This window comes from Streptomyces panaciradicis (assembly GCF_023516615.1).
GTDB classification, from domain to species: Bacteria; Actinomycetota; Actinomycetes; order Streptomycetales; family Streptomycetaceae; genus Streptomyces; species Streptomyces panaciradicis.
On sequence record NZ_JAMGBF010000023.1, the window covers coordinates 57672 to 157573 of the forward strand.

Consider the following 99902-nt stretch of genomic DNA (forward strand, 5'->3'; position numbering starts at 1 on the left):
GTCCCGGTAGGGCCCCCAGAACGCGACCGCGATGACGAGGTGGGCGAAGGCCAGCCAGTCCGTGCCGTAGAGGAGGAAGGGGTAGTCGGAGTCGGCGGTGTCGAGCCCGCGCCGGACGTGCTCGATCCAGTCCGTGAGCGCGGGCAGGTACCGCGGCACGGACAGCGACCGCAACAGGTCCTCGGTCCAGTGCAGTTCGTGCACCAGCGGGAAGGCCGTGGCGCCGCTGAGCACCAGGCAGACGACGAAGAGGACCAACCAGACGCGGATGCCCTTCAGCAGGGCGGCTCTGTCGCTCATGGGGGCAGCGTACGCCGTTGTTGAACGCGTTCAAAAAGTGGGTCCCGCTTCTTGAGGCCCGCTGTGCCGGGCTATCGCCTCCCGCTCTGCCCGGGTGACGCCACCGGTGTGCTCCTGACCGCGGACGGTTCGATCGAGGGGACGCTCGTCGCCGTACGGGAGGACCGGGTCGGGGAGGAGGTGCGGGGAACGGCCCGGGACGGCTCGGTGGGGCGGCTGGGCTGCCTTCCGGTGCGGGCGTCCGGGGTGGTGCTGGGGCTGGACGGGCGGGGAGAGGGCGAGTCGGTCGGCCGCATCGAGGGGCTGCTCGCGGGCGGCGGGGCCAGGGGGGCCACCGGGGAGGACGGGCGGGTGTCCGACGCCGACAGCCGCAGGGGCAGGAGGGCCAGGGCGGCCACACCGCAGGTCAGGGCGGCGCCGGCGGCGGCCTTGACGAGGCGGCGGCGGGCCGCGCCGCGGCGGATGGCCCGGTAGCGGCCGGGGGGCGCGCCGAGGTGCCGGGCGGGCGGCTGGAGCAGGATCGTGAGCGGGTCCTCGGGGTCGATGTCCGGGCCCTCGTCAGAGTGTGTGATCAACGCTTCTCCTCAGGTGGGCGCGGAGCAGTTCGCGGGCCGCGTGGAGGTCCGCCTTGACGGTCCCCTCCCGGCGTCCGGTGAGCGCGGCCACCTCCCGGATCGGCATGTCAGCGTAGTAGTGGAGCAGGATCGGCACGCGCAGGCGTTCGGGGAGGGACTGCACGAGCAGGCGCACCGAGGGGTCCGTCTGCTCGGGGTGCGGGGCCACCGCCGCCTCGGTCTTCGCGCGGCGTACGGCCCGGCGTTCGCGCTCCAGCTTGCGCCAGTGGTCGCGGACGATGTTGGCCGCGGTGACGTAGAGGAAACCGTTCGGCTCCGCCACGGTGGTCCAGCGGGCCCACAGGCGGGTGAAGGCCTCCGAGGCGATCTCGTGCGCGGTCTCGTCGTCGTCGACCAGCCGGCGGACCCAGCCGGCGAGGCGCGGATAGAGGGCGGCGAACAGCTCGGACGCGGCCTTCTCGCGGGAGCGTTTCAACGTTCTCCATGGTCGTGGGGGTTCGGGGCGGCTCGGTGGGGAAGAGCCCGGGCCGGGGCGGAACGTTGCCCCGGCCCGGGTTCTGTGACGGGGTTCAGCGGCGCGCGGAGGTCAGCGCCGCGAAGACGATCACGTTGTCGCGGTAGCCGTCTCCGGTACGGGCTCCCCCGCACGTGATCAGCCGCAGCTCGGGCCGGCCCACGTCGCCGTACACCTCCTTGGTGGGGAAGTCGGCCTTGGCGACCGTACGGACGTCAGTGACGGCGAACAACGCATCGGTGCCGTTCTCCAGGCGCACCTCGATCCGCTCGCCCCGGCGCAGGTCCTTCAGGTGCCGGAAGACGCCGTCCCCGTAGGCGCCGACCGTGACATGTCCGAGGATCACGGACGGGCCCTTCTGGCCCGGCGTCGGCGAGTGGCGGTACCAGCCCGCCCGGTCGTGCGCCTGCACCGGCGGGACCTGCGCGGTGCCGTCCGCGGCCAGGCCCAGCCGCAGCACCGGGGTGTCGACCCCGATGGCCGGTATCCGCAGCCCGACCGGGACCGATCGCCCCACCGCGGCCACCGACTTCGCCGGGGGCGGGGCGGAGGACGGTGGCGGGGCGGAGGACGACGGCGTGCTCGCGAGGTGCCCGGCGGAGTTCCCCCCACCGCCGCCGCAGCCCACGAGCAGGGCGGCCAGCGCCGTGGCGGCGAGAACGCGCCCGGCGAGCGGCCTCATGCCCCGTGCGCCCGCCGGCGGCGCACGAGGAGGACGGCGCCGCCCACGACGACGGCCGCGGCGGTACCGCCGCCGATCAGCGCGCCCCCGGATCCCGAAGAGGTGTCGGCGACACCGGTGTTGGGCGCCCCGCTGGGCACGACCGAGACCTGACCGCGGGACGGCGCCCGGGTCGGCTCGGCGCTCGCGCGGCGGTCCCCGGTGCTCGGGACCGTGGAGGGCGCGGTGCTCGGGGCGGGCCGCTCGGTCGGCCTGGCGGAGCTCGGCACGGGAGAGGGGGTCCGGGACGCCCCGTCGGCGAACGCGGGCATCGCGCCCGCCAGTACGGCGGTGCAGGCGAGTGCCAGGGCACTGAGGCCGGTTCGGCGCATGAGTGGGTCTCACTTTCGTCGGTCCGCCCGGCCGGTGGTCGGCCGGCGGGCTGTGTGGTGGATCGAGCGGAGAGACGAGGCGAAGCCCGGGCAGGTTGTAAAGAGATGGCAAAGCCGATGAGGCGACGGTCCGTGCGTCGCGCCTCAACCTCCGGGCGGCAGAAGCCTCTTGCCGGAGGGCCGGCGAACTTCTTCACGCCCGGGGGCAATTCGTGACGACCGTGTGTGCGGGTTGCCAAGGACACTTGCGGCCGTAGTTGACATGACGTAAGTACGTGAATCATGAACCTGTTCACCCGTGCGTCGTCCCAGCGCCGCCCGGCTCCCCCCACCGCCCCCGCCTCCACGGCCCCGCCCCTCCCCCAACGCAGGCCCGGTCAGCCGCAGCCGGCACCGGCCGGGGTGCCGGACCCGTCTCTCGCGTCCCTGACCGGGGAGTGGGTCGTCGACCCCGCGCACAGCCGGATCGGCTTCTCCGTTCGGCACGCTCTGGTGACCACCGTGCGCGGGTCGTTCGCGGAGTTCGACAGCCGTCTGTACTTCGACGGCGCCGACCCCTCGCGCTCGCGGGCCGAGATCGTCCTGAACACCGCGTCCGTCGACACCGGTGTGGAGCAGCGCGACGCCCACCTCGTCGGCCGCGACTTCCTGGACGCCCGCTCCTACCCGCAGATGCGGTTCGTCAGCACGGCCGTACGCCTGGTGGGAAACGATGTCTACCGCATGACCGGCGACCTCACCATCAAGAAGGTCACCCGCCCGGTCGACCTGGAGCTCACCTACATCGGCCATGTCACCGACGCCTTCGGGGACGAGCGGGTCGGCTTCGACGGCACGACCACCATCAACCGTTCCGAATGGGGCCTGACGTACAACCAGCGCCTGGCGGAGGGCGGTGCCATGGTGAGCGAGAAGGTGCGCCTGCAGTTCGACATCGCGGCGATCCGCATGACCCGCGGCTGACGGGGACGCGCGGCCGTCCGCTCACAGCCCCACGATCGCGTTCCACCGCTTCGCGAACTCCACCCGCTCCCCCGACGTGATGTCCCGGGCGATCACGAGCCGCCTGCGCATCGCGGCGTCCGGGAAGATCAGCGCGTTCTCGGCGAGGGCCGCGGTGTCCTTGTCCTTGGCGGCGGCGAGGACGTCCCGGGCGGCCGGCACGGGGCAGACGTAGTTGACCCAGGCGGCGAGTTCGGCGGCGACCTCGGGCTCGTAGTAGTGGTCGACGAGCCGCTCGGCGTTGCGCTTGTGCAGTGCCCGGTCCGGGATCATCAGGGAGTCCGACCACAGCTCGCCGCCCTCCTCGGGCACCACGAACCGGATGTCGGGGTTGTCGGCCCGCAGCTGGATGACGTCACCGGAGTACGCCTGGCAGGCCAGGACGTCTCCGGTGACCAGATCCTTGGTGTAGTCGTTGCCGGTGAAGCGGCGGATGTGGCCGGTCGCGACGGCCCTCTCCACCTGGTCGCAGACCTTGTGGAAGTCCGCGGCCGTCCAGCGGGTGATGTCGACCCCGTTGCCCTGCATCAGCAGCGCGAACGCCTCGTCCAGCCCGGACAGCAGCGTCACCCGCCCCTTGAGGTCGCCCGCCCACAGGTCGGAGACGTTGCGTATCTCGCGACCGAGCTTCCTGCGGTTGTACGCGATGCCGGTGATGCCCGACTGCCACGGCACCGTGTACCGGCGGCCCGGGTCGAAGGCGGGCGAGCGCAGCAGCGGGTCGAGGTGCGCGGCGACGTTCGGCTGCTTCGCCCGGTCCATCCGCTGGACCCAGCCCAGCCGGACGAACCGCGCGCACATCCAGTCGCTCATGACGATCAGGTCGCGGCCGGTCTGCTGGTGGTTCATCAGCGCCGGGCTGATCTTGCCGAAGAACTCGTCGTTGTCGTTGATCTCCTCGGTGTACGTCACCGAGATCCCGGTGCGCTTCTCGAACGCCTCGAGCGTCGGGCGCCGGCCGGGGTGGTCGTCGTCGGTGTCGATGTACAGCGGCCAGTTCGCCCAGGTCAGTTTCCGCTGACGGGCCGACAGGTCCGGGACGGCACGCTCGCCGGGCCGCACGTAGGCGGCGGGCACCCCGCAGCCGGCCACCCCGCCGAGGAGCGCGAGCAGCAGCGAACGGCGGGGAAGCGCACGGTACTTCGGCGTGAGGGACATGGCCGCAGCATGGCGCTCTCATCCGTGCACCGACAATCGACGCTGCGTCGAGGAGAACGACGGAGGGACCGGACACCTTGTCGATGTCCGGTCCCCAACTGCCCGTTGCCGCTCAGGCGTCCAGCGACGTCATGACGTGCTTGATCCGCGTGTAGTCGTCGAAGCCGTAGGCCGAGAGGTCCTTGCCGTAACCGGACTTCTTGAACCCGCCGTGCGGCATCTCCGCCACCAGCGGGATGTGCGTGTTGATCCACACGCAGCCGAAGTCCAGCTTCTTCGACATCCGCATGGCCCGGCCGTGGTCGCGGGTCCACACCGACGACGCCAGCGCGTACTCCACGCCGTTGGCCCACTCCACCGCCTGGTCCTCGTCCGAGAAGGACTGCACGGTGATGACGGGGCCGAAGACCTCCTTCTGGATGATCTCGTCGTCCTGCTTCAGCCCGGAGACGACGGTCGGGGCGTAGAAGTAGCCCTTCTCGCCGACCTGGTGGCCGCCGGCCTCGACCTTGGCGTGCGCGGGCAGCCGCTCGATGAACCCGGAGACCTGCTTGAGCTGGTTGGGGTTGTTGAGCGGGCCGAACAGCACGTCCTCGTCGTCCGGCTGCCCCGTCTTGGTCTCGGCGGCGGCCTTCGCCAGCGCCGCCACGAACTCGTCGTGGATGCCCTCCTGCACGAGCACGCGCGTGGCCGCCGTGCAGTCCTGCCCGGCGTTGAAGAAGCCCGCCACGGAGATGTCCTCGACGGCCTTGGCGATGTCGGTGTCCTCGAAGACGACGACCGGCGCCTTGCCGCCGAGCTCCAGGTGGACCCGCTTGAGGTCCTTCGACGCCGACTCCGCGACCTGCATGCCCGCGCGCACCGAACCGGTGATGGAGGCCATCGCCGGGGTCGGGTGCTCGACCATCAGCCGGCCCGTCTCCCGGTCGCCGGTGATGACGTTGAAGACGCCCTTGGGGAGGATGCCGCCGATGATGTCGGCGATCAGCACGGTCGACGCCGGCGTGGTGTCCGAGGGCTTGAGCACGACCGTGTTGCCGGCCGCGATCGCCGGCGCGAACTTCCACACGGCCATCATCATCGGGTAGTTCCACGGCGCGACCTGCGCGCAGACGCCGACCGGCTCGCGGCGGACGATGGAGGTCAGGCCCTCCATGTACTCGCCGGCCGACCGGCCCTCCAGCATCCGCGCCGCGCCCGCGAAGAAGCGGATCTGGTCGACCATCGGCGGGATCTCCTCGGACCGCGTCAGGCCGATGGGCTTGCCCGTGTTCTCGACCTCCGCCGCGATCAGTTCCTCGGCGCGCTCCTCGAAGGCGTCCGCGATCTTCAGCAGGGCCTTCTGGCGCTCGGCCGGGGTCGTGTCGCGCCAGCCCGGGAAGGCCGCGGCGGCGGCCGCCATCGCGGCGTCCACGTCCGCCGGCCCGGACAGCGGCGCGGTCGCGTACGCCTCGCCGGTCGCGGGGTTGACCACCTCGGTGGTCCGTCCGTCGGCGGCGTCCCGGAACTCACCGTCGATGTAGTTGCGCAGACGACGCAGCTCGGTGCTCACTGCCGGCCCTCCAAGTTCGAGTGGATCCAACGTGTCCATTGGCTGAGACACCCACCCTAATCCGCAAGCCCACGTTTTCAACACCCCCGTTCGCGCCAAGGCTGCGAAATCCGCAGGTCTCGGTCTCGTAAACAACGAATTTCATAGGTCGACCCTTGCGGAACTGTCGAGACGTCGTGCAGAGTGAGGGCGTGGCCAGTCGAAGCGCAGAGCACAGGGACTCGACCCGCGAGTCCAGGAACGGCACTCCTCACCTGGATGCCGTCTCCCTCGCCATCATCGAACAGCTCCAGGAGGACGGCAGGCGTCCGTACGCCGCGATCGGCAAGGCCGTGGGCCTGTCCGAGGCGGCCGTGCGCCAGCGCGTGCAGAAGCTGCTCGACCAGGGCGTGATGCAGATCGTCGCCGTCACGGACCCGCTCACCGTGGGCTTCCGCCGGCAGGCGATGGTCGGTGTCAACGTCGAGGGCGATGTCGAGTCCATCGCGGACGCGCTGACGGACATGTCGGAAGTCGAGTACGTGGTGATGACCGCGGGCTCGTTCGACATCCTCGCCGAGATCGTCTGCGAGGACGACGACCACCTGCTGGACGTCATCAACAAACGCATCCGGGCCCTGCCCGGCGTGCGCTCCACCGAGAGCTTCGTCTACCTCAAGCTCAAGAAGCAGACCTACATGTGGGGAACCCGATAACCGTGACCGAGAAGGACCTCAGCCGCACCGCGTACGACCACCTGTGGATGCACTTCACCCGCATGTCCTCGTACGAGAACTCCCCCGTCCCGACGATCGTCCGGGGCGAGGGCACCTACATCTACGACGACAAGGGCAAGCGCTACCTGGACGGTCTCGCGGGGCTTTTCGTGGTCCAGGCCGGTCACGGCCGCACCGAGCTCGCCGAGACCGCCGCCAAGCAGGCCCAGGAGCTGGCGTTCTTCCCGGTGTGGTCCTACGCCCACCCCAAGGCCGTCGAACTGGCCGAGCGGCTGGCCCACGAGGCCCCCGGCGACCTGAACAAGGTCTTCTTCACCACCGGCGGCGGCGAGGCGGTGGAGACCGCCTGGAAGCTCGCCAAGCAGTACTTCAAGCTGGTCGGAAAGCCCACCAAGTACAAGGTCATCTCGCGCGCGGTCGCCTACCACGGCACCCCGCAGGGCGCTCTGTCCATCACCGGCCTGCCGGGCCTGAAGGCCCCCTTCGAGCCGCTGGTGCCGGGCGCGCACAAGGTGCCGAACACCAACATCTACCGCGCCCCGCTCTTCGGCGACGACCCGGAGGCCTTCGGCCGCTGGGCCGCCGACCAGATCGAGCAGCAGATCCTCTTCGAGGGCCCCGACACCGTCGCTGCGGTCTTCCTGGAGCCGGTGCAGAACGCCGGCGGCTGCTTCCCGCCGCCCCCCGGCTACTTCCAGCGCGTGCGCGAGATCTGCGACCAGTACGACGTGCTGCTCGTCTCGGACGAGGTCATCTGCGCCTTCGGCCGCCTCGGCACGACGTTCGCCTGCGACAAGTTCGACTACATCCCGGACATGATCACCTGCGCCAAGGGCATGACCTCGGGCTACTCCCCGATCGGCGCCTGCATCATCTCCGACCGCCTCGCCGAGCCGTTCTACAAGGGCGACAACACCTTCCTGCACGGCTACACCTTCGGCGGGCACCCGGTCTCCGCGGCCGTGGGCCTGGCCAACCTCGACCTGTTCGAGCGCGAGGGCCTCAACCAGCACGTGCTGGACAACGAGGGCGCCTTCCTGAAGACCCTCCAGAAGCTGCACGACCTGCCGATCGTCGGCGACGTCCGAGGCAACGGCTTCTTCTACGGCATCGAGCTGGTGAAGGACAAGCACACCAAGGAGTCCTTCAACGACGAGGAGACCGAGCGCGTCCTGTACGGCTTCCTGTCCAAGGCCCTCTTCGACAACGGCCTGTACTGCCGTGCCGACGACCGCGGCGACCCGGTCGTCCAGCTCGCCCCGCCGCTGATCTCCAACCAGGAGACCTTCGACGAGATCGAGCAGATCCTGCGCGCGACGCTGACGGAGGCGTGGACGAAGCTCTGATGAGCTGACTCTGTGATCAACAACGGCCCCGGTGCCGCCCGTTCGAGTGAGAACGGGCGCCCGGGGCCGTGTGCTGTCCGGCCTCCGGCCTACGGCTGCCTAGCGTGCGAGTGACCGATCGGCCCTGTCTTCGTTCCCCCGCACGGGGGATTGGCACGGCAAAAACGGATCTGAACCGAGGTGTACGCCCATGGTGGCCCCGCCGGACAACGACGTGCTCTGGGCACGCGCCCTGCACTTCCAGCACAGCGACGGCTCGCCCGCGCTCCTCGGCGTCTCGCTCGGCGTCCAGGAGGGCGAGATCCTCGCCGTCAGCGGCCCGCGCGGCAGCGGCAAGACGACCCTGCTGCGCTGCCTGTCCGGACTCGCGCCGGCCCAGCGCGGCGAGGTCTGGTTCAACAGCGTGCCCGTCCACACGATGCGCCCCCTCACCCGTGAGCGCCTGCGCCGCGACCGCTTCGGCTGGATCGACCCGGCACCGGCCCTCGTCCCCGAACTCAACGTGTGGGAGAACGCCGCCCTCCCCCTCATGCTGCGCGGCACCGGCCGCCGCCGGGCCAAGACGGCCGCCCTGGAGTGGCTGGAGCGCCTGGACATCGGTGACCGCTCGCGCCACCGCCCGCACGAACTCACCCAGGCCGAACGCCAGCGCGTCTCCATCGCCCGGGCCCTGGCGCCCGCGCCGACGGTCCTCTTCGCCGACGAGCCGACCGCCCCGCTGCACCGCGCGGACCGCGCGCACGTGCTGCGGACGCTGACGACCGCGGCCCGCTCGCACGGCATCACCGTCGTCCTGGCCACCCACGACCCCGAGACGGCGGCCCTCGCCGACCGCACGGTCTCCCTCCTGGACGGCCGCCGGGTCAACACCCTCCACCTCCCGGCGTTCCCGGCCCCCGAGTCGAGAGCGACGGAGCCACAGACCCGAACGGCGGCCTCGCGGGGCCGAGGACGGCGACAGGACGACCGCGGAACGGAGACCGAGGGCCAGGCGCGGGCCGCGGGCCGCGGGGCGGAACCGGACAGCGCGAACGGCCGGCCGGAGGGCCAGGGGCCCGAACCGGAAGGACAAGCCGCGAAGCCCGCGGGGCAAGGGGTCGAGACGGAAGGTCAGGGGGCCGCGTGCTCGCTCTCCGTCTGACCCTCGGCGCCCACCCCGCCGTACACCTGCGCCGCCTGACGGTGGCCATGGCCTCGGCGGGCACGGGCTTCCTCCTGCTGTGCACCCTCGGCTACGCCCTGGGCCACCCCGACCACCCCTCCGCGTCCCTGTTCCGCCTGGCCTGGTGCCTGACCCCGCTGGCCGCCACGGTCCACTTCGCGGTGGCGGTGGCCCGCACGGACCCCGCCACCCGGCCCCGCCCGGGCCTGTCCGCCATCGGTCTCGGACCGGGCCGCCTGATGACCATCTCCGCCACCACCACGGCCCTTTCCTGCACGCTGGGCTCGATGACCGCCCTGCTGTTCTTCCTGCACCTGCGGGGCGACCGGACGGGCATGCCCTTCGACGGGGCGGCGGCCCGGTCGCTGGCGGCCGACCAGCCGCTGCCGCTGCCGGCCGCCCTGACGCTGCTGGCACTGGTGCCGGTCATCGCCTCGGCGGCGGTGATCCTGGTACTCAGGCCGCGGGAGACCCGCCCGAAGCCGGCACCGGGCGCGGGCCGCTCCTTCGGCCGCTTCGGCGCCCACGGCAGGTCGACGACCCGGGAGACCTTCGGCGCGTACGGCCGTTTCGGCGCGCGCCTGCGACCGCTGTCGGCGGCGCCGTCCGCGGGCGTGGCGGCCGGCACTCGCCCGGAGCGAGCGGGTGACGCACCGTCCCCGGAGCCGGACACCGCACAGCCGGCACCCGGCACCGACGGCCACGACGCTCCCCCCGCCCCCCGCAAGCCCCCGGCCGGCCTGCCCTGGGGCGTCGCCACCCTCACCGCGGGCCTCGCGGTGGAGGCGTACGCCGCCGCGGCCGCGTCCACCCGCACCCTCGCCCTGCCCGGCAACCTGGCGTCCACCACCCCGGCCGTCCTCGCCGGTCTCCTCCTCACCGCCGTGGGTCTCGCGCTGGCCGCCCCGGGCCTGACCCACCTCACCGGCCGCCTCCTGCAGTCCGTCCGGCCCGGCGCGCTGCGTCTCCTCGCGGGCCGCGTGCTCATGGAGGAGGCCGGCCGCATCGGCCGCCCCCTCGGCATCGTCTGCGCGGTGGCCTCCGCCGCCTACGCCATGACCGCCCTGTACATCCCGGAACCGGACGAGCCCGCCTTCGGACCGCTCACCACCCTCGGCACCCTCCTCGTCACCGGCTGCACGATCGCCACCCTCCTGACCGCCGCCGTCGAGGCCCGACAGGCCAGGGCCGACACCACGGCCGCCCTGCTGCGCCTGGGCGCCCCCGCCACCATGCTGCGCAGCGCGGCCGCCCTCCGCGCCGCCGCCCTGCTGGCCCTCTTCGGCCCGCTCACCGTGCTCGTGGCCGAGCTGGCGGCCCTGCCCCTCACCCGCTGAATACCCGGGGGAAGAAATCTCCCTGGAAATCTCCCGACCGCCGATGAGTCGCGCGCGGCACCGCGGTCTACCCACCGAACAGCACGCAACGCCCGATGGGAGAGACCCCGATGTACCAGCAGATGATCTTCGTGAACCTGGCGACCGCCGACGTCGACGCGTCGAAGAAGTTCTTCACGGAGCTCGGCTACGCGATCAACCCGCAGTTCAGCACCGACGACTGCGCCTGCGTCACGATCAGCGACACCATCGTCGCGATGCTGCTGAGCAAGCAGCGGTACGCGGACTTCACCAAGAAGGAGATCGCGGACTCGACGAAGACGAGCGAGACGCTGATCTGTCTGAGCGCCGAGAGCCGCGAGAAGGTCGACGAGCTCGTCGACAAGGCCATCGCCGCGGGCGGCACGGCCACCGGCGAGACCCAGGACCACGGCTTCATGTACGGCCGCGCCTTCGACGACCTCGACGGCCACACCTGGGAGGTCATGTGGATGGACCCGGCGGCGGTCCAGGGCTGAACGCCCTCCGGCCCCTCACGACAGGTCGAGGGGCTCCGGGTTCCACCGGTACCGGTCGTCGTCCTCGTCCTTGAGGAGAACGCCGGCCTGCGCCATCCGGTCCAGGAACTCCACCAGCATGTCGCCGAGCGGATATCCGTCCGTCCAGAACATCCGCTTCACACCGGAGAACTTCTGGTCGGGCGGGAAGACGCCCAGAAACACCCCCAGCCGGAAGGCCGCTACGTCGTAGTCCTGCCAGTCGGCCAGGATGTCCTTGAGCTCCATGCCGGCCTCTCCCTCCTCAGGACTCCTCGTCCCGCCGCTGCCGTTCCCCTCCTTAGCATGGCCGGGTGCAGACCAGCCCGGCCCATGCGGCCCATCACGACGAACGCGAGATCGAGACGCTCGAGGACTTCGACGCGACCGTCTCGGCCCGCGGCACCCTCGCCGGCTACCGAGTGCAGGCCGTCGATCTGACGGACCGTACACGGGAGTTGCTCACCACCGACACCTCGGGCGCGGTCTTCCTCGGCTGCCCGATGCGAGCGGACGCGGCGCAGAAGATCCGGACCGACGGCGCCCTCGTCTTCCCGCCGGTTCCGGCCCTCCCCTTCGATCCCTACCGAGGGCGCCTCTACACGGCTGACGAGTTGTTCGCCTCGCTGGAGAAGGGGTACGAGCAGACGCCGGACGCCCTGGCCTACGCCTGGTTCCAGGACACGAAGGCCGACGGCGACATCTTCGCGTCGATGCTGCGAGCCGTGCACGACGACTCCATCTCCGACGCCCTGGACGAACTCCTGCGCGGGTCACGGGTGGTGGGCGTCATGGGCGGCCACGCGATGGCACGCGGCACGGAGGCGTACGCGGGCGCCGCGCGCCTGGGCCGCGAACTGAGCCGCGACGGGCTGACCGTGGCCACCGGCGGCGGACCGGGCGCGATGGAGGCGGCGAACCTGGGCGCGTACGCGGCGCCCTACGAGGACGAGATGCTGGAGGAGGCCTGCCGGCTCCTCGCCCGGGCGCCCTCGTTCACGCCGTCGATCACCGACTGGGCGCAGGCGGCCTTCGAGGTGCGCGGCCGCTGGCCGAAGGGCAACCACTCGGTCGGCATCCCCACCTGGTTCTACGGCCACGAGCCGCCGAACCCCTTCGCCGCCTACATAGCCAAGTACTTCGCCAACGCCACCCGCGAGGACGGCCTGCTGGCCCGGTGCAACGCGGGGGTGATCTTCCTGCCGGGCGCGGCCGGCACCGTACAGGAGATATTCGACAACGCGACGCCCAACTACTACCAGTCGCGGGGCGAACCGACGCCCATGGTGCTGGTCGACCGGGAGCACTGGACGGAGCGGCTGCCGACCTGGCCCCTCTTGCAGGCACTCGCCCGGGAACGCTCGATGGAGTCCCGTATCGCCCTCGTTGACCGGATCGAGGAGGCGCCGGCGGCGTTGAAACGTCTGGGTGGTTAATAAGAGAGTAAAGCCAACCCGCCTTGCCCGGCTTCGGATTGACACTCCTTATGGAACGCTTATAGACCTGTGAGCCTCATGGGGATGGTGGAGCCTCACCTCACCGTCGCCCCACCTCCCCTGCAACCCCCCGCAGTTGTGCCTCCCGTGAAGGGCAAACGTGTCCATAACTCGCCGCACCGCGCGTCGTTCAGCGCAGATCCTGGGCGTCGCCGCCGCCTCCACCGCGCTCGCCGTGAGCGCCGCGGGCTCCGCGCTCGCCTGCAACATCAACGAGTTCTCCGCCGAAGCCAAGTGCGACGGCGGCAAGGGCGTCATCGTCGTCACCGACAAGGACGCCTCCGGCACCCCGGCCACGATCACCGTGTTCCTCGAGAGCAACGGCGCCGACGCGAAGCAGATCGGTGAGCAGGACGTCACCGGTTCGCGCGAGGGTGTCACCGTCACGTTCAACGAGGACTGGCAGCCCAAGGCCGAGTACCGCGTCCACGTCACGGCCGGGAAGGACAAGGACCACCCGATCGTCGACAAGGACATCACGCCGAACCTGACGACCCCCGCCGAGGGCTGCTCCAAGGGCGAGTCGACCCCGCCGGCCAGCCCGTCGCCGTCGGAGTCCGCCTCCACCCCGGCGTCCGAGTCGCCGACCCCGTCGGCCTCGGAGAGCAGCACCGCTCCGGCCGGCAGCACCGACAACGAGCCGTCCCCGGCGGCCGGTGACTCCAACCTCGCCGAGACCGGTGCGAACTCCAACACCGGCCTGATCGCCGGTATCGCGGGCGGCCTGGTCGTCGTGGGCGGCGCCGCCGTCTACTTCGGCATGCGCCGTCGCGGGGCGAACAGCTCGCGCTGACGCCTCACTTCGCAACAGGCCGCGGCCCGTCCCCGTATCCCCGGGGGACGGGCCGCGGTCGTGTTCAGCCGAAGGTCGCCCGGTCCAGCCAGAACTCCAGCACGTCCCGGTCCCCCACGACCTCCAGCCCCGGCCCGTCCAGCGGCTGTCGGCGGTAGAGGGCGAGCAGCATCGAGGTGAGCGGGCCGCGCAGGGCGACGGTCGCCTTCTCGTGGCCGCGGCGCCAGACGATGCCCTCCTCGGTGCCCTCGACGAGCCACTCGGCGTTCGCCTCCGGCGCGGCGTCGGTGGCGTGCAGGTGCATGCTGCCGCCGGGCCGCAGCGGTTGCTCCGCCTCCCCGCGCCGGCCCATCAGCTGCACGATCTCCAGCCACTCGTCGATCGCGTCGGCGGCGATCTCGGGGGCCACGTCGTACGGCAGTCCCGCCGCGAGCGTGGCGTCGGCGCGGTGGACGGTGATCTCGTGGGCCATGCGGCGGGCCCAGAAGGCGGCGGTCTGATCGTCGGCCCAGCTCCACACCTTCGCGTCGGGCCCGGCCTCGCGCAGCGCGCCCACGACCAGTTCGCCGGCCTCGGCCAGCCAGGCGTCCAGGGCGGCCGCGTCGCCCGGGGTCTCCGGGCCGTCGCCGCGCGGCACCAGTTCGTCGGCGATGTCCTCCTGCGCCCGCGTCCGCACCAGCGTCCCCGACCAGCGCAGGACGCCGCCCATGTGCAGCACGAGCTGTTCCAGGGTCCAGTCGGGACAGGTGGGGACGGTGGCCGACAGATCGGCCCCCGAGGTCACCACCGCCCTCAGCCGTTCGACCTGGTGGGCGATCTCGGCGCAGTAGCGGTCATGCGGAAGGAGTGTCATGCCCGCACCATACGGAGGGAGTGATCAGTTCAGCACCACGATTTCGGCGGCGTCGAATTCCACCCCGACCGTGTCGCCGACCTCGGGCGCCTCCCGCAGCGCGCACGCCGCCTCCAGCCGGGGCGCCTTCGGCGGCTGGAGGTGTACGGCGACGTGGGTGCCCTTGAAGGTGCGGGCGGCGACCGTGCAGCGCAGCCCCTCGTCGGCCGGGACGAGCCGGACGCCCGCGGGGCGGACCAGGAGGGCGTGCGTGCCCTGGGGGGCGTCCTCGGGCACCGGCACCTTGCCCCAGGGGGTGTCCGCCGCCGCCCCCGCGACCGTGCCCTCCACCACGTTGTCGAAGCCGAGGAAGCGGGCCACGAACTCGTTGGCCGGCCGCTGCCACACCTCAAGCGGCGTACCGGACTGGGCGATCCGCCCGTCCCGCATCACCACGACCCGGTCGGCCAGCGCGAAGGCCTCGCCCTGGTCGTGCGTGACGGCCAGCACGGTCGTGCCCAACCGGCCGAACAGCTCCCGGAGTTCGACGACCAGCCGCTCCCGCAGCGAGCGGTCGAGCTGGCCGAGCGGCTCGTCCAGCATCAGCAGCCGCGGCCGGGGCGCCAGGGCGCGCGCCAGCGCCACCCGCTGCTGTTCGCCGCCGGACAGCGAGGCGACGGCCCGGCCTGCGGCCCCCGGCAGGCCGACGAGTTCCAGCAACTCCCTCACCCGAGCGCCCTGTTCGGCCTTCGACGCCCCGTGCATGCGCAGCCCGAAGGCGACGTTGCCGCCCACGTCCCGCTGCGGGAACAGCTGGTGGTCCTGGAACATCAGCCCCACGCCCCGCCGGTGCGCGGGCACCCCGGACTGCTCCCGCCCGTCGAGCAGCACCCGGCCGGCGCCCAGCTCCTGCAGTCCCGCCACCACCCGCAACAGCGTCGACTTGCCGCTGCCGCTCGGCCCGAGCACGCACACGACCTCGTGCTCGGCGACGTCCAGGCCGACGGCGTCGAGCACGGCCCGCCCGCCGAAGCGGACGGTGGCGTCTTCCAGGCTCAGCAGCATTCAGAACTCCCCGCTCCGGTCGGTGCGCAGCCGCTCGAGCACCAGCAGCGCCACCGCGCACACCGCCATCAGAATCGTCGAAAGGGCCATCGCCTGGCCGTAGTTGAGATCACCGGGCCGGCCCAGCAGCCGCGCCACGGCGACCGGCAGGGTCGGGTTGTCCGGCCGTGCGATGAACACGGTGGCCCCGAACTCCCCTAGCGACACGGCGAACGCGAACCCGGCGGCGACCAGCAGCGCCCGCCGCACCAGCGGCAGATCGACCTCGCGCCACACCCGCCACGGCGAGGCCCCCAGCACGGCCGCCGCCTCCCGCAGCCGGGCGTCCACGGCCCGCAGCACGGGCAGCATGGTCCGTACGACGAAGGGGGCGCCCACGAGCGCCTGGGCGAGCGGCACCAGGATCCACGAGGACCGGAGGTCCAGTGGCGGCCGGTCCAGGGCGATCAGGAAGCCGAAGCCGACGGTCACCGCGGAGACGCCCAGCGGCAGCATCAGCAGCGCGTCGAAGCCGCGCACCAGCCGGCCGGCGTCCCTGCGGGCCAGGGCCGCGGCGGCGAGGGCGCCGATCACGAGGGCGATGGCGGTGGCGGCGAGGGCGTACTGAAGGGAGTTGCCGATCGCCTCGATCGGCGGCACGAGGAAGGTGTCGTCGTCCCGTGTCAGCGCCCGGTAGTAGCCGAAGTCCGAGCCGCCGAGGGAGCGTTGCACCAGCACGGCGAGCGGGAGGAGCAGCAGGACGGCGACGGTGGCGAGGACACCGGCCAGCAGCGCCCACTGCCCCGCGCCACGCGGCCGCCGGGCGGTGCCGCCCGCGTCCACCAGCCGCAGGGCGCTCTCCCGGCGCCGTACCGTCCACGCGTGCACGGCGAGGATCGCGCCCACCGCGACGAACTGCACGATCGTCAGGACGGCGGCGGTGGACAGGTCGAAGATCTCGGAGGTCTGCCGGTAGATCTCGACCTCCAGCGTGGAGAAGGTCGGACCGCCGAGGATCTGCACCACGCCGAAGGAGGTGAAGGTGAACAGGAAGACCATCAGCGCGGCGGCGGCCACGGCGGGCCCGAGCGCCGGCAGGGTGACCGTGCGCCAGGCCCGGAGGCGGGACGCGCCGAGCATGCGCGCCGCCTCCTCCTGCCGCGGGTCCAGCTGCCCCCACAGCCCGCCGACGGTCCGTACGACCACGGCGTAGTTGAAGAAGACGTGCGCCAGCAGGATGGCCCACACGGTCGTGTCCAGCCGTACGCCCCACAGCTCGTCCAGCAGTCCCCCGCGTCCGACGAGCGCCAGGAACGCCGTACCGACCACGACCGTCGGCAGTACGAACGGGACGGTGACGACGGCCCGCAGGACCTGTCTGCCGGGGAAGTCGAAGCGGGCGAAGACGTACGCGCCGGGGAGTGCGATCAGCAGCGTGAGCGCGGTGGAGGCGAGCGCCTGCCAGGTGGTGAACCACAGCACGTGCCGGATGTCGGACTGCGTGACGACGTCCACGATCCGGCCGAGGTGCCAGCGCCCGTCCGTCCTCAGCCCGCGCGCCACGATCGCGGCGACGGGCCAGGCGAAGAACACGGCGAAGAACGCGACGGGCAGGGCCATGAGCCCGAGCCGCGCCGCGCTCCCCCGCCGCGCCGGACGCGGGGCTACTTCAGTACGAGTGACGTCCACGACTTGACCCACTGGTCACGGTCGGCCGCGATCTTCGTCGGGGCCATGGTCTGCGGGTCCTTGGCGGCGGGACCGTACTCGGTGAACTCCTTGGGCACCTTCGCGCCCTCGACCACCGGGTAGACGAACATGTTCAGCGGCATGTCCTGCTGGAACTCCTTGCCGAGCAGGAAGTCGATGAACGCCTTGCCGCCCTTGGCGTTCCTCGCGTTGTCGAGCAGACCGGCGTACTCGATCTGCCGGAAGCAGGTGCCGTACGACGTCCCGGTCGGCGCGGTCTTCGGCCGCGGGTCGGCGAAGACGACCTCTGCGGGCGGCGAGGAGGCGTAGGAGACGACGAGCGGCCGGTCGGCCTTGGCCTTCTTGCCGCCGGCCGAGCCGGAGAACTCCTGGTTGTAGGCCTGCTCCCAGCCGTCGACGACCTTCACGCCGTTGGCCTTGAGCTTCTTCCAGTAGCCCTGCCAGCCGTCGTCGCCGTACTGCGCGGCGGTGCCGAGCAGGAAGCCGAGGCCGGGCGAGGAGGTGGAGGCGTTCTCCGTGACGAGGAGGTTCTTGTAGGCGGGCTTGACCAGGTCGTCGAAGGACCGCGGCGGGGTCAGCTTGTGCTTGCTGAAGTAGGCCTTGTCGTAGTTGACGCAGATGTCGCCGTAGTCGATGGGGGTGACCCGGTGCTTGGCCGGGTCGACGCGGAACTGCGGCTGGACGGTGTCGGCGCCCTTGGCCTCGTAGGGCTGGAAGAGCCCGTTGTCGAGGGCCCGCGAGAGCAGGGTGTTGTCGACGCCGAAGAAGACGTCGCCCTGCGGGTTGTCCTTGGTGAGGAGGGCCTTGTTGACGGCCTGGCCGGCGTCGCCGCTCTTGAGGACCCTGACCTTGTAGCCGGACTGCCTCTCGAAGTCGGCGAGGACGCTCTTGGAGACCGCCCACGAGTCGTGGCTGACGAGGGTGACGGTCTTGGAGTCGCCGGACGCCTGGGCGCCGGACGACGATCCGCACGCGGACAACGTGATCAGGCCGAGGCCGACGGCCGCGGCGACGAACGTCTTGGTGTGCACTGAGTTCCTCCTGGGTGACCAGGAAGAGACGCGGCCCTGCCCGGACGGATCCGGGCAGGGCGCAACAGCTTGAGTGATGACCGAACTTCCTACCCAGAATGACCTGGGCAAGGTTCAGAGGGTCTGCGGCCCGGTTGCCGCACTCTCAGCGCTGTGGCGCTCCCCTGTCGGAATATGAATATGTGTGTACGGGCTCAGGCTACCGCTCGGTGGCCGCGAGCTGACCACAGGCACCGTCGATCTCCTGCCCCCGGGTGTCCCGGACGGTCACCGGTACACCATGGGCCGCGATGGCCTCGACGAACGCCTTCTCGTCCTCGGGCCGGGAGGCGGTCCACTTCGAGCCGGGCGTCGGGTTGAGCGGGATGAGGTTGACGTGCACGGGCTTGCCGCGCAGCAGGCGTCCGAGCCGGTCGCCCCGCCAGGCCTGGTCGTTGATGTCGCGGATGAGCGCGTACTCGATGCTCAGGCGCCGTCCGCTCTTCTCGACGTACTCGAACCCGGCGTCGAGCACCTCGCGCACCTTCCACCGCGTGTTCACGGGCACGAGGGTGTCGCGCAGCTCGTCGTCGGGGGCGTGCAGGGAGATCGCCAGCCGGCACTTGAAGCCCTCGTCGGCGAACCGGTGGATGGCGGGCACGAGCCCCACGGTCGAGACGGTGATCCCGCGCTGGGAGAGCCCGAGCCCGTCCGGGGCGGGGTCGGTCAGCGCGCGGACGGCCCCGACGACCCGCTTGTAGTTGGCGAGCGGCTCCCCCATCCCCATGAAGACGATGTTGGACAGCCGGGCGGGTCCACCCGGGACCTCCCCGTCCCGCAGCGCCCGCATCCCGTCCACGATCTGGTGGACGATCTCGGCGGTGGACAGGTTCCGGTCCAGCCCCGCCTGCCCGGTGGCGCAGAACGGGCAGTTCATCCCGCAGCCGGCCTGCGAGCTGATGCACATGGTCACCCGGTCCGGGTACCGCATCAGCACGGACTCGACGAGCGTGCCGTCGAACAGCCGCCACAGCGTCTTGCGGGTGGTGCCCTGGTCGGTCGACAGATGCCGTACGACGGTCATCAGCTCGGGCAGCAGCGCCTCCTGCAGCTTCCCGCGCGAGCCGGCCGGGATGTCCGTCCACTCCGCCGGGTCGTGCGCGTACCGCGCGAAGTAGTGCTGCGAGAGCTGCTTGGCACGAAACGGCTTCTCCCCGATCGCGGCCACCGCGTCCTTGCGCTCGGCGGGCGAGAGATCGGCAAGATGCCGCGGCGGCTTCTTGGCTCCACGGGGGGCGACGAAAGTGAGTTCTCCGGGCTTAGGCATAGCTCAACCAGTGTCGCAGATCAATCCGGTGTACCGGTCTGCCCCGCGACCGGAGCCCAGGGAGGGTGGAGTGGCGGGCGCGCTAGGCCGCCGTCTGTTCCAGTTTGTTCTTCAGCAGGCGCTCGTTGCGCGGCATCTCCTTGCGGGCCTGGGGGCGGACGACGAGGGGCAGCAGGAGCTTGCCGATGCCGTGGCCCTCGAAGTCGAGGTCCATCGTGACGTGGGTGCGTCGGCCGTCGTCGATGGGGGTGAGCTCGGCGTGGAAGATGCCCCTGACCGGGCCGTCGATTCCGTGCACGGACCAGGAGTGCTGCGGGTCGTACTCGGTGCACTCCATGGTCATCGGCATCTCGCGCCGACCCATGTGCCGGGTGACGCGGACGCGGGAGCCCAGGCCGAACGGGCTGTCGTCGAGCTGTTCGGCGGAGATCGCGCTCAGCTGCCATTCCGGCAGGTGGGCTGGGTCGGTGACGTACGCCCAGACATCCTCGGGACGGCGGTCCACGTCGAACTCTTCATGGATGGCGGACATGGCGCCTCCTCTTCAGGGACATTCCCTTTGAGGGCTTACACCGGGATCGTCCCACTCGCCCGACGGCAGCGCCATCGTGCGAGCGGGACTTCGCAGACCTGTCAGCCCGATCCGACGAACAGCACCAGCAGCAGCCACACCACCGGAGCCGTCGGCAGCAGCGAGTCCAGGCGGTCCATGATGCCGCCGTGCCCCGGCAGGAGCGTGCCCATGTCCTTGATGCCCAGGTCCCGCTTGATCATCGACTCGCCGAGGTCGCCCAGCGTGGCGCTGGCCGCGACCGCGAGGCCGAGGACGAGGCCCTGCCACCAGGCGCCGTCGTCGATCAGGAACTGCATGCACAGCGCGCCCGCCACCATCGCGAACGACACCGCGCCGAGCAGGCCCTCGCGGGTCTTGCCCGGGCTGATGCGCGGCGCCAGTTTGTGCCGGCCGAAGCGCCAGCCGACGGCGTACGCGCCCGTGTCGCTGACGACCGTCAGGAGCAGGAAGGTCAGCACCCGCCACGGGCCGTCGTCGGCCGTCAGCATCATGGCGACGAAGGTCGCGAGGAACGGGACGTAGAAGGCCGCGAAGACGCCCGCCGTGACGTCCTTGAGGTAGCCCTCCGGCGGCTCCGTCATGCGCCAGACGAGGACCGCGAGGGCCGTCAGCGCCATCGCCACCCATGCGCCCTCGGCGCCGCGGACGTACCCGGCGACAACCATCGCCGCGCCGCCGAGCGCCAGCGGGACGAGGGGCGCCTTGATGCCCTTGCGCTCCTGCAGCCGGCTGGTCAGCTCCCACAGGCCCACGACGACCGCGACCGCGACGACGCCGACGAAGACGGCCTTGACGACGAACAGCGACGCGATGATCACCACGCCGAGCCCGACGCCGACCCCTATGGCCGCGCCCAGGTCGCGCCCCGCGCTCTTCTTCTGCGGCGGCGGCGCCGGCTGAGGGGCGTCGGGCATGGGCTCCGGATTCTGCTGCGCCGCCGGGTGGGGCGGTGCCTGCGGCATGTCGTAGGTCTGCGCCTGCGGCGATTCGTCGCGGAACAAGGGGCCGCTCAGCCGAGCGGCCCCCCGGTCGTCATCCTGGTCGTCGCCGTACCGAGGTACGGGTCCGTCGGGCACGATGGGCATGGGGCGAGTCTGCTGCGCCTTGGGCGCATCGTACGCGGGACCCGCCGGGGCAGCCCCCTGGACAGGCCCCTGGTCATGGGGCCCCCAGTAGCCGGCCTGCGACCCGGTGTGTGGCGGCGCTCCCCAGGAAGAGTCGTTCATCAGACCTCGAGCAGCTCCGCTTCCTTGTGCTTCAGGAGCTCGTCGACCTGTGCCACGTACTTGTGGGTGGAGTCGTCGAGCTCCTTCTCGGCGCGGCGGCCCTCGTCCTCGCCGACCTCGCCGTCCTTGATCAGCTTGTCGATGGCGTCCTTGGCCTTGCGGCGCACGGAACGGATGGACACGCGCGCGTCCTCGGCCTTGCCCTTGGCGACCTTGATGTAGTCGCGGCGGCGCTCCTCGGTGAGCTCGGGGAAGACCACCCGGATGATGTTGCCGTCGTTGCTCGGGTTGACGCCCAGGTCGGAGTCGCGGATGGCCTGCTCGATGTTGCGCAGGGCCGTCTTGTCGAACGGGGTCACGACCGCCATGCGCGGCTCCGGCACGGAGAACGAAGCCAGCTGGTTGATCGGCGTCGGCGCGCCGTAGTAGTCGGCCACGATCTTGTTGAACATCGCCGGGTGCGCACGGCCGGTGCGGATCGCGGCGAAGTCCTCCTTGGCGACCACGACGGCCTTCTCCATCTTCTCCTCGGCCTCGAGGAGGGTCTCTTCGATCACCACTTGCTCCTGCGTGTCTTGAGTGAGGCCCGGCTGCGGTTCCTAGGTGGGGCGGCGGCCGGCTGCGTCGCGTCTTCTTCCTGCACGGTTCCCGACCTGCGGGACATTGTCCATCCCCCGGTCAGGCTCCGTAGGTGTTGCCTGTCAGTCCCGGCTGTCCTGGTCACCCACCAGCGTGCCGATCTTCTCACCCTTGACGGCGCGGGCGATATTGCCCTCGGCCAGAAGCTCGAAGACGAGGATCGGGAGCTTGTTGTCGCGGCACAGCGTGATGGCGGTGGCGTCGGCGACCTTCAGGTCGCGGGTGATGACCTCGCCGTAGCCGAGGGAGTCGAACTTGACGGCGTCCGGGTTGCGCTTGGGGTCGGAGTCGTAGACCCCGTCGACGCCGTTCTTGCCCATCAGCAGCGCCTCGGCGTCGATCTCCAGGGCGCGCTGGGCGGCGGTGGTGTCGGTGGAGAAGTAGGGCATGCCCATACCGGCGCCGAAGATGACCACGCGGCCCTTCTCCAGGTGCCGGATGGCGCGCAGCGGGATGTACGGCTCGGCGACCTGCCCCATGGTGATCGCGGTCTGCACCCGGGACTGGATGCCCTCCTTCTCCAGGAAGTCCTGGAGGGCGAGGCAGTTCATCACGGTGCCGAGCATGCCCATGTAGTCCGAGCGGGCCCGGTCCATGCCGCGCTGCTGGAGCTCGGCGCCGCGGAAGAAGTTGCCGCCGCCGATGACGACCGCGATCTCCGCGCCGTCGCGGACGACGGCCGCGATCTCGCGGGCGATCTTGTGCACCACGTCGGGGTCGACCCCCAGGCCCCCACCACCGGAGAAGGCCTCACCGGACAGCTTCAGCAGAAACCGGCCGCGTACTTTGCCGTCGTCGCTCTTCTGGGGCTTGGTGGTCATGGAGATCCCGCCTCTTTCACGTGTTGCACATACGAAGAAGGCCATTGCCGCTGGGGTGGCGTTTCGCTCCCATGCTCGGCAATGGCCTCCTCGTCAGATCCGCTGTCGTCCGTCACCCGCTGACAACCGCGTACGACCCTATCGGGGTCGCGCGCCGATCGCGGTACGGACTCAGATGCCGACCTTGATGCGCGCGAAGCGCTTCAGGGTGACACCGGCCTCGTCCAGGACCTTCTGGACGGACTTCTTGTTGTCGAGCGCGTACGGCTGGCCGAGCAGCGTGGCGTCCTTGAAGAAGCCGTTGAGGCGACCCTCGACGATCTTCGGCAGGGCGGCCTCGGGCTTGCCCTCGGCGCGGGTGGTCTCCTCGGCGATGCGACGCTCGGACTCGACGACCTCGGCCGGCACGTCCTCCTTGGAGAGGTACTTCGGCGCGAAGGCGGCGATGTGCTGGGCGATGCCCTTGGCGACCTCGGCGTTCGGCTTGTCCAGCTCGACGAGGACACCGATCTGCGGGGGCAGGTCGGGCATCGTGCGGTGCATGTACGCGAGGACGTAGCCGTCGGAGTACTGCGCGAAGCGGTCCAGGACGATCTTCTCGCCCAGGTTGGCGTTGGCCTCGTCCACGAACGCCTGGACGGTCTTGCCGGCCTCGATCTCGGAGGCGAGCAGGGCGTCGAGGTCGGCCGGGGAGGTCTTCGCGACGTGCTCGGCGATCGCGGTGGCGACGGCCTGGAACTTCTCGCCCTTGGCGACGAAGTCCGTCTCGCACTTCAGCTCGACCAGGACGCCGGAGGAGTTGTCGTCGGCGATGATGGAGACCACGGCGCCGTTCTCGGCGGAGCGGCCCTCGCGCTTGGCGACGCCCTTCTGGCCCTTGATGCGGAGCGCCTCGACGGCCTTGTCGACGTTGCCCTCGGCCTCGTCCAGCGCCTTCTTGCAGTCCATCATGCCGGCGCCGGTGAGCTCACGAAGCTTCTTGACGTCGGCGGCGGTGTAGTTCGCCATGAGTCTGTGAATCTTTCTCGAAGTCTGGAAGATCGAAGATCTACGGGGTCTGTGGCCCCCATGTGGTCGGGGGCCGCTGACTCACCGCCGACCTACGGGTGAACGGCGGGGGCGGACTTGATGTCGCCGCCCCCGCCGTCACCACTGACGCTGACGGGTCAGGCCTGCTCGGCGTCCGCGGCCGGGGCGGCCTCGGCGGCCGGAGCCTCGGCCGCGGGGGCCTCGGCAGGGGCCTCAGCGGCCTCGGCGGGAGCCTCGGCGGCCTCGGCCGGCTTCTCGGCCTCGGCGGCGGGGGCGGCCTCGTCGGCCTTCTTCTCACCCTCGAGCAGGTCGCGCTCCCACTCGGCGAGCGGCTCGCCCGCGGCCTTCTCCTTGCCCTCGGTGGCCACACCGCTGCGGGAGATGAGGCCCTCGGCGACGGCGTCGGCGATCACGCGGGTGAGCAGGGTGACGGAGCGGATCGCGTCGTCGTTGCCCGGGATCTTGTAGTCGACCTCGTCGGGGTCGCAGTTGGTGTCGAGGATCGCGACGACCGGGATGTTGAGCTTGCGGGCCTCGCCGACCGCGATGTGCTCCTTCTTGGTGTCCACGATCCAGACGGCGCTGGGCACCTTCTGCATCTCGCGGATACCGCCGAGGGTCTTCTCCAGCTTGGCCTTCTCGCGCGAGAGCACGAGAAGCTCCTTCTTGGTCAGACCCGAGGCCGCGACGTCCTCGAAGTCGATCTGCTCAAGCTCCTTGAGGCGCTGCAGACGCTTGTAGACGGTGGAGAAGTTGGTGAGCATGCCGCCCAGCCAGCGCTGGTTGACGTAGGGCATGCCGACGCGGGTGGCCTGCTCGGCGATGGCCTCCTGCGCCTGCTTCTTCGTGCCGACGAACATGACCGTGCCGCCGTGGGCGACGGTCTCCTTGACGAACTCGTAGGCGCGGTCGATGTACGACAGCGACTGGAGCAGGTCGATGATGTAGATGCCGTTGCGCTCGGTGAAGATGAAGCGCTTCATCTTCGGGTTCCAGCGACGGGTCTGGTGACCGAAGTGGACGCCGCTCTCCAGCAGCTCCCGCATCGTGACGACGGCCATGGCCGTTTCTCCTTGGTTTTCTCGGTTGTGCCGCGGGTACCGGACGGCTCCCGCGCCTGACGCCCGCGTGCGCCTTGCCGCGAAGGACCGAGAGGCGCTGACACCGGCGGGTGACCACCTGATGTCGGGGCGTGCGAAGTCGACCCGGTGACCCGGATCGCCAGAAGAAGTGTACGGGACCGGCGGGGCACCGGGTGACGCCGCTGTCCACAACCCGGGAGTTGTCCACAGATCCCGGCCATGATCGACGGGGATGCGGGACGGTTTCCGCATGCGAGCGAAGCGATACGGACGCCTGACGGCGGCGGCGCTGCCGGTGCTGGCGTGGGCGGCCGTGACCCCGTGGGCGTGGGCGGAGCCCCCGCCCTCCCCGGCGGCCCCCTCCCCCGGCACCGCCGCGATCGGCCGCGCCTGGCCGGTGGGCACCCGTCCCGTGGTCCTACGGGGCTGGGAGCCCCCGGCGACGGTCTACGGCCCCGGTCACCGCGGCGTGGACCTGGCGGCGCCGGCCGGGACACCGGTGCGCGCGGTGGCGGCCGGCCGGGTCTCCTTCGCGGGCCGGGTGGCGGGCCGGGGCGTGGTCTCGGTGGAGCTGGGCGGAACGGACCTGCGCACGACGTACGAGCCGGTACGGCCGTCCGTGCGCAAGGGCGCCGAGGTGGCGGCGGGCGAGGTGGTGGGCGTGGTGGAGCCGGCGGGTGCGCACTGCGCGGTGACGTGCGTGCACTGGGGTCTGCTCAGGGGGCGGACCTATCTGGATCCCCTGTCGCTGCTCCCGCCGTGGCTGCTGCGCGGAGGGCCGTCGAGACTGCTGCCCGTGCTCGGAGTGCCGCTGCCCCGGCCGGTCTCAGCCGCGAACGCCCCGTAGCGCCATGCCCACCGCCGCGTCCGCGACCACCGCGGGCTCCTCGGCGCCCAGCTCGATGCGCCGCACGGCCGCGTCGACCACGCCCTGCACCAGCATCGCGGCCAGCCGGGGCTCCGCGTGCCCCAGCTCCGCCAGCGCCTCGACGATCATCGTCACGAGCCCGCCGTGCGCGGCCCGGATCCGCTCCCGCGCCCCGGCGTCCAGCTCGCTCGCGGAGATCGCGACCACGGCCCGGTGCCGCCGGTCCCCCACCAGCTCCAGCTGCCGCCGTACGTACGCCGCGATCCGGTCCTCGGCCGCGTCCTCCCGCTCCATGGCCGCCGCGACCTCGGCCGCCCACACGGGGAAGTCGACCTGGCACAGCTCCTCGACCACCGCGGCCCGCGACCGGAAGTACTCGTACACGGACGACCGCGCCAGCCCCGTCCGCTCGGCGAGGGCCGGGAACGTCAGCGCCTCCGTCCCGCCCTCGGACAGCAGGGACCGAGCCGCGTCCAGCAGGGCGGCTCGCTGCATCGACCGGTGTTCGGCCACGGAGGCCGCTCGAATCCTTGGCACGTCAACCACTTTACGGACGCGCCACCCCTGACGGGAGGGAGTCACGCCCTCCGGCGGGCCGTCACCGCCCGAAGCCGGCCAGCTTCGCCCGCAGCTGCAGCACCGACTTGGTGTGGATCTGGCTCACCCGGCTCTCGGTCACACCGAGCACGTGGCCGATCTCGGCGAGCGTGAGGCCCTCGTAGTAGTACAGCGTGACGACGGTCTTCTCCCGTTCGGGCAGGGTGTTGATGGCCCGCGCCAGGAACCGCCGCAGCTCCCGGTCCTCGGCCACCTCCACGGGGTTGTCCGCGGCGGTGTCCTCCAGGGTGTCCATCAGACTCAGCCGGTCGCCGCCCTCACCGCCCACGTGCAGCAGCTCCTCCAGCGCCACCACGTTGGCCAGCGACAACTGGCTGAACACCGCGTGGAGGTCGTCCACCGCGATGCCCATCTCGGCGGCCACCTCCCCCTCCGACGGCGTCCGTCTGAGCCGCGCCTCCAACGTCGCGTACGCCCGCTCCACGTTGCGCGCCTTCTGCCGCACCGAGCGCGGGATCCAGTCCAGCGCCCGCAGCTCGTCGATCATCGCGCCCCGGATCCGGGTGATCGCGTACGTCTCGAACTTGATCTCCCGGTCGACGTCGAACTTCTCGATCGCGTCGATCAGCCCGAAGACGCCCGACGAGACGAAGTCGGCCTGCTCCACATTGGGCGGCAGACCGACGCTCACCCGCCCCGCCACGTATTTGACCAGCGGCGAGTAGTGCAGGATCAGCTGCTCCCGCAGCCGCTCGTCGCCCGTCGCCTTGTACGACCGCCACAGCTCGTCGAGCGTCGAGGGAGCGGGCGGCCGCACGCTGCCACCGTCACGGGCGGCTGGGGGGATCGCCGCCCGGTCGGACCCGGAGGTGTGCTGGGGCATTCGTCGCCTTGTGCCGTTCTGCCGTGAAGTACGCGTTCTACGTGAAGTGCGTCGGAATCCCCGTGAGCGTAGCGTGACTGGAGCGTCGCGGTGAGCGAGGAAGAGCGGGGAACGGGTACGCAGATACGTTCCGACGGGCGCCCCACCCACGCACGGCGATCGCCCAGCGTGACCGACCGGCACCGTCCCGCGGAGGCGTTTGCCCAGGTGTCAGGCGTTCCCCCGGACGGCCGAACACGCTCCGTCGACCTCCATCGCCCCCTCCCGTCCGGACATCACGGCCTGGCGCGTCAACTTCCAGCCGTCGCCGTGTCGTTCGACGTAACCAAGTGATCGAAGTTCGTACAGGCGCGCGACCGCGTCCTCCGGCGAGGTCTGCGCGCCCCGCGCGACGGCGGCGGCCGACGCCGTGCCACGACCGGGCAGCGCGGCGAGCACCCGCCGGGCGGCGGCCTCCAGCAGGTCCCTGGGCAACACGGGTCCGCGTCGCTCCGGTGCCAGCTGGCCCATGTCGCCGACCAGTTCGACGACTTCCGCGGGATCGGTGACGAGCACGGCGTCGCCCCGCAGCAGTTCGTGCACTCCGGCCGACAGGCTGCTGGTGGCGGGACCGGGCACGCCCATCGTGTGCCGGCCGAGCCGCTGCGCCGCCCTGGCCGTCACCAGCGAGCCGCTGCGGTGGGCGGCCTCGACGACGACGGTTCCCCTGGTCAGGGCGGCGATGACGCGATTGCGGACGACGAACCGGCCGGCCGTCGGGTGCTCGCCGGGCGGCAGCTCCCCGACGACGAGGCCCTGCTCCGCGATCCGGTTGATCAGCTCGGTGTGTCCGCGGGGGTAGGGCCGGTCGACCCCGCAGGCCAGTACGGCGACGGTGGCGCCGCCCGCGCCGAGCGCGCCCCGGTGCGCGGCGCCGTCGACTCCGTAGGCGCCGCCGGAGACGACCACCCAGCCGTGTTCGGCGAGGCCGGCGCCGAGCGTGGCCGCCATGTGGGCGCCGTACTCGGTGCAGGCGCGGGCGCCGACGACGGCGACGGATCTCAGCGCCCACATCCGCAGGCTGGGCCGGCCGCGCACCCACAGCCCCAGCGGGCGGGTGTCCCCCAGGTCGTCGAGCTGGCCGGGCCACTCCGGGCCGCCCGGCACCACGAACCGCACACCGGCGTCCCGCGCGGCCCGCAGATCGCGGCCGGCGTCGGCCTCCCGGGCCCGCCCCAGCATCCCCGCCCACCGCCTGTCGCTGACCCCGGCCGGCTGCGGCCCCCCGACCCGCAGTACCCGCGCCACCCTCACGGCCCCCCACTCCCGGACCCACCGGCCCCCGACCGGGTCCCCGGGTTCGAGAACCCGGCTGAGAAGCACCCGCGCGAGCAGTTCGTCGTCCAGGTCCTCGGCGGCGCTCACGTCATCGCCCCGATCGCCATGGGTGCGCCCCTCGGCACTCCCGTACGCAGTTGCAGCGCGAGGGCGACGTCCGTCGCGTCGGGCCTGTCGTGGCCGACGAGATCGGCGACCGTCCAGGCGACGCGCAGGACGCGGTCGAGTCCGCGGGCGGTCAGCACGCCCCGTTCCAGGTTGCGCTCGGCTTCGTCCATCGCGCCGCTCGCCGCGTGCCAGCGGCTGCGCAGTTCACGGCCGGGGATCTCGCTGTTGGTCCGCCACGGTGTGCCGGCGAGCCGTGCCGACGCCCGTTGCCGGGCCGACCGCACCCGGTCGGCGACCGTCGCCGTCGACTCGCCGCGGGCACCCCGCAGGGTCAGCTCGGCGCGTGTGACCCGGTCCACCTCGACCCGAAGGTCGACGCGGTCGAGCAGCGGTCCGGACAGTCGTGCCTGGTAGCGGCGGACGGCCGAGGGCGGGCACTCGCAGAAGTCGTCGGTCTGCGAGAAGCGGCCGCAGGGGCAGGGGTTGGCGGCGAGCACCATCAGGAACTTCGCCGGGAACCGCACCACCCCGGCACTGCGGGCGATCACCACATGGCCGGCTTCCAGGGGCTGCCGCAACGCGTCGAGGGCCCGGCTGCTGAACTCGGGGGTCTCGTCCAAAAAGAGGACACCGCGGTGCGACAGGGACACGGCCCCGGGCCGCGCGATCCCCTGACCGCCGCCCACCAGGGCCTGCATGGTCGCCGAGTGGTGCGGGGCGCAGTAGGGGGCGATGTCGATCAGCGGTTTGCCCGGTGGCAGCAGGCCCGCCACCGAGTGGACGGCCGTGACCTCCAGGGACTCCTCGCGGGTGAGCCGGGGCAGGATGGCCGGCAGCCGTTCCGCGAGCATCGTCTTGCCGGCACCCGGCGGGCCTTCCAGGAACAGATGGTGGCCGCCCGCCGCCGCGACCTCCACCGCCGTGCGCGCCGAGATCTGGCCGACGACGTCCGCGAGGTCGTGGCCCTGCTCGTGCTGGGCGGCGCCGAAGCTGTGCATGCCCGTGGCCGCGCCGGTGCCCGGCACCCGCAGACCGGCCAGGAGGGGGTCCGGGCGGCCCACCTCGTCCGGCTCCTCCTCGGGCACCGGCTCGTCCGCCAGGACGGCGATCAGCTGGCGCAGGCTGCGCACCCCGAGGACGGAGACGCCGGGTACCAGCGAGGCCTCGGCGGCAGCGCACTCGGGCACGACCACCTGCTCGTATCCGGCGTCCGCGGCGGCGAGCACCGCCGGCAGGATGCCCCGCACCGGACGCACCCGGCCGTCCAGCCCCAGCTCCCCGATCATGACGATGTCCGCGAGGACGCGCGGATCGATGCGTTCGGAGGCACCGAGCACGGCACAGGCGACGGCGAGGTCGAACCCGCTGCCGCCCTTCGGCACCGAGGCGGGGCTGAGTCCGACCGTGAGTTTCTTCTGCGGCCATTCGCCGCCGGAGTTGACGACCGCGGCCCGGACCCGGTCCCTGCTCTCCGTCAGGCTCTTGTCGGGCAGTCCCACCAGGGTGAACGCGGCCACTCCCGGTTCCAGGTCGGCCTGGACCTCGACGACGACGCCCTCGACGCCCACCAGTGCCACCGAACACGTACGCGCGAAGCCCATCTCAGGCCACCCCCCGCGCATGCTCGAGGCGGGCGGCCCCGCGCCTCGGCAGGACGACGCCGACGAGGTCGATGCGGACCCCTCCCGGCGGCGCGCCACCGTGTGCGTGGATCCAGTGCTCGGCGAGACTCCGCAGTCGCCGGGCCTTCTCGGGCGGGACCGCGGCCATGGGGTGCTGGAAGGAACCCGCCCGCCGCGTCTTCACCTCGCAGACGACCAGCACCTCGCCGTCCCGCGCCACGATGTCGATCTCTCCGGACCTGCCGCAGCGCCAGTTGCGCTCCAGCACCGTCATCCCGGCCTCGGTCAGCCGGCGGGCGGCGAGGTCTTCTCCGTACTTGCCGAGTGCGCTCCGTGCGTTCATGTCGGCACCACCTCCGGTGCCAACCGTCACGCATCCACCCGGGTCAAGTGGATCTTGGTGGACTACTCACCGGTTGTGGAAAACTCCGCCACTCACACGGGTGAAAAGGCACACCGGCACACACGCACACCGGTACACACGCACACCAATAAACAGACGCACCGGTGAACAGGAAAACGGCTCAGCTGCTCGGCAGCTCGAGGTCGCTCTTGTTGAGCTCCTCGATGTTCACGTCCTTGAACGTCAGTACCCGGACCTGCTTCACGAAGCGCGCCGGCCGGTACATGTCCCACACCCAGGCGTCCGCCATCGACACCTCGAAGAACACCTCGCCCTGGACCGAGTGCACCTGCATCTCGTAGTCGTTGGTCAGGTAGAAGCGCCGCTCGGTCTCGATCACGTATTTGAACAGACCGACGACATCGCGGTACTCCCGGTAGAGCTTCAGCTCCATCTCGGTCTCGTACTTCTCGAGGTCCTCGGCGCTCATGGCATGTTCCCCTTCAGCCGTGCGATCCCCCCATTGTGCGCCAGTCCCGCGCGCCCCCAGTCGATTTCCGGGTCAGTGGACGACTTCCGGTTCGAGGGTCACGGGTCTGGCCGGGGGACCTTCGTCGAGCAGTCGGCTCAGCAGCTCGGCGAGTCTGGTCGGATACACCGTCTCATGTGCCCGGGTCAGTTCCGCACACGTCCACCACCGGGCACCGGCCACGCTGCGCCGCTCCAGCTCCGTCAGGGCCGTCGCCCGCGTCGCCGTCTGCGCCGTACGGGCCAGGTAGTACCACTCGTCCTGGTCCCAGCGGCGGCCGGCGAACGGGAACGAGCACCTCCGCCGCCACAGCACCGGCCCGAGCTCGACCTCGGTGATCCCGGTCTCCTCGGCGAGTTCCCGCAGGGCGGCCTCTTCACGAGTCTCCGCGCCCTCCAGTCCGCCGCCGGGCGTGAACCACCAGTCGTCGGCCGGATCGTCCGGTTCGTGACCGTGCAGGAGGAGGATGCGGTCGTCGGGGTCGAGCAGGACGACCCGGGCCACCTTGCGCAGCCCCTGCGGGGAGACATCGTGGGTCACCTCAGCGGGCACCCACGGGCTCCGTCCGGGTACGGGCGCGGCGGTTGCCCAGCCGCTTGGCGATCGGGCCGTAGGCCCCTCCGCCGAGAACCAGCACGCCGCCCACGACGATGAGGGTGACGATGAGCTTCAGCGGTCCCGGCGTGGACAGCGCGCCGAGCGCCTCGAAGCCGGTCGGGCGCCCCAGCATGCCCTTCGCAGGCCAGACGACGGCGTCCACGCGGGCGGTCACGGCGGAGCGCGCCACGGTGCCCTGGGCGGCGTCGCTGAGGTGGGCGGAGGAGTCCAGGGAGCCGGAGCGCTCGTCGCCGAGCAGGAACAGGCGGCCCTGGGGGACCTTCACGGTCGGGATCTTCTTGTCCTCGGCGGCGGCGCCCTTGAGGTAGCCCTCGTCGATCTGCTTGCCGTTGACGGTCAGCTTGCCGTCGGTGCAGCAGGAGACGGTGTCACCGCCGACGGCCACCACACGCTTGACGACGGAGGCGTTGGTCACCCAGGTCTTGTCGTTGAAGACGACGACGTCGCCCCGGCGTACCTCGCTGCCGTCGACACGCTCGGCCAGCACCCGGTCACCGGCGTCGATGGTCGGAGTCATCGAGGTGGTCGGCACCGTGTACGGCCGGTACACCACCGCTCCCCAGCCGAATCCGCCGAGGAACAGCACGATGCCCAGTGCGACGGCCAGTCCGGACAGTCGCTGTCCGGCCTTGCTGCCCACCGGGCCCGTGCTCTTGCCACCGCTGCGCGGTGCCGTACGTGTCGTGCTCTCGCCACCCATGGACCCGCACCCTACCCGGCGGTACCTGACCCGGTCAGCCCCTCCGGGGCGCACCCTGGTCACAACTGCACCAGGGCTTCACCAAGCCGCCGCGGCGCGGGTCCGCGGAGGGGTTCAGCGGGTTTCGGCCACCGAGGTCTTCCTGCGGCGCCACAGGGCGAGTGGCAGGACGCCGACGAGGGCGACGGCGTTCGGTGCGACCGTGAGGGCGGCGGAGGCCGAGGACTTGTCGTTGATGCCGGTCTGGTCGAAGGTGTCCGGGATCGGCAGGGTGTCCCAGCGGTTGATCGGCCAGGCGATGACGATGGCGCGGCCCACGACGTCCTTCACCGGGACCATGCCGTGGTGCTTGTCGTTCTGGTTGTAGCGCGAGTCGCGCGAGTTCTGGCGGTGGTCGCCCATGACCCAGATGTAGCCCTTGGGGACCTTCACCGAGAACTGGCCGCCCTGGTCGTCGACGCTGCACGGGGTGTTGCCGGCGTAGACGAAGGACTTGTCGTTCAGCGCCTTGCCGTTGACCTTCAGCGGGCCGGTGCCCTTGCAGGAGACCGTGTCGCCGCCGACGCCGATGACGCGCTTGATGAGGTCCTTCTCCTCGGCGGACGGCATCAGGCCGATCCAGCTGAGGACCTTCTGCACCGGGTTCGGGTTGGGCGTCGGCTCGCCGGCCAGCCAGTTGTCCGGGTCGTGGAAGACGACGACCTCGCCGCGCTGGGGCTTGGAGCCGAACCAGGGCGTGAGCTTGTCGACCAGGACGCGGTCGCCCTGCTGGAGGGTGTTCTGCATCGAGTCCGAGGGGATCGAGAACGCCTGCACCAGGAAGGTCTTGATCAGCAGCGCCAGGACGAGGGCGATGCCGATCAGGATGGGCAGCTCCTTCCAGAAGGAGCGCTGCTTCTTCGGCGCGGGCGCCGAGTCGCCCGGTCCCTCGCCGTCGGTCCTGGTCTGCTCGCCGGGCATGGTGCCGTCCTCGCCGGTACCGGAGTCACTCCCGGAGGTCACGGCGCTGTCCGCGGCCGGGACGGCTTCCGCGGGGCGTCCGCGATGCTCCTCGCCGTCGTGTCCGGACCGTGCGCCAACCGCCACATCCCCCACGCCAACTCCTCACTCTGTGCCGCCGCCTGCCCCATGCGCGGCGCAGGCCCACCACTCCCATAACGAGCGGGAGTTCCGCAGGGCTCGGGAGCTGGATCGCTGTCTTCAGATCGTCTGGGGCAACCCTATGCGACAGCCCGGGCGCCGCGGTCGTCCCCGACACGGAGTTGGAAACGGAAGCGAAAGTTTTAGGTTCGTCGAGCGAGGTCCAGTGGCCGAGGGGCCAGGCGATGACCTTGGCCCGGCCCACCACGGAGTCGACGGACACGGTGCCGCCGTAGGCGGTGTTCATGTGGGCGCGGGAGTCCGCGGAGTTGCCGCGGTGGTCGCCCATCACCCACAGCCGCCCCTGGGGGACGGTGATGTCGAACTGCTGGGTCGACGGCGCGTTCCCGGGATACAGGTAGTCGCCCTCGGTCAACGGCACGCCGTTGACGGTCACCCGGCCTTGCGCGTCGCAGCACTTGACGTGGTCGCCGCCGACCCCGATGACCCGCTTGATCAGGTCCTTGTCGTTGGCCGACGGCAGCAGGCCGATGAAGGTGAGCCCTTCCTTGATCTGCTTGACGACGACGGGGTCGTCCTTCGTCGTGGTGGTCTGTTCGCCCGCGAGCCAGCCGCCGGGGTCCTTGAAGACGACGACGTCGCCGCGCTCGGGCTTGGAGCCGAACCACGGCGTGAACTTGTCCACCAGGACGCGGTCGCCGATGCGGATCGTCTGCTCCATGGACCCGGAGGGGATGACGAACGCCTGCACCAGGAACGTCTTGAGGACGAGCGCTATCAGGACGGCCACGCCGACGAGGAGGGGTATCTCCTTGACCGCGCTGCGCCGGCGCTTGCGTTTGACCTTGCGCTGCAGCTTGCGCCGCTCGGCGCGGGTGCGGCCGCCGCTGGGCGCGGAGCCCGACGCCGGGCCGGAGGTGCGGCGGGAGCCGGTGGGCAGCAGGTTCTCGGTGCCGAAGGTGCCGTGGCCGCCGCCGCCCGGCTCGGGACGGCGCGGTTTGCCGCGGTTACCCATGGCCACCGCCGGCCGTCGGGGACGCGGCGGGCACGCGCGCGTAGGCGCCCGGCCGCTGCAGGCGGCTCCAGTAGGCGGTGGGCCAGACGATCCAGTCGGCCCGTCCGATGACGTCGGAGACCGGGATCATGCCGCCGCCGGGCGAGCCCAGGTGGTCGCGGGAGTCGCGGGAGTCGCTGCGGTGGTCGCCGAGGACGAAGAGGGTGCCGTCGGGCACGACGACGTGGAAGGGAACCGTCGAGGGGCTGTCCCCGGGGTACAGGAACGCGGACTCGTCGACCGACCGGCCGTTCACCTCGATCCTCCCCTCCTTGTCACAGCAGACCACCCGGTCTCCCCCTACTCCCACGACGCGCTTGATGTAGTCGGCGTTCCCGAAATACCCACTTCCGTCGAACACCACAACATCGCCGCGCCGCGGCTCGGCACCGAAACGGTACGCCAACTTATTTACGAGAACGCGGTCCCCGATCCTCAATCCGTCTTCCATGGATCCGCTGGGAATCTGGAAGGGCTGGACCACGAAAGCGTTGAGGATCAGCAGGAACACCAGGCAGACCAGCAGGGTCAGGGAGATCCGCCCGCCGGGCAGCCACTGGGTGATCCGCGCCACCAACGCGAAACGCGACCGTTCCTCCGCGGCCTTGGGTGCAGGGCGGGAGGAGCGGTCGCGCTCCGTGTGCTGTGCTTCGGTGTCCATCGGGGCGGAATGCTATCCGGCCCCGATGTGAACACCCGCGCGAGCTCAGCTGTCGCGCTTCTCCTTGATCTTCGCCGCCTTGCCGCGCAGCTCGCGCAGGTAGTACAGCTTGGCGCGACGCACGTCACCGCGGGTGACGAGCTCGATCTTCTCCACGATCGGGGTGTGCACCGGGAAGGTGCGCTCGACGCCGACGGAGAAGGAGACCTTGCGGACCGTGAAGGTCTCGCGGACACCGGCGCCCTGGCGGCGGATCACCACGCCCTTGAACTGCTGCACACGGGAGCGGTTGCCCTCGATGACGCGGACGTGGACGTTGACGGTGTCACCCGGGCGGAAGGCCGGGATGTCGCTGCGCAGCGACGCGGAGTCGACGGTGTCGAGCAGGTGAGACATTTCGTCTGCTTTCTTCGCTGATGCCACAGGTCATCAACGGGAGCTAGGTGCTACAGGAGGATGCTGTCCGTGTCGGGGCGGGCGTCGTGTCCCCCTGTGGCAGGGGCGCGCGCCGGACGACGCACAACAGCGGCCTATTCTTCCACGCCCTCGGTCCTGCGCCAAAATCGCCCGTACGGCTCGCCCTCCGGGTCGGGCGTCCAGCCCAGGATGGAGAGCATCTCGCGGTCCTTCTTGTCGAAGGCCTTGGGGTCGCAGCGCTCGATGAGGTCGGGCCGGTGGGCCGTCGTACGCCTGAGGGCCTCGTCGCGGCGCCAGCGGGCGATCTTCCCGTGGTGGCCGCTGAGCAGCACCTCCGGGATGCCGCGGCCGCGCCACTCGGGCGGCTTGGTGTAGACGGGGCCCTCCAGGAGGTTGGCCATGGCGCCGGGTGCGAAGGAGTCGTCGCGGTGCGACTCGGCGTTGCCGAGGACGCCGGGCAGCAGCCGGGCCACGGCCTCCGTGATCACCAGGACGGCCGCCTCGCCGCCGGCGAGGACGTAGTCGCCGATGGACACCTCGTAGACGGGCATCCGGGTCGCGTACTCGTCGATCACCCGCCGGTCGATGCCCTCGTAGCGGGCCGGCGTGAACACGAGCCAGGGCCGCTCGGAGAGTTCGACGGCCAGCTCCTGGGTGAAGGGGCGGCCGCTGGGGGTGGGGACGATCAGCGCGGGCGCGCGGGAGCCCGTCTCGTAGCCGTCGGCGAGGACGGCGTCCAGGGCGTCGCCCCAGGGGTCGGTCTTCATGACCATGCCCGGGCCGCCGCCGTAGGGGGTGTCGTCGACGGTGTTGTGGCGGTCGTGGGTCCACACGCGCAGGTCGTGCACCTGGACGTCGAGCTGACCACGCGCGCGTGCCTTGCCGACGAGGGAGACGTTCAGGGGGTCGAGGTACTCGGGGAAGATCGTGACGACGTCGAGGCGCATCGCTTACGACTCCTCCCGCGAGGAGACGACCTCGGCCCTGTCGTCGATCAGGCCGGGCGGCGGGGCGATGACGGCCTTCTGCTCGGCCAGGTCGATCTCGGTGACGATCTCCTCGACGAAGGGGATCATCACCTCGCTGCCGTCCGGGCGCTCGACGATGAAGAGGTCCTGGGAGGGCAGGTGCGAGATCTCGGTGATCCGGCCGACCTCGACCCCGTCGGCCGTGACCACGTCGAGGTCGATGAGCTGGTGGTCGTAGTACTCGTCCTCGTCCTCGGGCAGCTCGTCCGGGTCGATCTCGGCGATCAGGAGGGTGTTGCGCAGGGCCTCGGCGCCGGTGCGGTCGTTCACTCCCTCGAACCGCAGCAGGAGCCGGCCGCTGTGGACGCGGCCGGTCTCGATGGTGAGGGGACCGGTGGAGGCCGGGTCGGTGGCCAGGACGGCGCCGGGGGCGAGCCGCAGTTCGGGCTCGTCGGTACGGACCTCGACGGTGACCTCGCCCTTGATGCCGTGGGCGCGGCCGATCCGCGCGACTACGAGCTGCACTTCTCAGGATCTCCTGTCATACGACTACGGGCCGGGGACGGCCCAGTGGCCCTCCCCGGCCCGAGCCGGTGCTGCGTTCGGCGTCAGCGGACGTGGTCGACGTCGACGAGGTCGACGCGGACACCACGGCCGCCGATGGCGCCCACGACGGTGCGCAGAGCGCGCGCGGTGCGGCCGTTGCGGCCGATCACCTTGCCGAGGTCGTCGGGGTGGACCCGGACCTCCAGGACGCGTCCGCGGCGCAGGTTGCGGGAAGCGACCTGCACATCGTCGGGGTTGTCGACGATGCCCTTCACGAGGTGCTCGAGAGCCTCCTCGAGCATGCTCAGGCCTCGGCCGACGCGGACTCGGCGGCGGCCTCGTCCTTCTTCTCCGCCTTCTTCTTCTGGGTGATCGCCTCACCCTTGCCCTCGTCGTCGCCACCCAGGGCCTCGAACGACGGGCGCGCCTTCTTGGGCTCGGCGACGAGCAGCGGAGCCGGGGCGGGCTCGCCCTTGAACTTCTGCCAGTCGCCGGTCTTCTTCAGGATGGCGAGAACCGGCTCGGTCGGCTGCGCGCCGACACCCAGCCAGTACGCCACACGCTCGGCGTCCACCTCGATGACCGACGGGTTGTAGGTCGGGTGGTACTTGCCGATCTCCTCGATCGCACGGCCGTCACGACGGGTGCGGGAGTCGGCGACGACGATGCGGTAGTGAGGCGAACGGATCTTGCCCAGACGCTTCAGCTTGATCTTGACTGCCACGGGAGTGGGTTCTCCTGGAATTGACGTGGTTGGGCACGGCGAGATTGCCGCGTGGGGTTGCGGTACCCGAGTGCCCGATGGACGCGTCAGCCGGAGGCGAGAGGGTTCCTGTGCGGCTGTCGAGTACAGCTAGCCATTGTGCCACACCCCGCGGCTCGCTTCGGACCGGCGGCCGCCGGCGCCGGGCATGCCGAAGCGGCGCCCGGCCCCGCATCCGCCGTCACGGCGTCGGCGCAGCCCGGCGCTGCCGGGTGCCGCCCGCGTCCACCCGTGCCGCTGAGTGCGGCGTGCGTGCTCGCGGGCGGCGGTCGGCTCGCCTGCCCACGGTGCCCGGATCCCGGCAGCCACGAGTTGCCGGCACTCCGAGGCGCGCGGTCATGCCGCCCCGACGACCTCCGGGATCCGGAACGGCTTGCCGCAGCCGCCGCAGACGATCGGGGCCTGGGCCAGGACGGAGGGGACGACCCGGACGTTGCGGCCGCAGTCGCAGACGGCCTTCACCCGCACGCCGCCCCCGGAGGAGCCGTGGCGGGCGGCGGGGCCGCGGAAGCTCTTCGGGGTGTCCGCCGCCGTCGCCACCGTGTGAGCCTTCAGCGCGCGCTGGAGGCGGTCGATGGTCGGGCGGTAGCGGCGCTTGGCCTCGGGGTTGAGCGTGACCAGCGAGAAGCCGCTGCTGGGATGCGGCTCCTCGGGGTGGTCCAGGCCCAGCTCCTCGGCGATGGCGAGGAATCGGCGGTTGTGGTATCGGCCGGCGCGGGAGGTGTCGCGCACGCCGCGCGCGGCGGCGATGCCGTGGACTGCCTCATGGAGCAGTCGCTCGAAGGAGAGTTCGTGCCCGCACGCGGACGACGACTCTCCGATCAGGGACTCTGGCGCGGCGAGATCGGGCAGCTCGGGGTGGTACCGCTGAATGTCGGCCCACGCCTGTGCCAGCTCCGCGGCGAGAACAGGTGGTGTCTGTGTCGTGCTCACGTAATGACAACGAGCGGGGGTGCCGCTGTGTTCCTATTCCGGGGCATCCCAAATAATTTGCACGTACCCGTCAGTTGCCGCTGATGCGTGGAGACGAGGGCGGGTGCGCTGATCTGCGGAGAAGCCTCACAGCTCGTACCAAGCCGGTACGTAGGGTGACGTACGCACCGGCACGTAGATCGTGTCCACGCGTCGGTGCGGCTGTGCTCCGCAGGTGCGCAAGAGGCGTTTCGGTCGCTCTCGACCCGGAACGGCTCTGCCTCGGTAAGCGCCCGCGGGGGCAGCGACGTTACCGGGCGCGCGAGCACCCCCCGCCACCGGCCCGTCGGCGCAGAGCAGACACCCTACGGGCCCAGGTTGCCGGCATGTGAAATCTCGCCACTCGGGCGCCGAACCCTCAAGCAGGGGCCCACGAGCACTGGACGAGCGGTCGAGTGCGGAGTTACCTGGCATACGGGGGGAGTGCGAGCGCACGTCACGGGGGCCAGGAAAACGGGCACAGCTGCAACTCTCGGCGGATTGGGGCGCTTTTCATGACACCTACGCTCGTGCGGCAGCACCGGACCCACGCGGGCACGACACCCCGTGTGGATCTGTGTGCACGCGCGCGTGACTGGTCCGAGATACAGGAGCGGATGCTGGTGCCGCTCTACGAGGCCGTCTACGAGCGACTCGAGGTCGGAACCGGCACGCGCCTTCTGGCCCTCGGCTGCGGCAGCGGGCTCTCCCTGCTGATGGCCGCTTCCAGAGGCGCGGCCGTCACCGGTGTCGAGCGCTCGTCCCCCGAACGGCTCGCCCTGGCGCGGCAGCGGCTGCTGCCGGAGGCGTGGGGGGCACGCGCGCGTGCGGATGTCCGGATCGTCGACGGCTCACCCGAGGACCTGGCGGCCGCGGGCGACGCGGAGACGCCCGCGTTCACCCTGGTGACCGCCTTCGAGCCCCTCGGCTGGGCGGGCGACTCGGAGGGGGTCGGCGGTCTGCTGCGGGAGGCGATACCGCTCGCCGAGCGCGGAGCGCCCGTGGTGCTGGCCGGCTGGGGTCCGCCGGAGCGCTGCGCCTCGGCGTCCGTGCTGCGGGTGGCCCGCAAGCTGGCGGACCCGCTGCGCAGCGCGGGCAGTTGGCGTCCCGCCCTGCGCGACGATTTGGAGGAGGTGGCCCAGCGGTCCGGTCTGCGGCCGGACGGCTCCGGGCGGGTCGCCTGCCCCTTCGGGTACGCCGACACCGACAGCGCGCTCAAGGGGCTGCTGTCGACCGGTCTGTTCGACGCGGCGATCACGGCGACGGATCGCACGCAGGTCAACAAGGAATTGACAGAAGCGCTGCACCCGTATGTGCGCGGGGACGGGACGGTGTGGATGCACAACGTCTTCCGGTACCTGATAGCGCGCGTCCCCTAGGCGACACGATTGGCCGAAAGCAGCGGGGCCGGTCGCCGCGACGAGACGTCACGACAACCGGCCCCGGCGGGCCGCAGCGGTCAGCCCATGAACTTCTTGAACTCGTCGGGCAGCTCGAAGTCCTGCGGGGCCTGCTGGCCCGGCACGCCGAAGGCGCCGCCCTGAGCGGCGGCCGCGCGCCGGGCGGCCTCCTCCTGCTCCTGCTGCTTGCGCTTCATCGGGTTGCCGGAGCGCTGCTTGCCCTTGGCCTTCTTCGGCTGCTTCTTGGCGCGGCCGGGGCCGCCGCCCATGCCCGGGATCCCCGGCATACCGGGCATGCCGCCGCCCTGGGCCATGCGGGACATCATCTTGCGGGCCTCGAAGAACCGCTCGACCAGGTTCTTCACCGCGCTGACCTCGACGCCGGAGCCCTTGGCGATACGGGCGCGGCGGGAGCCGTTGATGATCGTCGGGTCCTGGCGCTCGCCCGGCGTCATCGACTTGATGATGGCGGCCGTGCGGTCGACGTCCCGCTCGTCGATGTTGTTGATCTGGTCCTTGATCTGGCCCATGCCGGGCAGCATCCCGAGCAGCTTCGAGATGGAGCCCATCTTCCTGACCTGCTCCATCTGGGCCAGGAAGTCGTCGAGGGTGAAGTCCTGGCCCTTCTTGGAGGCCAGCTTCTCGGCCATCTTCTGGGCTTCGGCCTGGTCGAAGGTCTTCTCCGCCTGCTCGATCAGGGTGAGCAGGTCACCCATGTCGAGGATGCGGGAGGCCATCCGGTCCGGGTGGAAGGCGTCGAAGTCCTCGAGCTTCTCACCGTTCGACGCGAACATGATCGGCTTGCCGGTGATCTGCCGGATGGACAGCGCGGCACCGCCGCGGGCGTCGCCGTCGAGCTTGGAGAGCACCACGCCGTCGAAGCCGACGCCGTCGCGGAATGCCTCGGCGGTGTTGACGGCGTCCTGACCGATCATCGCGTCGACGACGAAGAGGATCTCGTCGGGCGAGACCGCGTCCCGGATGTCCGCGGCCTGCTGCATCATGTCCTGGTCGATGCCGAGGCGGCCGGCGGTGTCCACGATCACGATGTCGTGGACCTTGGACTTCGCGAACTCGATGGAGTCCTTGGCGACCTTGACCGGGTCGCCGACGCCGTTGCCCGGCTCGGGCGCGTACACCGCGACGCCCGCGCGCTCGGCGACCACGCTCAGCTGGTTCACGGCGTTCGGGCGCTGGAGGTCGGCGGCGACCAGCAGCGGCGAGTGGCCCTGCTCCTTCAGCCAGCGGCCGAGCTTGCCCGCGAGGGTGGTCTTACCGGCACCCTGCAGACCCGCCAGCATGATCACGGTGGGCGGCTGCTTGGCGAAGCGCAGGCGCCGGGTCTCGCCGCCGAGGATCGTGACGAGCTCGTCGTTGACGATCTTCAGGACCTGCTGGGCCGGGTTCAGCGCGCGGGAGACCTCGGCGCCGAGGGCGCGCTCCTTGACGTTCTTGATGAACGTGCGCACGACGGGCAGGGCCACGTCCGCCTCGAGCAGCGCGATGCGGATCTCGCGCGCGGTGGCGTCGATGTCCGCCTCGCTCAGACGCCCCTTGCCGCGCAGATTCTTGAAGGTCGCTGAGAGGCGATCGGAGAGAGTGTCGAACACGGCGGCGTCGGTCCTCGGAGTCGGGGGCAGTGTGAGCGTCTTCCAGGGTATCCGGACGCGCAAGACAATCGTCCCCGCCCGGCACCTTCGCCGTCACCCGCGCAGGGTCTCCTCCAGCTTGCGCGCCACCGAGGCCGCCTCCTCGCCGGGCAGCGGCGCCCCCTCGGGTCCGGTGACGTAGAAGGCGTCCACGGCGTTCGCGCCGAGGGTGGACACGTGCATGCTGCGCACGCGCACCTTCGCGTCGTCCAGGGCGCGCCCGATGCGGTGCAGCAGGCCGGGGGCGTCCTGCGCCCGCACCTCGATGACCGTGGCGTGCCGCGAGGCCGCCGAGGCGACCGTCACGCGGGCCGGCGGGGCGACCACGCCCCGGCGGCGCGGGTAGGCGGCGTCGCGCTCGGCGAGGCGTCCGGCGATGTCCAGGGAGCCGTCCAGGGCCCGTACGAGATCGGCTCGCAGACGGGCGGCCTGCGGCAGGGAGCCGTACTCGGCGGCCACCCGCCAGTCCAGCAGCAGGACCGCGCCCTCGACGCCGTCCGGCAGGTCCAGGGCCCGCAGCTCCGCCGTGCGGACGGTCAGCCGGTGCACGGCGAGGACGCCGGCGACCGCGGGCAGCACGCCCGGCTGGTCCGGTACGGCGATCAGCAGCTCCACGCCGAGCGGCTCGGGGTCGGCGGGCGGCTGGTCCTCGGCCGGCGGTTCGGTCTGCGCGCGCAGGGACAGCACGGGGCTGCCGGTGGCGAGCGCCTCGATGGCGAGCCGTTCCTGCTCGGCCGTGGGCGCGGCGGCCTCGGGCTCCTCGGGCGCGTCCCCCGCGAGGACCGCCGAGACGCGCTTGACGAGGTCCGCGACGAGCGAACCGCGCCAGGACGACCAGGCCGCCGGGCCAGTGGCCAGCGCGTCCGCCTCCGTGAGCGCGTGCAGCAGCTCCAGCGTCCCCTGCGAGCCGACCGCGTCGGCGACCGATCGCACGGTGGCCGGGTCCTCCAGGTCGCGCCGGGTGGCGGTGTCGACGAGCAGCAGGTGGTGACGGACGAGGGTGGCGAGTACGGCGACGTCCTCGCGGTCGAAGCCGATGCGGGCGGCGACGTCGCGGGCGATGATCTCGCCGGCCACCGAGTGGTCGCCGGGCCAGCCCTTGCCGATGTCGTGCAGCAGCGCGGCGACCAGGAGGAGGTCGGGGCGGTGGACGCGGCGGGTGAACTCGGAGGCGCGCACGGCCGTCTCGATCAGGTGCCGGTCGACGGTCCAGATGTGCACGGCGTTGCGCTGCGGGCGGCAGCGCACCCGCTCCCAGTCGGGCAGCAGCCGGGTGATCAGCCCCTCCGCCTCCAGCGCCTCCCACACCTCGACGGTCGGGCGGCCCGAGCCGAGCAGCGTCACCAGCTGTTCGCGCGCCTCGGCGGGCCAGGGCGTGGGCAGGGGGCGCGCGACGGACGCCATGCGCCGTACGGCGTGCAGGGAGAGCGGGAGTCCGGCCTGCGCGGCGGCCGCGGCGGCGCGCAGCGGCAGAACGGGATCGCGCTCGGGGCGCGCGGCGCGGGCGAGCACCACCTCGCCTTCCTGCTCGACCACGCCCTCGGCCAGCGGGGAGCGCTCGGCGACCGGCTTCGCGCCGCCCAGCATGGCGCGCAGCCGTGGCCGCACGGCGCGCGATCGCAGCACGCGCCCCACCTCGCGCCAGGTGACGTCACTGGCGTAGGAGATGGTCCGCGCCGCCTCGTAGACCTGGCGCAGCAGGGTGTCGGCGTCCAGGAGTCCGAGCTCGGCGGCGACCTGGTCCTGTTCCTGCAGCGCGAGCCGGTCGGTGGCGCGCCCGGTGGCGAGGTGGAGTGCGTCGCGGACGTCCAGGAGCCGGCGCCGGGCGTCGTCGAGGCCCTCGCGGGGGGCGTCGGCCAGCCAGGAGGCGGCGACGGCGCGCAGGGCGGTGGCGTCGCGCAGGCCGCCGCGGGCCTCCTTCAGGTCGGGTTCGAGGAGGTACTGCAGCTCGCCCTGGCGTTCGGCGCGCTCGGAGCACAGCTCCTGGAGTTCGGGGAGGCGTTTGGGCGCCTGGTTGCGCCAGTCGGCGAGGACGGCCGTGCGCAGACCGGCCGTGAGGCCGAGGTCTCCGGCGATGTGGCGGGCGTCCAGCAGGCCGAGCTGGACCTTCAGGTCCTCTCCGGCCGTCTTGCGGGCCTCCCCCGGCGTGCGCACGGAGTGGTCCAGGGAGAGGCCGAGGTCCCAGACGGGGTACCAGATGCGGTCGGCCAGGGCGGCGACCGCCTTGGGGTCGCCGCCGTCGTGGAGGAGGAGCAGGTCCAGGTCGCTGCGCGGGGACAGCTCGCCGCGGCCGTAGCCGCCGACGGCGATCAGCGAGGCGCCGCGCAGTCCCTCGGAGCCGGCGGCGAACAGGCCGGTGAGCCATTCGTCGGTCAGCCGGGAGAGGGCCGCACGGCGCGGCGGCCCGGACTGCGCCCCCTCCGTGAGGAGACGCAGCCGGGCCGCCGCGTAGCCGCTGGGTCCCGAGTCCTCTGCTTCGTTGTGCACGTCCGTACTCGACACCCAGCAGCTCCTGTTCTTCTTTCCGTCAGAGCGCGTCGGGGCCGCGCTCGCCGGTCCGGACCCGGACGGCCGTCTCGACCGGGATCGACCAGACCTTGCCGTCACCGATCTTGCCGGTCCGGGCCGCCTTGACGACCACGTCGATCAGCTGCTCGGCGTCGTCGTCCTCGGCGAGGACCTCGATACGGATCTTGGGCACGAGGTCGACGGTGTACTCGGCACCGCGGTAGACCTCGGTGTGGCCCCGCTGACGACCGTAGCCGCTCGCCTCGGTGACCGTCAGGCCGTGGACTCCGAAGGCCTGGAGGGCCTCCTTGATCTCGTCGAGCCGGTGGGGCTTGACGACGGCGGTGATGAGCTTCATGCGTCCACCTTCTTGCTCGCGGCACCGACACCGGCCGGAACCGTGCTCTTGACCGCGCCGCCGCCGGCGCCGCTGAAGTCGTATGCGGTCTCGGCGTGCTCGGCCTGGTCGATGCCGGAGACCTCCTCGTCCTCACTGACCCGCATGCCGATGGTCTTGTCGAGGAGGAAGGCGAGGATCGCGGAGGCGATCAGCGAGTAGGCGAGGACACCGAAGACACCGGCGCACTGGATCCAGAACTGGTGCATGCCGCCGCCGTAGAACAGGCCCTTGACGTCGGACTGGCCCTTGCCGCTGGCGAACAGGCCGATCAGCAGCGAGCCCGCGATACCGCCGACCATGTGGACACCGACGACGTCGAGCGAGTCGTCGTAGCCGAACTTGAACTTCAGGCCCACGGCCGCGGCGCACAGCACACCGGCGATCGCGCCGACGGCGATCGCGCCGAGCGGGGAGACGGCACCACCCGAGGGGGTGATGGCGACGAGGCCCGCGACCGCGCCGGAGGCGGCGCCCAGCGTGGTGAACGCGCCGTGGCGGATCTTCTCGTAGGCGAGCCAGGCGAGCATGGCGGCGCCGGTGGCGATCTGGGTGTTGACGAACATCAGCGGGCCGACGCCGTCGTCGTTGCCGAGCCAGGAGCCGGCGTTGAAGCCGAACCAGCCGAACCACAGCAGACCGGCGCCGAGCATGACCAGCGGCAGGCTGTGCGGGCGCATCGGGTCCTTCTTGAAGCCGACGCGCTTGCCGATGACGAGGATGACGCCGAGCGCCGCGGCACCGGCGTTGATGTGGACCGCGGTACCACCGGCGAAGTCGATCACACCGAGCTCGAAGGCCCAGCCGCCGGTGCCCCAGACCCAGTGCGCGACCGGGAAGTACACGATCGTGGCCCACAGGACGAGGAAGAGGGTCCAGGCGCTGAACTTCACCCGGTCCGCGAGCGCGCCGCTTATCAGGGCGGGCGTGATGATCGCGAACATCATCTGGAAGACGGCGAAGACGAACGTCGGGATGGTGTAGCCCGGCCAGAGGTCCATCTTGTCGATGCCGGCCCAGCCGACGAAGTCGCCGGTCCAGCCGATCAGTGAGCCGTGGTCGGTGCCGAAGCTCATCGAGAAGCCGTAGAGCACCCACAGGATGGTCACGACACCCATGCTGATGAAGCTCATCATCAGCATGTTCAGGGTGCTCTTGACGCGGACCATGCCTCCGTAGAAGAAGGCAAGACCGGGGGTCATGATCAGCACGAGCGCGGATGCGATGAGCATGAAGCCCGTGTTCGCGGAGGACAGCTTGGGTGCCTCCGCGGCAAGCGTGATGGCGGCTGATGCCATCGGCGTCTCCTCGTCGGTTGGTACGGCCCCGTGCGGGTCGGAGCGTGTGAGCGGTCCGGTCGTGAGGGGTGGGCCGGTTATGCGCCATGAGATTGGCGCAGCGCGGTTTCCGTGGAAGCCCCTGGTTGTTTCACCGGAGTGACGAAGGCGCCCTGCGTGTTACGGATCGATGAATCGCGAGATGCCCGGCTGCGCGATCGTTATCGTGGCGCAACCTTCGAGGAAGACGAAAACCGGCCGCGGCGGGCCTTCCGATGACCTGGCACGGGGGAGCCGAGTCGGGCAGTTCGGGAGGGCCGGCCGCGGCCGGGGTTCAGGGGATGTCAGACCGCTTCGGCGGTCTCGGGAAGCTCGATGGAGAGCTTCTCCGTGAGATCGACGACCTCGGCGAGGTCACCGAAGTCGCGTACAGCCGTGTCGACGGTCTTTCGGATACGGGTGTTGACGCGCTCGGAGCGGACCTTCTTGGCGATGTGCATGGCCTGCCCGGCCAGCACGGCGCTCTGCGCGGGCTCGCGCCGCAGCAGGTGCACGGTGGCCATGCCGATCAGGTTGAGCGCGTACGACCGCTGGTGCTCGGAGTCCTCGGCGAACAGCTCGACGGCCCGCTGCATGAGGGGCTCGGACAGCGACGCGTACGTGGGGCTGCGGCCGGCGACATAGGCGAGGTCGCGGAAGGAGTGGCTGTTCTCGCCATACAGCTCGGCCTCGGAGAAGAAGCGGATCCAGTCCGGGTCCGGCTCGTCCCATTCGTCGACCTCGCCGAAGGTGTCCTCGGCCATCCGCACCGCCCGCTTGCACTTGCCGGGCTGCCCCATGTTGGCGTAGGCGCGGGCCTCCATCGCATACAGCATCGACTGGGTGCGCGGACTCGCGCAGTCCCGGCTGCCGTACTGCGCGAGGTGGATCAGTTCCAGGGCGTCGTCGGGCCGGCCGAGGTGGATCATCTGGCGGCTCATGCTGGAGAGGATGTACGAGCCGAGCGGCCGGTCGCCGGCCTCCTTGGCGGCGTGCAGGGCGAGGACGAAGTACTTCTGCGCGGTGGGCTGCAGTCCGACGTCGTACGACATCCAGCCCGCGAGCTCCGCCAGTTCCGCGGCGACCTTGAACAGCCGGCGGGTGGTGCTCTCGGGCTGGGGCTCCTGGAGGAGGTCGGTGACCTCGTGCAGCTGGCCGACGACCGCCTTGCGGCGCAGGCCGCCGCCGCACTGGGCGTCCCACTGGCGGAACATCACCGTGGTGGACTCCAGGAGGTCCAGCTCGGGCTTGGACAGCCGGCCGGGGCGGCGGCTCGCCGCGGACTGCTCGGCCTCCGGCGGCGCGGCCTGCGGGCCGGGCACCAGCCAGCGCTGCATCGGCTCGATGAGGGACGGGCCCGCGGACAGCACCAGCGAGGTCCCGAGGAAGCCGCGCCGTGCCAGCATGAGGTCGCTGCGCGAGAACTCGCTGAGCAGGGCGACCGTCTGAGGGCCCGTCCAGGGCAGGTCGACGCCGGTCGCCGAGGGCGACTGGCGTGCGGCGCGCAGCCCCAGGTCCTCGACGGAGACCACGCAGCCGAAACGCTCGGAGAACAGGTCGGACAGGATCCTGGGGATGGGCTCGCGGGGGTTCTCGCCGTCCAGCCAGCGGCGCACCCGGGAGGTGTCGGTGGAGATGTGGTTGGCGCCCAACTGGCGCGCCCGGCGGTTGACTTGGCGGGCGAGCTCACCCTTCGACCAGCCGCTGCGCACGAACCAGGACGTGAGCAGCTCGTTCGGGCGCTTGTCCGTGCTGGTCGCGGTTGTCCCGCTTCCGCCGTTGCCGCTCACTGGAACGCCCCCATCCCTGAGACCACTTGTCGCTGAGTGCGCCAAGCCCTATCAGAATGCCGGTAAATAGGGCCTCGCGTCCGCCGGTTCTCACCCTTCGAACGGAAAGCCGACTTGCCTCCGGCATACCCACGAGCGCATGTGCCCCCAGGCCTCGCACACTCAAAGTAATCCTACGATCACGCGTCCGGCCACGGCGAACCCGGAAACGCCACCATTCGCCACCCCTTCGAATGAACTCACGGTGGCCTTCACGCGATTCACTTGACATAGGACGGCCGGGAGTAGGCGGAGCGATGCACTCAGGGGCGCGCACCGCCGAGTTCACCACCCGGGGCACTTCGGAGCGCCGCCTGGACCCAGCGGATCCGGTGACCCGGAACACGCAGGGTCACGTTCCGCATCCGTGTCGTAACCACCGACGCGTCGGACACGTTGGAGGGGGCATGGGCTTCACGATCGGCGGCATCCGGGACATCCGCTCCGGCACGCGCAGGCGCGGTCGTTCCTCGGAGTGCACCACCGCGGTCGCCGAGTTCACCGGACTGTGGGGCTGGGACGTCGTGGCGGGAGCACGGGCCGCCGCGGGCGCCTGCTCCTGCGGCCGGGCGGACTGTGGCGCGCCGGGGGCGCACCCGCTCGAGTTCGCGCCCCTGGTCCCGGCCGGCGCCACCCTCGACGAGGTCACCAAGACCTGGGGCGAGTTCCCCGGTGCGGCGGTGATGCTCCCCGTAGGCCGGGCGTTCGACGTCATCGAGGTCGCCGAGGCCGCCGGCCGCAACGCCCTGGTCCGCCTGGAGCGGATGGGTCTCCCCCTCGGTCCGGTCACCGCCACCCCCGACGGCCGCGCGCAGTTCTTCGTCGCGCCCGGTGCCGCCGCCGAACTCACCGACCTGCTCTACCGCATGGGCTGGGACGACCCCAGCGCCCTCGATCTGCGCGGCCTCGGCCCCGGCGCGTTCATCACGGCCCCGCCGTCGGACCGGGGCGGACTGGGTCCGGTGCGCTGGCTGCGGCCCCCGGCCCTGGACTCGGCGACCAGGCCACCGGCGGCCCGGCTGCTGCTGGGCACGCTGGCCTACGTGGCACACCGGTCACGGGCGTAGCCGCACCCTCTCGGGTCCGCACACGCCGAAGCGCCCGTCTCCCGGACCGCACCTCGGGAGACGGGCGCTTCTCTGTCCACGTACCGGACTCGGCAGGTGGTGGGGTCACTCCCCGATCAGGGCGTCGACGAACGCCTCCGGCTCGAACGGCGCCAGATCGTCGGCGCCCTCGCCCAGTCCGATCAGCTTGACGGGCACGCCCAGCTCGCGCTGCACGGCGATCACGATGCCGCCCTTGGCCGTGCCGTCCAGCTTGGTCAGGACGATGCCGGTGATGTCGACGACCTCGGCGAACACGCGCGCCTGGACGAGACCGTTCTGTCCGGTGGTCGCGTCGAGCACGAGCAGCACCTCGTCGAGCGGCGCGTGCTTCTCCACGACCCGCTTGACCTTGCCGAGCTCGTCCATGAGGCCGGTCTTGGTGTGCAGGCGGCCGGCGGTGTCGATGAGCACGACGTCCGAGCCCATCTCCTTGCCCTCCTTCACCGCGTCGAAGGCCACGGAGGCGGGGTCGCCGCCCTCGGGCCCGCGCACGGTGTAGGCGCCGACCCGCTCGCCCCAGGTCTGCAGCTGGTCGGCGGCGGCGGCACGGAAGGTGTCGGCGGCGCCGAGCACGACGGAGCGCCCGTCGGCCACCAGGACGCGGGCGAGCTTGCCGGTGGTGGTGGTCTTGCCGGTGCCGTTGACGCCGACGACCATCACGATGCCGGGCTTGCTGGTCTCCGGTTCGGTCTTCACCACGCGGTCCATGTCGGGGCCGACCAGCTTCAGCAGCTCCGCGCGCAGCAGCCCGCGCAGTTCCGCGGGGGTGCGGGTGCCGAGCACCTTCACGCGCTCGCGCAGGCCCTCGACCAGCTCCTGGGTGGGCTGCACACCGACGTCGGCGGTGAGCAGGATGTCCTCGACCTCCTCCCAGGTGTCCTCGTCCAGGTGCTCGCGCGACAGGAGCGTGAGCAGGCCCTTGCCGAGCGCGTTCTGGGAGCGGGAGAGTCGGGCACGGAGGCGGACGAGCCGGCCGGCGGTCGGCTCGGGCACCTCGATCTCGGGGACTTCCAGAGCCGGCGGCTCCTCGACGACGACCGGCGCGGAGCCGTCGGGTAGATCCACCTCCTCTATCGTCCGGCGCGGTTCGTCGCGCGGCGTCTCGGCCTCGTCGCCGACGTGCGGCTCGGCGGGCGGGGCGGTGATGTCGGGCGCGGCGGGCGGTGGCGGGGGCAGCGACTTCTTGCGCCGGCTGCCGACGACGAGCCCGCCGAGCGCGCCGAGCACGACCACGGCGATGACTACAGCAAGGATGACGGTTTCCATAACCCGTCCAGTATCGGCCATGGCCCTGGCCGGGCCCAGTGCGGAGGGCGCGCCGGTCTCGTGGGTTCCTCCAAAGGGCCGCCCGCCCGGGACGGCCGCGGCCTCCGCACCCATGGCGATCTGACGCTGCGTCAGCTACCGTCCCCCGCACATCCGCCCGGCGAAGGGGACCCCCATGCCCGTCACGGTCGTACGCTTCAACCTCGTCGCGCCCGGCGCCACCCCCGCCGACCTGGGCGCCCGCTACCGGGCCGCCCTGGAGATGGCGGCGTACGCCGACCGGCACGGGATCACCACCGTGCAGACGGAGGAGCACCACGGCGTCGCGAACAACTGGCTGCCGTCGCCGTTCGCCTTCGCGGCCGCCGTGTTCGGGGCGACCAGCCGGATCGCGGTGACCGTCTCGGCGGTGATCGGCCCGCTGCACGACCCGCTCCGGATGGCCGAGGAGATGGCCGTACTGGACCTGCTGAGCGGCGGACGGCTGGTCACGGTCGCCGGGATCGGCTACCGGCCCGAGGAGTACGCGCTGTTCGACGTCGACTGGAAGCGCCGCGGAAAGCTCCAGGACGAACTGCTGGAGACGCTGCTGAAGGCGTGGACCGGCGAGGAGTTCGAGTACCGGGGCCGTACGGTACGGGTCACCCCGCGCCCCTTCACCGAGCCGCACCCCCTGCTGCTGGTCGGGGGCTCCTCCAAGGCCGCCGCCCGCCGGGCCGCCCGTCTGGGCCTGCCCTTCTTCCCCAGCGCCCACCTGCCCGAGCTGGAGGCGTACTACAAGGAACGGCTCGTGGAGTACGGCACCGAGGGCTGGACCATGATGCCGACCGCCGAGACCCCGCTGCTGCACATCGCCGAGGACCCGGACCGGGCGTGGGGCACCTACGGCGAGCACTTCCTGCACGAGGCACGGACGTACGCCTCCTGGCAGTCCGGGGACATCCGCTCGGCGGTGAAGTCGGCGGCGACGACGGTGGACGAGCTGCGCGCGGAGGGCGTGTACCGGATCCTGACGCCGCAGGAGTGCCGGGAGCAGGGGTTCGACAACCTCGTCCTGCATCCCCTGGTGGGCGGGATGCCGCTGGAGGAGGGGTGGCGCAGCCTGCGGCTGTTCGCGGAGCGGGTGCTGCCGGGGCTGGAGGGCTGAGGCGGGCGGCACCGTGTGAGCCCGGGCCGGGCGGCATCCGGTGGCCTCACGCACCGCCGCCCCCGTCGGGACGGTGAGTCCGGACGGGGGCGGCGACGATACGAGGAGAGGGGCAGCGGGGATTGGGCCCTTCCCCCCGAGTGGGTGGGGGCGGTCAGCCCATCTCCTCCAGCGTCTTGCCCTTGGTCTCCTTGACGAACTTCAGCACGAAGGGGATGGAGAGGGCGGCGAAGACGGTGTAGATCACGTAGGTCGCGGACAGGTTCCAGTCGGACAGCGACGGGAAGCTCGCGGTGATGGCCCAGTTGGCGATCCACTGCGCGGAGGCGGCCACGCCCAGTGCGGCGGCGCGGATCTTGTTGGGGAACATCTCGCCGAGCATGACCCAGACGACCACGCCCCAGGACAGGGCGAAGAAGAGGACGAAGACGTGGGCGGCGATCAGGGCCGTCCAGCCCTGCGCGGCGGGCAGCTTGCCGTCGACCAGGTCGAAGGAGAACGCCCAGGCCTCCAGCGCCAGTCCGATCACCATGCCGATGGAGCCGACGATGGCGAGCGGGCGGCGGCCGACGCGGTCCACGAAGATCATCGCGATGACGGTGCCGATGATGTTGATGATCGAGGTGGTGAAGGAGTAGAGGAACGAGTCCGTCGGGTCGACGCCGACCGACTGCCACAGCGTGGAGGAGTAGTAGAACGCGACGTTGATGCCGACGAACTGCTGGAAGACCGACAGGCCGATGCCGATCCAGACGATCGGCTTGAAGAAGAAGCCGCCGCCGAGCAGGTCCTTGAAGGTGGACTTGTGCTCGCTCTTCATGGCGTGCTCGATCTCGGCGACCCGGGCGTGCAGGTCGATGTTCTCGCCCTCGACCTCGGCGAGGATCTCGCGGGCCTTCTCGCGCTTGCCGACGGAGATGAGGAAGCGGGGGGACTCGGGGATGGCCAGGGAGAGCAGGCCGTACAGGACGGCCGGGACGACCATGACGCCGAGCATGACCTGCCAGGCCTCGAGGCCCATCAGCTTGCCGCGCTGGTCGCCGTCGGCGGCGTTGAGCAGACCCCAGTTGACCAGCTGCGAGATGGCGATGCCGATGACGATCGCCGCCTGCTGGAAGGAGCCGAGCCGGCCGCGGTAGGCCGGCGGGGCGACCTCGGCGATGTAGGCGGGGCCGATGACCGAGGCCATGCCGATGGCGAAGCCGCCGACCACGCGCCACAGGGCGAAGTCCCACAGCGCGAACGGCAGCGCCGAGCCGACGGCGCTGACGGTGAACAGCACCGCGGCGATCTGCATGACCCGGATGCGGCCGATGCGGTCCGCTATCCGCCCGGCGGTCGCGGCACCGACCGCGCAGCCGATCAGGGCGATGGCGATGACCTGCGCGAGCGCCGCGGAGCCGATGTCGTAACGGTCCCGGATGGCCTCGACGGCGCCGTTGATCACGGAGCTGTCGTAGCCGAAGAGGAAACCGCCCATCGCGGCCGCCGCCGCGATGAAGATGACATGCCCGAGATGATCGGGATGAGCCGTCCCGGCTCCGGACTTCTGGGTCTGCGCTGTGGTCACGCGTTCAACTCCTCGGGCCACCGGCAACGCTGCCGGGTGGGGGACCCTTCCAGGTTGGTGCTACCTGAAGGTAAAAACGACATTGCCGAGACTATGCCTTCAAGTTTCGAAGTCAAGAGGGCCCACGTGTGAGTTTTTAGCGCAGGGGTAACGGGTAAGTGTTCAAGTATTGAAGAGATGTGGTGGGGGCTGTGCTCAGCGCAGACGCTGGCTGATGACCTTCGACACACCGTCGCCCTGCATCGAGACGCCGTACAGCGCGTCGGCGACCTCCATCGTGCGCTTCTGGTGGGTGATCACGATGAGCTGGGACGCCTCCTGCAGCTCCTGCATGATCCGGATCAGCCGCTGCAGGTTGGTGTCGTCGAGCGCCGCCTCGACCTCGTCCATCACGTAGAACGGGCTCGGCCGGGCCTTGAAGATCGACACCAGCAACGCTACGGCGGTGAGCGAGCGCTCGCCACCGGACAGCAGGCTCAGCCGCTTGACCTTCTTGCCCGGCGGACGCGCCTCCACGTCGACGCCCGTGGTGAGCATGTTGTCCGGGTCGGTCAGGATGAGCCGGCCCTCGCCACCGGGGAAGAGCCGGCTGAAGACGCCCTCGAACTCCCGGGCGGTGTCCCGGTAGGCCTCGGTGAAGACCTGCTCGACGCGCTCGTCGACCTCCTTGACCACCTGCAGCAGGTCGGCGCGGGTCTTCTTCAGGTCCTCCAGCTGCTCGCTGAGGAACTTGTGGCGCTCCTCCAGCGCGGCGAACTCCTCCAGGGCGAGCGGATTGACCTTGCCGAGCTGCTGGTAGGCGCGCTCGGCCGCCTTGAGCCGCCGCTCCTGCTCGGCCCGGTGGAAGGGCTTCGGCCGGTTGCGCGGGTGCTCGGGGTCCTCGGGCAGTTCCTCGCCCTCGGCGGGCGGCGAGGGCGGTACGAGCTGGTGGGGGCCGTACTCCGAGACGAGCCCGGCCGGCTCCACGCCCAGCTCCTCCAGCGCCTTGGTCTCCAGCTGCTCGATCCGCATCCGCTTCTCGGCGCCGAGGACCTCGCCGCGGTGCACGGAGTCGGTGAGCTTGTCCAGCTCGGCCTTGAGGTCGCGGCCGGCGGTGCGGGCGGCGGCCAGCTCCTGTTCCCGGCGGGCCTTGGCGGCCTCGGCGGCCGCGCGCTCCTCCTCGGCGCGGCGCAGGGACACCTCGACGTGCGCGAGGAGCTGGCGCGTGCCGGAGGCGACGGCCTCGGCGACGGCCGCCTCGTGCCGCAGCCGGGCCCGCCGCTGCTCGGCACGCGCGCGTGCGTCGCGCTCCGCGCGGGCGGCCCGGTCGAGGGAGTCGGCCCGTCCGGCCAGGCCCTTCACCCGCTCTTCGTGCGTACGGACCTGGAGGCGGGCCTCCATCTCGGTCTGGCGGGCGTTGGCGCCGTCGGCGGCGAGACGGTCGCGGACGGAGGTGTCGGGCTCCTCCTCGACCGGCATCTCCTCGGCGACGGCGAGGCGCTCGGCGAGTTCCTCGACCTCCTGGAGGGCCTTGTCGAGGGCCTCCTGGGCGCGGGCCGCCGCCGCGACGGAGCGTTCGGCCTCCCCCGCGGCTCCCCTGGCCTGCCCGGCGAGGCGGCCGAGCTGCTGGGCCACGGCCGACTTCTCCCGGTCGGCGGCACGGCGGCGCTCGCCGAGTTCCTCGACGAGGGTGGTGCACGCCCCGCGGCGCTCCTGTGCCGCGTGCTGGGCCTCGGTCAGCTCCTCGCAGCGGACGGCCAGCTCTTCGAGTTCGGCGGCGGCCTCGTCGACGGACGCCTGTACTTCGAGCAGGCTCGGGGCGCCCGCGGAGCCGCCGTGGGCGAAGTGGGCGCCGAGGAGGTCGCCTTCGGCGGTGACGGCGGTGAGGTGGGGGTGGGCGTAGACGAGGTCCTGGGCGTCTTCGAGGGTGGCGACGATCACGATGCCGTGAAGGAGGCGGCGGACGGCGGGCAGGAGGTCGGAGGGTGCGCGGACCAGATCTGCGGCATGCGTGTGTGTGGCGTCCTCGGGTCCGTCGTGGCTGGTCGCGCAGTTCCCCGCGCCCCTTGGGGGCGCGTCTTCGCCGGCCCCTGCCAAGAGGAATGCCGCCCGTCCGCCGTCCTGTTTGCGCAGCAGGCGGATCGCGTCCGCCGCCGCCGCGGGGGAGGTGACCGCCAGGGCGTCCGCCGCGGCGCCGAACGCCGCCGCCAGTGCCACCTCGTACCCCGGTGTGACCGTCAGCAGCTCCGCCGCGGGGCCCAGCAGGCCGGAGAGACGGTCCTTCGCTCCCAGCAGCGCGCCCGTGCCGTCCTTGCGGCGCAGGCCCATCGCGAGCGCCTCGTGGCGGGCCTGGGTCGCCGCGCGCTTGCGTTCCGCCGCCGTGGCCGCCTCGCGGGCGGCGCTCAGCTGGGCCTCCGCCTCGGCCAGCGCGGCCTTCGCCGCCTCGTGCCGCTCGGCCAGTTCCGTGTCGCCGGCGTCGAGTTCGTCGACCTCGGCCTTGAGGGCCTCGTACTCCTCCTGCGCGGCGACGGCCCGCTCCTGGGCCTCGTCCCTCGCCGCGGCCAGGCGGTCGATCTCGGCCTGGGCGGAGGCGGCGCGCGACCGGGCCGCGTTGACCTGGCCGCCGAGCCGGGCGAGGCCCTCGCGGCGGTCGGCGATGGCGCGGGCGACGTCCTTCAGGCGCCGTTCCTCCTGCGCGAGTTCGCGCTCCAGGTCGGCGCGGTGCGCGACCGTGTCCTCCAGGGCGCGCTCGGCCGCCTCCAGGGCGGCCTCCAGCTCGGCCTCCTGCTCCCGGATGCGGGCCGCCTCGCGTTCCATGTCCTCGGGGTCGCGTCCGCGCCGCTCCTCCGGCGGCGCCGAGGTCGCGCTCTTCACGCGCGCGTCGGCCAGCGAGATCGTGCCGCGGACGCGTTCGGCGAGCTGGGAGAGTTCGTACCAGGTCTGCTGGGCCCGCTGCAGGCGGGGGGTGAGCTGCCGTACCTCGTCCTCCAGCAGCCCCTCGCGCTGGAGGGCCTTCCTGAGCTCCTGCTCGGCGGCCTCCTTGCGTTCCTTCAGCGCGGCCTCGTCCGCGACCTCGGTCTGCAGCGCCTGGCGCAGTCGTACGAGATCGTCGGCGAGCAGGCGCAGCCGGGCGTCGCGGAGGTCGGCCTGGATGACGGCGGCCCGGCGGGCTACGGCGGCCTGGCGGCCCAGGGGCTTGAGCTGGCGGCGGAGTTCGTCGGTCAGGTCCTGCACGCGCGCGAGGTTGGCCTGCATCGCGTCCAGCTTGCGCAGGGCCTTCTCCTTGCGCTTGCGGTGCTTGAGGACGCCGGCCGCCTCCTCGATGAAGGCGCGGCGGCCCATCGGGTCGGCGTGCAGGACGGAGTCGAGCTGGCCCTGGCCGACGATGACGTGCATCTCGCGGCCGATGCCGGAGTCGGAGAGCAGTTCCTGGATGTCCAGCAGGCGGCAGGTGTCGCCGTTGATCTGGTACTCGCTGCCGCCGTTGCGGAACATGATCCGCGTGATGGTGACCTCGGCGTACTCGATGGGCAGGGCGCCGTCGGAGTTGTCGATGGTCAGGGACACCTCGGCGCGGCCCAGCGGCGGGCGGCCGGTGGTGCCGGCGAAGATGACGTCCTCCATCTTGCCGCCGCGCAGCGACTTGGCGCCCTGCTCGCCCATCACCCAGCTGAGGGCGTCGACCACGTTGGACTTGCCCGAGCCGTTCGGACCCACGACACATGTGATGCCCGGCTCGAACCGGAGCGTGGTCGCCGAGGCGAACGACTTGAACCCTCGGAGGGTCAGGGCCTTGAGGTGCACGCCGCCGGACTCTACCTTCCGCCCGTGTCTCACTCCATGAACCCGCGGTTTCACCCTTGAACGTGCAGGGCACACCAAACGTTAAAGAGAGTGAAAGGGTGCGGGGGAAAGAAAGAAGGGACGCCGAAGCGTCCCTTGCACATCTGACTCAGCGGTTGAGACGGGCGGCCCAACCCCTGCTGTCATGGTGTGATGCAGTGATCAGGTGAGCGCAGGCTCCGCCTGGTGTGCGTCGATGCTCTCCATGATCCTGTCGTGAGAAGCGGCAGCCGTCAGGGCGTCGTTCTCGGCCTGGATACGTACGAGCTCGGATTCCAGGTCCTGGACGCGCTGCTGGAGCCGTCGCATCTCGGCGAGGAGTCGAGGGTCGGAGCCGCCGACGTAACCGAGAAGCGCCTTTGCCATGATGGATGGTCCTCCACACTGAGTGACCGACCGAAGCGGTGTGGGTCGTGAGGGATTCGCACCCGCGGTGCTTGACACTGTTGAGTTCGTGCTGCTGTTCATCCATGCCAAACAGCGAAGGTGCGCGGGGTGCTTTCAGCGTCTCACCAAAAAGTTTGACGGTCAACACGATCACGCCCCGTATTGGCGGGCATCCGGGGGCACGCGGCCTGGAACGGCGGCGATGCGACTCCCGCGGGCCCGTGGGGGCGTGACGATCATCCTTGCGTGCGGAGCCTGCCAGAACAAGTCTCTTCTTGGCAACCACCAGGCAATTTCTGCTCGGGGCGGGCGCCGGAGGGGGCCTCCACCGCTTCCGCGCGGCCACCTCGGTGCCGACGGGTCAGCGGATGGCGAAGCCGTCGTAGCCCCCGCGGGGTGTGTCCCAGATCTCGGTGACGCCTTCCACGCGGCCGGGCGTGTCGTCACCCTGGAGCCACTCCAGGAGTCCTTCGCACCGCTCCCGCGCACCCTCCGCGACCACCTGGACCCGTCCGTCGCCCAAATTGAGAGCAAAACCACTCAGGCCACCGAGCTCAAGGGCCTTGGCCCGTGTGAACCAGCGGAAACCCACACCTTGGACCCGTCCGCGCACCCAGGCGACCAGTCGCACATCCTCGCTCATGGGTGCAACCTAACCGGCCAATGTCCCTCCGGACACTTCCTCCCCTGGCGCCATGCGGTACCGTCCCCTGCCAAGCAATCTCACACGAAACTCACTCGAAGGTGTGAGTTTTGTGATCATGGTTGACCGGGGGGACGTGTCGACCGCCAGGACGAGGAAGGCCAGGACATGGGACGCCACCGACGCTCCGCCGCCGGCCGCGCCGCCACGGGCCGCGCCACGACAGTCACGGGAACGGACGGTTCGTACGCGAGCGGCTTCGACCCCCAGCAGTACTCGTACAGCTACGACCCGCCCGAGCCGTTCGGTCACGACGTGCCGTTCGGCCAGGACGCGCCCTTCGGCCACGACGCGGCGTTCGGTCACGAGGCGCCTTACGGTCACGACGCGCGGGAGTCGTTCGCGGAGGGCTCCACGCCCGCCATGGGCACCGCGCCGTACCTGAACACCGAGGAGTACGCCGAGACCTCGGCGCGCAGCGCGGCCTACCTGTTCGCCACGGAGGACGACTACCGCACGGTCTTCCCCGAGCACGGGCCGGGCTCCGGCAAGGACGCCCGCCGGGGCGGAGCGCGCCGGCGCAAGAAGCGTGCCGCGACGCCGGTGAAGACCGGGTTGCTCGGCGTCTCGGCAGCCGTCGCCATCGGCACGGTCGCGGTGGCCACGGGCGCGATGCCCGGGCTCGACAACTACAAGCTGGGCGGCGGCACCGGCGGCGACAAGGTGCAGGCCGCGAGCTCGCCGACCAACTCGGCCAGCGAGCAGGGCGGTGCCTCGGGCGACGCCGGCAGCCGTGAGGAGGGGTCCTCCACCAGTCGCGGCGCCGGCCGTGCGGCCTCCCCCGCGCCGAGCGTGTCCGCCTCCACGTCCGCGCCCACCCAGGCGCCGACGAAGAAGCCGAAGGCCACCCCGAGCAAGAAGCCGAAGGCGACCACGCCGCCGAAGAAGGAGAAGACCTCCGCGCCGGCCGCCTCCGCGGCGGTGACGGTGTCCACGCAGGCCGCCGCCGAGGCGGAGGTGCTGCGCCTGGTCAACGTCGAGCGGAACAAGGTCGGGTGCAGCCCGGTCGCCGCCAACAGCGCGCTCACGGACCTCGCGGAGAACTTCTCCGACGCCATGGCCGCCCAGGACTTCTTCGACCACACCGACCCCAGCGGCGCCACGCCGTGGGACCGGGCGGCGAAGGCCGGCATATCCAACCTGGGCGGGGAGAACATAGCCCGCGGCCAGGCGGACGCGGCGGCCGTGATGGACGCCTGGATGAACAGCCCCGGCCACCGCGCCAACATCCTGAACTGCGACTTCAAGACCCTGGGAGTCGGCGTCCACTTCGGCACCGGCGGCCCTTGGTGGACGCAGGACTTCGGCTACTGAGCCGACCGCGGTTCAGACGGCTCGGTAGTGCGAGGACGCCGTGCGGGGATTGAGGAAGCTCTACAGCACGTTCAAGGCGACGCACCATGCGCCCGGGGACGAGACGTTCGCCAAGGCAGCGCCTTGTACGTGCTCGTCGAGTTGGCCTGCCTTGGAGACGACCGCCAACGGTTACCTGGTCCGGGCGCTGCCCTCGACGCACTACAGCGTCATGACGAACCCGGAGATCGGGACGTTCGTCGCACGGTGCACCGGATGCCACGCCCGCTACCCCGAGCCGTGGGTCATCGACACCACGGACCAGATGCCGTACGCCTGGGCACGCGAGTCCGACTGAGGCACCGGGGCGCTGGTTCTTGCGAACAGGGGCTCTCACCAACGTCGTTCCTCTGCGCCCGCCCTGGATACCTTGAGTCGCAGGGACGCTGTTGCCCGCAGGGGCGATCAGGCCGCGCGGCCCAGCAGGAACTGTCGGGCCGTCTGCGTCACGCGGCGGCCGAGGTGTTCGGCGGTCTGGATGTCGGCCTTGTGGACGGCGTCGGGGCCCTCGTCGACGTTGGTCTGGGCGGCCGCGCCGGCGAAGACGCCGAGGCGGTTGAGGTCGTGCTCGCTGCCCTCGCTGTTGTTCCAGCCGGGGTGCAGGCCGAGGTTGACCCAGTGCATGCCGTGCTGCCCGGCGAGGATCTGGAAGAACTGCAGGGTGTGCAGCTTGTCGCCGCTCTTGGAGCCGGAGTTGGTGAAGCCGGCGGCCAGCTTGTCCTTCCAGTCCTGGCCGAACCAGCGCTTCGAGGACGCCTCGGCGAAAACGTGGAAGGCGCCCGACGCGGTGCCCATGTAGGTGGGCGAGCCGAAGACGATCGCGTCGGAGCGGTCCAGCGTCGCCCACTGCTCGTCGGTGATCTCGTCCACGTTGATCAGGTGGACCTCGGCACCCGCTTCGGCGGCACCGGCCCGGACGGCCTCCGCGAGCACGGCGGTGTGGCCGTAGCCGGAGTGGTAGGCGATGGAGACAACAGGGGTGGTCACGATGTGAACTCCTGGATCGGCAGGTCAGTAGCGATGAAGAAAGGAAAGCACTAACTAGCAGTTAGTGCAACCTGCCGGTTAGCGCTGCCTTCGAGTACGCTTGCGGTATGGACATCACGCAGGAGCGCGCGGAGGCGCGGGACCTCCCCTTCAACGTGTTCGCCAAGGCCTGCCCCTCGCGCGGCACGCTGGAGCACGTCACGGGCCGCTGGGGCGCGCTCACGCTGGGCGCCCTGCACGAGGGGTCGCTGCGTTTCAACGAGCTGCGCCGCCGCGTCGACGGCGTGAGCGAGAAGATGCTGTCCCAGACGCTGCACGCGCTGGAGCGGGACGGGCTGGTGCACCGCGAGGCGCAGCCGACGAACCCGCCGCGCGTGGACTACGAGCTGACCCCCCTCGGCCGGGACGTCGCCGAGCGGCTGCTCGGCCTCATCCACCTGGTGGAGGGCCGCATGGACGAGGTCCTGGCCGCCCGGGCGCGTTACGACGAGACGCGCGGCGCCCTCTGACACTTCGGGCAGAAGTAGCTGGACCGGTTCATCCACGGCCGCCGGCGCATCGGCGTACCGCACCGCTTGCACGGCAGGCCCTCACGGCCGTACGCGTCGAGGGACCGGTCGAAGTAGCCCGACTGCCCGTTGACGTTGACGTAGAGGCTGTCGAAGCTGGTGCCGCCGACGGCGAGGGCCGCGTTCATCACGTCCCTGATGTGGCCCACGAGTTCGGCCGTGCGCGGGCGCGTGAAGCCGGCCGTCGGGCGTTCGTAGTGCACGCGGGAGCGCCAAAGCGCCTCGTCCGCGTAGATGTTGCCGACTCCACTGATCAACGACTGGTCCAGCAGGGCCCGTTTGATCGTCGTGCGCTTGCGGCGCAGGGCCTGGTGGAAGGCGTCCTCGTCGAACAGCGGGTCGAGGGGGTCGCGCGCGATGTGCGCGATGACGTCGGGCAGCCCGTCGGGGGTGTTGTCGTGCAACGACAGTCCGCCGAAGGTGCGCTGGTCGACGAACCGGAGTTCGGTGCGCAGCTCGTCGGCGAAGCGGACGCGGATGCGCAGGTGCTTCTCGTCGGCGGCCGACTCCGGCTGCACCAGCAGCTGGCCGCTCATGCCGAGGTGGGCCAGGACCGACTGGTGGGTGTCCTCCAGGGGCAGCCACAGGTACTTGCCGCGGCGGCTGGGGACGCCGACGCGATGGCCCTTGAGGCGGTGCGCGAAGTCGTCCGCCCCGGCGATGTGCCGGCGCACGGCGCGCGGGTGCAGCACCTCGGCGTCGGCGACGACACGGTGGGCGACCCACCGCTCCAGACCCCGCCGGACGACCTCGACCTCGGGCAACTCGGGCATGCGCTCCCCCGTGACTACCGGTGAACGGTCCGAGCGCCCGCCCCACGGCGGGGACGGGCGCTCGGGACGCGCTGTACGTCGGACAAGACTCTTCTGCCGGGCCGGACTCTTCTGTCAGGCCGAGACGGAGCTGGGGCCTTCGCCGTCCTGGGCGGCCTTCTCGGCCGCCACCTGCTGGGCGCGCTCGTCCGCCGCGGCCCGGATGGACCGCCATGCGGACTCGGCAGCCTGCTGCTCCGCCTCCTTCTTGCTGCGGCCGGTGCCGGTGCCGTACGAGACGCCTCCGACGCGGGCGGCAGCAGTGAAGGTCTTCTCGTGGTCGGGGCCGGTCTCCGTGACGAGGTACTCGGGCACGCCGAGGCTCTCGGTCGCGGTGAGCTCCTGGAGACTGGTCTTCCAGTCCAGGCCGGCTCCGAGGTTGGAGGACTTCTCGATCAGCGGGTCGAAGAGCCGGTGGACGAGCTCGCTCGCCGCATCGAGACCCTGGTCGAGATAGACCGCGCCGATCACCGCTTCCAGGGTGTCGGCGAGGATGGACGCCTTGTCCCGCCCGCCCGTGCCCTCTTCACCGCGGCCCAGCCGGATGAAGGAGCCCAGTTCCAGGCCGCGACCGACCTCCGCCAGCGCACGAGAGTTGACCACCGCGGCCCGCAGCTTGGCCAGTTGGCCCTCGGGCAGGTCGGGGTGGGTGCGGTACAGCGTGTCCGTGACGACCAGACCGAGCACGGAGTCCCCGAGGAACTCCAGCCGCTCGTTGGTCGGCAGACCGCCGTTCTCGTACGCGTAGGAACGGTGGGTCAGCGCTCGCACCAGAAGGGCGGACTCGAGCTTGTACCCGAGCCGCCCTTCCAGAAGCGTGTGGGACGAGGCCGTGTTGTCCGCTTTCTTCTTGGCGGGTGCGTCCGCCTTGGCGTCATCCGCCTTCTTGGCAGTGGACACGGTGCCTCTCACCAGCCGCTCAGACCTCGAGGACCTGGCGCTTGTTGTAGGTGCCGCAAGACGGGCACGCGATGTGCTGCTGCTTGGGCTCGTGGCAGCGCTCGCACGCAACCAGGGTGGGGACCGCAGCCTTCCACTGCGACCGGCGGTGGCGCGTGTTGCTGCGCGACATCTTCCGCTTCGGAACAGCCACGGCTACTTCTCCTGCTTCTCGTCGACGCCCGGTTCGGCGCCGCTCATCTCGTCCTTCTCGCCGTCCTGCATGGTGCCGGCGAGTCCCTGCAAAGCCGCCCAACGGATGTCGACGGCGTCGTGGTGGTGGTCCGGGTCGTCCGCGAGACGTGCACCGCACTCGGCGCACAGTCCCGGGCAGTCTTCCTGGCACACCGGCTGCATCGGCAGTGCGAGCACCACCGCATCGCGCAGCAGAGGTTCGAGGTCGAAAAGTCCGTCCTCGAGGAAGAACCTGTCCTCGTCGTCCTCGGCGTCGTCGCCCGGTTCCGCGATCACACGGCCCCGGTCGTCGGCGTCAGGGTACGTGAACAGCTCCTGGAAGTCCGCTTCCACGTCCAGCTGAAGCGGCTCCAGACACCTTACGCACTCCCCCTCGGCCTGTGCACGGGCGGTGCCTGTGACAAGCACCCCTTCCATGACCGACTCGAGCCGGAGTTCGAGCTCCACCGGGGCGCCTTCCGGCACTCCGACGACTCCCTGGATCCCGAGATCCTTGGGAGCTTCGATCGAGCGGGTCAGCCGCAGCAGCGCACCAGGACGCCGACCCAGCTCGTGCGTGTCGAACACGAGAGGGTTCCGATGGTCGAGGCGAGCGTTGGGAGCCATTCCTGCTTTCGATCTTCGAGCTCAGAGGGACACTGCCCTCGGGTCGTCCCCGGGCAGCGTTGATCGCGGACGTACGCGCGACCGAAGAGCCAGGATACTGGACCTTTCGCTCACGGCCCAATCCGGTGGTTCCTCACTGGCCGCGGCCCTGCTCGTAGGCCCTCAGCTGCTCCGGCGTGATCATGCCGGTGTCGAAGAGGCTCGTCTCGTCGAGGGCGTACGACTGCTGCGGCTGCTGCTGCGGGTGCTGGGCCTGGTTCGGGTCGTACTGCTGGTTGTCGTAGCCCTGGTAGGCGTAGGGGTCGGCCTGCTGCTGGTAGCCGTAGGCGTCCTGCTGGCCGTAGCCCTGTTGCTGCTGGTACTGGCCCGCGTACGGGTCCGTCTGCTGCTGGTAGCCGTACGCCGGCTGCGGCTCGGCGTACTCCTGCTGCGGCACGGGCTGCTGCTGTTGCTCGGCCTGGGCGTCCTGCTGGGTGAGGGCGGCGAGGTCGGCGAGGTAGTCGGCGTCGCTGGAGTGCTGGAAGGACGTGGTGTCGTCGGCGAGGGCGCCGAGGTCGTCGGTGGCGATCCGGCCGTGCAGCTTGGCGCGGCCCTTGCCGACCGCCTCCAGCGTCTTGGCCAGGACCGCCTCGAAGGCGCCCAGCTTGGCGTCGACGTAGGCGTCCGCGTCCTTGCGCAGGATCTCCGGGTCGTGGCTGCGCTCGGGGGCGTCCTCGTCCTCGTAGCCCTGCTCGTCGAGGCCGGGACCCGTGCCGAGCAGCTTCTCGCGGCCGCGGCCGACCGAGCCGAGGGTCTTGGTGAGGACGACCTCGAAGTTGGCGAGCTTGGAGTCGACGTAGTCGTCGGCCTCGGCGCGGACCTCCTCGGCCTCCTGACGGGCCTCGGCGAGGATCCGGTCGGCCTCGGCCTGCGAACGGCGGGCGATCTCGGTGTCGGAGATCAGCGAGCCGCGCTCGGCGTGCGCGCCCTGGATGATCCGCTCGGCCTCCTGACGGGCCTGCTCCACCATCTGCGCACGGTCGCCGATCAGCTCCTGGGCCTGGGCGAGGGAGTCGGGCAGCGCCGCGCGCACCTCTTCCAGCATCGAGAGCAGTTCGGCGCGGTTGACCACGCACGAGGCCGACATGGGCATCGACCGGGCGCCGGAGACCGCGGCCACGATCTCGTCGAGCTTCTTCTGCACGTCCACCGTGTGCTCGCCACTCTCTACCGATGTGTTGGAGACGGACGGGACGACTGTAGTCCCCTCAGTCCTGGCGGAGGCGCGCGTTCAGGGCTTCGAGAACGGTCGGCGGTACGAGGTGGGAGACGTCGCCTCCCCAGGTGGCGACCTCCTTGACGAGCGAGGAGGACAGGAAGCTGTAGGTGGGGTTCGTCGGCACGAAGAGGGTCTCCACACCGGACAGGCCGTTGTTCATCTGGGCCATCTGCAGCTCGTAGTCGAAGTCACTGACCGCGCGCAGTCCCTTGACGATGGCCGGGATGTCGCGTTCCTTGCAGTAGTCGACGAGCAGGCCGTGGAAGGCCTCGACGATCACGTTGCCGTACTCGGCGGTGACCTGGCGGATCAGGTCGATCCGCTCGTCGATCTCGAACAGGCCCTTCTTGGACTTGTTGATCATCACCGCGACGTAGACCTCGTCGTAGAGGCGGGAGGCGCGGGAGATGATGTCGAGGTGTCCGTTGGTGATCGGGTCGAACGACCCGGGACAGACGGCGCGGCGCACTAGTGATCCCTCGCTCTCCGGTCCGGTCATCGTGCGTCTTCGCACGTAGAGGCGGCGCGACCGTACCAAAACGTTCCCTCGCCGTAGCGACGGGCCTTGACCGCGTCGAAACCCTCGGGCCACCGGAATTCTCCGCCTCTGGTGCTGCGCTCCACGGTGACGATCGCCTCCGGTGCGAGCCAGTGTTCAGTGCGGAGTGTGAGCAGGATCTCGCGAAGATCGTGATCCGTCACACGGTACGGGGGGTCCAGGAAGACGAGGTCGTACGGGGCCGTCGGCGCCGACTGGACGATCTGCTCGGCCTTGCCCGCCCTGACCTCGGCGCCGGGCAGGCCGAGGCTCCTGACGTTCTCCCGGACGACGCGGGCCGCCCTCGCGTCGGCCTCGACCAGGAGGGCGTGGCTCGCGCCGCGGGAAAGGGCTTCCAGGCCGACGGCCCCTGAGCCGGCGTACAGGTCGAGGACCCGTTCGCCGTCGAGAGGGCCGCCGAGGAGGGACTGCCAGGTGGACAGGAGGCCCTCGCGTGCGCGGTCGGAGGTGGGGCGGGTGCCATTGCCGGGCGGCACGGCCAGGCGGCGTCCGCCGGCTGCGCCGGCGATCACGCGGGTCATCTTCGGTCCTTGATGGTGAGCGGCTTTACGTTCAGTGTGGCTGAGGGAAGTCTCCCTCACCCCTTCTCCAGGTACTGCTCCCTCTCCTCGTCCAGGAGGGCGTCCAACGCGACCCGCAGGCCGGGGAATTCCGTCAGCTCGGGATCTGCGCTCACCACCCGCGTCGCCTCCTCCCGCGCCTGAGCGATGACCTCCTCGTCCTCGATCACCGCGAGGACCCGCAGGCTGGTGCGGGCGCCGGACTGGGCCTGGCCCAGGACGTCGCCCTCGCGGCGCTGCTCCAGGTCGATGCGGGAGAGTTCGAAGCCGTCGAGGGTGGAGGCGACCGCGTTCAGCCGCTGGCGGGCCGCGCTGGCCTCCGGCATCTCGGTGACCAGCAGGCACAGGCCGGGGGCCGAGCCGCGGCCCACGCGGCCGCGCAGCTGGTGGAGCTGGGAGACGCCGAAGCGGTCGGCGTCCATGATCACCATGGCGGTCGCGTTCGGGACGTTGACGCCGACCTCGATGACCGTCGTGGCGACCAGGACGTCGGTGTCGCCGGCGGCGAAGCGGCGCATCACCGCGTCCTTGTCGTCGGGGTGCATACGACCGTGCAGGACCTCCACCCGCAGGCCCTGGAGGGGGCCCTTGGCGAGCTGGTCGGCCACGTCGAGGACGGCGAGCGGCGGGCGCTTCTCCGCCTCGTCCTCCGGGGACTTCTTCTTGCCGGACTTCTTGGGGTCGTCCTCCTCGTCGCCGATGCGGGGGCAGACGACGTACGCCTGATGGCCGTTCTCCACCTCCTCGCGCACCCGCTCCCAGGCGCGGGACAGGAAGTGGGGTTTGTCGGCGGCCGGCACCACGTGCGAGGCGATGGGCGAGCGGCCCGCGGGGAGCTGGTCGAGGACGGAGGTCTCCAGGTCGCCGAAGACGGTCATGGCGACCGTGCGCGGGATGGGGGTCGCCGTCATCACGAGCAGGTGCGGGGGCTGCTTGCCCTTGCCGCGCAGGGCGTCGCGCTGCTCGACGCCGAAGCGGTGCTGTTCGTCGACGACGACCAGGCCGAGGTCGTGGAACTGCACCTTGTCCTCGATGAGCGCGTGCGTGCCGATCACGATGCCGGCCTCGCCGGTGGCCAGGTCCAGCATCGCCTGCCGGCGGCCGGCCATGCCCATCGATCCGGTGAGCAGCACGACCTTCGTGGCGTGCTCCGCGCCGCCGAGCATGCCGCCCTCGGCCAGCTCGCCCATCATCTCCACGACGGAACGGTGGTGCTGCTGCGCGAGCACCTCGGTGGGCGCGAGCATGGCCGCCTGCCCCCCGGCGTCGACGGTGGCGAGCATGGCACGCAGGGCCACCATCGTCTTCCCGCTTCCGACCTCGCCCTGCAGCAGGCGGTGCATCGGGTGTTCGGTGGCGAGGTCGTCGAAGATTTCCTTCGAGACCTTCTGCTGGCCCTCGGTGAGGGTGAAGGGGAGGCGGGCGTCGAAGGCGGTGAGGAGGCCGTCGGGGCGGGGGCGGCGGGCCACGGCCGGGAGTTGGGCGTCGGCGTGGCGGCGGCGGGCGAGGGCGACCTGGAGGACGAAGGCCTCGTCCCACTTCAGGCGGGAGCGGGCGTCCTCGACGTCGGCCTTGGTGTGCGGCCGGTGGATCTTGAGCAGGGCCTCGGGGAGGGTGACCAGGCCGCGGCCCTCGCGGAGGCCGGGCGGGAGGGGGTCCACGGCTTCCTGCGCGCGGGGCAGGACCGTCTGGATCGCCTTGCCGATCTTCCAGGACTCCAGCTTGGCGGTGGCGGGGTAGAGGGGGATCAGCGCGCCGGCCCAACTCTCGACCGTCTCCTCGCTGTCGCCCCGGAGCAGTTCGTAGGCGGGGTGGGCGAGTTGGAGGCGGCGGTTGAAGACGGAGACCTTGCCGGAGAACATCGCGCGGGTGCCCGGCAGGAGTTCCTTGTGGGGCTTGTGCACGCCGTTGCCGAAGAAGACCAGTTGGAGCCGGCCGCTGCCGTCGGTGATCGTGACCTCCAGCCGCTGGCCCTTGCCCCGGGGGGCCTTGGCGGAGGCGAAGGTGTGCAGACGGGCGTCGGCGACCATGGCGACCACCGTGACGTGCTCGTCCATGGGCAGGTCGGCGAGGTGGGTGAGCTGGCCGCGCTCCTCGTATCTGCGCGGGTAGTGGTGCAGGAGGTCGCCGACGGTGTGCAGGCCGAGATGCTCGGCCATCACCTTCGCGGTGGCGGGGCCGAGCACCTTTTTCAGTGGTTCTTCCAGTGCGGGCACGAGATCCATTGCACACCACGCCACTGACATTGCCGTATACGTATCGGGAAACCCCTGGTCAGCCGGGCTGGCGGGGCTCTAGGATGGCGCGCTCCGGCCATCCCCGCGGTCACCTCCCCACCAGGGACCGCCCGACCCCGCGCCGTTCGAAGTCCCCCCACCGGCGCTGCGACGATGGACTCCCAGACCTCGAAGTCATCCCAGCCGTCCCAGTCACCCCAGCCGTCCCACACCTTCCAGGTCGACCTGCGCGGCCTGGTGGACCTGCTCTCGCACCATCTCTACTCCAGTCCCAGGGTCTACCTGCGCGAGCTGCTGCAGAACGCCGTGGACGCCATCACCGCCCGGCGCGCCGAGCAGCCGGACGCCCCGGCCCGGGTGCGGCTGTACGCCGAGGCCGGGTCGCTGCGGGTCGAGGACAGCGGCATCGGGCTCACCGAGGCGGACGTGCACAGCCTGCTGGCGACCATCGGCCGCAGCTCCAAGCGGGCCGAGGGGCTGGAGGCGGCTCGTTCCGACTTCCTCGGGCAGTTCGGCATCGGTCTGCTGGCCTGTTTCGTGGTGGCCGAGCGGATCCGTGTGGTCAGCCGCAGCGCCCGTACGCCGGACGCGTTGCCCGTGGAGTGGACGGCGAGCGACGACGGTTCGTACACGGTGCGGACGCTGGCTCCCGAGGCGCGGCCGGAACCGGGCACCACCGTGCACCTGGTGGCGCGGGCCGGTGCCGGGGAGTGGCTGGCGCCGGAGCGGGTGCTGACGCTGGCGCGTGACTTCGGTGCTCTGCTGCCGTACGACGTACGGGTGGGCGAGGAGGCGGTCACCGACCTGCCGGCGCCCTGGGACCGCTCGTACGTCTCCCCCGCGGGCCGGCGGGTGGCGCTGGCCCGGCACTGCCACGAGCTGTTCGGCTTCACCCCGCTGGACTCGATCGAGCTGGACGTGCCGCTCGCCGGTATCCGGGGTGTGGCGTACGTCCTGCCCTCGGCGGTCAGCCCCGCGCAGCGGGCGACGCATCGCGTGCACCTCAAGGGCATGCTGCTGACGGAGCGGGCCGAACAGCTGCTGCCCGACTGGGCGTTCTTCGTGCGGTGCGTGCTGGACACGGACAGCCTGCGGCCGACGGCCTCGCGGGAGTCGCTGTACGAGGACGAGACGCTGGCCGCCGTGCGGGAGGCGCTCGGGGAGCGGATACGTGCCTGGCTGACCGGGCTCGCGGCCGGGGACCCGGAGCGGCTGGCGGCCTTCCTGTCGGTGCACCACCTGGGCGTGAAGTCGCTGGCGCGGCACGACAGGGACATGCTGCGGACGATGCTGCCGTGGCTGCCCTTCGAGACGACCGACGGGCGGCTGTCCCTGGAGGAGTTCGCGCAACGGCACGCGGTGGTGCACTTCACGCGGACCGTCGAGGAGTACCGGCAGGTCGCGCCGATCGCGTCCGCGCAGGGCGTCGGGGTGATCAACGGCGGCTACACGTACGACAGCGAGCTGGTCGAGGCGCTGCCCTCGGTGCGGCCGGGGACGGTGGTCGCGGAGCTGGACGCGGACACCGTGACGGCGCATCTGGACGCGGTGGACCCGGTGGAGGAGCTGGCGGTGTCGGGGTTCCTGGCGGCGGCGCGGGCGAAGCTGGACTCCGTGCAGTGCGACATCGTGCTGCGCGCCTTCCATCCCCTGTCCGTCCCCGCCCTCCACCTCGACGACCGCTCGGCCCGGCACGAACAGGCCCGTGCCGAGGCCGAGGAGCAGGCCGACGACCTGTGGGCGGGGATCCTCGGCTCGCTGCGCGGCAGCGCCCCCCGCGCGCGTCTGGTGCTCAACCACTTGAACCCGCTGGTCCGCAGGATCGCTTCGCTGGGGGACGCGGAGCTGATCGGCACCGCCGTGGAGTCCCTGTACGGGCAGGCGCTGCTGATGGCGCAGCGTCCGCTCAGGCCCGCGGACACCGCCTTGCTGAACCGGGCGTTCCTCGGCCTTCTGGAATGGGCCACCCACGGAGAGTCCCCGCACGGGGACTCCTCGCACGGAGAGTCCGCACATGGGGAGGACGGCCGCTGATGGCTGAGATCACGGACTTCGACTCCCTGCGCCGGGAGATGGCGGTCAACTCCGAACGGCCGGAGGGTCCCGCCCGCAACGCGCGCGCGGAGCAGCTGCTCGCGGAGGCCGAGAGGCTGGGCATCCCGCTCGCCGTGATCGAGGCGCTCGGGCACCAGCTGAAGGTCTACAACTACAGCTCCGAGAAGGACAAGATGTTCGTCCCCTTCGCACGTCTGCTGCGCATGTGGGACGAGCGTCCGGAGGACTTCGACGAGTACGAGACGCACTCGCTGCACTGGGTGTTCAAGTGGATGTCGTCCGGCATGCTCGACCAGCCGCACGTCCCGCTCGCCTCGATCGAGAAGTGGCTCGGCGAGATGGAGCACCGCTACCGGCTCGCTGGGCACTCGGAGAGGGCGGTGCGCAGCGCCGAGTTCAGTGTCGCCGCGCACGTCGGTGACGTCCCGCGCGCGGAGCGGGCGTACGCCGCCTGGCTGGCGGCGGACCGGGACAGCATGGCCGACTGCCATGCCTGCGAGCTGCACGGGCAGGGCTGGTGGCAGGCGGAGCGGGGGCGGGACGCGGAGGCGCTGCTGCTGTGGCGGCCGGTCCTGGAGGGCGATTTCACCTGTGCGCACGAGCCGCACACGGTGCTCGCCTCGTCCCTGGTGCCGCTGCTGCGGCTGGGCCGCGTGGGCGAGGCACGCGCCCACCACCTGCGGGGCTTCCGGCTGGTGCGGCCGATGGAGAGCATGCGGGCCGCGTACGCGGACCATGTGGAGTTCTGCGCGCTGACCGGCAACGAGGCGCGTGGCCTGGAGCTGCTCGCGGAGCGGCCGGCGTACTTCACCGACTCCGGGCATCCGCGCAGCCGTATGGACTTCCTGGCGGTGGTGGCGCTGCTCATGGACCGGCTGACCGAGCTGGGGCTCGGCGACCGCGAGGTGCCCGGGCCGGCGGGCCGGGCGTGGCGCGCGGGCGAGCTGGCCACGCACGCGCGTGCGGAGGCCCTGGCGTTGGCGGCCCGCTTCGACGAGCGCAACGGCACGGCGCATGTGAGTGAGCGGGCACGCGCGCGCATGGCGCAGCGTCCGCTGGCGGACCGGCTGCCGCTCGGTGTGCGCGCGGTGCGCCCGGTCTCCGCGCCGGTGCCTTCGGCGCCGGTCCCGCCGGCACCGGCGGCGGACGCGCCGGATCTGCCCGCGCTGCTGGCCGAGGCCCGGCGTCTGTCGGACACCTTGCAGCCGCACGCCGTGGAGGCGTGGGCGGCGGTCGCCCGGGCCGCCGAGGGCGTCGAACTGGACGTCCGTGACCGGGCGGAGATCGTCGACCACGAGGCGATGGACCGGGGTCCCGAGGGCGCCGAGCTCTTCGAGCGGGCCGCCGAGCTGTACGCGGCGGCGGGCGACCCCGGTGAGGCACTGGCGGCGCGCACGCGTGCGGCGTACGTACGCGCCCTGACGGGGCAGGTGGACGAGGCCCTGGCGGCCGTCGCCGAGCCGTACGACGAGATCCTCGCCCTGTACGCCGACGACGCCACCGGTGTGCGCCAGACGGCGTCGGTCCTGATGGGGCGGGCCCGGATCCTGATGCGCCGGGTGGTCGAGTCGGACGAGGCCCCGGAAGGTGATCGCGAGACGGTTCTGGGCGAGGCCGAGACGGCCGTCCGTGAGGTGCTCGCGTTCGTCGGGGGGTACGACGGCGACGACGTGCGGATCGCCTCGCGGGACGCGGAGGCGCGGGCCATGCTCGCGGAGCTGGCGGTGCGGCGCGGGGAACTCGAGGAGGCCGTCGCGTTGTTCGGGCGGGCCTCGGCGGGGTTCGTGGGCGCGGGACTGCCGTGGTTCGCGGTGGAGTACGAGGCACGGCTGGCCGGACTGGCGCACCACCTGGGCGACATCGCCGAGGCGGAGCGGGCGCTGCGGGCGGCCCTCGCGCACGGCGGGCCGCATCTGGAGGCGGTCGGGCGGGCGCAGTTGCATCTGCAGCTGGCCGAGGTGCTGGGCGGCCGGGGACAGGCCGTGGAGGCCGCCGAGCACGCCCTGGAGGCCGCGCACTGGGCCGACGAGGCCGGTGAGGGTCCGACGCTGGGCGCGTGGGCGCGGCACCAGCTGGGCGGGCTGCTGCTGCGGCAGGGCAGGTGGGCCGAGGCCGCGGAGGTGCTGGAGTCGGCGCTGCCCGACCTGAGCGTGGAGACGCACGGCGACGGGGCGGTCGTCCAGGCTCAGTGGTGGCTGGGCGACTGCCTGAGCGAGCTGGGCGAGCACCGGGAGGCGGCCGACCGGCGGCTGCGGGCCGCCGAGATCGCCCGGCACTGGCCCGAGCAGCACGACCACGCCACGCTCGCCCACCTCGCCGCCGAGTCGCTGGGAGCGGCGGGGCTGTCGGCCGAGGCGGAGCAGGCGTACGCGCGCGCGGGCGAGCTGTGGCGTGTGGTGGGCAACGTCCACGGTCTGGTGCGCTCTCTGCGGGCCCGCGCATGGCTGGCGCTGCGCGCGGACGACGGCGCGGACGCGGCGCGCGCGCTCATGGCGGGCGCGGTCGGCGAGTGCGAGGCGGCGGCGGGCGCCGCGGACGACGAGGAGGCGCGGGAGCGGCTGGTCGCCGAACTCGGCCACACCCACCGCCAGTTCGGCGACCTGCTGGCCCGCTCGGCCGCCGAGGACGCCGACGACGACGCGATCCGGGCCACGCTCGAAGAGGCTCTGTCCCATGTCGTCGAGGCCGCCGCGGTGTTCGCGTCCCTCGGGGAGGGCGCCCTGGACAGCCGGACCGGCGCCGAACTCGCCGCGGGCTGGCTGGAGACCGACCTCGGCCGCTCCGCGCGGGCGGCGGCACGCGCGCGTGCGGTGCTCGCCGCCTACGACGGCGCGGACGGCACCGAGGAGACGGCGCGGGCGCGGCGGGCGGAGGCGGAGCAGATGCTGCAGGTGGCCGAGGAGCAGCAGGCGCGGTAACGGGCGGGCGTCACTCCACGCCGATCAGCAGCAAGGCCCCTTGGCCGCCCCGGAGACCACCGTGTCCACGGCGCGGGCGCGGCGGGCGGAGGCGGAGCAGATGCTGCAGGTGGCCGAGGAGCAGCAGGCGCGATAACGGGCGGGCGTCACTCCACGCCGATCAGCAGCAAGGCCCCTTGGCCGCCCCGGAGACCACCGTGTCCACGGCGCGGGCGCGGCGGGCGGAGGCGGAGCAGATGCTGCAGGTGGCCGAGGAGCAGCAGGCGCGATAACGGGCGGGCGTCACTCCACGCCGATCAGCAGCAAGGCCCCCTGCCCGCCCCGGTAGACCACCGTGTCCACGGCGAGGTGCGTCTCCCGCACGCGCGCCTCCAGGTGGTCGGCGATGGAGGCGGGCGCGTCGTCGCCGAGGACCAGGGTGACCAGCTCGCCGCCGGCCTGGAGCATGCGGTCCAGGACGGTCTCGGCGGCGGCGGTGACGTCCGAGCCGATCACGGCCACGTCCCCCTCGATGAGGCCGAGCACGTCACCGGCCTGACAGATGCCCGCCATCGTCCAGGACTGGCGCTCGGCGACGCAGACCTCGGCGTAGCGGGTGGCGCCGGCCGCCGAGGTCATCGACACGACGTCCTCGTCGAATCGGCGCTCCGGCTCGTGCACGGCGAGCGCGGCGATGCCCTGGACCGCGGAGCGGGTGGGGATCAGGGCCACCCGGACGCCCTCGGTCCGGGCCTGCTCGGCCGCCGCGGCCGCGGTGTGCCGCAGTTCGGCGTCGTTGGGCAGCAGCACGACCTCGCGCGCGTGGGCCCGTCGTACGGCCTGGACGAGTTCGCCGCTCGCGGGCGGCTCGCCGGGACGGGCGAGGACGGTGGTGGCCCCGGCCTCGCCGTACAGCCCGGCCAGGCCCTCGCCGGGCACGACGGCCACCACCGCGCGCTGGGCCCTGGGCCGCGGCGGCCGCTCGCCGCGGGCCGTGTGGACGTCCCCGGCGCCGAAGTGGGTGATCCGGATGCGGTACGGCCGCCCGGCCTCGACGCCCGCCTCGACGGCGGCGCCCGCGTCGTCCACGTGGACGTGCACGTTCCACAGTCCGTCGCCGCCGACGACGACCAGGGAGTCCCCGAGCGCGTCCAGCCGCTCCCGCAGCCGGGCGACGGCCGTGTCCCCGGCCTCCAGGAGGTAGATCACCTCGAAGGCGGGACCGTTCTCGTCCGTGGCGGGGGTGCCCGTCGCGCATGCGCCGACGGCGTCCGAGCCGCCCTCCACGCGCGCGTGGGGACTCATGGCGCCGTCGTCGGGCTCCTCGGCGGTGTCCGTCGGGTCCGCGGCGGCCGCGACCGGCCTCGGCGTCTCCCCCGTGAACGTCTCCACCAGCGCCCCGAGCACCGCCACCAGCCCCCGCCCGCCGGCGTCCACCACCCCGGCGCGTCTGAGCACGGCCAGCTGCCCCGGGGTCGCGGCGAGGGCGGCGCGCGCGCCTTCGTAGGCGGCCCGCGCCACCGTCCCGCAGTCGCCCTCGGCCGCGTGGGCCGCGTCCGCGGCGGCCGCGGCGACCGACAGGACCGTGCCCTCGACGGGATGCGCGACGGCCTGGCGGGCGGAGTCGGCGGCGTGCCGCAGGGCGAGCCGCAGGCCGGCGCCGTCGGTGTGAGGCGTCTCACCGTCGACGGCGAGGACCTGGGTCATGCCGCGCAGCAACTGGGCGAGGATCGTCCCGGAGTTGCCCTGCGCGCCGATCAGGGCACCGTGCGCCATCGCGCGCACGGCGTCGGCCAGCGCCGGCTTCCCGGGGGCCCGGGAGTCCACCTCGTGGGCGGCGAAGACGGCCTCGACCGCCGCGACGGCGGACTCCACGGTCAGGTACAGATTGGTGCCGGTGTCCCCGTCGGCCACGGGGTACACGTTGATCGCGTCGATCTCCTCGCGGGCCCTGCCGAGCGCCTCCAGCGCGAGGCCGCACCAGGTGCGCACCGCGAGAGCATCGAGGAATGTCTGCGGCACCTGGGCCACCTGCGCCTCCTTGAGCTGCTGGACTGGACGCAGCGTAGACCGCGGACCGGTGTCCGCCGGAAGAGGGCCGGGGCCGGGCCCCTGAGCAGCCATGGTAGTTTCGTTGTACTGGCGCAGTCGTTGTATGCTGCTCCGGTTGCCCGATGCAGATCGGGCTTTCCCACCCCTGGCAACGCCACTCAGATCATTGATCCTGCGATCTCGATCCCGGCATGCCGGGACTCAACCGTAAGTGCATCTGAAGTCTTTGGAGTGACCCGTGGCTGCCAACTGCGACGTCTGCGGCAAGGGGCCGGGCTTCGGCAACAACATCTCGCACTCGCACCGCCGTACGTCCCGTCGCTGGAACCCGAACATCCAGCGCGTCCGTACCGTGGTCGGCGGGACGCCGAAGCGCGTGAACGCTTGCACCTCGTGCATCAAGGCCGGCAAGGTCTCGCGCTGACGCCCACAGCTGAGCGCGCGGCCACTGCTGGTTCGCTGCACTGAGCCGGTCCACCGAGAGGTGGGCCGGCTTTTTGCCGTGCCCGGCGGTGGACCTGACAAGCTGGGCGCATGCGCTTCGGGATCCTGGGCCCGCTGGAGGTCCGCACCGACGACGGCACCCCCGTCGACCCCGGCGGCCCCCGCCCCCGCGCCCTGCTGACGCTCCTGCTCCTCGACGCGGGCCGCACGGTCTCCGCCCAGCGCCTCGTGGACGGCCTGTACGGCACCCGGCCGCCCGCCGGAGCGGCGAACGCGCTCCAGTCGCAGATCTCCCGCCTGCGCCGCCGGCTCGCCCCGCACACCGCGATCGAGGCGACCCCGGCCGGCTACCGCATCGTCACCGCCCCCGACACCGTCGACGCCCACCGGTTCGAGGAGCTGACCGCGCGGGGTCGTGCCCTCGCCGCGGATCCCCGGCAGGCAGCGGCACTCTTCGCACAGGCTCTCGCCCTGTGGCGGGGGCCGGCGCTGGCCGACCTCCCGGACGCCCGGGCCGAGGCCGCGCGGCTGGAGGAACTGAGGCTCTTCGCCGCGCAGGACCGGATCGAGGCCGAGCTCGCGCTCGGCGGCGGCCCCGGACTCGTACCGGAGCTGCGGGCGCTGCTCGCCGCCCACCCGCTGAGCGAGCGGCTGTACGGGCAGCTGATGCGGGCCCTGCGGGCCGACGGACGCCCGGCGGAGGCGCTGACGGTGTACGAGCAGGCCCGGCGGACGCTCGCCGACGAACTGGGCGCCGACCCCTCGCCCGAACTGGCGGCGCTGCACCTGGAGCTGCTCCAGGGGGCCGAGCCCCAGCGCCCGCGCCTGCCGGTCCAGCTCACCCGGTTCGTCGGCCGCGAGCCCGAACTCGCCCGCATCGCCGCCCTGCTCACCGCCCACCGCCTGGTCACCCTCACCGGCCCGGGCGGAGCGGGAAAGACCCGCCTGGCCATCGAGGCGGCCGCCGCCAGGACACGGCCGGCGATCGAGGCGGGCGCCGCACCGGACCGGGCCCCCGCCCCCTGCTTCGTCGAGCTCGCACCCCTCGCGGACGGCGGGCGGATCGCGTACGCCGTGCTGGCCGCGCTCGGGACGCGTGACGGCTTCCGGTCGCCGGCCACCGACGTCACCGACCGTCTGCTCGCCGCCCTGGAGGACCGCGAGCTGCTGCTGGTCCTCGACAACTGCGAGCATCTCGTCGAGGACGCGGCCCGGCTGGCCTCGCTGCTCCTGTCCACCTGCCCGGGCGTGCGGATCCTCGCCACCAGCCGCGAGTCCCTAGGGCTCACCGGTGAGGTGCTGGTCCCCGTGCCGCCGCTGCCGCGCGAGCCGGCCGTCCGGCTCTTCCTCGACCGGGCCCGGGCCGTGCGCGCGGATTTCGACGGCCACGCGCGCGTGGCCGACATCTGCGCCGCCCTCGACGGGCTGCCCCTCGCCATCGAACTGGCGGCGGCCCGGCTGCGCACGCTGACGCCGGACGAGCTGGCCGACCGCCTCGACGACCGGTTCCGGCTGCTCTCGCGCGGTGACCGCTCCAAGGCGGCCCGGCACCGCACCCTGCGCGCGGTCGTCGAGTGGAGCTGGGACCTGCTGGACGAGGAGGAGCGGGAGCTGGCCCGGCGGCTGACGGTGTTCTCCGGGGGCACGACCCTGGAGGCCGTCGAGGCGGTGTGCGGGCTGCCGTATCCGGAGGACGTACTGGCGTCGCTGGTCGAGAAGTCGTTCCTGGAGGTGTCCGAGGGGCGGTACCGGATGCTGGAGACGATCCGGGCGTTCGCGAGCGAAGGTGCGCCCGACCTCGCGGACGCCCACGCCGCCTGGTTCCTGCGGCTGGCCGAGCGGGCGGAACCGCACCTGCGCGGCGCCGGGCAGCTGACCTGGCTGACCCGGCTGACCGCCGAGCGCGCCGATCTCGACGCGGCGCTGCGCCACCTCGTGCACCACGACCCCGCCGCCGCCCTGCGCCTGATGGGAACCCTGTCCTGGTTCTGGCGGCTGCGCGGGGTGCACGGCGAACGGGTCGCGACCGCACGGGAGTTGCTGGCCGCCGTCGGGCAGAAGCCGCCGCCCGGGCTGGAGGAGGAATACGTCCTGTGCGCGATCAACGCGCTGTCCGGGGCGGGCGAGGAACCGGACCTCATCGCGCGCGTGGACGACGTCCTCATGGCCTACCGGGCGCCGTTGCGGCTGCCGTACGTCCTCGTGCTGTGGGCGGTCGCGGCCGGTCCGCGGCCCTCCACCGACACACACGCCCGCACCCTGGCCGGCGACTCCCCCTGGGCCAACGCCCTGCTCGACGTCGGCTTCGGCTTCCGGGCGCAGTTCGCGGGGCGGCCGCGGGAGGCCGAGGAGTGCTTCACGCGGGCGCTCCACAGGTACCGGGCCACCGGTGACCGCTGGGGCATGGCCAACTGCCTGGACCCGCTCGGCATGTACGCCCACGCGCGCGGCGAGACCGAGCGGGCCCTGGAACTGCTCGACGAGGGGCTGGCCCACGTGCGGGAGCTGGCCGCGCCCGAGGAGACCGCCGATCTGCTGCGCAGCCGGGCCACCGTCCTGCTGCACCGGGGCGACACGGCCGCTGCCGCAAACCACTTCGAGGAGGCACTGGCGCTCGCGCGCGGCGCCGGGCTGCCCGACAAGGTGGCGGCCGCCCGGCGCGGCCTGGGCGACGCGGCCCGGCTGGCCGGGGACACGGCACGCGCGCGCGTGCACTACGAGGACGCCCTCGGGCAGTGCGCCGCCAACTGGTTCAGCGTCGGCGAGACCGTCCGCGCCCTCATCGGGCTCGGGCGCACGGCCGCCGCCGAGGGGCACACCGAGGAGGCCGTCGACTGGTTCCGGCAGGCCGCCGATCTCGCCGGTGAGGGGCCGGGCGACCTGGAACTCGCCGACGCGGCCGAGGCCCTGGCGTCCGTCGCCGGCGCCCCGGAGCGGGCCGCCGAGCTGCTCGGCGCGGCGGCCGCCCTGCGGGGCGCGGGCAACGCCGTCGCCCCGGACGTCGTACGCACCGAGCGAGCCACGCGCGCGCATCTGTCCGCGCGAGGCTACGACGATGCCTTCGACCGGGGGCGCGCCCTGCGGGCGGCGGCGGTCAGCGAACGGTAGGGGGACGGTCAGCGCTCCCGCCGAAGCTGCTCGCATGACGAAGAACCTCAGCGACCTCAACATCCTGATCTCCGGCGCGAGTGTCGCCGGCCCCGCCCTCGCGCTGAACCTGGCCCGGTTCGGCGCCCGGGTGACCGTCGTGGAGAAGGCCCCGGAACTGCGCGGCGGCGGCTTCGCGGTCGACTTCCGCGGCCACGTCCACCGCCGGGTCCTGACCTCCATGGGCATCTGGGACGAGATTTACGCCCGCCAGACCCACATGGGCCGCCAGATCGTGGTCGACGCGGACGGCAACCCGCGCGTGGACCTGCCCGCGGAGCTGATGAGCGGCGACGTGGAGATCTTCCGCGGCGACCTCGCGCGGATCATGTACGAGCGGACCAGGGACGACGTCGAGTACGTCTTCGGCGACTCGATCGCCGCCCTCGACGAGGACCCCCGGGGCGTCGACGTCACCTTCGAGCGGGGCGCGCCGCGCCGCTTCGACCTGGTCGTCGGCGCGGACGGACTGCACTCCCGCACCCGCCGGCTGGTCTTCGGCGACGAGTCCCGTCACCTGCGCTTCCTCGACCACTACGTGGCCGGCTTCGACGCGCCCAACCACCTGGGCCTGGACCGCACCGGCCGCGTCTACAGCGAGCCCGGCCGCGCGCTCGTGCTGGCCAACTACGACGGCGACCCGGACCGCTGCCACACGCTGCTGGTCTTCCGGTCCGGGGAACTGCGCTACGACCGCCGTGACGTCACGGAGGTCAAGCGGATCCTCGTGGAACGCTTCTCCGGGATGGGCTGGGAGGCCCCGGCCGCCCTCAAGGCCCTGGAGCAGGCCGACGATCCGTACTTCGACGCCATCGCCCAGATCCACGTCGACCGCCTCGCCAAGGGGCGCGTCGCGCTGCTCGGGGACGCCGGCTACGGGGCGACCATGGGCGGCATGGGGACGGGCGTGGCGATCGTCGGGGCGTATGTCCTCGCCGGTGAACTCGCCCTCGCGGACGGCGACTTCCGGACCGCCTTCGCCGAGTACGAGAGCCGGGTCCGGGACTTCGCCAAGGGCTGCCAGAAGATCTCCGGCAACGCCGGGCCGTTCTTCGCCCCGCCGACCGAGCGGCGCATCCGCAGCCGGGACCGGATGTACCGGATCCTCGCCTCCCGCCCGCTGGCCCGCTTCTTCAAGCGGATGACCGAGAAGGCGGCGACGGGCATCACGCTGAGGGACTACCCGTACTGAGGGCCCAGCCGTGGTCGACGGGCCCGATCCCGCCGCCGAGCGCGAACCCGGCAGCGATCGCCCCGGTGACGTAGTCCTTGGCGGCGTGCACCGCCTCCGGCACGGACCGCCCCTTCGCGAGCTGCGAGGCGATCGCGGAGGCGAGGGTGCAGCCCGTGCCGTGCGTGTGCCGGTTGTCGTGGCGCGGGGCGCGCAGCCAGTGCTCGGCCGAGCCGTCGGTGAGCAGGTCCACGGCGTCGCCGGGCAGGTGGCCGCCCTTGATCAGCACCCACCGCGGCCCGTACGCCAGGACGGCCGCCGCCGCCTGCCGCAGCCCGTCCTCCGACTCGACGCGGACGCCGGTGAGTTGGGCGACCTCGTCGAGGTTCGGGGTGGCGACGGTGGCGACCGGGAGCAGCCGCTCGCGCATCGAGTCCAGGGCGGAGGCGGCGAGCAGCGGGTCCCCGTGCTTGGAGACGCCCACCGGGTCCACCACCGCCGGAGCGTCCGTCCCGGTGATCAACTCGGCGACCAGGGCTACCAGTTCGGCCGAGGCGAGCATCCCCGTCTTCACCGCCTGGACGCCGATGTCGTCGACGACGCTGCGGTACTGCGCCCGCACCGCCTCCGCGGGCAGCTCCCAAGCCCCCTGCACGCCAAGGGAGTTCTGGGCGGTGACGGCGGTGACGACGCTCATGCCGTGCACACCCAGCGCGAGCATCGTTTTCAGGTCGGCCTGGATCCCGGCCCCTCCGCCGGAGTCGGAGCCGGCGACCGTCAGCACCCGCGGCCTCACGACTCGATGTCCCCGAAGTGGTCCCAGCCGCCCTTGCTGGTCCACGGCGCCCCGTCGACCGTCACCTGAGGCAGCGCCGAGGGGTTGAGGACCTCGCCGATCACCTTCCAGCGGGCGGGCAGCTTCACGTCCGGCGGGAAGGTCGCCACGATCGCGTGGTCCTCTCCCCCGCTGAGCACCCACTGCATGGGGTCGACGCCGACGGCCTGCCCGATGTCGTTCATCTGGGACGGGATGTCGATCGCGCCGGAGCGGATGTCGATACGGACCTTGCTGGCCTCCGCGATGTGCCCGAGGTCGGCGATCAGACCGTCGCTGACGTCGCACATCGCGGTCGCGCCGAGCCCGGCCGCGGCCGGTCCCGCGTGGTACGGCGGCTCCGGGCGCCGGTGCGCCTCCACGAAGGCGCGCGGCGAGCGGAACCCCCGGGACAGCACGGCGTACCCGGCGGCCGACCAGCCGAGCCAGCCGGTGACGGCGACGAGGTCGCCGGGCTGGGCGCCGGCCCGGGTGACGGGCTCCTGGTTGCGCAGATCGCCGAGCGCGGTGATCGACACCACGATCGTGTCGCCTCGTACGACGTCCCCGCCGACCACCGAGGCGCCCGCGACCTGGCACTCGTCACGCAGGCCGTCCATCAGCTCGCTGGGCCAGGTCACCGGGAGTTCGGCGGGCACGACCAGGCCGAGCAGCAGCGCGGTCGGGACGGCGCCCATCGCGGCGATGTCCGCGAGGTTCTGCGCGGCGGCCTTGCGGCCCACGTCGTACGCCGTGGACCAGTCGCGGCGGAAGTGCCGGCCCTCCAGCAGGATGTCGGTGGAGGCCACGACCCGCCGGTCGGGTGCGGCGACCACCGCGGCGTCGTCGCCGGGGCCGACCCGGACCGCCGGGGTGGTGGTGAGACGGGAGGTGAGCTCCCTGATGAGCCCGAACTCCCCGAGCTCACCAACAGTGCCCTTCATTGCCGCTGGTCCCCTTCTGTCCCTTGCCGTTCCCGGTCGCGCGTCATCAGTGTCCTCGATACGGTCGAGTTGTCCGTCAACCTGTGTCCTGTCCGCACCCCGGCGCGGGGACCGCGGCCGCCGCGGGTCTCCCCGTGGCGAGCGGCGACGCGATACCGTGGCGTTCCTTTTCCCCACATGATCCTCGTGGCCGCCCTGGAGGTTCCGTGGTACAGGCGTACATCCTGATCCAGACGGAGGTCGGCAAGGCGTCGACCGTCGCCGAGACGATCAGCAAGATTCCTGGGGTGATCCAGGCCGAGGACGTGACAGGACCCTATGACGTGATCGTGCGGGCGCAGGCCGACACCGTGGACGACCTCGGCCGCATGGTGGTCGCGAAGGTCCAGCAGGTGGACGGCATCACCCGCACCCTGACCTGCCCGGTCGTCCATCTGTAGCCCCCGTCTACCCTTGGCCGGTGAACTTCTCTCGTCACCGGCGCCGCGCCCTTGCCGGGCTGCCCGCACTCGCCCTGTTCACTGCCGTGGGCTGCTCATCAGCAGACGACGGCGCGTCGGCGACGGTTCCCTCGCCGGGCACGAAGATCACCGGGTGGTGCGAGAAGCTGGGCAAGGCGCTGCCGTCCGAGGTCGACGGCCAGGATCGCCGGGATCCCACGCCCGCGTCCGCGCTGACCGCGGGCTGGGGGAACCCGGCGATCATACTGCGCTGCGGCGTCGACCGGCCCGCGAAGATGGGTGATCCGGAGGCCGACGGGGTCGAGGTGAACGGCGTGGGGTGGCTGCTGGAGAAGCGGGACGACGGCTCGTTCCGCTTCACGACGACGCTGCGCAAGGCGTACGTCGAGGTCACCATCCCCAAGGCCCGCACCGGGGACGGCATGTCCCCGCTCGTCGACCTGGCTCCGGCGGTGAAGAAGGCGATCCCCGAGGGGATCGCCGACTAGATCGGTCAGCGCAGGCCCGTGGACCTGCGCAGGGCCGCCTGGATCAGGCGGTCGACGAGTTCCGGGTAGGCCACTCCGGTCGCCTGCCACATCTGCGGGTACATCGAGATGGGCGTGAAGCCGGGCAGCGTGTTGATCTCGTTGATCACGAAGCCCTCGTCGGTGAGGAAGAAGTCCGCGCGGACCAGTCCCTCGCACGAGGCCGCCTCGAAGGCCTGCACCGCCAGGCGCTGGACCTCGGCCGTCTCCTCGCCGGTCAGGGGCGCGGGCACGATTCCCGGGGTGGAGTCGATGTACTTCGCCTCGAAGTCGTAGTACGCGTGCTCCTGCGGCGGCGGGATCTCGGCCGGGACGCTGGCCCGCGGGCCGTCCTCGAACTCCAGCACCCCGCACTCGATCTCGCGGCCCCGCAGCGCCGCCTCGACGAGGATCTTCGGGTCGTGGCGCTGCGCCTCGGCGATCGCCTCGCCGAGCCCGGCGATGTCGTCGACCTTGGTGATGCCGATCGAGGAGCCGGCGCGGGCGGGCTTCACGAACAGCGGCCAGCCGTGCTCGCCGGCGAAGTCGACGATCTTCTTGCGGGCGGCGGCCTCGTCCCGCTCCCACTCGCGCGGCCGGATCACCACGTACGGGCCCACCTTGAGCCCGAAGGAGGTGAACACCCGCTTCATGTACTCCTTGTCCTGGCCCACGGCCGAGGCGAGCACGCCCGAGCCCACGTAGGGCACACCGGAGAGCTCCAGCAGGCCCTGCAGGGTGCCGTCCTCGCCGTAGGGGCCGTGCAGGACGGGGAAGACGACGTCGACCTCGCCGAGCGCCTTGGGCACCGATCCGGGCTCGCTGACGACGACTTCGCGGTTGCCGGGGTCCAGCGGGAGCACCACGCCGCCCTCGCCCGACTCGGCCACGTCCTCGACCTCGGGCGTACGGCGGTCGGCGATCGCCATGCGGTCGGGCTCGTCGGCGGTCAGGGCCCAGCGTCCTTCCCGCGTGATGCCGATCGGCAGGACGTCGTACTTGGTCCGGTCGATGGCCTTGAGGACGGCGCCCGCGGTGACCACGGAGATCCCGTGTTCGGAGCTGCGCCCGCCGAACACGACGGCCACGCGCGGCTTGCGAGGCGGCTGCTCAGGGCTCTGGGGAAGGTTCTCGGTGCTCATATCGGGTTGAGAGTACCCGGTGGTAGTGCCCTGAGACAGCGTGCCACCGGCGGCGTCGCTCAGCGTCGTTCGGGCTTCGCGCTGCGCGACATCAGCTCCTTGACGGCGACCACCGGCGGCTTGCCCTCGTGCACGATGGCGACGACCGTCTCGGTGATCGGCATGTCGACGCCGTGCCGGCGGGCCAGATCCAGCACGGACTCGCAGGACTTGACGCCCTCGGCGGTCTGCTTGGTGACCGCGATGGTCTCCTGCAGGGTCATGCCCTTGCCGAGGTTGGTGCCGAAGGTGTGGTTGCGCGACAGCGGCGAGGAGCAGGTCGCGACCAGGTCGCCGAGGCCGGCGAGTCCGGCGAACGTCAGCGGGTCGGCGCCCAGCGCGACACCGAGCCGCGTGGTCTCGGCGAGTCCGCGCGTGATGAGCGAGCCCTTGGCGTTGTCGCCGAGGCCCATGCCGTCGGCGATGCCGACGGCCAGGCCGATGACGTTCTTCACGGCGCCGCCGAGTTCGCAGCCGACGACGTCGGTGTTGGTGTACGGCCTGAAGTACGGGGTGTGGCAGACGGTCTGCAGCCGCCGGGCGACGGTCTCGTCGGTGCAGGCGACCACGGCGGCGGCCGGCATCCGGGCGGCGATCTCCCGGGCGAGGTTGGGCCCGGTGACGACGGCGATGCGGTCGGCGCCGACCTTGGCGACGTCGTCGATCACCTCGCTCATCCGCATGGTGGAGCCGAGTTCGACGCCCTTCATGAGCGACACCAGGACCGTGTCGGGCGCGAGCAACGGCACCCATTCGGCGAGGTTGGCGCGCAGGGTCTGGGAGGGCACGGACAGGACCGTGAAGTCGGCGCCCGCGGCGGCCTCGGCGGGGTCGGTGGTGGCCCGCACGTTCTCCGGGAGCTCCACGCCGGGGAAGTAGTCGGGGTTCGTACGGCGGGAGTTGATGGCCTCGGCCACCTCCGGACGCCGGGCCCACAGGGTGACCTCGCACCCCGCGTCGGCCAGCACCATCCCGAACGCGGTGCCCCACGAACCGGCGCTGAAGACGGCCGCCTTGACGGGCTTGCTCACGTACCCTGCCCCTCTTCCTGCTCTGCCTTGCCCTGCGTCTGCGCCTGCGTCCTGCGCCGCTGCTCGATCCGCTCCCGGCGCGGGTCGTAAGGGGTGTCGGGCGCCTTCTCGCCGCGGATCTCCTCCAGCTGGCGGGTGATGGCGGCCATGATGACCTCGGTGGCCTCCTTGAGGACCTCCGCGGTCATCTCCTGGTCGTAGAAGCGCGAGAGGTCCACGGGCGGGCCCGCGAGCACGTGGTGGGTCTTGCGCGGCAGGACGTACGCCTTCTTGCTGTACGGCGGCAGCAGTTCGTTGGCTCCCCACTGGGCGACGGGGATCACCGGGCACTTGGTCTGCAGGGCGACCCGGGCGGCACCCGTCTTGGCCGTCATGGGCCAGCCGTTCGGGTCCCGGGTGATCGTTCCCTCGGGGTAGAACACGACGCACTCGCCGCGCTCGACGGCGGCGACGGCGGCGCGGAAGGCGCTGAGGGCGTCGGTGGACTCGCGGTAGACGGGGATCTGGCCGGTGCCGCGCATCGCGGCTCCGACGAATCCCTTCTTGAAAAGGCCGCTCTTCGCGAGGAATCGCGGAACCCGTCCGGTGTTGTACTGATAGTGCGCGTACGCGAAGGGGTCCACATGGGAATTGTGGTTCACCGCGGTGATAAATCCGCCCTCGGCCGGAATGTGCTCCATTCCGCGCCAGTCCCGCTTGATCAGAACCACCAGCGGCGGTTTGCAGAGCACCGCGGCGAAGCGGTACCAGAAGCCGATTCTGCGGCGGGGCACGCGCGCACCTTCCTCTAGGGGCCAAGGACGTCGGCCCGGTACATCGGACCTGGGGGCCGCACAAGTGTCGCCCCAGGCCGCCGGTCTGTCGAGAACACCGTACGCCCCGACGACGCGACCGCCAGATGGCCCGGGTGACGGCTGAGTGACAATGACCGCGACAGGAGAGGGGCGAAACGCTCGTGCAGTGGACGTTGGTCATACCCCTGAAACCCTTGGCGCGAGCCAAGAGCAGGCTCGCGGACACCGCCCACGACGCGGTCCGCCCGAGTCTGGCCCTCGCGTTCGCGCAGGACACCGTGACCGCGGCGCTGGCCTGCCCGGCGGTGAAGGATGTGGCGGTCGTCACGGACGACGCCCTGGCGGGCCGGGAGCTGGCCGTGCTCGGCGCCCGCATCGTCACCGACGAGCCGCGGGGCGGCCTCAACGCGGCCCTGGCGCACGGCGCGGCCGCGGTCCGCGCCGACCGGCCCGACGGCGCCGTGGCGGCGCTGAACGCCGATCTGCCGGCGCTGCGCCCGCTGGAATTGTCCCGGGTCCTGGACGCGGCCGCGGAATTCCCGCGCGCTTTCCTCGCCGATGCGGCCGCAATCGGCACCACCCTGCTGGCCGCGTCCCCGGCCGAGGAATTGCGTCCGGCTTTCGGCCCGGATTCCCGCGCCCGGCACCGCGCGTCCGGCGCCGTGGAACTGGCGCTGACGGAGGTGGATTCCGTACGCCAGGACGTGGACACCGGCGACGACCTGCGCGCGGCGCTGGCCCTCGGAGTGGGGCGCCGGACGGCCGCGGTGGCCGCGCGGTTGCTGATCCCCGGGCAGTAGGCTGCCCCTCATGCAGGCCACCGCATACACGTACGACCCCGAGACCCGCAGCGGGCAGGTCCTCCTCGACGACGGCACCCCGATGCCCTTCGACCGGGAGGCGTTCGACGCGGGCGGCCTGCGGCTGCTGCGCCCGGGGCAGCGGGTCCGCGTCGAGACCAGCGGCCCGCGCATCACGCTGATCACGCTGCAGACGTTCTGAGAACGCCGCGGGCCGGACTCCGTCACGGAAGTCCGGCCCGGCGCGTGAGTGCCCCTGTGCCCGTTACCTCTTGCGGGCCGTGGCCTTCTTGGCGGTGGTGGTGCGAGCCGTCGACTTCTTGGCGGGGGCCTTCTTGGCCGTCGCCTTCTTCGCCGGGGCGCTCTTGGCCGTGGCCTTCTTGGCGGTGGTGGTGCGAGCCGTCGACTTCTTGGCGGGGGCCTTCTTGGCCGTCGCCTTCTTCGCCGGGGCGCTCTTGGCCGTGGCCTTCTTGGCGGTGGTCTTCTTGGCCGCGGTGGTCTTGGCGGCGCCCGTGGTCTTCTTCGCCGTCGTCTTCTTGGCGGTGGTCTTCTTCGCGGCGGCGGCCGTGGTCTTCTTGGCCGTCGTCTTCTTCGCGGTGGCCTTCTTCGCGGCGCCCGTGGTCTTCTTCGCCGTCGTCTTCTTGGCGGTGGTCTTCTTCGCGGCGGCGGCCGTGGTCTTCTTGGCCGTCGTCTTCTTCGCGGTGGCCTTCTTCGCGGCGCCCGTGGTCTTCTTCGCCGTCGTCTTCTTGGCGGTGGTCTTCTTCGCGGCGGCGGCCGTGGTCTTCTTGGCCGTCGTCTTCTTCGCGGTGGCCTTCTTCGCGGCGCCCGTGGTCTTCTTCGCCGCGGCCTTCTTCACGGTCGCGGTCGCGCCGCCGGTCAGGCTGCCCTTGGGGGCCTTCTTGACGGCGACCTCGCCGCCGCGCGGGAGCTTCTTCGAGCCGCTGACCAGGTCCTTGAAGCCCTGGCCGGCACGGAAGCGCGGGACGGAGGTCTTCTTGACCCGAACCCGCTCGCCCGTCTGGGGGTTGCGAGCGTAGCGGGCCGGACGGTCGACCTTCTCGAACGAGCCGAAGCCGGTGACCGAGACCCGGTCTCCGGCGACGGTCGCGCGGACGATGGCGTCCAGGACCGCGTCGACAGCGTCGGCGGCCTGCTGGCGGCCGCCCAGCTTGTCGGCAATCGCTTCTACGAGCTGCGCCTTGTTCACGTCTTCCCCTTCGGAGACATCGCCAGAACGAAAGTGTTCAAGCTTTTTCGCACGTTAGGCAGATATATACCGCAAATCAAACACGAAACGGGCTTATCACCCATGCGCCGCAACGAACTCGGCTGCACCGGCTGCGATCAGCGGTCCCCTTCGGGGATTCGCCCCTCGTCGAGGTCCGCGGTGAACGCCTCCAGTCGCCTTGCCGCGTCGGCGAGATCGTGCTTGGCCGCGGCCGTAATGACCAGCAGCTTCCGGGTCAGCGCCATCCGTACGCCCTCCGGGACTTGCAGTGCGCGCACCCTTGAGTGCGCTTCTTTCAGTCGGTCCGCGACTGCCGCATAGAGCTCGAGTTGGCCGTCGTGTTCCATGCACAGATTGTGCCATCTGGGGCGAGTTGTCGCCTGCCCAGGGTGCAACTGCCACCTCAAACGGCCCTCCGGGCGTCTGCGGAAGTCACGGCTCGAGACCTCGCGTACCCCGGCAACAACCGTTTTAACGTGGGAAGTTGAACAAAGGCCAGCCTTCGTACGGGAGCGATCGGGTGCGGACACAGCAGTACCCCCGATCGGAGCCGATCGGGGGTACTGAGTGGCTGAAACTGGTCTTGCCCGGCTGCCGGGGATCAGACCTGGAGCGTCTGCGGCTTGTACGACGGCCGCTTCGCCTCGTAGGCGGCGATGTCGGGCTCGTTCTGGAGGGTGATGGAGATGTCGTCCAGCCCGTTCAGCAGCCGCCAGCGGGAGTTCTCGTCGAGCTCGAAGGAGGCGGTGATGCCCTCCGCCCGCACCTCACGGGCCTCAAGGTCCACAGTGACCTCAGCAGTGGGGTCCTTCTCGGTGAGGTCCCACAGCGCGTCCACGATCTTCTGCTCCAGAACCACCGTGAGCAGGCCGTTCTTGAGCGAGTTGCCGCGGAAGATGTCCGCGAACCGGGAGGAGATCACGGTCTTGAAGCCGTAGTTCTGCAGCGCCCACACCGCGTGCTCGCGGGAGGAGCCGGTGCCGAAGTCGGGGCCGGCGACCAGGACCGTGGCACCCTGCCGCTCGGGGCGGTTGAGGATGAAGTCCGCGTCCTTGCGCCAGGCCTCGAACAGACCGTCCTCGAAACCGTCCCGGGTCACCTTCTTGAGCCAGTGAGCAGGGATGATCTGGTCGGTGTCGACGTTGGAGCGGCGCAGCGGGACGGCCCGGCCGGTGTGCTTGGTGAATGCTTCCATGACTGATCAGACTCCAGCGGGCGCGGGGGCTGCGGACAGGTCGGCGGGCGAGGCCAGGTGACCCAGCACGGCGGTCGCGGCGGCGACCTGCGGCGAGACCAGGTGCGTACGGCCGCCCTTGCCCTGCCTGCCCTCGAAGTTGCGGTTGGAGGTGGACGCGGAGCGCTCGCCGGGGGCCAGCTGGTCGGGGTTCATGCCCAGGCACATGGAGCAGCCGGCGTGCCGCCACTCGGCGCCGGCCTCCTTGAAGACGACGTCCAGACCCTCGGAGACGGCCTGCAGACCGACGCGGGCGGAGCCGGGGACGACCAGCATCCGTACGCCGTCGGCGACTTTGCGGCCCTTGAGGAGCTCTGCGGCGGCGCGCAGGTCCTCGATGCGGCCGTTCGTGCAGGAACCTACGAAGACGGTGTCCACGTTGATGGAGCGCAGCGGCTGTCCGGCCTCCAACCCCATGTATTCCAGGGCCTTTTCGGCGGCGAGGCGCTCCGATGCGTCTTCGTACGAAGCGGGATCGGGGACGGACGCCGAAAGCGGCGCGCCCTGGCCGGGGTTGGTGCCCCAGGTGACGAACGGCGACAGCGAGGCGGCGTCGATGACGACCTCGGCGTCGAACTCGGCGTCGTCGTCCGTCCGCAGCGTCTTCCAGTACGCGACCGCGGCGTCCCAGTCGGCGCCCTCGGGGGCGTGCGGGCGGCCCTCGAGGTACGCGAAGGTGGTCTCGTCGGGGGCGATCATGCCCGCGCGGGCGCCGGCCTCGATCGACATGTTGCAGATGGTCATGCGGGCCTCCATCGAGAGCTTCTCGATGGCGGAGCCGCGGTACTCCAGGATGTAGCCCTGGCCGCCGCCCGTACCGATCTTGGCGATGATCGCCAGGATCAGGTCCTTGGCGGTGACGCCGTCGGGCAGTTCGCCGTCGACCGTGATGGCCATGGTCTTCGGGCGGGCCAGCGGCAGCGTCTGGGTGGCCAGCACGTGCTCGACCTGCGAGGTGCCGATGCCGAACGCCAGCGCGCCGAAGGCGCCGTGGGTGGAGGTGTGCGAGTCGCCGCAGACGACGGTCGTGCCCGGCTGGGTCAGGCCCAGCTGCGGGCCGACGACGTGCACGACACCCTGCTCGACGTCGCCGAGCGGGTGCAGCCGGACGCCGAACTCGGCGCAGTTCTTGCGCAGCGTCTCCAGCTGGGCCCGGGAGACCGGGTCCGCGATCGGCTTGTCGATGTCGAGGGTCGGGGTGTTGTGGTCCTCGGTGGCGATGGTGAGGTCGAGACGGCGCACCGGGCGGCCGTTCTGACGCAGGCCGTCGAAGGCCTGCGGGCTGGTCACCTCGTGCAGGAGGTGGAGATCGATGAAGAGGAGGTCGGGCTCGCCCTCGGCGCGCCGGACGACGTGGTCGTCCCAGACCTTCTCCGCGAGTGTCCTACCCATCGCTTTCCCTCCGGCCGGCAAACGTCCACCGGCCCAACTAGAGATCTTGAGGAGACGGTGCGCCCGGCCCCAGTTCACGGGCATCCGTCATCCGGCCCGTTCGGTCAGCGGGCCGCTGTGGATACAAGGGTTGCGCGTCTCACGAAAAAAGGAACTTGCGTTTCACAGAGTGAGACGTGAGTATCGTTGCATGGACAACAGTAGCGGCGTCGGCGTCCTGGACAAGGCAGCCCTTGTCCTGAGCGCCCTGGAGTCCGGCCCGGCCACCCTCGCGGGACTGGTGGCGGCCACCGGACTGGCACGACCAACGGCCCACCGACTGGCCGTGGCCCTGGAGCACCACCGCATGGTGGCACGCGACATGCAGGGCCGTTTCATTCTCGGCCCGCGGCTTGCCGAACTCGCGGCGGCGGCCGGCGAGGACCGGCTCCTCGCGACGGCCGGCCCGGTGCTCACGCACCTGCGGGACGTCACCGGCGAGAGCGCCCAGCTCTACCGCCGCCAGGGCGACATGCGCATCTGCGTGGCCGCCGCGGAACGCCTGTCCGGTCTTCGGGACACGGTCCCGGTCGGCTCGACGCTCACTATGAAGGCCGGCTCCTCCGCGCAGATCCTGATGGCCTGGGAGGAGCCCGAGCGCCTCCACCGGGGCCTGCAGGGCGCCCGCTTCACGGCGACGGCCCTGTCGGGCGTACGGCGCCGCGGCTGGGCCCAGTCCATCGGCGAGCGCGAGCCGGGCGTCGCGTCCGTCTCGGCGCCCGTACGCGGTCCGTCCAACCGCGTGGTGGCCGCCGTCTCGGTCTCCGGCCCCATCGAGCGCCTGACGCGCCACCCCGGCCGGATGCACGCCCAGGCGGTCATCGACGCCGCCGCCCGCCTCTCGGAGGCCCTGCGCCGCTCGGGCTGACCCCCGGCGCCCCTTCTCGGGAACGTCATCGGGGAGGGCCCGCCCCAACGCCGCGGCAGGCCCTCCCCGATCCCCCGTTCCCCCCGTTCATTCGGCTCACTCGGCTCGCTCGGCCGCCTTCGGCCCCGACCGGTGCGCGAACCGGTCCTTCGCGGAGCGGCCCCGGCGCTCCACCGGCACCTGCCCGTGCGCCCGGGCCAGCCCGAAGGCCGGCATGTCGAGGTAGATCGCCTCGTAGGATCCCTCGGGCACCACGTACGCCTCGTGCCACAGCCCCACGTGCCCGCGCGTCTTCCCGGCGCGCTCCTTGCGGTTGACGATCGCCCACGCCCGGTGGTGGAACATCTCGGGCGAGTGCGCGTAGGCGTACAGCTTCTCCTTGGACTCCCAGTACTGGACCACGTAGTAGGTCCGCGGCGAGGCCGTCAGCATCACGTGCCCCAGCAGCCCCCGGTCATGATTCCGCGCAAGCTCCCCCAGCATGCGGAACATCGCCATCATGACCGGCAGCCACTGGTGCACCGCCCAGAAGTGATTGACCCGCATCCCGATGAGCAGGACCACCACGTCCCCCTCGGTGTCCGCGGTCGTACGACCCAGCACCTGCTTCGTGAACACGGCAGCCCCCTGCACTCCATCGGATAGCGGCACTATCCTTCTGGTCGATGCTTGGATAGTGACACTTCCCAAGGAGAGGCGCAAGAGATGCGGCTGGCGGAGCTCAGCGAACGCAGTGGGGTGTCCACCGCGACGATCAAGTACTACCTGCGCGAGGGCCTGTTGCCTCCCGGCCGCCAGCTCAACGCGACGACCGCCGAGTACGAGGAGGAACACCTGCGCCGGCTGCGCCTGGTGCGCGCGATGATCCAGGTCGGCCGGATCCCGGTGGCGACGGTCCGCGAGGTGCTCGGACACATCGACGACGACTCCCTGGGCCGCACGATCCGCCTCGGCGCCGCCCTGTGGGCGCTGCCGCAGGTGCCGGAGCCGGACGAGGACGACGAGTACGTGCGGACGGCGCACCGGGAGACCACCGCGCTCCTGGACCGGCTGGGCTGGCGGAACGCCGAGCAGGTGTCGACCCTCTCCCCCGCCTACCGCTCGCTGGTCGTGGCGGTGGCCGCCCTGCACCGGCTCGGCTACGAGTGGGGCGCCGAACAGCTCGCGCCCTACGCCGAGTTGATGCACCGGACGGCCGTCCTCGACCTGGACAACATGGAGGCGTACCCCTCGGAGCCCGAGCAGGTCGAGTTCGCCGTGCTGGGCGCGATCCTCAACGAGCCGGTGCTGCGCGCGCTGCACCGGCTGGCCCAGGAGGAAGAGTCGGCACGGCGGTACGGCTTCGAGTGAACCCGGACACGGAAAAGGCCCTCCACCGAAGTAGAGGGCCTTTTCCGTCTGTACCCCCGACCGGATTCGAACCGGCGCTACCGCCTTGAGAGGGCGGCGTGCTAGGCCGCTACACAACGGGGGCGTGGAGCCTGCGTTTCCGCAGGTCCGAGCTGGTCTACCTGGACTCGAACCAAGACTAACTGAACCAGAATCAGTCGTGCTGCCAATTACACCATAGACCAATGATGGTTTAGACCAGTCAGTACCCCCGACCGGATTCGAACCGGCGCTACCGCCTGGAGAGGGCGGCGTGCTAGGCCGCTACAGAACGGGGGCTTTGCAGATGAGCTCTGCGAGCTGGCCTACCTGGACTCGAACCAAGACTAACTGCAACAGAATCAGTCGTGCTGCCAATTACACCATAGACCAATGATGGTTTAGACCAGTCAGTACCCCCGACCGGATTCGAACCGGCGCTACCGCCTTGAGAGGGCGGCGTGCTAGGCCGCTACACAACGGGGGCGTGGAGCCTGCGTTTCCGCAGGTCCGAGCTGGTCTACCTGGACTCGAACCAAGACTAACTGAACCAGAAGCAGTCGTGCTGCCAATTACACCATAGACCAGTGATGGTTTAGACCAGTCAGTACCCCCGACCGGATTCGAACCGGCGCTACCGCCTTGAGAGGGCGGCGTGCTAGGCCGCTACACAACGGGGGCTTTGCAGATGAGCTCTGCGAGCTGGCCTACCTGGACTCGAACCAAGACTAACTGAACCAGAATCAGTCGTGCTGCCAATTACACCATAGGCCACTGGAACGCAAGCCCCTGAGGGGATCTTGTTCTAGTTCGCTCCCCCGGCTCCGGCCTTTCGGCCCGCTCCCCGGCGGCGCAGGAAGAACATTACCCGAAGGTGGACGGGGCTCCAAAACGGGTATCCGCGCCGAGGATCGCGGGGAGTTCGGCGAGGGAGGCGATCCGGTGGGGTCCGAAGGGGGCGGTACCCGCGCTGTACACGCCGCCGCGGTCGATCCACACCGACAGCAGTCCCGCGTCGGCGGCGCCCCGCCCGTCGATCTCCGGGTGGTCGCCGACGTACGCCACCTCGCGCGGGGCGAGGTCCAAGGCTTCGCAGGCGGCCAGGAAGGCGCCGGCCTGGGGCTTGGAGACGCCGAGTTCCGCGGCGCACAGGATGGTCTCGAAGCGGTCGTGCACACCGAGGGTGCGCAGCTTGCGGTCCTGGACGGTGAGGCTGGAGTTGGACAGCACGGCGTGCCGGTGGCTGGCGGCGAGGGCGTCCAGCACGGGCAGGACGTCCGGGAAGAGGGCCCAGGCGGCCTCGTAGTGCGTCATGTACCGACTGAACCAGGCGTCGGCCTCGGCGGCGGCCAGGGGTGTGCCCAGGAACACCCGGATGCGCTCGCGACGCTGCTCCTCGAAGGACAGCTCCCCCGCGGAGAACCGCGCCCACTGCCGGTCGGTGATCTCCCGCCAGCGCGCGAGGGCCTGCTCCGGGGTCTCCTCCCCGGTCAGCAGGCCCTCGGCGGCGAGATGCGACCGCATACCCTCGCGGTCCGCGGTGGTGTAGTCGAAGAGGGTGTCGTCGACGTCCCAGACCACGGCGCGGATGCTCATGATCCGACGGTAACGCGGGCCGTGCCGGCACGTCCCCGCACCCTCGGAAAAACCGTCAGTCGTGGGCGCCGTACCAGTCGAAGCGTGCGAGCGGGATCTGGTCCGTGACCTCGGCCGTGCTGCTGTAGACGGCGTCGCCGTTGTCCGAGGTGCGCAGCTGGTGTCCCCAGGTGTTCATGATGCGGTGGCCGTCGGCGTTCCAGAACTGCTGGCCGCTGCCGCCGCAGGGGCTCGTCCACACGGCGTTGTTCTGGCTCTTGAAGTCCGTGGTGAGGCAGTCGCCGTTGGCGTTGCTCACCAGCCGGCGGAAGGTGTAGCCGAAGGCGGTGGTGGTCGTCGCGCCCCAGTGCCAGTTGCGGGTGACGAGCGAGTCGTTGCAGGTGCCCGACCAGACGTTGTCGGTCGTGGGCGACGCCACCAGGCAGTTGCCCTCGTAGTCGTTCGTGTACGTCCAGTCGGTCTGGGCGGACGCCGGGGTCAGGGTGCCCGCGGCCGCGAGAAGCACGGCGGCCAGCCCCACCGGGGTGCTCAGTCTCAGTGACGTTCTCCAGGATGACATGATCATGAGCATCGGGACGGCCCGCGACGCCCGGGCCAACCGATCATGAACACGCGCCGTCGATCAGGACAAGCGGGCCTGGACGAAAGCGGAAGGGCGGCGGCCGCAACGGCCGCCGCCCTTCACGCGCGTGTGCCCTACGCCGTGAGCTTCGCCAGCGCCGCGTCGATCCGGGCCAGCGTGCGCTCCTTGCCCAGGATCTCCAGGGACTCGAAGAGGGGCAGGCCGACCGTGCGGCCGGTGACGGCGACGCGGACCGGGGCCTGGGCCTTGCCGAGCTTGAGGCCGTGGGCCTCACCGGCGGCCAGGACGGCCTCCTTCAGGGACTCCGCGGAGGCCCAGTCGGCCGCCTCCAGCTTCTCGCGGGCCGTGCGCAGCAGCGCGTCGCTGCCCTCCTTCATGGCCTTGGCCCAGGACGCCTCGTCGAAGACCGGCTCCGGCAGGAACAGGAAGTCGACGTTGTCGGTGATCTCCGACAGGACCTTCAGACGGGTCTGCGCGTGCGGGGCGACGGCCTGCCACTTCGCCTCGTCGAAGTCCTCCGGCGCCCAGGGGGCGAAGGGGGCCTTCAGCCAGGGGGCGCAGCGCTCGGTGAAGTCCTTCACGTCGAGCAGGCGGATGTGGTCGGCGTTGATCGCCTCGCACTTCTTCAGGTCGAAGCGCGCCGGGTTGGGGTTGACGTCGGCGATGTCGAAGGCCGCGACCATCTCCTCGACGGAGAAGATGTCCTGGTCCGCCGAGAGCGACCAGCCGAGCAGCGAGAGGTAGTTGAGCAGGCCCTCGGGCAGGAAGCCGCGCTCGCGGTAGAGGTTCAGCGACGACTGCGGGTCGCGCTTCGACAGCTTCTTGTTGCCCTCGCCCATGACGTAGGGCAGGTGGCCGAAGTGCGGGGTCTGCTTGGCGATGCCCAGCTCGGTCAGCGCCTTGTACAGGGCGACCTGGCGGGGGGTGGAGGAGAGCAGGTCCTCGCCGCGCAGGACGTGGGTGATCTCCATCAGGGCGTCGTCGACCGGGTTGACCAGCGTGTACAGCGGGGCGCCGTTGGCGCGGACGATGCCGTAGTCCGGGACGTTCTCCGGGGTGAACGTCAGCTCGCCGCGGACCAGGTCCGTGAAGGTGATCGTCTCGTCGGGCATCCGGAAGCGGACGATCGGGGCGCGGCCCTGGGCCTTGTACTCCTCGACCTGCGCCTCGGTGAGGGCGCGGCAGTGGCCGTCGTAGCCGGACGGCTTGCCGGCGGCGCGGGCGGCCTCGCGGCGGGTGTCCAGCTCCTCCTGGGAGCAGTAGCAGTGGTAAGCGTGGCCGGCGTCCAGGAGCTTCTGCGCGACGTCGCGGTAGATGTCCATGCGCTGCGACTGGCGGTACGGCGCGTGCGGGCCGCCGATCTCGGGGCCCTCATCCCAGTCGAAGCCCAGCCAGCGCATCGCCTCGAGGAGCTGCTGGTAGGACTCCTCGGAGTCGCGGGCCGCGTCGGTGTCCTCGATGCGGAAGACCAGGGTGCCCTGGTGGTGCCGGGCGAAGGCCCAGTTGAACAGGGCGGTGCGGACCAGGCCCACGTGGGGGTTACCGGTGGGCGAAGGACAGAAACGGACGCGTGGGGGTACCCCCTGCGCGAGCGAAGTCGAGGGCTTGGGGGAGGGTGCGCTAGCCACGCTTGACAACCTTGTTGGTGAGAGTGCCGATGCCTTCGATGGTGACGGCGACCTCGTCGCCGACGGTGAGCGGTCCGACGCCTGCCGGGGTGCCCGTGAGGATCACGTCGCCGGGGAGCAGCGTCATGGCCTCGGTGATGTTGACGATCAGGTCCTCGATCGGGTGGATCATCTCGCTGGTGCGGCCGAGCTGGCGTTGTTCGCCGTTGACGGTGAGCTGGACGGTCAGGTCCGAGGCCGTCTCGAGGTCCAGTCCGGTCTCCACCCAGGGGCCGAGCGGGCAGGAGCTGTCGAAGCCCTTGGCCCGGGCCCACTGCTTCTCGCGCTTCTGCACGTCACGGGCGGTGACGTCGTTGGCGCAGGTGTAGCCGAAGATCACGTCGGCGACGCGCTCGCGCGGGACCTCCCGGCACATGCGGCCGATGACCACGGCGAGTTCGGCCTCGTGGTGCAGGTCCTCGGTGAAGGACGGGTAGCGGATCTCGTCGCCCGGGCCGATCACGGAGGTGGACGGCTTGAAGAAGGCGAACGGCGCGTCGGGCACCTCGTTGCCCAGCTCGCGGGCGTGCTCCGCGTAGTTGCGGCCGAAGGCCACGACCTTGTTGGGGAGCACCGGCGGCAGCAGCCTGACCTTGCTCAGCGGGACCTTCGTACCGGAGAGCTCGAAGTCCGCGAACGGGATGCCCTTGATGATGTCGAGGACGAGCTCGTCCGGCTTGTCGCCCTCGACCGCGCCGAAGGCGACGTTCCCGTCGATGGAGAATCTGGCGATGCGCACGGGATCCTTGCGCCCCTCACTTGGCCGGCTGGAGTCTGACGCTTCAGGCTAACGCGGCAGGGGCACCCCCGAGGGCGCCGACTTGCGCAGCACCGCGCGGGGCGCCTGGAAGGATCTTCCGCCGGGCGGGCTGAATGATCAGCCCGCGGCGTGCGTACTACTCGGCGACGGAGGCCGCGACGGGGACCTCCACGAGGACGGTGCGCTTGGGGTTGGCGGTCTGGGTGGGAAGATCGAGGGAGTGCTCCGGCTGCTCCGGGGTCTGCAGTGCGCCGGAGTCCTCGAAGTGGGCCAGCGTCGTGCGCCGCGGGTTGGCTATGTTGCGGAACATCATCGTCGTCTTCACGGTTGTACTCGACCCTGTCGTCCGTCGGGGGTTGGCAGTTGCCTACGTCTTGTAAAGCGTCAGGCTAAACATCGGATTCCCCGCCGAAGTCGTGAAGACCCCATGATCAGCATGTGAGTTTGCTCACCACGCCAGGGACAAACCGGTCAATTCCGAACTCCAATCCATCCCGGTGAAACGGACATTGACCCCCTGAAGCCATCATTCCGCTCCTGATCATGGCGACTGGGACAGGGTCCGATCCCGTCGAACTCGCGGGTGTATGCCCCTTATGCGGGAGTTATCTTTCTACGGCAGGTGACTCGGCACTCACATGCTGTCACGTAGGTCACGGCATGGCGTACGAGCCTTGTTGGAGATCCTGCACTGTGCTGGAATGCCACGGACCGCCGCAGGATCGAGCCGGCGCACAGGGGGCGCTACGAGCGCCGGGTGGCGGCGAGATAGGGGGAGCCAGCGCCGGTCACTCACGACCACCAGGGGGCGCGTTCAGGGCGCCTTCGAAAACGCCGACACCGTGTCTTTCCGTTCACGCGGAGGGGCGCCTGGTCCAGAGGTTGCGACGCTAGTGCAGGGACGTTTCAAGAGGGATGGCAGTGCTTCGGCGGAGCCGGAGCCGCACGGCGGGACTGGCCCCAATGCCGGCAGTCCCTCCCCCCAGCACGCCCAGAGCCCGGGCCCGGCATCGTCCGGCGACGGCGGCGAGCGCTCCGGGCGCCCCGGCGCGTCGGCACCCGCCGGGTCGCCGAGCCCCGCGGCTCCCCCGATCAAGCCGGTCCAGGGCCCGAGCGGCCCGGGGTCGCGAATAGCGCTGCGCAACTGGCGTATCTCCACGCGCCTTGTCTCGCTGCTCGCCCTCCCCGTGGTCGCGGCCACCTCGCTGGGCGCCCTGCGCATCAGCGACAACATGGACGACATCCAGCAGCTCGACAACATGCGGCTGCTGACGGAGATGACCAAGCAGGCCACCGAGCTCGCGGCCGCGCTGCAGGACGAGCGCGACCAGTCCGCCGGCCCGCTGGCGCACGGCTCGAAGGCCAGCGACTACACGGTCAAGGGCTACCGGGACAAGACGGACCGGGCCAAGCAGAACTTCATCGACGCCGCCGAGGAGATCGACACCTCCAACAAGGACGGCTCGCTCCTCGGTGTGCGCGAGAGCCTCGTCGGCGTGGTCGGCGACCTCGAGACGCTGTCGAAGATCCGCTCCACGGCGTACGAGGCCCGGCTCAACTCCTCGCAGACGGTCGAGGCCTACCACCGTCTGATCACGCACCTGCTGGACCTCTCCCAGGACATGGCGGAGGCCACCAGCAACCCCGAGATGATCCAGCGCACGCGCTCCCTGGCCGCCTTCTCCTCGGCCAAGGAGTACGCGTCGATGCAGCGCGCCGTCCTCGCGGCGGCCCTGCCCGCGAACAACACCACGGTCGGCCAGCTCTCCGAGAACGACCGGCTCTACGCCCAGTCGGCGCTGGAGAGCCAGAAGTCCGACCTGCGCAGCTTCCGGAGCATCTACGGCTCCGACAGCGCGACCGCCCTCCTCAAGCCCATCGAGGAGAACAACGCCACCATCCAGGCGTCCGACACCTACGCCAGCCGCGCCCTGGCCGCCCAGAACGGCCTGGACGACCTGCAGAAGCGGTCCTACCAGGACTGGGTGGACGACAGCTCGACCAAGATCGAGCAGATGAAGAAGATCGAGCACTCGCTGCTCGAGGACATGGAGCAGAAGGCCCGCGAGCTGCGCAACTCCTCGGAGCAGGAAGCGATCATCTCCGGTGCGCTGATCCTGCTCGTGTTGGGTGTCTCGCTCGTCGGCGCCTTCGTCATCGCCCGGTCCATGATCCGCTCGCTGCGCCGTCTGCAGGAGACCGCCAACAAGGTCGCCCAGGACCGTCTGCCCGAGCTGGTCGCCCAGCTGTCGGAGTCGGACCCGCAGGACGTCGACACCTCCGTCGAGTCGGTCGGTGTGCACTCCCGGGACGAGATCGGCCAGGTGGCCGCGGCCTTCGACGACGTGCACCGCGAGGCGGTCCGCCTCGCCGCCGAGCAGGCCCTGCTGCGGGGCAACGTCAACGCGATGTTCACCAACCTCTCGCGCCGCTCCCAGGGCCTCATCCAGCGTCAGCTCTCGCTCATCTCCGAGCTGGAGTCCCGCGAGGCCGACCCCGACCAGCTGTCCTCGCTGTTCAAGCTCGACCACCTCGCGACGCGTATGCGCCGTAACGGTGAGAACCTCCTCGTCCTCGCCGGTGAGGAGCCCGGCCGCCGCTGGACCCGCCCGGTCCCGCTGGTCGACGTGCTCCGCGCCGCCGCCTCCGAGGTGGAGCAGTACGAGCGCATCGAGCTGGCCGCCGTACCGACCACCGAAGTGGCCGGCCGCGTGGTCAACGACCTCGTGCACCTGCTCGCCGAGCTGCTGGAGAACGCGACCTCCTTCTCCTCGCCGCAGACCAAGGTCAAGGTCACCGGTCACGCGCTGCCCGACGGCCGCGTCCTGATCGAGATCCACGACACCGGTAT

At 71.3% G+C, this 99902-nt stretch carries 96 protein-coding genes, 8 tRNA genes and 2 pseudogenes (1 of these 106 only partly in view); 27 read left to right on the top strand and 79 right to left on the bottom strand.

Translation table 11 applies throughout. From position 1 onward, the window contains the following. The 5 genes and pseudogenes from M8J74_RS10665 to M8J74_RS10685 form a co-directional block, all read right to left on the bottom strand. Window positions 1-300: pseudogene (locus tag M8J74_RS10665) on the bottom strand (hypothetical protein); its annotated part reaches 195 nt to the left of the window's first position; the annotation flags it as partial. 71 nt (window positions 301-371) lie between these two features. Next, a complete protein-coding gene (locus M8J74_RS10670) occupies window positions 372-875 on the bottom strand; it encodes a hypothetical protein (protein WP_249836148.1) in 504 nt (167 codons plus the stop codon). Next, complete coding sequence (locus M8J74_RS10675) at window positions 859-1350, bottom strand: RNA polymerase sigma factor (RefSeq protein ID WP_058922701.1); 492 nt, start codon at window positions 1348-1350, stop codon at window positions 859-861. The genes M8J74_RS10670 and M8J74_RS10675 overlap by 17 nt, the downstream gene beginning before the upstream one ends. Window positions 1351-1444: 94 nt before the next feature. Continuing rightward, entirely contained in the window at window positions 1445-2071 is a 627-nt protein-coding gene (locus M8J74_RS10680) for a class F sortase (RefSeq protein WP_249836149.1), read from the bottom strand. Then, window positions 2068-2442, bottom strand: coding sequence for a Tat pathway signal sequence domain protein (locus tag M8J74_RS10685; protein ID WP_249836150.1), 375 nt, complete (start codon window positions 2440-2442; stop codon window positions 2068-2070). Before M8J74_RS10685 ends, M8J74_RS10680 begins: the two co-directional genes overlap by 4 nt. 282 nt (window positions 2443-2724) lie before the next feature. Between M8J74_RS10685 and M8J74_RS10690 the strand changes: the two genes are divergently transcribed. Further along, entirely contained in the window at window positions 2725-3405 is a 681-nt protein-coding gene (locus M8J74_RS10690) for a YceI family protein (RefSeq protein WP_249836151.1), read from the top strand. Window positions 3406-3426: 21 nt separating this feature from the next. Here the strand turns inward: M8J74_RS10690 and M8J74_RS10695 are convergent, their stop codons facing one another. Together M8J74_RS10695 and M8J74_RS10700 are read right to left on the bottom strand one after the other, a co-directional pair. Further along, window positions 3427-4602, bottom strand: coding sequence for a polyamine ABC transporter substrate-binding protein (locus tag M8J74_RS10695; protein ID WP_249836152.1), 1176 nt, complete (start codon window positions 4600-4602; stop codon window positions 3427-3429). Between the two features lie 112 nt (window positions 4603-4714). Beyond that, complete coding sequence (locus M8J74_RS10700) at window positions 4715-6154, bottom strand: gamma-aminobutyraldehyde dehydrogenase (RefSeq protein ID WP_058922706.1); 1440 nt, start codon at window positions 6152-6154, stop codon at window positions 4715-4717. A 176-nt stretch (window positions 6155-6330) separates the two neighbouring features. Here M8J74_RS10700 and M8J74_RS10705 point away from each other — a divergent pair, with 176 nt between their 5' ends. The 5 genes and pseudogenes from M8J74_RS10705 to M8J74_RS10725 all read left to right on the top strand — a co-directional run bounded on the left by M8J74_RS10705 (window position 6331) and on the right by M8J74_RS10725 (window position 11233). Continuing rightward, a complete protein-coding gene (locus M8J74_RS10705; protein WP_058922707.1) occupies window positions 6331-6849 on the top strand; it encodes an Lrp/AsnC family transcriptional regulator in 519 nt (172 codons plus the stop codon). Further along, window positions 6834-8216 carry an aspartate aminotransferase family protein gene (locus M8J74_RS10710; RefSeq protein WP_249836153.1) on the top strand — a complete coding sequence of 461 codons (1383 nt, stop codon included), beginning with the start codon at window positions 6834-6836 and terminating at the stop codon, window positions 8214-8216. The genes M8J74_RS10705 and M8J74_RS10710 overlap by 16 nt, the downstream gene beginning before the upstream one ends. A gap of 190 nt (window positions 8217-8406) precedes the next feature. Beyond that, window positions 8407-9126, top strand: a pseudogene (locus tag M8J74_RS10715) (ABC transporter ATP-binding protein); the annotation flags it as partial. A 212-nt stretch (window positions 9127-9338) separates the two neighbouring features. Next, a complete protein-coding gene (locus M8J74_RS10720; protein ID WP_249836154.1) occupies window positions 9339-10715 on the top strand; it encodes a hypothetical protein in 1377 nt (458 codons plus the stop codon). A 110-nt stretch (window positions 10716-10825) separates the two neighbouring features. Continuing rightward, entirely contained in the window at window positions 10826-11233 is a 408-nt protein-coding gene (locus M8J74_RS10725) for a VOC family protein (RefSeq protein ID WP_249836214.1), read from the top strand. Between the two features lie 15 nt (window positions 11234-11248). Here the strand turns inward: M8J74_RS10725 and M8J74_RS10730 are convergent, their stop codons facing one another. Beyond that, window positions 11249-11500 carry a hypothetical protein gene (locus tag M8J74_RS10730; protein WP_249836155.1) on the bottom strand — a complete coding sequence of 84 codons (252 nt, stop codon included), beginning with the start codon at window positions 11498-11500 and terminating at the stop codon, window positions 11249-11251. A 65-nt stretch (window positions 11501-11565) separates the two neighbouring features. Here M8J74_RS10730 and M8J74_RS10735 point away from each other — a divergent pair, with 65 nt between their 5' ends. Beyond that, window positions 11566-12687 carry an LOG family protein gene (locus tag M8J74_RS10735; protein WP_249836156.1) on the top strand — a complete coding sequence of 374 codons (1122 nt, stop codon included), beginning with the start codon at window positions 11566-11568 and terminating at the stop codon, window positions 12685-12687. Window positions 12688-12847: 160 nt separating this feature from the next. Further along, window positions 12848-13540, top strand: coding sequence for an LAETG motif-containing sortase-dependent surface protein (locus M8J74_RS10740; protein WP_249836157.1), 693 nt, complete (start codon window positions 12848-12850; stop codon window positions 13538-13540). 64 nt (window positions 13541-13604) lie between these two features. Here M8J74_RS10740 and M8J74_RS10745 read toward each other — a convergent pair whose 3' ends face one another. From M8J74_RS10745 to rpsB, 11 genes are all read right to left on the bottom strand, one after another. Then, the gene (locus M8J74_RS10745; RefSeq protein WP_249836158.1) at window positions 13605-14393 is read right to left on the bottom strand and encodes a maleylpyruvate isomerase family mycothiol-dependent enzyme; all 789 of its coding nucleotides are present in this window, start codon (window positions 14391-14393) and stop codon (window positions 13605-13607) included. A gap of 24 nt (window positions 14394-14417) precedes the next feature. Beyond that, on the bottom strand, window positions 14418-15437 hold the full coding sequence (locus tag M8J74_RS10750) for an ABC transporter ATP-binding protein (RefSeq protein ID WP_249836159.1): 1020 nt from the start codon (window positions 15435-15437) through the stop codon (window positions 14418-14420). After that, window positions 15438-17036: an ABC transporter permease gene (locus M8J74_RS10755; protein ID WP_249836160.1), complete on the bottom strand. Its 1599-nt coding sequence runs from the start codon at window positions 17034-17036 to the stop codon at window positions 15438-15440. A gap of 44 nt (window positions 17037-17080) precedes the next feature. After that, window positions 17081-18157 (bottom strand): thiamine ABC transporter substrate-binding protein, encoded by a 1077-nt coding sequence (locus M8J74_RS10760; RefSeq protein WP_249836161.1) that lies wholly within the window; start codon window positions 18155-18157, stop codon window positions 17081-17083. A 199-nt stretch (window positions 18158-18356) separates the two neighbouring features. Continuing rightward, window positions 18357-19463 carry a dual-specificity RNA methyltransferase RlmN gene (gene rlmN / locus M8J74_RS10765; protein ID WP_058922718.1) on the bottom strand — a complete coding sequence of 369 codons (1107 nt, stop codon included), beginning with the start codon at window positions 19461-19463 and terminating at the stop codon, window positions 18357-18359. An 82-nt stretch (window positions 19464-19545) separates the two neighbouring features. Further along, window positions 19546-19995 (bottom strand): SRPBCC family protein, encoded by a 450-nt coding sequence (locus tag M8J74_RS10770; RefSeq protein WP_249836162.1) that lies wholly within the window; start codon window positions 19993-19995, stop codon window positions 19546-19548. 101 nt (window positions 19996-20096) lie between these two features. After that, the gene (locus M8J74_RS10775; protein WP_079077912.1) at window positions 20097-21263 is read right to left on the bottom strand and encodes a phosphatidate cytidylyltransferase; all 1167 of its coding nucleotides are present in this window, start codon (window positions 21261-21263) and stop codon (window positions 20097-20099) included. Then, window positions 21263-21820: a ribosome recycling factor gene (gene frr / locus M8J74_RS10780; RefSeq protein ID WP_030943211.1), complete on the bottom strand. Its 558-nt coding sequence runs from the start codon at window positions 21818-21820 to the stop codon at window positions 21263-21265. Before frr ends, M8J74_RS10775 begins: the two co-directional genes overlap by 1 nt. Before the next feature lie 144 nt (window positions 21821-21964). Further along, a complete protein-coding gene (pyrH, locus tag M8J74_RS10785; protein WP_058922723.1) occupies window positions 21965-22723 on the bottom strand; it encodes a UMP kinase in 759 nt (252 codons plus the stop codon). 171 nt (window positions 22724-22894) lie between these two features. Further along, window positions 22895-23731, bottom strand: a complete 837-nt coding sequence (gene tsf / locus M8J74_RS10790; RefSeq protein WP_249836163.1) for a translation elongation factor Ts — start codon at window positions 23729-23731, stop codon at window positions 22895-22897. A gap of 158 nt (window positions 23732-23889) precedes the next feature. Beyond that, complete coding sequence (rpsB, locus tag M8J74_RS10795; protein ID WP_249836164.1) at window positions 23890-24813, bottom strand: 30S ribosomal protein S2; 924 nt, start codon at window positions 24811-24813, stop codon at window positions 23890-23892. Between the two features lie 271 nt (window positions 24814-25084). Between rpsB and M8J74_RS10800 the strand changes: the two genes are divergently transcribed. After that, window positions 25085-25681, top strand: a complete 597-nt coding sequence (locus M8J74_RS10800; RefSeq protein WP_249836165.1) for a M23 family metallopeptidase — start codon at window positions 25085-25087, stop codon at window positions 25679-25681. On the opposite strand, the gene M8J74_RS10805 is transcribed toward M8J74_RS10800, so the two are convergent. From M8J74_RS10805 to M8J74_RS10885, 17 genes are all read right to left on the bottom strand, one after another. Next, complete coding sequence (locus tag M8J74_RS10805) at window positions 25661-26215, bottom strand: TetR/AcrR family transcriptional regulator (protein WP_058922726.1); 555 nt, start codon at window positions 26213-26215, stop codon at window positions 25661-25663. The two genes, M8J74_RS10800 and M8J74_RS10805, sit on opposite strands and share 21 nt — an antisense overlap. Before the next feature lie 85 nt (window positions 26216-26300). Continuing rightward, complete coding sequence (gene whiG, locus M8J74_RS10810) at window positions 26301-27143, bottom strand: RNA polymerase sigma factor WhiG (protein WP_058922727.1); 843 nt, start codon at window positions 27141-27143, stop codon at window positions 26301-26303. Between the two features lie 210 nt (window positions 27144-27353). After that, window positions 27354-28547 (bottom strand): DNA-processing protein DprA, encoded by a 1194-nt coding sequence (gene dprA / locus M8J74_RS10815; protein WP_249836166.1) that lies wholly within the window; start codon window positions 28545-28547, stop codon window positions 27354-27356. Next, window positions 28544-30169, bottom strand: coding sequence for a YifB family Mg chelatase-like AAA ATPase (locus tag M8J74_RS10820; RefSeq protein WP_249836167.1), 1626 nt, complete (start codon window positions 30167-30169; stop codon window positions 28544-28546). The genes dprA and M8J74_RS10820 overlap by 4 nt, the downstream gene beginning before the upstream one ends. 1 nt (window position 30170) lies before the next feature. Then, on the bottom strand, window positions 30171-30533 hold the full coding sequence (locus tag M8J74_RS10825; protein ID WP_249836168.1) for a YraN family protein: 363 nt from the start codon (window positions 30531-30533) through the stop codon (window positions 30171-30173). 181 nt (window positions 30534-30714) lie between these two features. Continuing rightward, window positions 30715-31023: a DUF2469 domain-containing protein gene (locus M8J74_RS10830; protein ID WP_055510545.1), complete on the bottom strand. Its 309-nt coding sequence runs from the start codon at window positions 31021-31023 to the stop codon at window positions 30715-30717. A gap of 72 nt (window positions 31024-31095) precedes the next feature. Then, on the bottom strand, window positions 31096-31614 hold the full coding sequence (locus M8J74_RS10835; RefSeq protein WP_249836169.1) for an NUDIX hydrolase: 519 nt from the start codon (window positions 31612-31614) through the stop codon (window positions 31096-31098). Then, the gene (lepB, locus tag M8J74_RS10840; protein ID WP_249836170.1) at window positions 31604-32380 is read right to left on the bottom strand and encodes a signal peptidase I; all 777 of its coding nucleotides are present in this window, start codon (window positions 32378-32380) and stop codon (window positions 31604-31606) included. Before lepB (M8J74_RS10840) ends, M8J74_RS10835 begins: the two co-directional genes overlap by 11 nt. A 114-nt stretch (window positions 32381-32494) precedes the next feature. Next, window positions 32495-33475 carry a signal peptidase I gene (gene lepB / locus M8J74_RS10845; protein ID WP_249836171.1) on the bottom strand — a complete coding sequence of 327 codons (981 nt, stop codon included), beginning with the start codon at window positions 33473-33475 and terminating at the stop codon, window positions 32495-32497. Continuing rightward, on the bottom strand, window positions 33366-34496 hold the full coding sequence (lepB, locus tag M8J74_RS10850) for a signal peptidase I (protein WP_249836172.1): 1131 nt from the start codon (window positions 34494-34496) through the stop codon (window positions 33366-33368). The genes lepB (M8J74_RS10845) and lepB (M8J74_RS10850) overlap by 110 nt, the downstream gene beginning before the upstream one ends. Next, window positions 34489-35196 (bottom strand): signal peptidase I, encoded by a 708-nt coding sequence (lepB, locus tag M8J74_RS10855; RefSeq protein ID WP_249836173.1) that lies wholly within the window; start codon window positions 35194-35196, stop codon window positions 34489-34491. The genes lepB (M8J74_RS10850) and lepB (M8J74_RS10855) overlap by 8 nt, the downstream gene beginning before the upstream one ends. Before the next feature lie 45 nt (window positions 35197-35241). Continuing rightward, window positions 35242-35592: a 50S ribosomal protein L19 gene (rplS, locus tag M8J74_RS10860; RefSeq protein ID WP_058922928.1), complete on the bottom strand. Its 351-nt coding sequence runs from the start codon at window positions 35590-35592 to the stop codon at window positions 35242-35244. 134 nt (window positions 35593-35726) lie between these two features. After that, window positions 35727-36560, bottom strand: a complete 834-nt coding sequence (gene trmD / locus M8J74_RS10865; protein ID WP_249836174.1) for a tRNA (guanosine(37)-N1)-methyltransferase TrmD — start codon at window positions 36558-36560, stop codon at window positions 35727-35729. Window positions 36561-36563: 3 nt separating this feature from the next. Then, window positions 36564-37106: a ribosome maturation factor RimM gene (gene rimM / locus M8J74_RS10870; RefSeq protein WP_249836175.1), complete on the bottom strand. Its 543-nt coding sequence runs from the start codon at window positions 37104-37106 to the stop codon at window positions 36564-36566. Window positions 37107-37189: 83 nt separating this feature from the next. Beyond that, a complete protein-coding gene (locus M8J74_RS10875) occupies window positions 37190-37429 on the bottom strand; it encodes an RNA-binding protein (protein ID WP_003973401.1) in 240 nt (79 codons plus the stop codon). Window positions 37430-37431: 2 nt separating this feature from the next. After that, the gene (gene rpsP, locus M8J74_RS10880) at window positions 37432-37851 is read right to left on the bottom strand and encodes a 30S ribosomal protein S16 (protein ID WP_003997567.1); all 420 of its coding nucleotides are present in this window, start codon (window positions 37849-37851) and stop codon (window positions 37432-37434) included. A gap of 375 nt (window positions 37852-38226) precedes the next feature. Beyond that, window positions 38227-38823: a hypothetical protein gene (locus tag M8J74_RS10885; protein ID WP_058922931.1), complete on the bottom strand. Its 597-nt coding sequence runs from the start codon at window positions 38821-38823 to the stop codon at window positions 38227-38229. Between the two features lie 533 nt (window positions 38824-39356). Between M8J74_RS10885 and M8J74_RS10890 the strand changes: the two genes are divergently transcribed. Continuing rightward, window positions 39357-40220, top strand: coding sequence for a class I SAM-dependent methyltransferase (locus M8J74_RS10890; protein WP_249836176.1), 864 nt, complete (start codon window positions 39357-39359; stop codon window positions 40218-40220). An 80-nt stretch (window positions 40221-40300) separates the two neighbouring features. Here M8J74_RS10890 and ffh read toward each other — a convergent pair whose 3' ends face one another. The 5 genes from ffh to nsdA all read right to left on the bottom strand — a co-directional run bounded on the left by ffh (window position 40301) and on the right by nsdA (window position 47901). Further along, window positions 40301-41851, bottom strand: coding sequence for a signal recognition particle protein (gene ffh, locus M8J74_RS10895; RefSeq protein WP_249836177.1), 1551 nt, complete (start codon window positions 41849-41851; stop codon window positions 40301-40303). A 93-nt stretch (window positions 41852-41944) separates the two neighbouring features. Then, window positions 41945-44392 carry a [protein-PII] uridylyltransferase gene (locus tag M8J74_RS10900; protein ID WP_249836178.1) on the bottom strand — a complete coding sequence of 816 codons (2448 nt, stop codon included), beginning with the start codon at window positions 44390-44392 and terminating at the stop codon, window positions 41945-41947. A gap of 25 nt (window positions 44393-44417) precedes the next feature. Then, window positions 44418-44756 (bottom strand): P-II family nitrogen regulator, encoded by a 339-nt coding sequence (locus M8J74_RS10905; protein ID WP_054235369.1) that lies wholly within the window; start codon window positions 44754-44756, stop codon window positions 44418-44420. Next, window positions 44753-46093, bottom strand: coding sequence for an ammonium transporter (locus tag M8J74_RS10910; RefSeq protein ID WP_249836179.1), 1341 nt, complete (start codon window positions 46091-46093; stop codon window positions 44753-44755). Before M8J74_RS10910 ends, M8J74_RS10905 begins: the two co-directional genes overlap by 4 nt. Before the next feature lie 323 nt (window positions 46094-46416). Further along, window positions 46417-47901 carry a transcriptional repressor NsdA gene (gene nsdA / locus M8J74_RS10915; RefSeq protein WP_249836180.1) on the bottom strand — a complete coding sequence of 495 codons (1485 nt, stop codon included), beginning with the start codon at window positions 47899-47901 and terminating at the stop codon, window positions 46417-46419. Between the two features lie 446 nt (window positions 47902-48347). Here nsdA and M8J74_RS10920 point away from each other — a divergent pair, with 446 nt between their 5' ends. Beyond that, window positions 48348-49007 (top strand): bifunctional DNA primase/polymerase, encoded by a 660-nt coding sequence (locus tag M8J74_RS10920; RefSeq protein ID WP_249836181.1) that lies wholly within the window; start codon window positions 48348-48350, stop codon window positions 49005-49007. Window positions 49008-49112: 105 nt separating this feature from the next. On the opposite strand, the gene ftsY is transcribed toward M8J74_RS10920, so the two are convergent. Continuing rightward, window positions 49113-50315 (bottom strand): signal recognition particle-docking protein FtsY, encoded by a 1203-nt coding sequence (gene ftsY / locus M8J74_RS10925; protein WP_249836182.1) that lies wholly within the window; start codon window positions 50313-50315, stop codon window positions 49113-49115. A 175-nt stretch (window positions 50316-50490) separates the two neighbouring features. Here ftsY and M8J74_RS10930 point away from each other — a divergent pair, with 175 nt between their 5' ends. Beyond that, complete coding sequence (locus M8J74_RS10930; RefSeq protein WP_249836183.1) at window positions 50491-51462, top strand: LLM class flavin-dependent oxidoreductase; 972 nt, start codon at window positions 50491-50493, stop codon at window positions 51460-51462. A 154-nt stretch (window positions 51463-51616) separates the two neighbouring features. Here M8J74_RS10930 and M8J74_RS10935 read toward each other — a convergent pair whose 3' ends face one another. The 4 genes from M8J74_RS10935 to M8J74_RS10950 all read right to left on the bottom strand — a co-directional run bounded on the left by M8J74_RS10935 (window position 51617) and on the right by M8J74_RS10950 (window position 57884). After that, complete coding sequence (locus tag M8J74_RS10935; RefSeq protein ID WP_239015605.1) at window positions 51617-52942, bottom strand: sugar porter family MFS transporter; 1326 nt, start codon at window positions 52940-52942, stop codon at window positions 51617-51619. A gap of 285 nt (window positions 52943-53227) precedes the next feature. Beyond that, complete coding sequence (gene smc, locus M8J74_RS10940; RefSeq protein WP_249836184.1) at window positions 53228-56815, bottom strand: chromosome segregation protein SMC; 3588 nt, start codon at window positions 56813-56815, stop codon at window positions 53228-53230. Between the two features lie 201 nt (window positions 56816-57016). Then, window positions 57017-57220 (bottom strand): hypothetical protein, encoded by a 204-nt coding sequence (locus tag M8J74_RS10945; protein ID WP_058922942.1) that lies wholly within the window; start codon window positions 57218-57220, stop codon window positions 57017-57019. A 382-nt stretch (window positions 57221-57602) separates the two neighbouring features. Next, complete coding sequence (locus M8J74_RS10950) at window positions 57603-57884, bottom strand: acylphosphatase (RefSeq protein WP_058922943.1); 282 nt, start codon at window positions 57882-57884, stop codon at window positions 57603-57605. 168 nt (window positions 57885-58052) lie between these two features. Here M8J74_RS10950 and M8J74_RS10955 point away from each other — a divergent pair, with 168 nt between their 5' ends. Together M8J74_RS10955 and M8J74_RS10960 are read left to right on the top strand one after the other, a co-directional pair. Beyond that, window positions 58053-59258, top strand: coding sequence for a CAP domain-containing protein (locus tag M8J74_RS10955; RefSeq protein ID WP_249836185.1), 1206 nt, complete (start codon window positions 58053-58055; stop codon window positions 59256-59258). Between the two features lie 151 nt (window positions 59259-59409). After that, window positions 59410-59595 carry a hypothetical protein gene (locus tag M8J74_RS10960; protein WP_249836186.1) on the top strand — a complete coding sequence of 62 codons (186 nt, stop codon included), beginning with the start codon at window positions 59410-59412 and terminating at the stop codon, window positions 59593-59595. Between the two features lie 107 nt (window positions 59596-59702). Here M8J74_RS10960 and M8J74_RS10965 read toward each other — a convergent pair whose 3' ends face one another. Beyond that, window positions 59703-60284 carry a flavodoxin family protein gene (locus M8J74_RS10965; protein ID WP_249836187.1) on the bottom strand — a complete coding sequence of 194 codons (582 nt, stop codon included), beginning with the start codon at window positions 60282-60284 and terminating at the stop codon, window positions 59703-59705. Window positions 60285-60391: 107 nt separating this feature from the next. Between M8J74_RS10965 and M8J74_RS10970 the strand changes: the two genes are divergently transcribed. Beyond that, on the top strand, window positions 60392-60793 hold the full coding sequence (locus tag M8J74_RS10970) for a winged helix-turn-helix transcriptional regulator (protein ID WP_058922947.1): 402 nt from the start codon (window positions 60392-60394) through the stop codon (window positions 60791-60793). Here M8J74_RS10970 and mutM read toward each other — a convergent pair. The 8 genes from mutM to recG form a co-directional block, all read right to left on the bottom strand. Next, on the bottom strand, window positions 60766-61626 hold the full coding sequence (mutM, locus tag M8J74_RS10975; RefSeq protein WP_058922948.1) for a bifunctional DNA-formamidopyrimidine glycosylase/DNA-(apurinic or apyrimidinic site) lyase: 861 nt from the start codon (window positions 61624-61626) through the stop codon (window positions 60766-60768). The genes M8J74_RS10970 and mutM overlap by 28 nt on opposite strands. A 114-nt stretch (window positions 61627-61740) precedes the next feature. Continuing rightward, window positions 61741-62577, bottom strand: a complete 837-nt coding sequence (rnc, locus tag M8J74_RS10980; RefSeq protein ID WP_249836188.1) for a ribonuclease III — start codon at window positions 62575-62577, stop codon at window positions 61741-61743. A gap of 7 nt (window positions 62578-62584) precedes the next feature. Further along, entirely contained in the window at window positions 62585-62758 is a 174-nt protein-coding gene (rpmF, locus tag M8J74_RS10985; RefSeq protein ID WP_003951102.1) for a 50S ribosomal protein L32, read from the bottom strand. A gap of 2 nt (window positions 62759-62760) precedes the next feature. After that, the gene (locus M8J74_RS10990) at window positions 62761-63405 is read right to left on the bottom strand and encodes a YceD family protein (RefSeq protein WP_058922950.1); all 645 of its coding nucleotides are present in this window, start codon (window positions 63403-63405) and stop codon (window positions 62761-62763) included. A gap of 133 nt (window positions 63406-63538) precedes the next feature. Then, window positions 63539-64594, bottom strand: coding sequence for a F0F1 ATP synthase subunit B (locus M8J74_RS10995; RefSeq protein WP_249836189.1), 1056 nt, complete (start codon window positions 64592-64594; stop codon window positions 63539-63541). A 58-nt stretch (window positions 64595-64652) separates the two neighbouring features. Then, entirely contained in the window at window positions 64653-65132 is a 480-nt protein-coding gene (gene coaD / locus M8J74_RS11000; RefSeq protein WP_058922952.1) for a pantetheine-phosphate adenylyltransferase, read from the bottom strand. A 26-nt stretch (window positions 65133-65158) separates the two neighbouring features. Continuing rightward, a complete protein-coding gene (gene rsmD, locus M8J74_RS11005) occupies window positions 65159-65803 on the bottom strand; it encodes a 16S rRNA (guanine(966)-N(2))-methyltransferase RsmD (RefSeq protein WP_308406033.1) in 645 nt (214 codons plus the stop codon). Then, the gene (gene recG, locus M8J74_RS11010) at window positions 65800-68007 is read right to left on the bottom strand and encodes an ATP-dependent DNA helicase RecG (protein ID WP_249836191.1); all 2208 of its coding nucleotides are present in this window, start codon (window positions 68005-68007) and stop codon (window positions 65800-65802) included. Before recG ends, rsmD begins: the two co-directional genes overlap by 4 nt. A 165-nt stretch (window positions 68008-68172) precedes the next feature. On the opposite strand from recG, the gene M8J74_RS11015 reads away from it, so the two are divergent. Together M8J74_RS11015 and M8J74_RS11020 are read left to right on the top strand one after the other, a co-directional pair. Then, entirely contained in the window at window positions 68173-70053 is a 1881-nt protein-coding gene (locus M8J74_RS11015; RefSeq protein ID WP_249836192.1) for an HSP90 family protein, read from the top strand. Further along, the gene (locus M8J74_RS11020; RefSeq protein ID WP_249836193.1) at window positions 70053-72992 is read left to right on the top strand and encodes a tetratricopeptide repeat protein; all 2940 of its coding nucleotides are present in this window, start codon (window positions 70053-70055) and stop codon (window positions 72990-72992) included. The genes M8J74_RS11015 and M8J74_RS11020 overlap by 1 nt, the downstream gene beginning before the upstream one ends. 282 nt (window positions 72993-73274) lie before the next feature. On the opposite strand, the gene M8J74_RS11025 is transcribed toward M8J74_RS11020, so the two are convergent. After that, window positions 73275-75002 carry a DAK2 domain-containing protein gene (locus M8J74_RS11025; RefSeq protein WP_249836194.1) on the bottom strand — a complete coding sequence of 576 codons (1728 nt, stop codon included), beginning with the start codon at window positions 75000-75002 and terminating at the stop codon, window positions 73275-73277. Window positions 75003-75261: 259 nt separating this feature from the next. Here M8J74_RS11025 and rpmB point away from each other — a divergent pair, with 259 nt between their 5' ends. The 3 genes from rpmB (at window position 75262) to M8J74_RS11040 (ending at window position 79806) form a co-directional block, all read left to right on the top strand. Then, the gene (gene rpmB, locus M8J74_RS11030; RefSeq protein ID WP_003993230.1) at window positions 75262-75447 is read left to right on the top strand and encodes a 50S ribosomal protein L28; all 186 of its coding nucleotides are present in this window, start codon (window positions 75262-75264) and stop codon (window positions 75445-75447) included. A 110-nt stretch (window positions 75448-75557) separates the two neighbouring features. Further along, window positions 75558-78575, top strand: a complete 3018-nt coding sequence (locus M8J74_RS11035) for an AfsR/SARP family transcriptional regulator (protein WP_249836195.1) — start codon at window positions 75558-75560, stop codon at window positions 78573-78575. A 34-nt stretch (window positions 78576-78609) separates the two neighbouring features. Continuing rightward, on the top strand, window positions 78610-79806 hold the full coding sequence (locus M8J74_RS11040) for an FAD-dependent monooxygenase (protein ID WP_249836196.1): 1197 nt from the start codon (window positions 78610-78612) through the stop codon (window positions 79804-79806). Here the strand turns inward: M8J74_RS11040 and thiD are convergent. Both thiD and M8J74_RS11050 read right to left on the bottom strand, forming a co-directional pair. Beyond that, window positions 79781-80581 carry a bifunctional hydroxymethylpyrimidine kinase/phosphomethylpyrimidine kinase gene (gene thiD / locus M8J74_RS11045; RefSeq protein WP_249836197.1) on the bottom strand — a complete coding sequence of 267 codons (801 nt, stop codon included), beginning with the start codon at window positions 80579-80581 and terminating at the stop codon, window positions 79781-79783. The two genes, M8J74_RS11040 and thiD, sit on opposite strands and share 26 nt — an antisense overlap. Next, window positions 80578-81543 (bottom strand): thiamine-phosphate kinase, encoded by a 966-nt coding sequence (locus M8J74_RS11050; RefSeq protein ID WP_058922959.1) that lies wholly within the window; start codon window positions 81541-81543, stop codon window positions 80578-80580. Before M8J74_RS11050 ends, thiD begins: the two co-directional genes overlap by 4 nt. 206 nt (window positions 81544-81749) lie before the next feature. Between M8J74_RS11050 and M8J74_RS11055 the strand changes: the two genes are divergently transcribed. After that, on the top strand, window positions 81750-81983 hold the full coding sequence (locus tag M8J74_RS11055; RefSeq protein WP_003997603.1) for an Lrp/AsnC family transcriptional regulator: 234 nt from the start codon (window positions 81750-81752) through the stop codon (window positions 81981-81983). Window positions 81984-82003: 20 nt separating this feature from the next. After that, window positions 82004-82492: a DUF3515 domain-containing protein gene (locus M8J74_RS11060; protein ID WP_249836198.1), complete on the top strand. Its 489-nt coding sequence runs from the start codon at window positions 82004-82006 to the stop codon at window positions 82490-82492. 5 nt (window positions 82493-82497) lie between these two features. On the opposite strand, the gene M8J74_RS11065 is transcribed toward M8J74_RS11060, so the two are convergent. The 3 genes from M8J74_RS11065 to M8J74_RS11075 are packed head-to-tail and all read right to left on the bottom strand — an operon-like array spanning window position 82498 to window position 85495. Further along, window positions 82498-83652, bottom strand: a complete 1155-nt coding sequence (locus tag M8J74_RS11065; RefSeq protein WP_249836199.1) for a D-alanine--D-alanine ligase family protein — start codon at window positions 83650-83652, stop codon at window positions 82498-82500. Window positions 83653-83711: 59 nt separating this feature from the next. Continuing rightward, window positions 83712-84722: an NAD(P)H-dependent glycerol-3-phosphate dehydrogenase gene (locus tag M8J74_RS11070; protein WP_058922962.1), complete on the bottom strand. Its 1011-nt coding sequence runs from the start codon at window positions 84720-84722 to the stop codon at window positions 83712-83714. Continuing rightward, entirely contained in the window at window positions 84719-85495 is a 777-nt protein-coding gene (locus M8J74_RS11075; RefSeq protein ID WP_249836200.1) for a lysophospholipid acyltransferase family protein, read from the bottom strand. Before M8J74_RS11075 ends, M8J74_RS11070 begins: the two co-directional genes overlap by 4 nt. Before the next feature lie 182 nt (window positions 85496-85677). Between M8J74_RS11075 and cofC the strand changes: the two genes are divergently transcribed. Then, a complete protein-coding gene (cofC, locus tag M8J74_RS11080; protein ID WP_249836201.1) occupies window positions 85678-86316 on the top strand; it encodes a 2-phospho-L-lactate guanylyltransferase in 639 nt (212 codons plus the stop codon). Window positions 86317-86326: 10 nt separating this feature from the next. Beyond that, window positions 86327-86518, top strand: coding sequence for a hypothetical protein (locus M8J74_RS11085; protein WP_058922965.1), 192 nt, complete (start codon window positions 86327-86329; stop codon window positions 86516-86518). 63 nt (window positions 86519-86581) lie between these two features. On the opposite strand, the gene M8J74_RS11090 is transcribed toward M8J74_RS11085, so the two are convergent. The 4 genes from M8J74_RS11090 to leuC form a co-directional block, all read right to left on the bottom strand. After that, window positions 86582-87523, bottom strand: a complete 942-nt coding sequence (locus tag M8J74_RS11090; protein ID WP_249836202.1) for an HU family DNA-binding protein — start codon at window positions 87521-87523, stop codon at window positions 86582-86584. A gap of 137 nt (window positions 87524-87660) precedes the next feature. Next, complete coding sequence (locus tag M8J74_RS11095; protein ID WP_249836203.1) at window positions 87661-87891, bottom strand: SCO5555 family protein; 231 nt, start codon at window positions 87889-87891, stop codon at window positions 87661-87663. A gap of 254 nt (window positions 87892-88145) precedes the next feature. Beyond that, window positions 88146-88739, bottom strand: coding sequence for a 3-isopropylmalate dehydratase small subunit (gene leuD / locus M8J74_RS11100; RefSeq protein ID WP_249836204.1), 594 nt, complete (start codon window positions 88737-88739; stop codon window positions 88146-88148). Window positions 88740-88745: 6 nt separating this feature from the next. Next, entirely contained in the window at window positions 88746-90170 is a 1425-nt protein-coding gene (leuC, locus tag M8J74_RS11105) for a 3-isopropylmalate dehydratase large subunit (RefSeq protein ID WP_058922969.1), read from the bottom strand. A gap of 190 nt (window positions 90171-90360) precedes the next feature. On the opposite strand from leuC, the gene ndgR reads away from it, so the two are divergent. Next, entirely contained in the window at window positions 90361-91077 is a 717-nt protein-coding gene (ndgR, locus tag M8J74_RS11110; protein ID WP_026278050.1) for an IclR family transcriptional regulator NdgR, read from the top strand. Between the two features lie 96 nt (window positions 91078-91173). Here the strand turns inward: ndgR and M8J74_RS11115 are convergent, their stop codons facing one another. Next, complete coding sequence (locus M8J74_RS11115) at window positions 91174-91695, bottom strand: DUF4188 domain-containing protein (RefSeq protein WP_249836205.1); 522 nt, start codon at window positions 91693-91695, stop codon at window positions 91174-91176. Between the two features lie 87 nt (window positions 91696-91782). Here M8J74_RS11115 and M8J74_RS11120 point away from each other — a divergent pair, with 87 nt between their 5' ends. Next, entirely contained in the window at window positions 91783-92427 is a 645-nt protein-coding gene (locus M8J74_RS11120; RefSeq protein WP_249836206.1) for a MerR family transcriptional regulator, read from the top strand. A 51-nt stretch (window positions 92428-92478) separates the two neighbouring features. On the opposite strand, the gene M8J74_RS11125 is transcribed toward M8J74_RS11120, so the two are convergent. From M8J74_RS11125 to M8J74_RS11185, 13 genes are all read right to left on the bottom strand, one after another. After that, window positions 92479-92551, bottom strand: a tRNA-Glu gene (locus M8J74_RS11125). Window positions 92552-92579: 28 nt separating this feature from the next. Further along, window positions 92580-92651, bottom strand: a tRNA-Gln gene (locus M8J74_RS11130). Window positions 92652-92672: 21 nt separating this feature from the next. Beyond that, a tRNA-Glu gene (locus tag M8J74_RS11135) sits at window positions 92673-92745 on the bottom strand. A 21-nt stretch (window positions 92746-92766) separates the two neighbouring features. Next, window positions 92767-92838, bottom strand: a tRNA-Gln gene (locus tag M8J74_RS11140). 21 nt (window positions 92839-92859) lie between these two features. Beyond that, window positions 92860-92932: transfer RNA gene (locus M8J74_RS11145), tRNA-Glu, on the bottom strand. A 28-nt stretch (window positions 92933-92960) separates the two neighbouring features. Next, window positions 92961-93032: transfer RNA gene (locus M8J74_RS11150), tRNA-Gln, on the bottom strand. Window positions 93033-93053: 21 nt separating this feature from the next. Next, window positions 93054-93126 (bottom strand) — tRNA-Glu (locus tag M8J74_RS11155). A gap of 21 nt (window positions 93127-93147) precedes the next feature. After that, window positions 93148-93219 (bottom strand) — tRNA-Gln (locus M8J74_RS11160). Window positions 93220-93309: 90 nt separating this feature from the next. Continuing rightward, window positions 93310-94041 carry an HAD family hydrolase gene (locus M8J74_RS11165; RefSeq protein ID WP_249836207.1) on the bottom strand — a complete coding sequence of 244 codons (732 nt, stop codon included), beginning with the start codon at window positions 94039-94041 and terminating at the stop codon, window positions 93310-93312. A gap of 55 nt (window positions 94042-94096) precedes the next feature. Continuing rightward, window positions 94097-94600 (bottom strand): ricin-type beta-trefoil lectin domain protein, encoded by a 504-nt coding sequence (locus M8J74_RS11170; RefSeq protein ID WP_249836208.1) that lies wholly within the window; start codon window positions 94598-94600, stop codon window positions 94097-94099. A gap of 137 nt (window positions 94601-94737) precedes the next feature. Continuing rightward, window positions 94738-96252: a glutamate--tRNA ligase gene (gltX, locus tag M8J74_RS11175; protein ID WP_249836209.1), complete on the bottom strand. Its 1515-nt coding sequence runs from the start codon at window positions 96250-96252 to the stop codon at window positions 94738-94740. Further along, complete coding sequence (locus M8J74_RS11180) at window positions 96245-97030, bottom strand: fumarylacetoacetate hydrolase family protein (protein WP_249836210.1); 786 nt, start codon at window positions 97028-97030, stop codon at window positions 96245-96247. The genes gltX and M8J74_RS11180 overlap by 8 nt, the downstream gene beginning before the upstream one ends. A 157-nt stretch (window positions 97031-97187) precedes the next feature. Beyond that, window positions 97188-97376, bottom strand: a complete 189-nt coding sequence (locus M8J74_RS11185; protein WP_249836211.1) for a hypothetical protein — start codon at window positions 97374-97376, stop codon at window positions 97188-97190. Window positions 97377-97944: 568 nt separating this feature from the next. On the opposite strand from M8J74_RS11185, the gene M8J74_RS11190 reads away from it, so the two are divergent. Further along, the coding region (locus M8J74_RS11190) for a sensor histidine kinase (protein ID WP_249836212.1) at window positions 97945-99902 on the top strand (1958 nt) is incomplete at its 3' end.

Bases quoted from the DNA above. Each gene is read 5' to 3' on its own strand.
- M8J74_RS10990 (WP_058922950.1), bottom strand. From the start codon at position 63,405: ATGGCTCCCAACGCTCGCCTCGACCATCGGAACCCTCTCGTGTTCGAC.
- M8J74_RS11050 (WP_058922959.1), bottom strand. From the start codon at position 81,543: ATGAAGGGCACTGTTGGTGAGCTCGGGGAGTTCGGGCTCATCAGGGAG.
- rplS (WP_058922928.1), bottom strand. From the start codon at position 35,592: ATGTCTCACCTGCTCGACACCGTCGACTCCGCGTCGCTGCGCAGCGAC.
- M8J74_RS10685 (WP_249836150.1), bottom strand. From the start codon at position 2,442: ATGCGCCGAACCGGCCTCAGTGCCCTGGCACTCGCCTGCACCGCCGTA.
- pyrH (WP_058922723.1), bottom strand. From the start codon at position 22,723: ATGACCACCAAGCCCCAGAAGAGCGACGACGGCAAAGTACGCGGCCGG.
- M8J74_RS11035 (WP_249836195.1), top strand. From the start codon at position 75,558: ATGCGCTTCGGGATCCTGGGCCCGCTGGAGGTCCGCACCGACGACGGC.
- M8J74_RS11040 (WP_249836196.1), top strand. From the start codon at position 78,610: ATGACGAAGAACCTCAGCGACCTCAACATCCTGATCTCCGGCGCGAGT.
- leuD (WP_249836204.1), bottom strand. From the start codon at position 88,739: ATGGAAGCATTCACCAAGCACACCGGCCGGGCCGTCCCGCTGCGCCGC.
- M8J74_RS11085 (WP_058922965.1), top strand. From the start codon at position 86,327: ATGCAGGCCACCGCATACACGTACGACCCCGAGACCCGCAGCGGGCAG.
- M8J74_RS10695 (WP_249836152.1), bottom strand. From the start codon at position 4,602: ATGTCCCTCACGCCGAAGTACCGTGCGCTTCCCCGCCGTTCGCTGCTG.
- ndgR (WP_026278050.1), top strand. From the start codon at position 90,361: ATGGACAACAGTAGCGGCGTCGGCGTCCTGGACAAGGCAGCCCTTGTC.
- M8J74_RS10830 (WP_055510545.1), bottom strand. From the start codon at position 31,023: ATGAGCGCCGAGGACCTCGAGAAGTACGAGACCGAGATGGAGCTGAAG.
- M8J74_RS10730 (WP_249836155.1), bottom strand. From the start codon at position 11,500: ATGGAGCTCAAGGACATCCTGGCCGACTGGCAGGACTACGACGTAGCG.
- M8J74_RS10770 (WP_249836162.1), bottom strand. From the start codon at position 19,995: ATGTCCGCCATCCATGAAGAGTTCGACGTGGACCGCCGTCCCGAGGAT.
- M8J74_RS11020 (WP_249836193.1), top strand. From the start codon at position 70,053: ATGGCTGAGATCACGGACTTCGACTCCCTGCGCCGGGAGATGGCGGTC.
- rlmN (WP_058922718.1), bottom strand. From the start codon at position 19,463: ATGCCTAAGCCCGGAGAACTCACTTTCGTCGCCCCCCGTGGAGCCAAG.
- M8J74_RS10970 (WP_058922947.1), top strand. From the start codon at position 60,392: ATGGACATCACGCAGGAGCGCGCGGAGGCGCGGGACCTCCCCTTCAAC.
- lepB (WP_249836173.1), bottom strand. From the start codon at position 35,196: ATGGACACCGAAGCACAGCACACGGAGCGCGACCGCTCCTCCCGCCCT.
- leuC (WP_058922969.1), bottom strand. From the start codon at position 90,170: ATGGGTAGGACACTCGCGGAGAAGGTCTGGGACGACCACGTCGTCCGG.
- M8J74_RS10800 (WP_249836165.1), top strand. From the start codon at position 25,085: ATGCGAGCGAAGCGATACGGACGCCTGACGGCGGCGGCGCTGCCGGTG.
- M8J74_RS11065 (WP_249836199.1), bottom strand. From the start codon at position 83,652: ATGAGCACCGAGAACCTTCCCCAGAGCCCTGAGCAGCCGCCTCGCAAG.
- lepB (WP_249836170.1), bottom strand. From the start codon at position 32,380: ATGGGTGGCGAGAGCACGACACGTACGGCACCGCGCAGCGGTGGCAAG.
- lepB (WP_249836172.1), bottom strand. From the start codon at position 34,496: ATGGGTAACCGCGGCAAACCGCGCCGTCCCGAGCCGGGCGGCGGCGGC.
- M8J74_RS10955 (WP_249836185.1), top strand. From the start codon at position 58,053: ATGGGACGCCACCGACGCTCCGCCGCCGGCCGCGCCGCCACGGGCCGC.
- M8J74_RS10725 (WP_249836214.1), top strand. From the start codon at position 10,826: ATGTACCAGCAGATGATCTTCGTGAACCTGGCGACCGCCGACGTCGAC.
- M8J74_RS10950 (WP_058922943.1), bottom strand. From the start codon at position 57,884: ATGAGCGAGGATGTGCGACTGGTCGCCTGGGTGCGCGGACGGGTCCAA.
- M8J74_RS10920 (WP_249836181.1), top strand. From the start codon at position 48,348: ATGGGCTTCACGATCGGCGGCATCCGGGACATCCGCTCCGGCACGCGC.
- trmD (WP_249836174.1), bottom strand. From the start codon at position 36,560: ATGCGCCTCGACGTCGTCACGATCTTCCCCGAGTACCTCGACCCCCTG.
- M8J74_RS11095 (WP_249836203.1), bottom strand. From the start codon at position 87,891: ATGGAACACGACGGCCAACTCGAGCTCTATGCGGCAGTCGCGGACCGA.
- M8J74_RS11170 (WP_249836208.1), bottom strand. From the start codon at position 94,600: ATGTCATCCTGGAGAACGTCACTGAGACTGAGCACCCCGGTGGGGCTG.
- M8J74_RS10775 (WP_079077912.1), bottom strand. From the start codon at position 21,263: ATGAACGACTCTTCCTGGGGAGCGCCGCCACACACCGGGTCGCAGGCC.
- M8J74_RS10820 (WP_249836167.1), bottom strand. From the start codon at position 30,169: ATGGGCTTCGCGCGTACGTGTTCGGTGGCACTGGTGGGCGTCGAGGGC.
- M8J74_RS10945 (WP_058922942.1), bottom strand. From the start codon at position 57,220: ATGGCAAAGGCGCTTCTCGGTTACGTCGGCGGCTCCGACCCTCGACTC.
- tsf (WP_249836163.1), bottom strand. From the start codon at position 23,731: ATGGCGAACTACACCGCCGCCGACGTCAAGAAGCTTCGTGAGCTCACC.
- M8J74_RS10750 (WP_249836159.1), bottom strand. From the start codon at position 15,437: ATGCTGCTGAGCCTGGAAGACGCCACCGTCCGCTTCGGCGGGCGGGCC.
- M8J74_RS11165 (WP_249836207.1), bottom strand. From the start codon at position 94,041: ATGAGCATCCGCGCCGTGGTCTGGGACGTCGACGACACCCTCTTCGAC.
- M8J74_RS10745 (WP_249836158.1), bottom strand. From the start codon at position 14,393: ATGACACTCCTTCCGCATGACCGCTACTGCGCCGAGATCGCCCACCAG.
- ftsY (WP_249836182.1), bottom strand. From the start codon at position 50,315: ATGGAAACCGTCATCCTTGCTGTAGTCATCGCCGTGGTCGTGCTCGGC.
- M8J74_RS10680 (WP_249836149.1), bottom strand. From the start codon at position 2,071: ATGAGGCCGCTCGCCGGGCGCGTTCTCGCCGCCACGGCGCTGGCCGCC.
- M8J74_RS10755 (WP_249836160.1), bottom strand. From the start codon at position 17,036: ATGGCCCTGCCCGTCGCGTTCTTCGCCGTGTTCTTCGCCTGGCCCGTC.
- M8J74_RS10875 (WP_003973401.1), bottom strand. From the start codon at position 37,429: ATGCTCGAGGAGGCTCTCGAGCACCTCGTGAAGGGCATCGTCGACAAC.
- M8J74_RS10930 (WP_249836183.1), top strand. From the start codon at position 50,491: ATGCCCGTCACGGTCGTACGCTTCAACCTCGTCGCGCCCGGCGCCACC.
- M8J74_RS10905 (WP_054235369.1), bottom strand. From the start codon at position 44,756: ATGAAGCTCATCACCGCCGTCGTCAAGCCCCACCGGCTCGACGAGATC.
- M8J74_RS10935 (WP_239015605.1), bottom strand. From the start codon at position 52,942: ATGGGCGGTTTCCTCTTCGGCTACGACAGCTCCGTGATCAACGGCGCC.
- recG (WP_249836191.1), bottom strand. From the start codon at position 68,007: ATGGATCTCGTGCCCGCACTGGAAGAACCACTGAAAAAGGTGCTCGGC.
- mutM (WP_058922948.1), bottom strand. From the start codon at position 61,626: ATGCCCGAGTTGCCCGAGGTCGAGGTCGTCCGGCGGGGTCTGGAGCGG.
- M8J74_RS11120 (WP_249836206.1), top strand. From the start codon at position 91,783: ATGCGGCTGGCGGAGCTCAGCGAACGCAGTGGGGTGTCCACCGCGACG.
- M8J74_RS11015 (WP_249836192.1), top strand. From the start codon at position 68,173: ATGGACTCCCAGACCTCGAAGTCATCCCAGCCGTCCCAGTCACCCCAG.
- rpsB (WP_249836164.1), bottom strand. From the start codon at position 24,813: ATGGCCGTCGTCACGATGCGGGAGCTGCTGGAGAGCGGCGTCCACTTC.
- M8J74_RS10890 (WP_249836176.1), top strand. From the start codon at position 39,357: ATGACACCTACGCTCGTGCGGCAGCACCGGACCCACGCGGGCACGACA.
- whiG (WP_058922727.1), bottom strand. From the start codon at position 27,143: ATGCCCCAGCACACCTCCGGGTCCGACCGGGCGGCGATCCCCCCAGCC.
- M8J74_RS10910 (WP_249836179.1), bottom strand. From the start codon at position 46,093: ATGGCATCAGCCGCCATCACGCTTGCCGCGGAGGCACCCAAGCTGTCC.
- M8J74_RS10825 (WP_249836168.1), bottom strand. From the start codon at position 30,533: ATGAACGCACGGAGCGCACTCGGCAAGTACGGAGAAGACCTCGCCGCC.
- M8J74_RS10690 (WP_249836151.1), top strand. From the start codon at position 2,725: ATGAACCTGTTCACCCGTGCGTCGTCCCAGCGCCGCCCGGCTCCCCCC.